The sequence below is a fragment of the Streptomyces violaceoruber genome (assembly GCF_033406955.1).
GTDB classification, from domain to species: domain Bacteria; phylum Actinomycetota; class Actinomycetes; order Streptomycetales; family Streptomycetaceae; genus Streptomyces; species Streptomyces violaceoruber.
The window spans coordinates 8,177,211-8,291,579 of sequence record NZ_CP137734.1 but is presented as its reverse complement, the minus strand read 5'-3'; the positions used below and the strand labels follow the sequence as shown (position 1 = coordinate 8,291,579).

100 protein-coding genes (2 of these 100 running past the window's edge) are annotated in these 114,369 nt (G+C 73.2%); 65 read left to right on the top strand and 35 right to left on the bottom strand.

The genetic code is table 11. The features are described 5' to 3' along the window. Window positions 1–172 carry the 3' portion of a GntR family transcriptional regulator gene (locus R2E43_RS37405; protein ID WP_161269943.1) on the top strand. Its footprint begins 1,004 nt before the window's first position, so only the last 172 of its 1,176 coding nucleotides appear in the window; its start codon lies beyond the left edge, outside the window; the stop codon is at window positions 170–172. Window positions 173–209: 37 nt separating this feature from the next. Here R2E43_RS37405 and R2E43_RS37400 read toward each other — a convergent pair whose 3' ends face one another. After that, window positions 210–992 carry an IclR family transcriptional regulator gene (locus R2E43_RS37400; RefSeq protein WP_011027037.1) on the bottom strand — a complete coding sequence of 261 codons (783 nt, stop codon included), beginning with the start codon at window positions 990–992 and terminating at the stop codon, window positions 210–212. Between the two features lie 272 nt (window positions 993–1,264). Here R2E43_RS37400 and R2E43_RS37395 point away from each other — a divergent pair, with 272 nt between their 5' ends. The 11 genes from R2E43_RS37395 to R2E43_RS37345 all read left to right on the top strand — a co-directional run bounded on the left by R2E43_RS37395 (window position 1,265) and on the right by R2E43_RS37345 (window position 12,256). Beyond that, window positions 1,265–2,143, top strand: a complete 879-nt coding sequence (locus tag R2E43_RS37395; protein ID WP_011027038.1) for a fumarylacetoacetate hydrolase family protein — start codon at window positions 1,265–1,267, stop codon at window positions 2,141–2,143. Between the two features lie 176 nt (window positions 2,144–2,319). Continuing rightward, window positions 2,320–3,570: a mandelate racemase/muconate lactonizing enzyme family protein gene (locus R2E43_RS37390; protein WP_011027039.1), complete on the top strand. Its 1,251-nt coding sequence runs from the start codon at window positions 2,320–2,322 to the stop codon at window positions 3,568–3,570. Next, a complete protein-coding gene (locus R2E43_RS37385) occupies window positions 3,567–4,586 on the top strand; it encodes a hydroxyacid dehydrogenase (RefSeq protein WP_332057042.1) in 1,020 nt (339 codons plus the stop codon). The genes R2E43_RS37390 and R2E43_RS37385 overlap by 4 nt, the downstream gene beginning before the upstream one ends. A 5-nt stretch (window positions 4,587–4,591) precedes the next feature. Then, a complete protein-coding gene (locus R2E43_RS37380) occupies window positions 4,592–5,596 on the top strand; it encodes an aldo/keto reductase (protein ID WP_011027041.1) in 1,005 nt (334 codons plus the stop codon). Continuing rightward, on the top strand, window positions 5,593–6,477 hold the full coding sequence (locus R2E43_RS37375) for an amidohydrolase family protein (RefSeq protein ID WP_011027042.1): 885 nt from the start codon (window positions 5,593–5,595) through the stop codon (window positions 6,475–6,477). Before R2E43_RS37380 ends, R2E43_RS37375 begins: the two co-directional genes overlap by 4 nt. Window positions 6,478–6,503: 26 nt before the next feature. Then, complete coding sequence (locus R2E43_RS37370; RefSeq protein ID WP_332057041.1) at window positions 6,504–7,949, top strand: hypothetical protein; 1,446 nt, start codon at window positions 6,504–6,506, stop codon at window positions 7,947–7,949. 44 nt (window positions 7,950–7,993) lie between these two features. Further along, on the top strand, window positions 7,994–9,268 hold the full coding sequence (locus R2E43_RS37365) for an ABC transporter substrate-binding protein (protein WP_332057040.1): 1,275 nt from the start codon (window positions 7,994–7,996) through the stop codon (window positions 9,266–9,268). A 3-nt stretch (window positions 9,269–9,271) separates the two neighbouring features. Then, the gene (locus tag R2E43_RS37360; protein ID WP_332057039.1) at window positions 9,272–10,183 is read left to right on the top strand and encodes a carbohydrate ABC transporter permease; all 912 of its coding nucleotides are present in this window, start codon (window positions 9,272–9,274) and stop codon (window positions 10,181–10,183) included. Then, entirely contained in the window at window positions 10,180–11,022 is an 843-nt protein-coding gene (locus R2E43_RS37355) for a carbohydrate ABC transporter permease (protein WP_193484300.1), read from the top strand. The genes R2E43_RS37360 and R2E43_RS37355 overlap by 4 nt, the downstream gene beginning before the upstream one ends. 73 nt (window positions 11,023–11,095) lie before the next feature. Further along, window positions 11,096–11,437: an L-rhamnose mutarotase gene (locus R2E43_RS37350; protein WP_210983580.1), complete on the top strand. Its 342-nt coding sequence runs from the start codon at window positions 11,096–11,098 to the stop codon at window positions 11,435–11,437. 27 nt (window positions 11,438–11,464) lie between these two features. After that, window positions 11,465–12,256, top strand: coding sequence for an SDR family NAD(P)-dependent oxidoreductase (locus R2E43_RS37345; protein ID WP_011027048.1), 792 nt, complete (start codon window positions 11,465–11,467; stop codon window positions 12,254–12,256). A gap of 292 nt (window positions 12,257–12,548) precedes the next feature. On the opposite strand, the gene R2E43_RS37340 is transcribed toward R2E43_RS37345, so the two are convergent. Further along, window positions 12,549–13,298: a FadR/GntR family transcriptional regulator gene (locus R2E43_RS37340; RefSeq protein WP_003978509.1), complete on the bottom strand. Its 750-nt coding sequence runs from the start codon at window positions 13,296–13,298 to the stop codon at window positions 12,549–12,551. Window positions 13,299–13,424: 126 nt separating this feature from the next. Here R2E43_RS37340 and R2E43_RS37335 point away from each other — a divergent pair, with 126 nt between their 5' ends. Together R2E43_RS37335 and R2E43_RS37330 are read left to right on the top strand one after the other, a co-directional pair. Beyond that, window positions 13,425–14,567, top strand: coding sequence for a mandelate racemase/muconate lactonizing enzyme family protein (locus R2E43_RS37335; protein WP_011027050.1), 1,143 nt, complete (start codon window positions 13,425–13,427; stop codon window positions 14,565–14,567). A gap of 53 nt (window positions 14,568–14,620) precedes the next feature. Continuing rightward, complete coding sequence (locus tag R2E43_RS37330; protein ID WP_030862416.1) at window positions 14,621–15,286, top strand: ThuA domain-containing protein; 666 nt, start codon at window positions 14,621–14,623, stop codon at window positions 15,284–15,286. Between the two features lie 62 nt (window positions 15,287–15,348). On the opposite strand, the gene R2E43_RS37325 is transcribed toward R2E43_RS37330, so the two are convergent. Together R2E43_RS37325 and R2E43_RS37320 are read right to left on the bottom strand one after the other, a co-directional pair. Further along, on the bottom strand, window positions 15,349–16,392 hold the full coding sequence (locus R2E43_RS37325) for a LacI family DNA-binding transcriptional regulator (protein WP_030862432.1): 1,044 nt from the start codon (window positions 16,390–16,392) through the stop codon (window positions 15,349–15,351). 20 nt (window positions 16,393–16,412) lie between these two features. Beyond that, window positions 16,413–17,585, bottom strand: coding sequence for a fumarylacetoacetate hydrolase family protein (locus R2E43_RS37320; RefSeq protein WP_003978505.1), 1,173 nt, complete (start codon window positions 17,583–17,585; stop codon window positions 16,413–16,415). 139 nt (window positions 17,586–17,724) lie between these two features. Here R2E43_RS37320 and R2E43_RS37315 point away from each other — a divergent pair, with 139 nt between their 5' ends. The 5 genes from R2E43_RS37315 to R2E43_RS37295 are packed head-to-tail and all read left to right on the top strand — an operon-like array spanning window position 17,725 to window position 22,666. Further along, a complete protein-coding gene (locus tag R2E43_RS37315; RefSeq protein ID WP_332057038.1) occupies window positions 17,725–18,936 on the top strand; it encodes a CaiB/BaiF CoA transferase family protein in 1,212 nt (403 codons plus the stop codon). Continuing rightward, window positions 18,933–20,042: a carbohydrate ABC transporter substrate-binding protein gene (locus R2E43_RS37310; RefSeq protein WP_332057037.1), complete on the top strand. Its 1,110-nt coding sequence runs from the start codon at window positions 18,933–18,935 to the stop codon at window positions 20,040–20,042. Before R2E43_RS37315 ends, R2E43_RS37310 begins: the two co-directional genes overlap by 4 nt. Further along, the gene (locus tag R2E43_RS37305; protein WP_037896936.1) at window positions 20,039–20,845 is read left to right on the top strand and encodes an enoyl-CoA hydratase/isomerase family protein; all 807 of its coding nucleotides are present in this window, start codon (window positions 20,039–20,041) and stop codon (window positions 20,843–20,845) included. The genes R2E43_RS37310 and R2E43_RS37305 overlap by 4 nt, the downstream gene beginning before the upstream one ends. A 10-nt stretch (window positions 20,846–20,855) precedes the next feature. Beyond that, window positions 20,856–21,602, top strand: coding sequence for an SDR family NAD(P)-dependent oxidoreductase (locus tag R2E43_RS37300; RefSeq protein WP_332057036.1), 747 nt, complete (start codon window positions 20,856–20,858; stop codon window positions 21,600–21,602). Next, window positions 21,599–22,666: an aldose 1-epimerase family protein gene (locus R2E43_RS37295; protein ID WP_193484315.1), complete on the top strand. Its 1,068-nt coding sequence runs from the start codon at window positions 21,599–21,601 to the stop codon at window positions 22,664–22,666. The genes R2E43_RS37300 and R2E43_RS37295 overlap by 4 nt, the downstream gene beginning before the upstream one ends. A gap of 43 nt (window positions 22,667–22,709) precedes the next feature. On the opposite strand, the gene R2E43_RS37290 is transcribed toward R2E43_RS37295, so the two are convergent. The 6 genes from R2E43_RS37290 to R2E43_RS37265 form a co-directional block, all read right to left on the bottom strand. Next, window positions 22,710–23,654, bottom strand: coding sequence for a YoaK family protein (locus R2E43_RS37290; RefSeq protein WP_405192586.1), 945 nt, complete (start codon window positions 23,652–23,654; stop codon window positions 22,710–22,712). Between the two features lie 66 nt (window positions 23,655–23,720). Beyond that, window positions 23,721–26,978 carry a family 78 glycoside hydrolase catalytic domain gene (locus R2E43_RS37285; protein ID WP_332057035.1) on the bottom strand — a complete coding sequence of 1,086 codons (3,258 nt, stop codon included), beginning with the start codon at window positions 26,976–26,978 and terminating at the stop codon, window positions 23,721–23,723. Window positions 26,979–27,009: 31 nt separating this feature from the next. Next, the gene (locus tag R2E43_RS37280; RefSeq protein WP_332057034.1) at window positions 27,010–30,405 is read right to left on the bottom strand and encodes a glycosylhydrolase-like jelly roll fold domain-containing protein; all 3,396 of its coding nucleotides are present in this window, start codon (window positions 30,403–30,405) and stop codon (window positions 27,010–27,012) included. A 60-nt stretch (window positions 30,406–30,465) separates the two neighbouring features. Next, complete coding sequence (locus R2E43_RS37275) at window positions 30,466–33,075, bottom strand: glycoside hydrolase family 127 protein (RefSeq protein WP_332057033.1); 2,610 nt, start codon at window positions 33,073–33,075, stop codon at window positions 30,466–30,468. Between the two features lie 217 nt (window positions 33,076–33,292). Beyond that, the gene (locus tag R2E43_RS37270) at window positions 33,293–36,307 is read right to left on the bottom strand and encodes a glycosyl hydrolase (protein WP_332057032.1); all 3,015 of its coding nucleotides are present in this window, start codon (window positions 36,305–36,307) and stop codon (window positions 33,293–33,295) included. A gap of 168 nt (window positions 36,308–36,475) precedes the next feature. Then, complete coding sequence (locus R2E43_RS37265; RefSeq protein WP_332057031.1) at window positions 36,476–37,039, bottom strand: hypothetical protein; 564 nt, start codon at window positions 37,037–37,039, stop codon at window positions 36,476–36,478. Window positions 37,040–37,447: 408 nt separating this feature from the next. On the opposite strand from R2E43_RS37265, the gene R2E43_RS37260 reads away from it, so the two are divergent. After that, a complete protein-coding gene (locus tag R2E43_RS37260) occupies window positions 37,448–39,217 on the top strand; it encodes an ABC transporter ATP-binding protein (RefSeq protein ID WP_078652956.1) in 1,770 nt (589 codons plus the stop codon). Between the two features lie 11 nt (window positions 39,218–39,228). Here R2E43_RS37260 and R2E43_RS37255 read toward each other — a convergent pair whose 3' ends face one another. Further along, window positions 39,229–40,821: an MFS transporter gene (locus R2E43_RS37255; protein WP_136208019.1), complete on the bottom strand. Its 1,593-nt coding sequence runs from the start codon at window positions 40,819–40,821 to the stop codon at window positions 39,229–39,231. Between the two features lie 108 nt (window positions 40,822–40,929). On the opposite strand from R2E43_RS37255, the gene R2E43_RS37250 reads away from it, so the two are divergent. Continuing rightward, window positions 40,930–41,532: a helix-turn-helix domain-containing protein gene (locus R2E43_RS37250; RefSeq protein ID WP_011027066.1), complete on the top strand. Its 603-nt coding sequence runs from the start codon at window positions 40,930–40,932 to the stop codon at window positions 41,530–41,532. Window positions 41,533–41,647: 115 nt separating this feature from the next. On the opposite strand, the gene R2E43_RS37245 is transcribed toward R2E43_RS37250, so the two are convergent. Both R2E43_RS37245 and R2E43_RS37240 read right to left on the bottom strand, forming a co-directional pair. Continuing rightward, window positions 41,648–42,181 (bottom strand): hypothetical protein, encoded by a 534-nt coding sequence (locus R2E43_RS37245; RefSeq protein ID WP_030862480.1) that lies wholly within the window; start codon window positions 42,179–42,181, stop codon window positions 41,648–41,650. After that, window positions 42,182–42,910 (bottom strand): SDR family oxidoreductase, encoded by a 729-nt coding sequence (locus tag R2E43_RS37240; protein WP_003978487.1) that lies wholly within the window; start codon window positions 42,908–42,910, stop codon window positions 42,182–42,184. A 284-nt stretch (window positions 42,911–43,194) separates the two neighbouring features. On the opposite strand from R2E43_RS37240, the gene R2E43_RS37235 reads away from it, so the two are divergent. From R2E43_RS37235 to R2E43_RS37125, 23 genes are all read left to right on the top strand, one after another. Further along, the gene (locus tag R2E43_RS37235; RefSeq protein WP_003978486.1) at window positions 43,195–44,658 is read left to right on the top strand and encodes a catalase; all 1,464 of its coding nucleotides are present in this window, start codon (window positions 43,195–43,197) and stop codon (window positions 44,656–44,658) included. Window positions 44,659–44,761: 103 nt separating this feature from the next. Then, window positions 44,762–45,157, top strand: a complete 396-nt coding sequence (locus R2E43_RS37230) for an ankyrin repeat domain-containing protein (RefSeq protein WP_003978485.1) — start codon at window positions 44,762–44,764, stop codon at window positions 45,155–45,157. Between the two features lie 480 nt (window positions 45,158–45,637). Beyond that, entirely contained in the window at window positions 45,638–47,113 is a 1,476-nt protein-coding gene (locus R2E43_RS37225) for a sugar transferase (RefSeq protein WP_003978484.1), read from the top strand. A gap of 70 nt (window positions 47,114–47,183) precedes the next feature. Continuing rightward, window positions 47,184–48,509, top strand: coding sequence for a nucleotide sugar dehydrogenase (locus R2E43_RS37220; protein WP_011027071.1), 1,326 nt, complete (start codon window positions 47,184–47,186; stop codon window positions 48,507–48,509). Further along, the gene (locus R2E43_RS37215) at window positions 48,499–49,803 is read left to right on the top strand and encodes a glycosyltransferase family 4 protein (protein ID WP_016325095.1); all 1,305 of its coding nucleotides are present in this window, start codon (window positions 48,499–48,501) and stop codon (window positions 49,801–49,803) included. The genes R2E43_RS37220 and R2E43_RS37215 overlap by 11 nt, the downstream gene beginning before the upstream one ends. Then, window positions 49,800–51,167, top strand: coding sequence for a Wzz/FepE/Etk N-terminal domain-containing protein (locus R2E43_RS37210; protein WP_093455374.1), 1,368 nt, complete (start codon window positions 49,800–49,802; stop codon window positions 51,165–51,167). Before R2E43_RS37215 ends, R2E43_RS37210 begins: the two co-directional genes overlap by 4 nt. Further along, complete coding sequence (locus tag R2E43_RS37205) at window positions 51,164–52,729, top strand: Wzz/FepE/Etk N-terminal domain-containing protein (RefSeq protein WP_332057030.1); 1,566 nt, start codon at window positions 51,164–51,166, stop codon at window positions 52,727–52,729. The genes R2E43_RS37210 and R2E43_RS37205 overlap by 4 nt, the downstream gene beginning before the upstream one ends. Before the next feature lie 3 nt (window positions 52,730–52,732). Continuing rightward, window positions 52,733–54,667, top strand: a complete 1,935-nt coding sequence (gene asnB / locus R2E43_RS37200; protein ID WP_030862488.1) for an asparagine synthase (glutamine-hydrolyzing) — start codon at window positions 52,733–52,735, stop codon at window positions 54,665–54,667. Between the two features lie 89 nt (window positions 54,668–54,756). Further along, complete coding sequence (locus R2E43_RS37195; protein WP_332057029.1) at window positions 54,757–56,949, top strand: bi-domain-containing oxidoreductase; 2,193 nt, start codon at window positions 54,757–54,759, stop codon at window positions 56,947–56,949. After that, on the top strand, window positions 56,946–58,913 hold the full coding sequence (locus R2E43_RS37190; RefSeq protein ID WP_332057028.1) for a heparinase II/III family protein: 1,968 nt from the start codon (window positions 56,946–56,948) through the stop codon (window positions 58,911–58,913). Before R2E43_RS37195 ends, R2E43_RS37190 begins: the two co-directional genes overlap by 4 nt. Window positions 58,914–58,935: 22 nt before the next feature. Beyond that, window positions 58,936–60,471, top strand: coding sequence for a right-handed parallel beta-helix repeat-containing protein (locus R2E43_RS37185; protein ID WP_332057027.1), 1,536 nt, complete (start codon window positions 58,936–58,938; stop codon window positions 60,469–60,471). Window position 60,472: 1 nt separating this feature from the next. Further along, complete coding sequence (locus R2E43_RS37180; protein ID WP_332057026.1) at window positions 60,473–61,705, top strand: O-antigen ligase domain-containing protein; 1,233 nt, start codon at window positions 60,473–60,475, stop codon at window positions 61,703–61,705. A 2-nt stretch (window positions 61,706–61,707) separates the two neighbouring features. Then, a complete protein-coding gene (locus R2E43_RS37175) occupies window positions 61,708–62,949 on the top strand; it encodes a glycosyltransferase (protein ID WP_003978474.1) in 1,242 nt (413 codons plus the stop codon). Beyond that, window positions 62,946–64,196, top strand: coding sequence for a class I SAM-dependent methyltransferase (locus R2E43_RS37170; RefSeq protein ID WP_003978473.1), 1,251 nt, complete (start codon window positions 62,946–62,948; stop codon window positions 64,194–64,196). Before R2E43_RS37175 ends, R2E43_RS37170 begins: the two co-directional genes overlap by 4 nt. Then, a complete protein-coding gene (locus tag R2E43_RS37165; RefSeq protein WP_003978472.1) occupies window positions 64,193–65,002 on the top strand; it encodes a glycosyltransferase family protein in 810 nt (269 codons plus the stop codon). The genes R2E43_RS37170 and R2E43_RS37165 overlap by 4 nt, the downstream gene beginning before the upstream one ends. Continuing rightward, window positions 64,999–65,646: a PIG-L deacetylase family protein gene (locus tag R2E43_RS37160; RefSeq protein WP_332057025.1), complete on the top strand. Its 648-nt coding sequence runs from the start codon at window positions 64,999–65,001 to the stop codon at window positions 65,644–65,646. The genes R2E43_RS37165 and R2E43_RS37160 overlap by 4 nt, the downstream gene beginning before the upstream one ends. Window positions 65,647–65,649: 3 nt before the next feature. Beyond that, complete coding sequence (locus R2E43_RS37155; protein WP_136208024.1) at window positions 65,650–66,675, top strand: NAD-dependent epimerase/dehydratase family protein; 1,026 nt, start codon at window positions 65,650–65,652, stop codon at window positions 66,673–66,675. Next, window positions 66,663–67,946, top strand: coding sequence for a DUF4910 domain-containing protein (locus R2E43_RS37150; RefSeq protein ID WP_003978469.1), 1,284 nt, complete (start codon window positions 66,663–66,665; stop codon window positions 67,944–67,946). The genes R2E43_RS37155 and R2E43_RS37150 overlap by 13 nt, the downstream gene beginning before the upstream one ends. Window positions 67,947–67,951: 5 nt before the next feature. After that, window positions 67,952–69,241 carry an MATE family efflux transporter gene (locus R2E43_RS37145; protein WP_136208026.1) on the top strand — a complete coding sequence of 430 codons (1,290 nt, stop codon included), beginning with the start codon at window positions 67,952–67,954 and terminating at the stop codon, window positions 69,239–69,241. Then, window positions 69,238–70,185: a glycosyltransferase family 2 protein gene (locus R2E43_RS37140; protein ID WP_136208027.1), complete on the top strand. Its 948-nt coding sequence runs from the start codon at window positions 69,238–69,240 to the stop codon at window positions 70,183–70,185. The genes R2E43_RS37145 and R2E43_RS37140 overlap by 4 nt, the downstream gene beginning before the upstream one ends. After that, window positions 70,182–71,414, top strand: a complete 1,233-nt coding sequence (locus tag R2E43_RS37135) for a polysaccharide pyruvyl transferase family protein (RefSeq protein ID WP_030862504.1) — start codon at window positions 70,182–70,184, stop codon at window positions 71,412–71,414. Before R2E43_RS37140 ends, R2E43_RS37135 begins: the two co-directional genes overlap by 4 nt. After that, window positions 71,411–71,962: a dTDP-4-dehydrorhamnose 3,5-epimerase family protein gene (locus R2E43_RS37130; RefSeq protein WP_011027085.1), complete on the top strand. Its 552-nt coding sequence runs from the start codon at window positions 71,411–71,413 to the stop codon at window positions 71,960–71,962. Before R2E43_RS37135 ends, R2E43_RS37130 begins: the two co-directional genes overlap by 4 nt. A gap of 7 nt (window positions 71,963–71,969) precedes the next feature. Further along, a complete protein-coding gene (locus R2E43_RS37125) occupies window positions 71,970–73,295 on the top strand; it encodes a glutamate-1-semialdehyde 2,1-aminomutase (protein WP_011027086.1) in 1,326 nt (441 codons plus the stop codon). A gap of 57 nt (window positions 73,296–73,352) precedes the next feature. Here R2E43_RS37125 and R2E43_RS37120 read toward each other — a convergent pair whose 3' ends face one another. Both R2E43_RS37120 and R2E43_RS37115 read right to left on the bottom strand, forming a co-directional pair. After that, entirely contained in the window at window positions 73,353–74,105 is a 753-nt protein-coding gene (locus R2E43_RS37120) for a phosphatase PAP2 family protein (RefSeq protein WP_189284172.1), read from the bottom strand. Between the two features lie 202 nt (window positions 74,106–74,307). Beyond that, window positions 74,308–74,871: a CGNR zinc finger domain-containing protein gene (locus R2E43_RS37115; protein WP_189284213.1), complete on the bottom strand. Its 564-nt coding sequence runs from the start codon at window positions 74,869–74,871 to the stop codon at window positions 74,308–74,310. Window positions 74,872–74,989: 118 nt separating this feature from the next. Between R2E43_RS37115 and R2E43_RS37110 the strand changes: the two genes are divergently transcribed. Beyond that, window positions 74,990–75,682: a haloacid dehalogenase type II gene (locus R2E43_RS37110; RefSeq protein ID WP_189284171.1), complete on the top strand. Its 693-nt coding sequence runs from the start codon at window positions 74,990–74,992 to the stop codon at window positions 75,680–75,682. 31 nt (window positions 75,683–75,713) lie between these two features. Here the strand turns inward: R2E43_RS37110 and R2E43_RS37105 are convergent, their stop codons facing one another. Beyond that, entirely contained in the window at window positions 75,714–76,532 is an 819-nt protein-coding gene (locus tag R2E43_RS37105) for an SAM-dependent methyltransferase (protein WP_189284170.1), read from the bottom strand. A gap of 98 nt (window positions 76,533–76,630) precedes the next feature. On the opposite strand from R2E43_RS37105, the gene R2E43_RS37100 reads away from it, so the two are divergent. From R2E43_RS37100 to R2E43_RS37090, 3 genes are read left to right on the top strand one after another with little or no spacing between them, the layout of a single operon-like run. Beyond that, window positions 76,631–77,305: a HEAT repeat domain-containing protein gene (locus R2E43_RS37100; RefSeq protein WP_016325108.1), complete on the top strand. Its 675-nt coding sequence runs from the start codon at window positions 76,631–76,633 to the stop codon at window positions 77,303–77,305. A 3-nt stretch (window positions 77,306–77,308) separates the two neighbouring features. Then, window positions 77,309–78,313, top strand: coding sequence for a MerR family transcriptional regulator (locus R2E43_RS37095; RefSeq protein WP_011027092.1), 1,005 nt, complete (start codon window positions 77,309–77,311; stop codon window positions 78,311–78,313). Window positions 78,314–78,355: 42 nt separating this feature from the next. Further along, window positions 78,356–79,102 (top strand): class I SAM-dependent DNA methyltransferase, encoded by a 747-nt coding sequence (locus tag R2E43_RS37090; RefSeq protein ID WP_037666971.1) that lies wholly within the window; start codon window positions 78,356–78,358, stop codon window positions 79,100–79,102. 88 nt (window positions 79,103–79,190) lie between these two features. On the opposite strand, the gene R2E43_RS37085 is transcribed toward R2E43_RS37090, so the two are convergent. Both R2E43_RS37085 and R2E43_RS37080 read right to left on the bottom strand, forming a co-directional pair. After that, entirely contained in the window at window positions 79,191–79,655 is a 465-nt protein-coding gene (locus R2E43_RS37085; RefSeq protein ID WP_003978456.1) for a spore-associated protein A, read from the bottom strand. Window positions 79,656–79,769: 114 nt separating this feature from the next. After that, window positions 79,770–80,861, bottom strand: coding sequence for an NAD(+)/NADH kinase (locus R2E43_RS37080; RefSeq protein ID WP_037667537.1), 1,092 nt, complete (start codon window positions 80,859–80,861; stop codon window positions 79,770–79,772). A 149-nt stretch (window positions 80,862–81,010) separates the two neighbouring features. Between R2E43_RS37080 and R2E43_RS37075 the strand changes: the two genes are divergently transcribed. Further along, a complete protein-coding gene (locus R2E43_RS37075) occupies window positions 81,011–81,250 on the top strand; it encodes a hypothetical protein (RefSeq protein ID WP_003978454.1) in 240 nt (79 codons plus the stop codon). Then, complete coding sequence (locus R2E43_RS37070; RefSeq protein ID WP_003978453.1) at window positions 81,250–81,633, top strand: hypothetical protein; 384 nt, start codon at window positions 81,250–81,252, stop codon at window positions 81,631–81,633. Before R2E43_RS37075 ends, R2E43_RS37070 begins: the two co-directional genes overlap by 1 nt. A gap of 27 nt (window positions 81,634–81,660) precedes the next feature. Here the strand turns inward: R2E43_RS37070 and R2E43_RS37065 are convergent, their stop codons facing one another. Together R2E43_RS37065 and sigJ are read right to left on the bottom strand one after the other, a co-directional pair. Then, window positions 81,661–82,263, bottom strand: coding sequence for a GPP34 family phosphoprotein (locus R2E43_RS37065; RefSeq protein ID WP_003978452.1), 603 nt, complete (start codon window positions 82,261–82,263; stop codon window positions 81,661–81,663). Between the two features lie 52 nt (window positions 82,264–82,315). Beyond that, window positions 82,316–83,212, bottom strand: coding sequence for an RNA polymerase sigma factor SigJ (sigJ, locus tag R2E43_RS37060; protein WP_003978451.1), 897 nt, complete (start codon window positions 83,210–83,212; stop codon window positions 82,316–82,318). A 101-nt stretch (window positions 83,213–83,313) separates the two neighbouring features. Between sigJ and R2E43_RS37055 the strand changes: the two genes are divergently transcribed. Beyond that, on the top strand, window positions 83,314–83,676 hold the full coding sequence (locus R2E43_RS37055) for a hypothetical protein (protein WP_332057024.1): 363 nt from the start codon (window positions 83,314–83,316) through the stop codon (window positions 83,674–83,676). 6 nt (window positions 83,677–83,682) lie between these two features. Here R2E43_RS37055 and R2E43_RS37050 read toward each other — a convergent pair whose 3' ends face one another. Together R2E43_RS37050 and R2E43_RS37045 are read right to left on the bottom strand one after the other, a co-directional pair. Beyond that, window positions 83,683–84,288 (bottom strand): DUF998 domain-containing protein, encoded by a 606-nt coding sequence (locus R2E43_RS37050; protein ID WP_003978449.1) that lies wholly within the window; start codon window positions 84,286–84,288, stop codon window positions 83,683–83,685. Window positions 84,289–84,349: 61 nt separating this feature from the next. Beyond that, window positions 84,350–85,096, bottom strand: a complete 747-nt coding sequence (locus tag R2E43_RS37045) for a DUF1838 domain-containing protein (protein WP_136208032.1) — start codon at window positions 85,094–85,096, stop codon at window positions 84,350–84,352. 91 nt (window positions 85,097–85,187) lie between these two features. Between R2E43_RS37045 and R2E43_RS37040 the strand changes: the two genes are divergently transcribed. Beyond that, entirely contained in the window at window positions 85,188–85,802 is a 615-nt protein-coding gene (locus tag R2E43_RS37040) for a dihydrofolate reductase family protein (protein WP_332057023.1), read from the top strand. A 131-nt stretch (window positions 85,803–85,933) separates the two neighbouring features. Next, the gene (locus R2E43_RS37035; protein ID WP_332057022.1) at window positions 85,934–86,923 is read left to right on the top strand and encodes an NAD(P)-dependent alcohol dehydrogenase; all 990 of its coding nucleotides are present in this window, start codon (window positions 85,934–85,936) and stop codon (window positions 86,921–86,923) included. A 28-nt stretch (window positions 86,924–86,951) separates the two neighbouring features. Here the strand turns inward: R2E43_RS37035 and R2E43_RS37030 are convergent, their stop codons facing one another. The 5 genes from R2E43_RS37030 to R2E43_RS37010 all read right to left on the bottom strand — a co-directional run bounded on the left by R2E43_RS37030 (window position 86,952) and on the right by R2E43_RS37010 (window position 93,941). Continuing rightward, window positions 86,952–87,986 carry a homoserine dehydrogenase gene (locus R2E43_RS37030; RefSeq protein ID WP_332057021.1) on the bottom strand — a complete coding sequence of 345 codons (1,035 nt, stop codon included), beginning with the start codon at window positions 87,984–87,986 and terminating at the stop codon, window positions 86,952–86,954. A gap of 41 nt (window positions 87,987–88,027) precedes the next feature. Next, the gene (locus R2E43_RS37025) at window positions 88,028–88,699 is read right to left on the bottom strand and encodes a response regulator transcription factor (protein WP_003978444.1); all 672 of its coding nucleotides are present in this window, start codon (window positions 88,697–88,699) and stop codon (window positions 88,028–88,030) included. Then, a complete protein-coding gene (locus R2E43_RS37020) occupies window positions 88,696–89,889 on the bottom strand; it encodes a sensor histidine kinase (RefSeq protein ID WP_011027103.1) in 1,194 nt (397 codons plus the stop codon). The genes R2E43_RS37025 and R2E43_RS37020 overlap by 4 nt, the downstream gene beginning before the upstream one ends. 91 nt (window positions 89,890–89,980) lie before the next feature. Further along, the gene (locus R2E43_RS37015; RefSeq protein ID WP_332057020.1) at window positions 89,981–92,278 is read right to left on the bottom strand and encodes an MMPL family transporter; all 2,298 of its coding nucleotides are present in this window, start codon (window positions 92,276–92,278) and stop codon (window positions 89,981–89,983) included. A gap of 712 nt (window positions 92,279–92,990) precedes the next feature. Beyond that, a complete protein-coding gene (locus R2E43_RS37010; RefSeq protein ID WP_093455382.1) occupies window positions 92,991–93,941 on the bottom strand; it encodes a DUF6807 domain-containing protein in 951 nt (316 codons plus the stop codon). A gap of 197 nt (window positions 93,942–94,138) precedes the next feature. Here R2E43_RS37010 and R2E43_RS37005 point away from each other — a divergent pair, with 197 nt between their 5' ends. From R2E43_RS37005 to R2E43_RS36995, 3 genes are all read left to right on the top strand, one after another. Further along, the gene (locus R2E43_RS37005) at window positions 94,139–94,369 is read left to right on the top strand and encodes a hypothetical protein (RefSeq protein WP_003978440.1); all 231 of its coding nucleotides are present in this window, start codon (window positions 94,139–94,141) and stop codon (window positions 94,367–94,369) included. An 80-nt stretch (window positions 94,370–94,449) separates the two neighbouring features. Further along, window positions 94,450–95,286 (top strand): alpha/beta fold hydrolase, encoded by an 837-nt coding sequence (locus R2E43_RS37000; RefSeq protein ID WP_016325116.1) that lies wholly within the window; start codon window positions 94,450–94,452, stop codon window positions 95,284–95,286. 22 nt (window positions 95,287–95,308) lie between these two features. Then, window positions 95,309–95,842, top strand: coding sequence for a TetR/AcrR family transcriptional regulator (locus R2E43_RS36995; RefSeq protein ID WP_016325117.1), 534 nt, complete (start codon window positions 95,309–95,311; stop codon window positions 95,840–95,842). Window positions 95,843–95,911: 69 nt separating this feature from the next. Here R2E43_RS36995 and R2E43_RS36990 read toward each other — a convergent pair whose 3' ends face one another. Next, window positions 95,912–96,859 carry an aldo/keto reductase gene (locus R2E43_RS36990; protein WP_011027108.1) on the bottom strand — a complete coding sequence of 316 codons (948 nt, stop codon included), beginning with the start codon at window positions 96,857–96,859 and terminating at the stop codon, window positions 95,912–95,914. A gap of 83 nt (window positions 96,860–96,942) precedes the next feature. Here R2E43_RS36990 and R2E43_RS36985 point away from each other — a divergent pair, with 83 nt between their 5' ends. Then, a complete protein-coding gene (locus tag R2E43_RS36985; RefSeq protein ID WP_003978436.1) occupies window positions 96,943–97,566 on the top strand; it encodes a TetR/AcrR family transcriptional regulator in 624 nt (207 codons plus the stop codon). Between the two features lie 21 nt (window positions 97,567–97,587). Here R2E43_RS36985 and R2E43_RS36980 read toward each other — a convergent pair whose 3' ends face one another. Continuing rightward, the gene (locus R2E43_RS36980; RefSeq protein WP_319126686.1) at window positions 97,588–98,916 is read right to left on the bottom strand and encodes an SGNH/GDSL hydrolase family protein; all 1,329 of its coding nucleotides are present in this window, start codon (window positions 98,914–98,916) and stop codon (window positions 97,588–97,590) included. A gap of 295 nt (window positions 98,917–99,211) precedes the next feature. Here R2E43_RS36980 and R2E43_RS36975 point away from each other — a divergent pair, with 295 nt between their 5' ends. From R2E43_RS36975 to rpmF, 5 genes are all read left to right on the top strand, one after another. After that, window positions 99,212–102,949, top strand: a complete 3,738-nt coding sequence (locus tag R2E43_RS36975) for a S8 family serine peptidase (protein WP_332057019.1) — start codon at window positions 99,212–99,214, stop codon at window positions 102,947–102,949. Window positions 102,950–103,066: 117 nt separating this feature from the next. Next, the gene (locus tag R2E43_RS36970; RefSeq protein ID WP_011027112.1) at window positions 103,067–104,071 is read left to right on the top strand and encodes a helix-turn-helix domain-containing protein; all 1,005 of its coding nucleotides are present in this window, start codon (window positions 103,067–103,069) and stop codon (window positions 104,069–104,071) included. A gap of 168 nt (window positions 104,072–104,239) precedes the next feature. After that, window positions 104,240–105,889 (top strand): maltose/glucose-specific PTS transporter subunit IIBC, encoded by a 1,650-nt coding sequence (gene malX, locus R2E43_RS36965; RefSeq protein WP_265696901.1) that lies wholly within the window; start codon window positions 104,240–104,242, stop codon window positions 105,887–105,889. Then, a complete protein-coding gene (locus R2E43_RS36960; protein WP_093455384.1) occupies window positions 105,886–107,091 on the top strand; it encodes a MalY/PatB family protein in 1,206 nt (401 codons plus the stop codon). The genes malX and R2E43_RS36960 overlap by 4 nt, the downstream gene beginning before the upstream one ends. 86 nt (window positions 107,092–107,177) lie before the next feature. Further along, window positions 107,178–107,348: a 50S ribosomal protein L32 gene (rpmF, locus tag R2E43_RS36955; RefSeq protein ID WP_003978430.1), complete on the top strand. Its 171-nt coding sequence runs from the start codon at window positions 107,178–107,180 to the stop codon at window positions 107,346–107,348. Window positions 107,349–107,363: 15 nt separating this feature from the next. Here rpmF and R2E43_RS36950 read toward each other — a convergent pair whose 3' ends face one another. From R2E43_RS36950 to R2E43_RS36935, 4 genes are read right to left on the bottom strand one after another with little or no spacing between them, the layout of a single operon-like run. Continuing rightward, window positions 107,364–108,389 carry a DUF2891 domain-containing protein gene (locus R2E43_RS36950; RefSeq protein WP_003978429.1) on the bottom strand — a complete coding sequence of 342 codons (1,026 nt, stop codon included), beginning with the start codon at window positions 108,387–108,389 and terminating at the stop codon, window positions 107,364–107,366. Then, on the bottom strand, window positions 108,389–109,039 hold the full coding sequence (gene pcp, locus R2E43_RS36945) for a pyroglutamyl-peptidase I (protein WP_011027116.1): 651 nt from the start codon (window positions 109,037–109,039) through the stop codon (window positions 108,389–108,391). Before pcp ends, R2E43_RS36950 begins: the two co-directional genes overlap by 1 nt. Before the next feature lie 47 nt (window positions 109,040–109,086). Next, window positions 109,087–110,061, bottom strand: a complete 975-nt coding sequence (locus R2E43_RS36940) for a DUF979 domain-containing protein (RefSeq protein WP_003978427.1) — start codon at window positions 110,059–110,061, stop codon at window positions 109,087–109,089. Continuing rightward, complete coding sequence (locus R2E43_RS36935) at window positions 110,058–110,777, bottom strand: DUF969 domain-containing protein (RefSeq protein WP_011027117.1); 720 nt, start codon at window positions 110,775–110,777, stop codon at window positions 110,058–110,060. Before R2E43_RS36935 ends, R2E43_RS36940 begins: the two co-directional genes overlap by 4 nt. A 266-nt stretch (window positions 110,778–111,043) precedes the next feature. Between R2E43_RS36935 and R2E43_RS36930 the strand changes: the two genes are divergently transcribed. The 3 genes from R2E43_RS36930 to R2E43_RS36920 are packed head-to-tail and all read left to right on the top strand — an operon-like array spanning window position 111,044 to window position 113,405. Further along, window positions 111,044–111,796, top strand: coding sequence for a LamB/YcsF family protein (locus R2E43_RS36930; RefSeq protein ID WP_332057018.1), 753 nt, complete (start codon window positions 111,044–111,046; stop codon window positions 111,794–111,796). Next, window positions 111,793–112,551 (top strand): 5-oxoprolinase subunit B family protein, encoded by a 759-nt coding sequence (locus tag R2E43_RS36925; RefSeq protein WP_332057017.1) that lies wholly within the window; start codon window positions 111,793–111,795, stop codon window positions 112,549–112,551. The genes R2E43_RS36930 and R2E43_RS36925 overlap by 4 nt, the downstream gene beginning before the upstream one ends. Next, the gene (locus R2E43_RS36920) at window positions 112,548–113,405 is read left to right on the top strand and encodes a 5-oxoprolinase subunit C family protein (protein ID WP_011027120.1); all 858 of its coding nucleotides are present in this window, start codon (window positions 112,548–112,550) and stop codon (window positions 113,403–113,405) included. Before R2E43_RS36925 ends, R2E43_RS36920 begins: the two co-directional genes overlap by 4 nt. Here the strand turns inward: R2E43_RS36920 and R2E43_RS36915 are convergent. After that, window positions 113,392–113,793: a ribosomal maturation YjgA family protein gene (locus R2E43_RS36915; protein WP_332057016.1), complete on the bottom strand. Its 402-nt coding sequence runs from the start codon at window positions 113,791–113,793 to the stop codon at window positions 113,392–113,394. The genes R2E43_RS36920 and R2E43_RS36915 overlap by 14 nt on opposite strands. A 107-nt stretch (window positions 113,794–113,900) precedes the next feature. Continuing rightward, on the bottom strand, window positions 113,901–114,369 hold the 3' portion of the coding sequence (locus tag R2E43_RS36910) for a hypothetical protein (protein ID WP_011027122.1). Its footprint extends 827 nt past the window's final position; only the last 469 of its 1,296 coding nucleotides appear in the window; the start codon falls outside the window, past its right edge; the stop codon is at window positions 113,901–113,903.

Below are 114,369 nucleotides of genomic sequence, written 5' to 3'. Positions count from 1 at the left end.
CCTGGGCGACCCGCGCTACGCGGGCGGCTGGGGCGCGATGGCCGAGCACCACGCCGAACTGCTGGACGTCCTGCGCTCCGGTGACCCGGATGCCGCCGGGCCGATGTTCGCCGACCATGCCGCGGGCGAGACCGCCCGCTACCTGACCGACGGGTCCGGGCCCGCCACCTGACCCGGACGGTGAGCCGAGCGCCACCAGCGGTTTCATCTCACGCCGCTCCGCCCATCCTCCGCACGACACCCTTGATGAGCGCGGCGAGCTCCGCCACCCGCTCGGGGGTGGCCTCGGACTTGAGCAGCGAGGAACTGACGGCGAAGGACCGGCCGCCCCCGGCCGGTCCGGGAACGGCCGCCGCCACGCACACGATCCCCTCGGCGGCCTCCTGGTCGTCGACGGCGTGTCCGGCCGTGCGCACCTCGCGCACCTCCGCGAGCAGCGCGTCGAGCGTCGTGAGGGACCAGGGCGTGCGCGCCTCGAACGGCTCCCGGGATGCCAGCAGTTCACACACCCCGCTGTCGTCCAGGCCGGCCAGCATGGCCTTGCCCAGCGCCGTGCAGGTGACCGGCAGCCTCGCCCCCGCCCGGCTGGTGAGGCGCATCAGGACGGTGCCCTCGTGCACCGCCAGGTAGACGACGTCCGCGCCGTCCATGGTGGCCAGCTGGAGCGTCTCCTCCCGGTCGCCCAGGCGGCTCACCTGCTCCCGGAAGCTGCGTACGGGATCGAAGGCGTCGAGATAGGACTGGGCGAGCCGGAGCAGGCCCGGTCCGAGAGCGAAGCCGCCGTCCACGGCGTGGACCAGTTCCTGTTCGCGCAGGGCCGCGCAGATGTTGACGACGGACGCGCGCGGTATGCCGCCCGCGGCGGCGGCCAGTTGGGCGGGCGACAGCGCCCGGCCGCGGGCGTCCGCCAGCGCGTCGAGGATCGCGCCCGCCCGCAGCACCGCCGGCGCCGGTGCGGCACTGGCCCATACCGATCCGTCCCGAGTACTCATGGCGTCACACCCTAGCTGTCAGCCTGTTGACAGTAAACCAGTCCATTGACAACAAGCGGTGCCGTACACCGATACTGGGCCCGCAAGTCCCGGAGCGGCGGCGCCGGCACGGCGCCGATCACGGCGGACGTCCGCGCGCACCGGGAAGTCGGCACCCCTCTCATCACGGTGACGACCGTCTTCGCCATCTCCGCACCGGGCCGGCCGTACGGACATGTCCGGCGCGAGCGGCGGCACGGCCGGACCCGGCTCCCGACCAAGGAAAGCGACCCATGAAACTCGTACGGCTCGGAGACCCCGGGCGGGAACGCCCCGCCGTCATCGACGACCGGGGCGTCACCCGGGACCTCTCCTCCCTGACCTCCGACATCGACGGCGCCTTCCTCGCGGCGGACGGCATCGCCCGCACCCGTCGGGCCCTGGCCGACGACGTCCTGCCCCCGCTGCGGACCGAGGGGCTGCGCTTCGGACCACCCGTCGCGCGGCCCGGCGCGGTGGTCTGCATCGGCCAGAACTACGCGGCCCACGCGGCGGAGTCCGGCAGCGAGCCGCCCACCCGCCCGGTGATCTTCTTCAAGCCGCCGAACACGGTGGTCGGCCCGAACGACGAGGTGGAGATCCCGCGCGGCTCCGCCAGGACGGACTGGGAGGTCGAACTCGCCGTCGTCATCGGCCGGACGGCGCGGTACCTGGACTCCCCCGGGCAAGCCCTGGAGCACGTGGCCGGCTACGCCGTCTCCAACGACGTGTCCGAGCGGGACTTCCAGCTGGAGCACTCCGGGGGCCAGTGGTCCAAGGGCAAGTCCTGCGCCACGTTCAACCCGCTCGGCCCCTTCCTGGTACCGGCCGACGAGGTGCCCGACGTCCAGGCTCTGCGGCTGCGGTCCTTCGTCAACGGCGAACCGCGGCAGGACTCGCGCACCGCCGACATGATCTTCTCCGTCGCGCAGCTCGTGTACGACCTGAGCCAGTACCTGGTCCTGGACCCGGGCGACGTCATCAACACCGGCACCCCGGAGGGCGTCGCCCTGTCCGGGCGCTTCCCCTACCTGCGGCCCGGTGACGTGATGGAGATCGAGATCGAGGGACTGGGGCGCCAGCGCCAGGCGCTTGTCCCCGCACGGACCTCTTCTCAGTCATCACTTGTATGATACGTTACGACTCGATGAGGGCACGGTTGCGGGACTGACTCCCGACGGCCGCACGACGCCCGTTCCCCTGGCCCGACGGCACGCTCCCCCACCTCCCACGCCCCCTCGGTCTTCCCTGGCGCGGGGTGGGTGGGCCGACGGGCGGGACGGCGAGGAGAGCACAAGAGGGGGAGCAGTTGAAGATCACCGGATTCCGGAGCCTGACGACCGTGCACCGCTGGGGGCGCCCCGTCGGAGACGCCAACGGCTTCGTCGCACAAGGCGTCACCGAGGTCCCGGTCCTGCTGGTCGAGACCGACGGCGGCCTCACCGGAGTGGGCCTCGGCGCACACGGCGACGCCGAGCGGGTCTTCCCCGCCCTCGACGGCCAGGACCCACGGGCCGTCACCACGCTCTACGACCGGATGCTGGCCCACACCTTCAAGAGCGGCCACGCCGGCACCGCCTTCGGCACCATCGGCGCCTTCGACACGGCGTTGTGGGACCTCAAGGCGAAAATGGCCGGCGAGCCGCTGTGGCGCACCCTCGGCGCCGCGGACCGTTTCGTGCCCGGCTATGCGTCCGGCCTCGACATCGCGCTGGACGAGGAGGAGTTGGTCGCGCTGTACTCCGGCTGGGCCGCACGCGGCTTCACCGGCGCCAAGCTCAAGGGCGGCCTGGACACCGAACGCGACATCGGCAGGCTGCGCGCGGTCGCGGAGGTGCTGCGCCCCAACACCCGCTCCCCCGCCCTGATGCTCGACGTCAACGAGTCCTGGGGCAGGCACCAGGCCGTGCGGCTGCTCGCCCGGATCGAGGACCGCGTCGAACTCGCCTGGATCGAGGAGCCGGTGCGCCGCTGGGACGCGAGGGGGCACCGGGCCGTGGGCCGGGCCGGGCGCACCGCCGTCGCCAGCGGCGAGAACCTGACGGGCCTCGAGCAGTTCCGCCCCCTGCTGGCGGCGGACGCGCTCCAGGTCGTACAGGCCGCGGGCGTCTGGGGCATCACCCACTTCCTGCGGGTGGCGACCCTCGCCCACGGCCACGACCTGCCGGTCAGCCCGGTCGGCTACCACGCCAACCCGTTGGCGCACGCGGCCGCCGCCGTCCCCAACCACCTGGTCACCGAGGTGCAGGACATCGGCACACCGGCCGGACTGACCGTGGACCAGGCGATCGAGGACGGCGGCATCGTCCTCGGCGACGCGCCGGGGCTCGGCATCACGGTGGACGAGAGCGCACTCGCCGCCCCGCGGCAGAACGCCGGCTGGGCCCGCCCCGACGGCCCGCACGTACGCCCCCGCGACGCCGGCCTGCGGCTGGTGCCCGAGCCGGGCCCCCCGGGTCCGGCCGCCCGCGTCCGGGCGGGCACCCCCTCCCTGGGCGTGCCCGGCCCCGTCCACCGTCCCGCGCGCAGCGAGCACACCGAGAGGGAGAACACGCCGTGACGCGACCACGCGCCGTCCTCGCCATGAACCCCCGGCTGGTCCACGCCATCTTCGACGAGGCCGCCCTGGCCCGGCTGCGCCGCGCCGCCGACATCGACACCGGCCAGGTCCTCGCCGAACTGGACTCCGCCCGCTCCCGCGACGCGCTGGCCGGTGCCGAGATCCTCGTCGCGGGCTGGGACGCGCCCGTCGTACGGGCCGAGCACCTGCCCGGCACCGAGCGGCTGCGGGCCGTGGTCTACGCGGGCGGGGTCGCCGCGACCTGTCTGGAGGACCCGGCCGCCTTCGCCGCCCGCGGCGTGGTCGCGGCCAACGCCCGCGCCGCCAATTCCGGGCCGGTGGCCGAGTACACCCTCGCCATGATCCTGCTCGCCAACAAGCGCGTCCTGGCCGAGGAGCGCCGCTACCGCGCCTCGCGGACCCTGCCCGACCACTTCGGCGCGTACGCCGGACGCGGCAACTACCGGCAGACGGTCGGCATCGTGGGCGCCTCCACCGTCGGCCGCGCGGTGCTCGGCCCGTTGCGCCCCTTCGACCTGGACGTCCTCCTGTACGACCCGACGCTCACGGCGGAGCAGGCGGCCGCCCTCGGCGCGCGGCTGGTGCCGCTCGACGAACTGATGGCGCACAGCCGCGTGGTGTCCCTGCACCAGCCCCTGACTCCCGCGACCCGCGGCCAGATCGACGCGGGACGGCTCGCCCTGATGCCGGACGGCGCCACGCTCGTCAACACCGCGCGGGGTGCCGTCGTCGACCAGGACGCCCTGCTGGCCGAAGTGCGCACCGGCCGCATCGACGCCGTCCTCGACGTCACCGAACCCGAACCGCCTGACCCGGGCAGCGAGCTGTGGGCCCTGGACAACGTCGTGCTCACCCCGCACCTGGCGGGTTCGCTCGGCGGGGAGCTGCACCGTATCGGTGACGCCGTCGCCGACGAGGTGGAGCGGTTCGCGACAGGCCGGCCCTTCGCCCACCCGGAGGACCTCGCGGCCTGCGCCCGTACGAGGGTGTGGTGAGGGCGATGCGTTCCCGTACCCTCGCCCGCGGTCCGGTGCTGACCGCACTGGGCCTGGGCGCCGCCCAGTTGGGCAACCTGGCCCGCAAGACCAGCGACACGGACGCGCGGGGTGCCGTCGACGCGGCCTGGGACAGCGGTGTCCGCTACTTCGACACCGCACCGCACTACGGCCTCGGGCTGTCGGAACGCCGCCTCGGCGCCGCCCTCGCCCGGCGCCCGCGGGCCGAGTACACGGTGTCCACCAAAGTGGGCCGGCTGCTGGTGCCCAGCCCCGAGACCGCGCACCGGCAGGACGACGGCGGCTTCGCCGTGCCCGCCGCCTTCCGGCGCGACTGGGACTTCTCCAGGGACGGCATCCTGCGCTCCCTGGAGGGCAGCCTGACGCGGCTCGGGCTCGACCACGTCGACATCGTCTACCTGCACGATCCCGACGAGCACTGGCAGCAGGCCTCCACCACCGGCGTCGACACCCTCGTCGGACTGCGCGACCAGGGGGTGGTGAAGGCGGTCGGCGTGGGCATGAACCAGGCCGCGATGCTCGCCGAGTTCGTCCGCCGCTCGGACGTCGACCTCGTCATGGTGGCCGGGCGGCACACCCTGCTCGACCAGTCGGCGCAGGACGAGCTGCTGCCGCTCGCCCGGGAGCGCGGGGTGGGCGTCGTGGCCGCCGCCGTCTACAACTCCGGCCTGCTCGCGGCCGACCGTCCGCCGGGCGACGCCACCTACGACTACCAACCCGCGTCCCGCGAGCTGATCGCGCGGGCCGACGCACTCGCGGACGTCTGCGAGCGGCACGGCGTCACACTGCCCGAGGCCGCGATCGCCTACCCGCTGCGGCACCCCGCGGTCGTGTCGGTGGTGCTCGGCGCCCGCGACGCGGGGCAGTCACGCACGAACGCGGCGCGGCTCGCGGCCGGGGTTCCAAACGCGCTGTGGACGGAGCTGGCGGACCTCGGTCTGCTCCCCGAGGTGCCCGGCGCGCCGTCCACTCCCGGGGAGCCGTCATGACCGTCGTCGACGCCCATCTGCACGTGTGGGATCCCGAGCAGGCCGCCTACGAGTGGCTGGGGCCCGCGATGGCTCCCGTCGACCGCGCCATGCGGTTCCACGACGCCCTTCCGGCCCTGCGCACGGCCGGGGTCGGCGCGGCCGTCCTCGTCCAGGCGGCCGACAACGACGAGGACACCGACCTCATGCTGGCGACCGCCGCCAGGCACCCGGAGGTCGTCGGCGTCGTCGCCTGGGTCCCGCTGGACGACCCGGGCAGGGCCCGGGCCCGCCTCGCCGCGCTGCGCCGCGACCCGCACGTGGTGGGCGTGCGCACCCTGCTCCACGAGCGGTCCGACCCGGACTGGGTCCTCGGCCCCGACGCCGACGCGGGCCTCGCGCTGCTCGCCGAGGCCGGTCTGCCCTTCGACTACTCGACCACGTCGCCCGCCGCGCTGCGCCATCTTGCCGAACTGTCGGCCCGGCACCCCGCCCTGCGCCTGGTCGTCGACCACCTCGGCAAGCCGCCCGTCGGCGGCGGCCGCGAGGACCGGGCCGAGTGGCACCGCCTGATCGCCGCCGCCGCGAAGCACCCCGGCGTCCACGCGAAGCTGTCCGGCCTCTACTCGGCCTCGGGCGCACTGGACGCGTGGACCACCGACGAGGTGCGGCCCTTCGTCGAGGACGCACTGGAGCTGTTCGGGCCCGAGCGGCTGATGTACGGCGGCGACTGGCCGATCTCCCTGCTGGCGGGCGGCTACGCGCGCACCTGGGAGGCCATGTGCGAACTCCTCGCGCCGCTCGCCCCCGACGACCGCGCCGCCGTCCTCGGCGGCACCGCCACCCGCTTCTACCGCCTCGACCCCGCCCTGCTGAACACCGCGCACCACGCGGCCGTGTGATCCGCTCCGGAAGGAACGCCAAGACCATGGAACACCAGACCACGACGCCGGACACGGCCGCGCTGGCCGGCTGGCTGCACAGCTGGGTGACGGACGAAGGGGCGATCAACGGCTTCCACAACCACAGTGTGTGGGGCACCAACCCGGCCACCTTCCTCGACTTCACCAGCGGACACACCACGTTCGCCGGTCCGGCCGTCGGCGCCTGGGCCCGGGCCCTGGCCGCCCGGCCGGACGAGCGGGGCGTCGCCCTGCTGCGCCGGCTGCTGCGTTACCAGTGCTCCGAGGTGCAGCCCGACGGACAGTACGCGCACATCGGCTTCCAGGTCGGCGAGTCGGCGACCAGCGGCCTCATCCACAACGCCGTCGGCAGCCTCGGCATGCTGCTCGCGGTGCGCCACGCCGGGCACCTGCTGCCCGCCGAGGAGGTGGCCGCCGTACTGGCCGCCGTACGGCGCAACCTGGACGCCTGCGAGGTCTACGGCGGCGGGCGCCCGGCCGAGGAGGGCACCTGCAACCAGGAGTACGCCCGGGTCTGGGTCAAGCAGCTCTACACGGAGCTGAGCGACGACAAGACCTACGCCGCCGAGATTCCCGAGGACCTGGCGGAGCTGATCCGGCTCTTCCACCACCGGGGAGTGCCCGACCCGGAGAGCACCGGCACGTTCCGCACCGTGCGCGACCGCGCCGAGGGCGGCATCCTGGAACCCGCCGAGTACTACGGCCTCATGATCGTGCCGCTGGTGCTGGGCCACCGCGCCCAGGGCGATCCCGAACTGCTGGCCGAGGCGCGGCGGTTGTGCCGGCACGTGGCCCGCTCCGCCTGGACGGACGAGTCCGGCGCCACCCGCTACCACCGCTACTGGTACGTCCGGGGCGAGCGCGCCCTGAAGACGGACACCCCGATGCTCATCGCGGGCATGGGACTGACCCTGTACGGCATCCACGAGGTGCTGGCCGAGGGCCCGGACGCCGAGCTGGAGGCGTTCACCGAGGCCTGCCTCGCCACCTACGCCCGCTACCAGACGCCGGCCGGGTACTTCGCCTCCGCGAGCGGCTGGCACAACGAGGCCGACATCGCGCCCAGCACCGCCTGGCACGCGCACGACCTGCTGTTCCTGATGGCCCGGTACGGTCCGGACGAGGACTTCTGGGACCGGGTGACCGCGCCGCGCGACCGGCGGTCGGTGCTGGTCAGCGATCGCGCGTACTGGGCCGAGTCCGGCGTCCACTGGTCCGTGCGCAGCCCGCTGACCGCGGGCGACCTGCACCTGTACGGCCGCAAGGACCGGGCCGTCTTCGCCCGGGAGTTCTTCGCCTGGACGGACCGCGAGCCGCTGCCCGAGGAGCTGCGCCACCCGGACGTCCCCGAGTTCTTCGTCGCCGACGACGGCATCTACCGCGTCGACCACGGCGAGGCCCCCACCGACATCACCGCCGTCGGCCCCCTGCCCTACCGGGGACGGCTGTGACCACCGAACGACACCGCCGGCTTTCCCCACCGAGGAAAAGAGAGATGACAATGACGTCGACCAACAGAGGGAGCAAGGCGCGCGGTGCCGCGCTTGCCGCCGTGGTTCCACTGCTCCTCGTCGCGGCCTGCTCGTCGGGCTCCGGCTCCGCGGAGGGCGAGGACGGCGAGATCCGGATGATGGTGAACCTCACCGACAACCTCAACCAGGCCTACTGGGAGAAGCTGGTCAAGCCCTTCGAGGACGAGACCGGCCTGAAGGTGAAGATAGAGGGCCCGACGGGCAAGTCCGTCGCCGAGTCCTTCCCCCAGCAACTGGCCGCCGGCACGGCGCCCGACGTCATCCAGTCGATCTTCCCCGACGACGACACGGCGCCCGAACTGATCGACCTCGGCGGCGAGGCCTGGGCCAAGGGCACGCCGATGTTCGACGAGTACGCCATGGGCGACGCCCACTACGCGGTCGGCGTAGGCACCCAGACGCAGTCGCTGATCTACTACAACAAGACCGCCTTCGAGAAGGCCGGGATCAGCGGGCCGCCCACCACCTGGGACGAGCTGACCAAGGACCTCGGCGCCCTCGAGAAGGCCGGGTACACGCCGATGCAGACGGCCGGCGACTTCCAGACCGGCCTCCAGCTCCAGCAGATCTACCACCCCACGCTGAACCAGCTGCACCCGAAGTGGCAGACCGCCGTCGCCGACGACAGGCTCTCGGTCGGCGACGCCTACAAGCCCGCCTTCCAGATGTACGCCGACTGGATCGAGGCCGGCTACATCGGCAAGAGCGACGTCGGGCTCAGCCCCTCCCAGGCGGACGGCAACTTCACCGCGGGCAAGGTGGGTCTCTACACCAACGGCAGCTGGTTCGCGGCGAGCCTGGACAAGGCCGGGGACCTCCCATTCGAGGTGGGCGTGTTCTCCCCGCCGGCCGCGGAGGGCCAGGCGTACCCGGGCCCGCAGGGCGCCACCATGGCCAACCCGTACATGATCCGCAAGGGCATCGGGGACGAGGACGGCGCCAAGCAGCTGGTGGAGTACCTGGTCACCGACGCCAAGGCCGTCGAGGCGCAGCTCGGTTCGGACGGGGTGTTCCGCAAGGGCGCCGAGTCGAAGCAGTCGGGGGTCGACGCGCAGATCCAGGGCATCCTCGACGACGCCCCCGCGCTGGTCGCCGTGGGCGAGGGGCAGGGCAACGTCCGGCTGCCCGTCACCGGCTTCAACCCGAAGTTCACCGAGGTCGCGCAGAGCCTGTACACGGGGGCGGGCCCGGCGGACGCCGCCAAGAGCATCGACCAGTGGGTCGACGAGAACCGCTGACCCATGGAACGGACATCTGTCTCGAAGCCGCGGGCGTGGCGCGACCTGGGCGCCCGCGTCAGCATGGTCGTGCCCGCGGTGCTCGTCTACGTCGCCCTGCTGGTCGTACCGGTGATCTACGCGATCTACTACAGCTTCACCGAGTACAACGGATTCCCCCACCGGGTCCCCGAGTTCATCGGTCTGGACAACTACCGGACCATGTTCGGGTCCGACGACATCACCGGCACCATGGTGGTCACCGCCGTGGTGGCCGTGGTGGGCGCGGTCGCGGTCAATCTGGCCGCGCTGGGGCTCGCGTTGCTGCTGCAGCGCACCAACCGGTTCAACACCTTCGGCCGGGTGGTCATGTTCTACCCGCACGTGCTCAGCGCGCTGGTCGTGGGCTTCCTGTGGCAGGCCATCCTCGGCCCGCAGGGCGTGGTCAACACCATGCTGGAGAAGGTCGGCACCGACAGCCTGCCCTTCCTCAGCGATCCCGACTGGGCCCTGTGGTCGATGATCCTCGTCATCGTCTGGTCGCTCTTCGGCGTCCAGCTGATCCTCTACCTGGCGGGTCTGCAGGCGGTGCCGGCGGATCTGCTGGAGGCGGCGCGGATCGACGGCGCGAGCCCGTGGCAGACCTTCCGTGCCGTCACCTGGCCCTCGCTGGCGTCCACCGTGACGGTCGCCGTCATCACCTCGGGGATCTCCCTGCTCAAGACGTACGACGTGGTCGTGTCGCTGACCGGGAGCGGCCCGGCGGGCTCCACCAAGACACTCGCCTACTCGATCCTCGCCGTCTCCTTCCCGCAGCGGGACATCGGCCTCGCCTCGGCCCAGGCCGTGCTGCTGATCGTCGCCGCCGCGGTCCTGGCCATCACGGTCCTCGTCCTGCGCAGACGCGCCGAGGACGACGCGGAGTCCATCGGATGAAGAAAACACTCACCTCGGCCGCCACCGTCCGGGTCGCGTTCGTCTCCCTGGTGTCCCTCGGCATGCTCGTGCCGATGTACCTCCTGGTGGTCAACGCCTTCAAGAGCCAGCAGGAGATCCTCGCCAACCCGTTCTCGCCGAGCTTCGGCACGGCGACCTTCCAGTACCTCACCGACGCCTGGAACAACCCCGACTTCAGCATCCTCAAGGGCTACGGCGTCACCATCGCGCTGGTGCTCTGCGTGAACGCGCTCGCCATGGCGGTGTGCGCGCCCGCGGCGTACGTGCTGGCCCGCACGTCGAAGCCGATCTCGCGGCTGCTGCTGTTCTTCTTCATCGCGGGCATGTTCATCCCCACCCAGGTGATCCTGGTGCCGGTCATCTTCGTGCTGCGGGGGATCGGCCTGATGGGGACGCTGCCGGGGCTCATCCTGTTCATGACGGCGACCACCATCCCGTTCACGCTGTTCGTGTTCTTCGGCTACATCCGGGTGCTGCCCAGGTCGCTGGACGAGGCCGCGGCCATCGACGGGGCCGGCCGGTACCGCACGCTGTGGCGGATCATCCTGCCGTTGATGCGGCCGATCGTCGCCACGGTCTTCATCCTCAACTCGCTCAGCGTCTGGAACGACTTCGCCAGCCCGCAGATGATCCTCGGTCCCGGCAGCGGCGTCTACACCGTCACCACGGGGGTGTACGCGGCCGTCGGCCAGTACTCCACCGACTACACCAAGGTGTTCCCGACCCTGCTGCTCGCGGTGATCCCGATCCTGGTGATCTTCGTCGTGATGCAGCGGCACATCATGAGCGGGCTCGCGGCGGGGGCGGTCAAGGGCTGACCGGCCCGTGCCCGTCCGCGCCGGGCCCGTCACCCGCCCGGAAGCGACCCGTTTCGCGAAGGAGTGACCTGCCATGCCCGCACCCCGCACACCCCGCCGGGTGGCGTCCGTGATCCGGCTGCGCCCGGAACACGCCGAGAGGTACCGGGAGCTGCACCGTGCGGCGCCTGGGCCGGTGCTGGACGCCCTCTCCCGCGCGCACGTCACCAACTACTCCATCTTCCTGCGCGACCACACCCTGTTCGCCTACTTCGAGTACACCGGCGACGACTACGAGGCCGACATGGCCGCCATCGCCGCCGACCCCGAGACCCAGCAGTGGTGGACGCTCACCGATCCCTGCCAGCAGCCCCTGGACTCGGCGCAGCCCGGGGAGCGGTGGGTGACCGGCGCGGAACTCTTCCACCTGGACTGACCGCCACCCACGCGAAGGAACACCGTCATGCCGCACACCCCCACTCCCCCGTCCCCCGAACTCGCCGGTCTCGCGGCCGTCGTCACGGGCGGCGCGTCGGGGATCGGGCTCGCCACGGCCAGGCTCCTGGCCCGCCGCGGCGCCCGGGTCGCCGTCCTCGACCTCGCGCCGGACGCCGTGCCGGCCACCGACCTCGAGGCCCTGCTGCCCGTCGGGTGCGACGTCACCGACGACGCCTCCGTCCGGGCCGGCCTCGACCGCGCGGTGGACCTGCTGGGCGGCCTGGACATCCTGGTGAACAACGCGGGCGTCGGCGCCCAGGGGACGGTCGCGGACAACGACGACGCCGAGTGGCACCGCGTCCTGGACGTCAACGTCCTCGGCATCGTGCGGACCACCCGGGCCGCACTGCCCCACCTGCGCGCCTCGCGGCACGCGGCGGTGGTCAACACCTGCTCGGTCGCGGCGACCGCGGGGCTGCCCCGGCGGGCGCTGTACAGCGCGAGCAAGGGCGCCGTGCAGTCCCTGACCCTCGCCATGGCCGCCGACCACATCCGTGAGGGAATCCGGGTGAACTGCGTCAACCCCGGTACGGCGGACACCCCGTGGATAGACCGGCTGCTGTCGAGTGCCGACGACCCGGCCGCCGAGCGCACCGCGCTCAACGCCCGCCAGCCGACCGGCCGTCTGGTGAGCGCCGAGGAGGTCGCCGCGGCCATCGGCTACCTGGCGTCCCCGGCGGCGGCGTCCGTCACCGGCACGGCCCTCGCCGTGGACGGTGGCATGCAGGGTCTGCGGCTGCGCCCCGACGGCGGCTGACCGGGGCACGGCGCACCGGACCGACCCCCGCACCGCCCCTGCACGTCAGTCGCACGAGAAGCGACGAAAGGGCACCCCCGTGCTGGAAACCCGGCGCCGACCGGCCCGGTCCCTGTGGGTCGCGGTCGCCCGGTCCTGACGGCGGGGCGCCGTCGGGGCCGCGTGGATCGCGCAGTGCGACCGGAACGTCCCCGCGGCGGGGATCGGACGGCCGTGACCGGCTGAGCCCGCATCGCCGCGCGGCCGAGGCGCCCGTGCGAGGACGGGTCCCTCGGCCGCTTCGTGGTGCTTCCTACGCGTCCGGCGCGTCGGCCGGGCGGCGGCGGGCCCACGACGACGTGATGTGCTCGCGCATCGCCTCCGCGGCCGCGTCGCCGTCCCCGTCGAGCACCGCGGCGGCGACCCGGGCGTGGGCCTGGTGCGTCAGCTCGATGTCCTCGCGCGTCGGGTCCCCGCTGTACTGCGGGGAGCGCACGGCCTTGCCCTGGATGCTGGAGACGATGGCCCGTCCGAACGCGTCCCGGGAGGCGTGGTGGATGATCTCGTGGAACTCGATGTCCGCGCGCGAGTAGGCCTCGGGATCGTCGATCAGGCCCGCGAGTTCGTCGAGCTTGGCCGAGAGCGCCGCCGACTGTTCCTCGTCGATGCGCCCGGCGGCGCGGGCGGCCATCGCGCACTCCAGAGTGGTCCTGATCTCGATCAGGTTGTCCAGATAGACCAGGCGGTCCGCGCGCTGGAACAGCGCGTCGAGGACCAGCGGGTCGAGCAGGCTCCACTGGTCCTGGCCCAGAACGACGGTCCCCCAGCCCTGACGGGTCGCCACCAGCCCCTTCTCGGCGAGCGTCGTCGTCGCCTCCCGGATCACGGTCCGGCTCACCTCGTACTCCTCGCAGAGCTCACCCGCCGACGGCAGCGCGGTGCCCGGCGGGTACTGGCCGAGCACGATGGCCGTCGCGAGGCTCTGGACGACGGCCGCAGCGAGCGGCGGCCGGCGTCGTTGAGGGCGGGACACGGCGGTGGTGTCCGCGGATGGCTTGATCATCTGGTCAGAGACTCCCAATGTTCGTGCAGGTTCGCCCGGCCCCCGCTGTCCAATGACCCCAGGTTAGCCGAACATGCTAAGGTCATCACTCGTATCACAAGTTACGACTCGGTCGTGGGAGACGCGATGCGCATCACCGGATACCGGTCCCTTGCCACGGTCCACGAGTGGGGGCGACCGGTGGGCGACGTGAACGGCGTCGTCACCACCGGTGTCACCGAGGTGCCGGTGCTGCTGCTGGAGACGGACGAGGGCCTGACCGGCGTGGGCCTCGGCGGCCACGCCGACGTGGAGCGGGTCTTCCCGGCACTGGAGGGTCAGGACCCCCGGGCGGTCACCTCGCTCTACGACAGGATGCTCGCCCACGTCTTCAAGTCCGGGCACGGCGGGCACGTGTTCGCCACGATCGGCGCCCTCGACATGGCGCTGTGGGACCTCAAGGCGAAGATCGCCCAGGAGCCGCTGTGGCGGACGCTGGGCGCCGCCGACCGCTTCGTTCCGGGCTACGCCTCCGGCCTGGACTACGCGCTGAGCGACGACGAACTCGTCGCGTTCCACGGGCGGTGGGCGCGGCGCGGCTTCACGGGTGCCAAGGTCAAGGGCGGCCTCGACGTGGACCGGGACGTGCGGCGCCTGGCGGCGGTCCGCGACGTGTTCCGGGTCAACAGCGAGCGCCCCGCGCTCATGTACGACGTCAACGAGTGCTGGGGGCGCCACCAGGCGGTGCGCCTGGCCCGGCAGGTCGAGGAGCGGGTCGAACTCACCTGGATCGAGGAACCGGTCCGGCGCTGGGACGTCGCGGGACACCGCGCGGTCGCGACCGGCATCCGTGCCGCCGTCGCGACCGGGGAGAACCTGACGGGTCTCGAGCACTTCCGCCCGCTGCTGGCCGCGGACGCGGTGGGGGTCGTGCAGACCGGCGCCGTGTGGGGCATCACCCACTTCCTGCGCGTCTCGACGCTCGCCTTCGGGCACGGCCTGCCGGTGAGCCCCGTCGGGTACAACGCCAACCCGGTCGCGCACGCGGCGGCCGCCGTGCCCAACCACCTGGTGACCGAGGTGCAGGACCTGGCCTTCCCGGTCGGGCTGCGGGTGGACCAGGAGATCGCCGACGGCGGGATCGTCCTCGGCGACGCCCCGGGACTGGGCATCGAGGTCGACGAGGAGCGGATCGTCGCACGGGCCGCGTCGGGCGGATGGTCCCTCCCGTCCGGACCGCACGTCCGTCCGGCCGACGCCGGCCTAAGACTCGCGCCGCAGGCGCGGTGAGACCGCATCGGGGGCACGTCGAGCGCGCCGAGGGCGCGTGGAGGGAGCAGCACATGAGCATGCGGAAGGCCCTGGTGGTCCGCGGCGGGTGGGAGGGCCACGACCCGGTCGGCTGCACCGAGTCGGTCATGCCCGCACTGGAGCGCGCGGGGTTCGAGGTCGAGATCGCCGAGGACCTGGCGGTGTACGAGGATCCGGGGCTGCTCGCCGCCACCGACCTCGTCGTGCACTCCTGGTCGGCGGGCGGGCTGACGGCGGACCAGGAGGCGAACCTGGTCGACGCGGTGGAGGCGGGCACCGGCTTCGCCGGCTGGCACGGGGGCGTGGTGGCCACGAACGTCGCCAATCCCCGCTACCTGCGGATGGTCGGAGGCCGCTTCCTGTGGCACCCGGACGGCTTCAAGGAGTTCACCGTGCGGATTCGCGCCACCCCCGACCGGGACGGCGAGATCGTCGAGGGGGTCACGGACTACGACGTTCAGACCGAGCACTACTGGGTGCTCACGGACTCCCTCAACACCGTCCTGGCCACGTCCGTGCTCACCCCGGGCCCGGCCGACCCGTGGGACGAACCCGTCGAGTTCCCCGTGGTGTGGACGCGCCGGTGGGGCGCGGGGCGGGTCTTCGTCTGCACCCTGGGGCACCGCGTCGCGGACCTCCGGGTGCCGCAGACGGCGGCGATCGTCGGCCGCGGACTCGTCTGGGCGGCGCGCGGGTGAGGCCCGGGGGTGCCCGGGCCGCCCGGCGCTCCCGTCCGCGACGGCCCGGCACGCCGCCCGTGTCAGGTGCTCTCGCGCGCGACGACCCGGTGGCCCACGTCCCGGTGCGGGACGTCGACCGCGGCACCGCGCATCCGCGCCAGCAGCAGCTCGGCGCCCAACTCCCCGATCCGCGCGCTGGGTACGGCCACCGTGGTCAGCGCCGGAACCAGGTGCCGGGCCAGTTCGAAGTCGCCGAAGCCGGCCACGGCGAGCCTGCCCGGCACGTCGATGCCGCGCCGTACGCAGGCCTGGAGGGCACCGGCGGCGAAGACGTCGCTGGAGAACATCAAGGCGTCGGAGTCCGGGTACCTCTCCAGCGCCAGGTCCAGCAGGGCGACGCCGGTGTCCATGGTGACCGGTTCGGGACCGGCGTCCACGGTGCGCGCCTCACCGCCCAGCAGGTCCCGGACGGCGCCGGTGTAGCCGTCGAGGCGTTCCGCGGCCCGGGGGTCGCCCGAGGTGTGCCGCCCGGCGAAGGTGATCCGCCGCCGGCCGCGCTCCACGAGGTGGCCCACCATCGCCGCTGCCGCCGCCGCGTTGGAGAAGCCGACCAGCAGGTCCACCGGGTCGCGGGACCAGCCCCAGGTCTCCACGACCGGCACCCCGGCCGCCCTGAGCAGCGTCAGCGTGCCCGGGGTGTGGCGGGTCCCCACCATGAGCAGTCCGTCCGGCCGCCGACCCAGGAAGCTGCGCAGCACCTCCTCCTCGTGCTCGGGCCGGTAGTCGGTGGTCCCGACGAAGATCTGGTAGCCGTGGGCCGCCAGCGCCGTGGAGAAGGCGTGCACCGTGTCGGCGAAGACCGAGGCGTTGATCTGCGGCACCAGGGCGGCGACCGTGCGGCTGCGGTTCGAGGCCAGGTTGCTGGCGGCCAGGTTGGGCACGTAGCCGGTGGCCGTGAGGGCCGCCTGGACCCTCGCGCGCGTCTCGTCGGACACCGACAGGGGGTCGCGGACGACCCGGGAGACCGTCTGGGCGGACACCCCGGCGGCGGCCGCGACGTCCGACAGGGTCACCGAACGGGTCGCGGAGCGTTTGCGGGGACGGCGGGGCGGCGGCTGGCTCACGCCGGAAACGATATCGGGCGTCACAGGGCTCCCCGCGCCACCAGCGCCCGCATCAGGTCCGCGATGCCGAACGTCCACGGCACGCAGACGTCGCTGGGCCGGATCCGGTTGGCGAGCGTGCCCAGCTTCGGCGTGGCGACGGCGACGAGGTCGCCGTCGTGATGCGTGAACCCCTGCCCGGGCACGTCGCGGTCCTCGACAGGCGCGAACATGGTGCCGAGGTAGAGCACCGCGCCGTCGGGGTACTGGTGGTGCGGGCCCAGCAACTGCGCCACGAGGTCCAGGGGGTCGCGGCTGATGGCGGCCATCGAGGACTCGGCGTCCAGCCGGTAGCCGTCGGCGCCCTCGACGGTCAGGGTCACCGTGGCCCGCCGTACGTCGTCCATGCGGAAGCCCGGCTCGAACAGGCGCAGGAACGGGCCGAGGGCGGCCGAGGCGTTGTTGTCCTTGGCCTGGGGCAGCAGCAGTGCGGAACGGCCTTCGACGTCGCGGAGGTTGACGTCGTTGCCGAGTGTCGCGCCGACCACGGCCCCGGTGGAGGAGACGGCCAGCACCACCTCGGGCTCCGGGTTGTTCCAGCGCGAGGCGGCGTGGACTCCGGCGTCGGCGCCGCTGCCCACGGCGGCCAGCACGGGCGCCTTGGTGAAGATCTCGGCGTCGGGGCCTATGCCGACCTCCAGGTACTGGCTCCACGCCCCCTGCGCGACCAGGAGCTCCTTGAGCGCGGCGGCCTCCTCCGAGCCGGGCCGCAGGGCGGCCAGGTCGTCGCCGACGAGCCGGCGGATCCGCTCCCGGGCCTCGGCGGCGCCCGCGGCGTCCCCGCGGACGCGTTCCTCGATCACCCGCTCCAGCATCGAGACGACGAAGGTGACCCCGGCGGCCTTGACGGCCTGCAGGTCGACCGGCGCGAGCAGCCACGGCCGTCGCGGGTCCCGGGTGTCGACGGGCGTGTTGGCCAGCACCTCGTCGAGCCCGGCGATCCGCTCGCCGCGGGCGGCCCGCAGGCGGGCGGCGGGGTCCGGCGTCTCGCACAGGTCGCGCACGGTCGGGAAAGCCGCGGTGATGTCGTGCAGGCCGTCCTCGCGGACGGCCACGACGGACGGCCCGAGGCCGGGACGCCAGACGCGGCCGACGAGCGCGCCCCCGGTTCCGTCGGCGGGCAGGGTGGTCGCGGCGTCGGGCCACTGGTTCATCGGATTCCCTTCGTTGTTGCCCCGGTCCGTCCCGAACGGCGCGAGGCGGTCGGGGCAGGGACGTTGACACTGCGAGCGGCGCCAGCCTAGCGTGCATGTTAGCGCTATCGATAGCGCTAACAACAGGATAAGGAGTCCCATGGCCTCGCGCGACAAACCCGGCGTCCTCGCCGGGTACCGGGTCCTCGACTGTTCCATCGCCATGGCCGGCCCGTTCGCCGCCCAGCGCCTGGGCGACCTCGGCGCCGACGTCGTCAAGGTCGAACCGGTCACCGGGGAGTGGCAGCGCCACGCCGCGGCCGGCGGGGCGGGAGGCAACCGGATCAACGTCTCCTTCCTCTCCCTGAACCGCAACAAGCGATCCCTCGCCGTCGACCTCAAGGATCCGGCGGGCAAGGAGGTCCTGCGCCGTCTCGTCACGACCGCCGACGTCTTCCTCCAGAACTACCGCCCCGGCGTCGCCGACCGCCTCGGCGTCGACTACGCCTCCCTGGCCGCGATCAACCCCTCCCTCGTCTACGTCTCCATCTCCGGGTACGGCGAGGACGGCCCCTACGCCCGGCGTCCGGGCCAGGACCTGCTGTTGCAGGCGATGTCGGGTGCCATGCTGTCCAGCGGCCGCGCGGGCGAGGCACCGCGGGCCGCGGGCCAGTACCTCGTGGACGCCGTCACCGCCTCCACCGCCTTCGAGGGCGTGCTCGCCGCACTGCTGCACCGCGAACGCACCGGCGAGGGCCAGCTCGTGACGGTGAACATGCTCGACGCCGTCACCACGCTCCAGATGCAGGAACTGTCGGTCCACACCGTCGGCGGGCTGCCCCAGACCCGCTCCGCCGAACCGCACGCCCACGTCTACATCCGCTCGCCCTACGGCGCCTTCCAGACCTCCGACGGCTATCTGGTCCTGGCCTTCCCGCAGTTGAAGAGGCTCGGCGAGATCCTCGGCGAGGACACCTTCCTGGCCATGGAGGACGAGGAGCACGGCTGGACCCACCGGGACGAGATCTTCGCCCGCACGGCCGCCCGGTTGCTGACCCGGCCCTCGCGGCACTGGCTCGACGCCTTCGCCGCCGCCGGCATCTGGGCGGGCCCCGTCTACGGCTACGCCGACCTGGTCCAGGACCCCCAGATCCGCCACAACGGCACCTTCGTCACCTACGAGCACCCCACCGAGGGCAGCGTGACCGTGCCCGGCTTTCCCTACAAGTTCTCCGCCACCCCGCCCCGCATCGACCGCGGCGCCCCGCTCGTCGGGGAGCACACCCGCGAGGTGCTGAGCGAAGCGGGCCTCGCGGAAGGGGAGATCGAGGAACTCCTCGCCGCCGGCGCCGTGACGGAGACGGCCTCATGACGCACATTGGCGCGCCCTACCGCGGTCTCACCTGGGACCACCCCCGCGGGTACGACGCACTGGCCGCGTGTGCGGGTGGCCTCGTCCACTGGGACGTACAGCCGCTGGAGGGCTTCGAGTCCCACCCCGTCGACGAACTGTGCGCCCGCTACGACCTCGTCGTCCTCGACCACCCGCACCTCGGCGAGGCGCTGGTCACCGGGTGCCTGCGGCCGCTCGACGACCTGTTCACCCCGGCGGAGCTGGCCCGCTGGGGCGCCGGCTCCATCGGCCCCACCATGCGGTCGTACGCCATGGACGGCCGTCAGTGGGCGCTGCCGCTGGACGCCGCCACCCAGGTCGCCGCCACCCGGACCGACCTCGTCGGTGAGCCGCCCGGCACCTGGGACGAGGTACGCCGCCTGGCCCGCCGGGCCCCCGTGGCCCTGTCCCTCGCCGGCCCGCACGCGTTCCTCACCTTCGCCTCCGTCGCGCTCGCCGTGGGCGAGGAACCCGCCGCCGACCCGGACCAGCTGATCGGCGACGGCACGGGACTGGCGGTGCTCGACCTGTTGGCCGACCTCGACGCCCTCGCCCCGCCCGGGACCCGCGAACTCAACCCGATCGGCCTGCTGGAACTCATGGCCGGCACGGATCGGCTGGCACACTGCCCGCTGGTGTACGGCTACGTCACCTACGCCGACCGCCTGACCTTCACCGACGCCCCCGCCGTGACCGCGGGCGGGCGCCCGGGCTCCACGCTCGGCGGCACGGGCGTCGCGCTCAGCGCCCGCTGCGTGCCGTCCCCGGAACTCCTCGCCCACATGCGCTGGCTGATGTCCCCCGAGGCGCAGGGCGACTTCCTGCCCCGGCACAGCGGACAACCCAGCGCCCGCACCGCCTGGACCTCCCCCAAGACCGTCGCCGCCGACTTCTACCGACGCACCGCCGCCACCTGCGAGCAGGCATGGGTGCGTCCCCGGCATGCCGGATACATCGGCTTCCAGACCGCCGCGTCGGCCGCCGTACGCGCCGCGCTCGCGGGCGAGACCGGCCACCGTGAAGCACTCGACCGGATGCGCGCCCTGTACCGGACGAGCCGGACAGCGAAGGAACCCCAGACATGAGCGACACCGGCCACCTCCCGCCGCCCGACCTCGGCACCGACCTCGTCCTGCTGGACGTCACCGACCGGGTCGCCACCCTCACCCTGAACCGGCCCGCCAAGCTCAACGCCGTCACCCCCGGCATGTCCCGGGCCCTGGTGCGGGCCATCGAGTGGTGCGACACGACCGACGAGGTCCGGGCACTCGTCGTCACCGGGGCGGGCGAACGCTCCTTCAGCGTCGGCTCGGACATCGGCGCACTCGACCAGTACGCCACCCCGTGGGACTTCCGCAACCGCGTCGACTACTGCGACGCCATCCGCGCCGCCCGCACCCCGACCGTCGCGGCGGTCGGGGGATACGCCCTGGGCGGAGGGCTGGAGACCGCCCTGTCCTGCGACATCCGGCTCGCGGCGGACACCGCGTCCTTCGGCGCACCGGAGATCACGCTCGGCTGGATCGGGGGCGGCGGCATGACCGCCTTCCTCAGCCGCGCGGCCGGCCCGGGCAACGCGGCACTGATGCTGCTCACCGGCGAACGCATCGACGCCGAACGGGCGTTGGCCTGGCATCTGGTGAGCGAGGTCGTGCCCCGCGCCGGTCTGCTCGACCGGGCCCGCGCCCTCGCCGCCGTGATCGCCTCCCGCGCCCCGGTGGCGGCCGAGACGGCGAAGATCAACCTGCGGGCCGCCGGAAACCTGCCCGAGGACCAGGCGCTCGCCTACGAGCGCGACCTGCAGACCATCTGCTTCGCCACCGAGGACGCGGCGGAGGGCAGGCGCGCGTTCGCCGAGAAGCGCTCCCCCGTCTTCCACAAGCGCTGAGAGGAACGTCATGAAGCAACCCCGAGCCGCACTCGTGACCGGTGCCGGAGGCGCCCTCGGCCGGGCCACCGCCGTCCGGCTGGCCGCCGACGGCCACGACGTCGCCGTACTCGACCGCGACGCCGAGTCCCTGGAGCACACCGCCGCGCTGGTCCAGAAGGCGGGCGCCCGCGTGCTCGCCCTCGGCACCGACCTGCGTGACGCCCCGGCCGTGGCGGCGGCCGTCGAGCGGACCGTGACCGACCTGGGCCCGCTGCGGGTGCTGGTCAACAACGCGGCCGTGTACCCGAGCCGGGCCTTCCTCGACGTACCGCTCGCCGAGTACGAGGAGGTGGTGGCGGTCAACCAGCGTGCCTACTGGGTCGCCGCCCAGGCTGCCGCGCGGCACATGACGGGCACGGGCGGCGGGGCGATCGTCAACGTCGCGTCGATCACCCTCCACGGCGGCTGGGACTCGCTGGCCGCCTACGTCTCCACCAAGGGCGCCGCCGTCGCCCTGACCCGCGCCCTCGCCAGGGAGCTGGGTCCCGTCGAGATCCGCGTCAACTGCGTCTCCCCCGGGGCCCTTCCGACCGCGGCGGAGGAGATCCACGAGGACCCCGACGCCTATCGGCGGCACGTACTCGACCACCAGGCCCTGAAGCGGCGCGGACGGCCCGAGGAACTGGCCTCGGTGGTGTCCTTCCTCACCGGCCCCGACGCCTCGTTCGTCACGGGCCAGTGCGTCGAGGTCAACGGAGGGTGGGTGATGGCGTGAAGCTGTACGGACGCTCCCACGACCGGCAGTCCCTCGCCCGGCACGCGGGCGACCTGAGCGCGGCGGGCGGGGTGCGCTCCGTCGTCCTGGACGACGGCTCCGAACGCGGCATCCGCACGCTGGAGTTCCGGACCGGCGGCGGGCTGTCGTTCGACGTGCTGGTGGACCGGGCGATGGACCTCGGCGGGGCCGAGTTCGAGGGCCGGGGCTTCGGCTGGCGCTCGGCGACGGGCTTCAGGCACCCGGGACTGCACGAATACCGCGACGACGACGGCCTGTCCATGATGCGCAGCTTCTCGGGGCTGCTGCTCACCGCGGGCCTGGACCACACGCTCTTCGGCGCCGAGGTGGACGCCTCCCAGTACCGCTATCCGCCGCGGGGCACGGCGGTGCACGCCCTCCACGGGCGGGTCGCCAACCTGCCGGCCCGGCTGACCGGGTACGGCGAGCGGTGGCAGGACGACGGCCGCTGCGTGCTCTGGGCGGAGGGCGAGGTGCGCCAGGCCGCGATCTTCGGGGAGCACCTGAGGCTCACCCGCCGCATCGAGGCCGATCTCGGCGGCAGCGAGATCCGCCTGACCGACCGGGTGCGCAACGCCGGTTTCGACCCGACGCCGCACATGTACCTGTACCACGTCAACGTCGGCTGGCCGTTCCTGGACGAAGGCGCCCGCTACGAGCTGCCGCCGCACCGCACCCTGTGGCGCAGCGACAGCGTCGCCGAGCAGGGCGTGTCCCACACCGCGATGCCCGCCCCGCTGCCGGGCTTCGTGGAGCAGGTCTACGAACACGAACTGGAGCCGGACGCGGCGGGCCTGGCCCGGCCCCGCCTGGTCAACGAACGCCTGGGTGTCTACTTCGAGTTGGAGTTCGACACGGTCCGGTTCCCGTCCTTCTTCCAGTGGCTGCACCTGCGCGAGGGCGCCTACGCGGTCGGCTTCGAGCCGTCCACCCACCATGTGCAGGGCGAGGCCGCGGCCCGGGAGGACGGGTCCATGACGTTCCTGGCCCCCGGTGAGGAGCGGGAGTACACCACCGCGTTCCGGGTGGGCCACCTGGACTGACCACCGGAAGCGCGGTGCGCGCGCGGATACGGGGCCCGGCGCGTCAGGACGCGCGCCGGGTCCCCGTACGCGCGCGTCCCGTCAGCCACGCCGCCGTCACCAGCAGCGCGGGGAGCAGCGGTGCGGCACCGGGCAGCAGACGCTCAAGCAGCGCGGCCGCGGCCGCGCCCAGGATCAGCAGTGCCGTCGTGACCAGGGCAGGCCACTGGACGCGCCCGGACGTCACCGCGTCGGTGACGGCCCCCGTCAGCAGGCCCGTCAGGTACGCGGTCGGCACCTGCGCGCCCATCGCGACGCGGACACCGGCGTTCTGGCAGCCCATCGCGGCCGCCAGAATTCCCAGCATCGCCGTGCGCTCCCCGCCCGACGGGTCCCCGCCCGCGGCAAGCCACCACGCCACGACGGCCCACAGCAGGACGAGTTCGAGCAGCAGGAAGTCGGCGGGACGCAGGCGTCCGCCCCGTTGCGCGTGTCCCGCCGCCCAGCCGGCTCCCGCCGCGCCGAGCACGTAGCAGACCACCGCGACGGCGGCCAGCGCGCCAAGCCTCGGATCCGCGCCGCCCAGGCCGACCCCGGTCAACGCCGAGTTGGCGGTGACCACGCTGGTGAAGACGCCGCCGAGGGCGAGGAAGCCCCAGGCGTTGACGGCGCCCGCGGAAAAGGTCAGCAGCCGCGCGGCCCACGTGTCCGCGCGCTGCCGTGACCCCGGTGGCGGGTCCCGACGCCGATTGCCCTCCGTGGTCCTCTCCTCGCCTCGTCCGGGCCCCGGACGGAATCCTCGCCGACCGACGTGACGGCACGGGCCGCGACATGCCGGGCGGCGGGGCGACCGCCCGGGTAGGGCCGGCCGCCCCGCCTGGCCGGTGGCCCAGGGGGTGTCGTTTGGATCTTGCCGGGGTCGCGGGGTCTGGTACGCACATCTGCGGCGTTGTCGTCGGTTGCCAGGGCTTGGCCCTGTCGCCCTCCTCCGCCTTGCAGCTGCACACACCAGACCCCGCTCGGGCCGGCCACAAGGCACCGTCGGCCGCGGCCGCCCTGATCCGAACGACACCCCCTAGCGGCCGCGTTCCATGGTCGACCGGAAGGTCCAGTGGCCCGATCCGACCTCGTACACGGCCTCCCCTCCGGTCAGGCGCAGCAGTCGTGCCGATCCGGGCGCCTCGGCGTGCTCTCCGGCGACCGGCACGTGCACCTCGGCGGTGCTGCCCGCGGGGACGTCCACGGTGAGCCGGAAGCGGTCGTCCGAGCGTTCCCAGTCGGTGCGTGCGACGCCGTAGGGGGTGCGGTAGGAGCCCGCTGCGGAGGTCATGTCGCCCTCCACCGCCGGGTCGACGAGGAGCTTGGCGTAGCCGACGGAGTCCTCGGTCTGGGAGATGCCGGCGACGCGGGTGGTGAACCAGGAGTCGATGGCGCCGAGCATGAAGTGGTTCTGGGACTGGCCCGGTCCGCCGTCCCAGGACTCGCCCAGGGTGGTGTTGCCCGCGAGTACCTGGTAGCCGTAGCTGGGGCTGGTCGTCTGCGTGGCGATGGCGTGCACCACGTCGTCGCGGTCCGCGGCGCTCAGCACCCGGAAGGCGGCGGGCAGCGAGATCTCGCCCAGGACCAGGTGGTTCCCGGCGTCCTTGATCGCGTCGGTGAAGTGGGAGAGCAGTCGGTCCCGCTCGCCCTGCGGGTAGGCGCCCATGTCGAGGGCGAGTGCCTCGGCGCCGTGTCCGCCGCCGCCGAAGGTGCCCGTGGTGGCGTCGTAGTACTTCGCCGTCAGTGCCTCGACGCTCGCGGCGGCCTTGCGCCGGTACTCGTCGGCCGCGGCGGTGTCGCCGAGGAGCGAGGCGATGCGGCCGAGGGTGTCGACGACCCGCCAGTACCCGTAGGTGCCCGCCACGGCGCGCGGGAAGGTCCGGTCGGGGGTGAACCAGTCGCCCAGGCCGTAGTCGAGGATGCCGTCGGCTGCCTGGGCCTCCAGGAAGGCGGCGTAGCGCCGCATGTCCGGGTAGTAGGTCTCCAGGGTCTGGCGGTCTCCGTAGGTGAGGTAGAGCTGCCAGGGGACGAGGACGAAGGCGCCGCCCCAGTTGGAGTCGTTGCGGTAGGCGCCCGGGAGGCTGGTGTACTCCGGGACGGTGCTCGGGACCAGCCCGTCCGGCGTCTGCGCGTCGGCCATGTCCCGGACGATCTTGCGGAGGTAGGCCCGCATGTCGTAGTTGCCGGCGAGGGCGGGGAAGACGAGCTGGTTCTGTTCGAGCCAGCCGAGCTTCTCGCGGCTCGGGCAGTCGGTGAGCACGCTCATCATGTTGCCCTCGATCGAGCGGCGGATCAGCGAGTGGATGCCGTTGATCAGCGGGTCGGAGCTGGTGAAGTCGCCGGCCGAGGCGTTGTCGGTGCGCAGGACGTGTCCGCGGACGCTCACCGTCGCGTTCTCGGGCACCCCGCGCAGCTCCAGGTAGCGGAAGCCGTGGTAGCTGAACCGGGGGTGCCAGCTCTCGGCGTGCCGCCCGCCCGCGGTGGTGTAGCTGTCCCACAGGGGGGCGCCGACGTTGCTGATGGACTGGAAGGCGTGGCCGTCCTTCAGGCTCTCCGCCGGGTACACGCGGATCGCGGTGCCCTCGGGCGCGCGGACGGTGATCTCGGGCCAGCCCGCGATGTTGCGGCCCAGGTCGAAGACGCGGCTGCCCTCGGCGCCGTCGACCTCCTTGCCCTTCAGGGTCTCCACGACGCGGATCGGCTCGGTCTCCCGGGCGCTGAGCAGGGCGGGCCGGTCGGCGGTGCCGGGGCCCGCCACCGCGACCGCGTGCCGCCAGCCGCGCCGGTCGCCGGCGGGTTCGTCCCACCGGGGGATCTCGCGGCGGGCGTCGTAGTCCTCGCCGCCGTACCAGTTCGACGCGGTGGTCGGGCCCAGCGTGGTGCGCCAGTCGTCGCCGCTGGTGATCGTGCGCACCCGGCCGTCGGCCAGGGTCACTTCCAGCCGGGCGATCAGTTTGGGGTCGCTGAGGTTGCCGTAGAGCTTGCGGTAGCGGTCGGCGGTGCTGACGACGTTGGACATGCCGTTGCCGAGGGCGACACCGAGGGTGTTGGCGCCGGTGCGCAGCCGGTCGGTGACGTCGTAGGTGGCGTACTGGACGCGTTCGGCGAAGTCCGTGTTGGCCGGTTCGAGGACCGCGTCGCCCACCGGTTCGCCGTTCACGGTCGCGTCGTACACGCCCAGCCCGGCGATGTAGAGGCGGGCGCTGCGGACCCGCTTGGGCAGGGTGAAGTCGTCGGTGAGCAGGGGCAGCCCGGCGGGCAGATAGGGGGTGGGCTGCCGTTGGCCGGTGACTGCGGCGAGCCGTGTGGCGGGTCCGTCGGCGCTGTCGGCGGCGGAGACGGTGTAGTCGACAGGCAGGCCGGGGATCCGGCCGTCGTCGGTGAGGACGTCGGCGCGGGGGTAGAGCGCCACCTCGTCGAAGGTCTTCACGCTCTTCAGGTCGAGGGTGAGGGTGATCGGCGCGCCGGAGACGTCCGGTCCGGTGTGCGCGGCGCTCGCGTAGCCCGCCGCGGTCTGCAGGGCGCTGTTGGGCAGGCCGTCGACGGCGAGGGCGGGTTCCCAGCTCTTGCGTACGGTGTTGCTCTCGGACGCCGTGACGGCGGCGCCGCGGGCCAGCCCGGTGGTGGCGGTCGTGGAGTCGCGGACGTCGATCTCGCCGAGCTGGAGGCGCCAGGTGCGGTCGGGGAAGGACTCGGCGAGCGGCAGGCCGAGCCGGGTGACGTCGAGTCGTACGTAGCGGGCGGTGGTGCGGGGCAGGTGGACGACGACCGGTTCGACCGTCCGGTCGCTCAAGCGCCAGTCGGGGTGGGTGATCCACTGAGCGTCCCAGTCCGACTGCCGGGTCAGACCGGTCTCGAACACGGCGGTGGTGCTCCAGCCGCTGTGCCGCTTTCCCTTGCCGGACCAGAGCATGACGCGCCAGTAGACCTTCGCCCGGGAGCCCGGGTCCTTGCCCGCGTAGGTCGTCCCGGGCACGGACGACTCCACCTTCCCGGAGTCCCAGAGGTCGGGGCGGGAGGCGCGCAGCCGCTGGAGGGAGGTGGCGGCCTGGACGCGGTAGGCGGCCTGGCGCGTGTTCGGGGCGCCGGCGGTGGTCTGCCAGCTGAGGTCGGGGGTGGTGTCGTCGATGCCGAGGGCCTCGGTCAGGTGCTGGGTGCGCAACGCCGTCGGGGTGATGGTGCCGGTGGTCGCGGCGTCGGCGGTGACCGCGCCGGCCAGCAGGGTGACGAAGGCGGTGACACCGGCGAGGGCGGCGGCGGTCCGGTGTCTGACGGGTGGGTTCGTTCTGGGCATGGCGGCTCCTTGGGGCGGGGTGGTCGTGAGGTCAGCTGCGGCGCAGTTCGACGGTGGTCCGGCTCCGGAAGCGCAGGGTCACGGGGCCGAGCAGGCCGGACGGCAGTGGCTTCTTGCGCTCGTTGGACAGCGTGTTGGCGACCCGGACCCGCAGCGTGTTGCGCCCGGCCCTGACGTGCCCCGTGACGTCGGCCGCGAACGGGGCCCACAGCAGCGGCGGCAGCGCGGTGCCGTTGACGGACACCTCCGCGACGTCGCGGACGTCCCCGAGGTCCAGCACGACGCGGCGGCCGCGCAGCCGGTCGGCGTCGACATCGATGTCGGTGGTGTACGTGCCGCTGCCCGAGAACAGCGCGTCGTGCTCCGTCCAGCTGCCCAGGGGCGCGGTGACGGGCTCCGCGCCCTCGCGTTCGAAGGTGAGGGTCCAGTCGCCGTCCACCGGGACCGGGGTGAGCGTGTCGTCGATGCGCACGGTGCCGTGGTAGCGGTGGCCGCCGTCGGCGCCGACGAGCCGGTGGGTCCCGGCCGCCGTCGCCTCCACCGTGGCGCGCAGGGCGTTGCCGTGGCGTGTCACGGACAGGACGGGCAGGGTCGCTTCGGTGAGGTGGGGCCGGTCGCGGTGGCCGCCGCGGACCACGACGACGGCGGTCCGGAAGGGCTCCAGGTCCAGCGGGACCCGCACGCCGTTCTTGGTGGCCCGGTACACGGGGGCGGTGCCGCCGGTGCCGGTCGCGGGGTCCCAGATCTCGGGCACGCCGGTGGCCGGGAGGGCGGCGACGGTGCGCACCCGCGCGCCGCTCTCGTTGTTGATCAGGAAGACGGTGTCGGGGCCCCGGCGCACCCGCAGCACCCGGACGGCGTCCTGGGGCGGTTCGAGCACGGCGGCGGCCGTGCCCGCTTCGACGGCGACGGCTCCGAGCGCGCCGGTGTCCGCGACCCGGACGGCGTGCCCGCGGCCCAGCGGCCTGCGGGCCGGTGTCCGGCTCCCGAACAGGTCGGCGAGTCCGTGGGCGAGGGTGCGGTCGCCGCCGTCCGCCTCCTCGGTGTCCAGGGCGCCCACCGCGATCACGGTGCCGCCGGTCCGGACGAACTCCCGCAGCACGCGTACGCCGTCGGCGTCCAGGACCGGCGTCCGGGGGATCACGACGAGGTCGTAGGCGGCCGCTCCGACGACGAGGCGTCCCTTGCGGACCTCGGCGTGGGCCAGCAGCGCGGGGTCTCGGGTCAGGGCACCCTCGTGCAGCAGGTCGAAGTCCACCTGGGCGCGCTCCAGGGCGTAGGCCGCCTCGCTGAGCGGGCCGTCCACGTCCTGCTGCCGGTCCGTGCCGGTCCACTGCTCGGCGGCCCGCTGCGGCTGGAGCAGCGCGGTGCGGGCGGCGGAGGTGCCGCGGCCGGCCTCCATGACCCGGCCGATCCACTCGGCGAGCGGCCGCATGGCCCACCACCAGGGGGCGCGCGGCCCGAAGGGCGGTGGGAAGTACACGCGACTCTCGTCGGTCCACAGGGCGTGCAGCACCGTCAGGTTGACACCGCGGGCGGCCTGCGCGCCGACGGTGGCGTGCACGAAGCCGGGGGTGACCTGCCAGCCCATGTTGCCGAACATCTCCAGCAGGGCCCGCTCGCGGCCCATCTGGTGGGCCACGGACACCGGGTTGCGCGGGATCATGGTGGGCTCACCGGCCACGTACTCGGCGGTGATGATGTCGCCGCCGGGCACCTGGGCCCATTGGTTGACCTTGTGCAGGTCGCCCGTGGAGGGGATGCGCTTGGCGGGGGCGGTCTCGTCGTAGAGCGGGTTGGTGATCAGGGCGACGCCGCGCTTCTCGTACCACTGGGCCTGCTTGCGGAAGGCGGTGGCGAAGCGGTCGGAGACGGCCCTCCAGTAGTTTCCGCGGGCGATGCGGCCGGAGCGGCCGAGGTCGTCGAAGGCCGCGGCGTAGGCGGTGCCGGGGGTGGCTCCGACGGTGCGCAGGGCCCCGTCGAGCGCCGGTGACCAGGGCAGGCGCTTGAAGTGGGCCTCGGCCGAGGCGAAGAAGGGCTCGTCGTCCCAGAAGCCGGGGACGACCGTGCCGAAGTAGTGGCCGAACCGGCGGTGGTACTCGCCCGGGACGATGTCCAGGAACAGTTCGACGGGTTCGTCGTCGAGCAGGTCGACGTAGCTGCGGCTGTAGCCCTGGCTGTCGTCGGCGAGGAGCACGCCACCGAAGAGGTCGACCTGCCACTCCCCCGCCGGGACCTGCCAGGTGTGGCCGCCGGTGAGCCGGTCGGTCAGGTCCACGACGTCGGTGGCGGCGGTGGCTGCCGTGGGCCGGGCGGCTGCGGCCGCGAGGGTGAACCCCGCTGTCGACAGGGCGCGTTCGGGGAAGTCGCCCGCGGCGGCGGAGCGGTCGAAGGCGCCGGTGTACAGGGTGGTGCCGTCGGCCGCCTCGACGGTGAGGCTTTCCCAGACGGCACGCTGGTCGCCGACGGCGCGCACCCCGACCCCGCCCGCCTCCTCGGCCAGGTCCGCCACGGTCCCCTTGTCCCTGCCGTCGAGGGTGACGGAGAGGCCGCCGTCGCCCAGAGTGATCCGGAGGGTGTGGAACTTGGTCTTGTTGAAGCCGTCGGTGCGGGGGCTGCGCAGCAGCTCGGCCGGTTCGGCACCGTCGGTCAGCCGCTCCACGGTGACCACACCGGTCTGGTCGAAGGACACGGCGTATCCGGTGCGCCCGTCGGCCGAGCCCCGGACGAGGAGTCCTGCGGCTCCGTGCTCGGCCTTCGCGCTGCCGGTGACGGTGCAGTCGCCCCACTCCGCGCTGTCCCTGAGGACGGCGGCGCCGTCGAGGACCGCGGCGTCCGCGACCAGCCGTCCCGCGTCCACGCCGACGCCGGTGCTGCGCCTGAGGTCGATCGACGCGGGCCCGCGCACCACGGTGGTGGAGCGGGCGAGTGCCTTCAGGCGCAGGTCGGGCCGGGGGGCGTAGGTGCGGGTGCCGACCTGGCCGCCCTTGACGATGAACTCGCCGGCCCGTCCGCTGGGGAAGTGGTCGTCGTTGAACAACCAGACGCGCATGCCGGTGCGTTCGGCGGTGCGCAGCACGTGGCCCACGATGTCGAACCACTCCTCGGTGAAGAACACCGGCGTCATCTCGGCGTTGTCGAAGGAGAAGAGGATCACCTCGTACATGCCCTTGGACCTCAGGTCCGCGAGCTGGCGGTCCACCAGTTCGGGCGTGACGGGGCCGTTCCAGTACCAGTACACGGTGGGACGGCTGTCGTGGCGCGGGTCGGCGAAGTGCCGGGCGGACCAGGCGTGCCGCTCCTGCCCGGCCGGTCCGGCCGGTCGGCCGGAGGCGTGGGCCGCGTCGGGCAGGCCGACGGCGACGAGGGCGCCGGTGGCACCGGCCGCGGCCACGAAACGGCGTCTGGACAGGGGGTGTTCGGGCATGGCTGTGCTCCCGGTTGGTGGTGTGCTGCGGAGGCCCGCGGCGGGGCCGCGGTGGTGTGATCAGCCCTGGGCGAGGCGCCGTACCTGGTCGGCGGTGAGGGCGCGGTTGTGCAGCCGGAAGTCGCGGACGGCGCCGTGCAGGTACGGGTGGGTGCTGTTCTGGGACCGGCCCAGGTAGTTGCGGCTGGTCCGGCCGAGCAGGAGGGGGCCGGAGACCATCGCCGTGTTCCGTCCGGCTTCGACGCCGTCGACGTAGAGCACGCCGGTGCCGGCGCCGAGGGTGAGTGCCACGTGGGTCCACCGGCCCAGCGGCAGCGGTCCGGTGGCGTCGACGAAGTCCTCGGCCTCCATGCCCGCGATCTTCAATGCGGCGCGGGCCCGCCCGGCGCCCGTGGTCGCCGTGAGGAAGAGGTAGGTGTCCTTGCTGTAGCCCAGGTCGAAGACGCGGACGGAGGGGGCGAGGGTGTCGACGCGGACCCGGACGGAGACGGTCAACTCCGCCAGGCCACTGGGCAGTCCGGCGGGGAGTACGACGTGGCCGTCGCGGCCGTCGAGCGTCACCGCCGTGCCGTCGTCGCCGGTGCTCCAGGTCGCGCCGCCGGCCAGGGAGCCGTCGCCGAACGTCCCGGTGCGGTCCGCCACCGAGGTGCCGTGTCCTTCGTCGAGGGGGTAGCGGGCCACGTCACCGGCGGTCGGGCTCGGGGGCGTGACGGACCAGTAGACGTTGTAGCGCTGGTGGTGGATCTCGTGGAAGGGGCGCAGGGGGATCCGCCGGCCGTCCGCCACGGCCGTGAACCGGGTGGGCTCGCCGGGTGTGCGGCGCAGTGTGTCGGGACGGACGGCCGGCAGCGTCGTGAGCGGCGTGTCCCCATAGGCGCCCGCCAGGACGAGCGGGCCGTACGACACCGCCTTGACCTGCGGGTTGTCGGGCGCCGGTCGCCAGACGGGAACGCGGGGCAGGACGAGTTCGACGCGGTCCCCGGTCCGCCAGTGACGTGTCACGGTCGTGTACGTGCCCGGTTCGAGACGCCCGCCGGTGCGTCGGCCGTTCACCGTCAGCCCGGCACGTCCGTCGCCCGCGGCCAGCCAGCCGGGCACGCGGATCCGCAGCGCGAACCTGGCCTCTCCCCCGGTGACGGTCAGACGGGTGCGGTCGCCCGTGGGCATGTCGGTGTCCTGACGGAGCGTCACCCCCAAGTCGTCCCAGCACACTTCGGAGGGGACGAACAGGTTGACGTGAAGTGCGGGCCGGCGGGTGCCGGGGGTGCGGAAGTAGACGGTGTCGGCGAACTTGGTGTGCGTCTCCAGGCCCGTGCCGTGGTCGCAGGAGAAGTTGTCGTAGTCCCCGCTGTAGCTGCCGGGGGCCGAGCCGAGGCCGCCCTTCGGTTCGCGCCGCGAGCCCGCCCACAGCCCGGTGTAGTAGGTGACGAAGCCGTGCGCCGAGTCGGGGTCCTGCTCGGCGAGCATCTGGTTGTACAGCGTCCACTCGTAGTGGTCCAGGTACTCCGTGCGCTCCGGGTCGTGGCGGAAGAGGTCCCGGCCGAGCTTGAGCATGTTGTAGCTGTTGCAGTTCTCGCAGGTGACCTCCGAGAGGCGGCTCGCGATCTCGTCCGGCGGCCCGAAGAGTTCCTGGTTGGAGTTGCCGCCGATGGCGTACGAGTGGTGGCGTACGACGGTGGTCCAGAAGGTGTCGGCGATGTCCAGGTAGCGTCGGTCGCCGGTGGCCTCGTAGGCCGGTACGGCACCGACCACCTTGGCGATCTCCGTGTTGGCGTGCCGCCCGGCGAGTTCGTCGCGCCCGGCGGCGAGCGGCGCGTAGAGCTCGTCGTGGTCGAAGCGGCGCGCGGTGCGCAGGTGCACCGGGTCGCCGGTCTCCAGGTGCAGCCGGGCGAGGACGTCGTTCATGCCGCCGAACTCGACCTTGAGCACGCTCTGCATCCGCTCGCGCGACAGCGGGGCCGTGCGCGCCTCGGTCCAGGCGGCCATCTCCAGCAGGACGTCGAACGCCTCCCGGTTCCCGCTGAGCCGGTACTGGTCGAGGAGACCGGCCATGATCTTGTGCAGGGTGTAGTACGGCGCCCAGGGCTTGCCCCCGGCCTCCAGCTGGTCGAAGACCGACTCCGGGAACGCGGAGAGGTAGCCGCGGTGGAACCCGGCCGCCGGTGCCGCCCGCTGGCACTCGGCCAGGGCCGAGACGAGCAGACGGGCCTTGTCCGCGTAGGCGGTCTCGCCGGTACCGGCGTGGGCCTGGGCCAGGGCACTGAGGAGGTGCCCGGTGGTGTGGCCGCGCAGTTGGACGTCCGGGGCCTCCCAGCCGCCGCACGGTTCCGCGGCGGAGGGCAGGCCGACGTTGAGCCGGAAGGTGTGCAGCAGCCGGTCCGGGTCCACGAAGCGGAGGTACGCGCAGGTGCGCCGCATGTTGGCGAGGAAGGGACTGTCGAGGAGGCGGACGGCCGAGAGCGGGAAGGGCTCCAGCAAGGGCCCTGGGCGGTGCGCACCGTTCGTCGGCGAGGGTGTCGCCCCGGCGTGGGCTGGCGGGGTCGCCGCGGCGGAGCCGGCCGGTACGGCCGCCGCGGCGACGGCCGGTGTCGCGGCGGCGGCCGTGGCGGCGGACGCGGTGAACAGGACCTGGCGTCGGGAGGGGGCGGGTCTGCTGTGCGGTGCGGGCATGGTGCGGGGCTCAGCTCCCTTCGATTGAATCGTTTTACTCGATTCTCCGGAGACGCTAAGTGGCGTCACCAGGAGCGTCAAGGGTTCCCACAAGAACCTTCTGACGCGCCATAAGTCCCTCCGAACCGCGAGTCACCGGGCGCGGAACGGGCATGACTCGGCGCGGACGGGCCTCGGCACCGTCCGCGCTGTTTTGAATCGTTCAATTCGAGTGGAGTCAGACCGTCTTCTGCGCGTACGGAACCAGTCGCACCGGTCCCACCAGCCCGTACTCCTGACGGGCGAGCCCTCCGAAGACCTCCGGGCGGCTCACCCTCAGCCGGTTGACGAGGGGCGTCGCGACCTCGATCTCGATGGTGTTCGTGCCGCGGCGCAGCAGCGGGCCCACGTCGACGACGGGGTCGAGGCGGTCGGCCGGTTCCGCGTCACGGCCGTTGACGCTCACCCGGAAGGTGTCGCTGACCCGACCCAGCTCCAGGAGGGCGCCGTGGGTGGGGCCCCAGTCGCCGGGGAGGGTGACCGTGGTGCGGTAGCGGCCGATGCCCGCGCAGTCCTCCAGTTCCGCAATGCTCGACCAGGGCAGCAGGGTGTCGAGCGTCAGGGTGCGGCGCACCCGCTCGGTCCGGGTCGGGCGGTCACCGGGGCGCCAGTCCTCGACCTCGACGTGCCACCGGCCCGGCTCGATCGGGCCGGGGACCGCCGGGAGGGTGGTGGTCACGGTCCGGCCCTGGGACAGCCGCGTGCGGTACGTGCCGGCCGCTCGGGCCCGTACGGTGAGCCCGCGCGCGGTGAACAGCACCTCGTCGGCGTCCGAGGAGAGGGCGTGCGGGCGGTTTCCGTGCCGGTCGCCGAACAGGCCCGGGCGTCCCAGCGCGACGACGAGCGTCTGGCCGGGCCGCAGCGCGACGCGGAACGTCACGTCCTGGCCGTCCAGGGTGTACCGGCCCACCCGTGCGGCCCTGCCCGTCCAGGGGTCGAGGAGGTAGGGCACCGCGTCGCGGCCTCGCGTGCGGCGCAGGGTGACGTCGTGGTCGATCGCGGCCACGGGCGGTTTGACGGTCTCCGCGTGCTTGCCGTTGACCAGGTAGTAGTAGTCGGCGTCCGCCGTGACCCGGTGCGCGTTCAGGAGCGTCGACGGAACGGAGTGCCGTACGTCCGGGGTGACGCCGAGCGCGGCGAGGGCGTCGCCCACCCCGGTCTTCTCGGTGACTCGGACGACGCCCGGCAGCGCGAGCAGGCGGGTGAGGACGTCGCGCAGCCGCTCGGTCTCGCCCGCCTCCGGCACGCCCGGTGTCAGCGCCTGGTCGAAGCCGCCCAGGAGGACCACGGGCAGTCCGGCCTCCGCGAACGCGAGGATCCTGCGGGCGTCGGCGAGGGCGAGGGTGGGGGTCGAGCCGTGGAAGAAGTCACCCTCGACGAAGAGCGCCTTGTAGGCCGGTCCGCCGGGAGCGAGCCGGCCACCCAAGACGGTGGCGTTCGGCAGGTCGAGGAGTGGACCGCTGAGGAACTGGTGCGTCCACCCGAGCGGGACGCCGGTCGAGGTGAACCAGGACGCGCCGATGCCCGTGGCCGTGTAGCCGGTCTGCCGGAAGACGGCGACGTCCGCGCGGGCGGTGCCCGACTGCAGCACCGCGTGGACGCGGCCGAGGTACCCGGCGATGTCCTCGGCGTGCCGCCAGGTGGGCTGCCGCGGCCCCCACGACTCGCCGTACCCCGGCGTGCCGTTGTAGGGGCTGAAGGCGGCGAAGCCGGGCCACTCGGCCTCCGGGGTGCTCGCGTACGAGAAGCCGTGCATCACCGTCTGGTTGACGCCCGCCGCGTAGGCGCCGCCCATGGTGCGCAGCACGCGGTCCCAAGTGGTGCTGTAGGCCGAGCCGTTGTAGGCGCCTGCCTCGCAGGACAGGACGGTGTGCCCCGCCATGTCCCGGCCGCCGGCCAGGCACCGGTAGTCGTCCAGGTTCTTGAACCCGAGGGACTCCCCCTCCGCGATGTCGAGGATCGCCGCGGTGGCGACTGCGTCGGTCTGCAGGCCGTACGGCTGGGCGCGCAGGGTCATGCCGAGGGAGTGCGCCCAGTCCTTCAGGGCGCCCACGTGGTGCCGGTTGAACAGGTCGGAGACCGTGGCCCAGAAGTCGTGCCGGATCTGCCGGGTCAGCTGGGCCCCGAAGGCGAACACCTGGTTGCTGTCGTCGAGGACGAGGGCGGGCAGCCAGGGCAGCAGCGGTCGGCCCGTGCGCTGCTCGAAGACCTCGGGCAGGCGTGCCGTCCAGACCAGTCCCTCGGACTCCAGTTCCACCGAGTCCTCGAAGAAGGAGCCGCCCGCGGCCTTCAGCAGGCGTCGCAGTGAGCCGGTGAGGACGTGCCGTTCCCAGTAGTCGGTGACGGCGGTGGTGCCCGCCGGGCTCAGGTGGTCGACCACGAAGGCCCCGGGCGCGGAGTGCGGACCCGACTCCGGCTGCTGACCCGAGCCCCGCTGCCAGTAGGAGATCAGCATCCACTCGCCGTCCGCGGGTGCCGTCCAGGTCAGGCCGCCGTCGGTGACGGTGTCCGTGAGGTCGCGGACGCTGTCGGGGTCGAGCCCGGTCTCCTTGCGGGTGGAGTTGGCGGGGTCGACCCGGGCGGCCTGGACCGCGAGCAGGCGCTGGGCGCGAACGCCGGACGCCGCCTCGTGGACGGGCGCGGGCACGGGCCCGCGGTAGGTGGCCCCGGCGGCCAGCGAAGTGCGCCCGTGGGCGAGTTCCTGGGCGGCGGCCTCGTCGTCGGGGGTGACTCCGGGCACGGCCACGGGCCAGCTCGGGCCCAGGGTGAGGTCGACGGTCAGGCCGCGTCGTACGGCCCGGCGCAGGGCGGCCTCGACGCCGTCGCGCCAGGGTCTGCTGCCCCAGCCGTGGTGGGCGGTGTCCAGCAGCGACTTGTCCCGGATGCTGTGGTGGACAGCGGCGATCTCGGCTCCGCCGAAACCGGCGTCCGCGATCTGGTCGATCTCGCGGGCCACCTCGTCGGGGTCGACCAGGCCGTCCGGCCACCACCACCGGAACTTCGGGCGCACCGACCGGGCGGGGTCGGCGAACCACCGGGCCGGGCCGGCGGCCCGGTCGGCGGCCGGGCCGGCGGGGAGGGCGGCGACGCCGGGCGAGGCGGTGACGGCGGTGGCGGTCACCCCCGCGGTCACGGCGGCGGCCAGCACCGCGCGCCGGGACATCCCGCCACGCTGCGAGACGAGTTCGTGCATGAGTGCGCCCCAGGGTTCGGAGGAGGTTTCCGTTGATTGAATCGATTCAATCCGGTGCAAACGCGGGAACGGTAATCCGAGCCGATCATGGGGGTCAAGACATGTGCACCGGTGACTTCCGTGTTCCGCGGCGCGGGCGCCCGCTCTCCGCAGGCGGATTGCGCTTCGCTACCCCCCGTCCCGGTCCCGCTGGGGCACGGTGCAGGCACGGGCGAACTCGGCGAGAGTGCGGAAGTCGTCGTCGCGCAGGCCGATCCGCGGGTTGACGTGGTGCAGAAGTCCGGGTGCGCGGTGGTGGGCGGTCACGTAGGCCTGGTCCAGGCCGCCCTGTTCGTCGTCCACCCAGGCGAAGGGGCGGCCGTTGGCGTACTCCACCAGGGGGGCGGTCTTCCAGTGGACTCCGTCGGGGCGGTCCTGGAGCAGGACGTCGCCGAAGTCGACGAAGGGGAGTTCGGGAAGGCCGATGACCGGGGCTATCCAGCGGTTGGCCTCCGCCATCCACGTGGTGGCCCAGCACAGTTCGTAGTCGAGCCGGAGCAACTCCGCCCCGTGCCGCGGATGCAGCCAGACGCGCAGGGGGCGGCGGCGCACCAGAGCGGACCGGTGCCCGTCGGGGGTCTGGCCGTCCCTGGGCACTCTGAGGGTGGTGTATCCGGCGGGCCGCCTGTGAGGCTTGGCCGCGTAGGGGTTGAGGGGCCCGTCCACGTCGAGGAAGAGCAGCGGTCGGCTCACGATCGGTCCCCCTGTCGCACCCGTGGTGCGCCGCACCGGCCTGGCGGTTCGACCGCCGCATCGTTCCCGGCGTCCGGCCACCGCCGGGCGGGGCGGTTGTCGGCGATTCGGCCAACCTACCCGCTCCGCACCCCTGTTGTCCCGCACGGGTCCGTGCATCCGCCACGAAACGACACGCGCCGTGGTTCGGGGCCCTGACCGCGACCGAAACACATGTGTTCGATACCTCGGTCCGGTCGTTGAGCTTCACGACCACGCTCAACGACCGTCAAGGGGGATCCATTGACCTCGACCGCCGCGAACGGACCGCGGAAACCCACGCCTCCACCGCCTCCACCGCCTCCGGCGGAGATCACCTACAGCGGACGGTATTCCGTCAATCCGCTCGCCGAGGTCTCCTTCCGACGGATGTGCGCACAGATCCCGGCCGTCCTGGGCCGGATCGCACGGCTGTCGTGGCGGACCGACCGGCGGGCCGTGCAGCTGCTGCTCGGCTGCCAGGTGCTCACCGGTCTCGCCGCCGCCGTGCTGCTGACCGCCACCGCCCACGCCATGAACCCCGTCCTCGGCGACGGCTCCGCCGCCGACCGGCTGCACGGCGCGCTGCCGGCGCTGTCGGTGGTGGCGCTCGCCGCCGCGCTGGGCCGCGGTGCCGCGGCGGTGGCCACCTATGCCGAGCGGCGGATCACCCCCCGGCTGACGACCGAGACGGACAGCGCTCTGGTCGAGGCGGTGTGCCGGGTCGAAGCGTCCGCCTACGCGCAGGAGGGCTTCTCGGACCGGCACGAGGCCGCCGAGATGGGAGTGGTCCGCACCCAGGTGATGGTCACCGACGCCCAGCGGTTCCTGTCCGCGCTGATCCGGATGGTCACGGCCGGCGGGGTGCTGTCGGCGCTCAATCCGCTGATGCTGCCGCTGCTCCTGCTCGCCGTGCTGCCGGCCGGTGCGGGCGCGGTCCTCACCGCCCGGGTCGACTACGAGGTCCACTACGCCAACATCGCCGACCGCAACGTGCGCGGCATGATGCGCTGGTGGGCGACCACGTCGAAGTACGGCGACGAGGTCCGCGCCAACTCGATGACCGACTACCTCGTCCACTGGTACCGGTCACTGTCCGACCGGTGCGACCGGCGCACGCTGGCCGCCGCGCCGCGCACCCTGCGGATCGCCGTGCTGTCCGCAGCGGCCGGCGGCGTGTTCCTCGTCGCGACCTGGGGAGCCCTCGCCTGGCTGGCGGTCTCCGGCCGGATCGAACTGGCGGTCGCGGCCACGGCCGTCATCGCCGTGCAGACCACGCTCGCCGCACTCTCCCAAGTCGTCGTCAACGGGGCCGCGGTCTTCCACACCAGCCTCTACCTGAGCGACATGCAGGCCTTCCTCGACGACGCCGCGGCCCGCGTCCCGAAGCGCGGCCCCGACAAGCACCGCGCGCCGACCGAGCGGATCCGGCTGGAGGAAGTCGTCTACCAGTACCCCGGCAAGGACAGGCCCGCCGTCGACGGCGTCTCCCTCACCCTGGAGCGCGGTCAGATCCTCGCGATCGTCGGGGCGAACGGCTCGGGCAAGTCCACCCTGACCCGGCTGCTGACCGGCATCTACCTTCCGGACAAGGGGCGGGTCACCTGGAACGGCACCGACCTCGCCGACATGGAGCCCGCGACCGTGTGGGCGCACATCGGTCTGGTGCCGCAGATCTTCGCCCAGTGGCCGATGCCGGTCCGCGAGAACGTCACCCTCGGCCAGCCCCGCGGCTACGACGACACACCGGTGTGGGAGGCCGTGGAGGCGGTCGGTCTGCGCGAAGCCGTCGACAACCTCCCGGCGGGCCTGGACACCCTGCTGTCCCGTGACGTCTTCGGTGGTACCGAGCTCTCGGGCGGCCAGTGGCAGCGCGTGGCGTGCGCCAGGGCCCTGTACCGCCGCCCGGGGCTGCTGATCCTGGACGAGCCGACGTCCCAGATGGACCCGCGCGGTGAGCACCAGATCTTCGAGCGGATCAAGGCGATCGCCGCCGAGCGCATCACCATCGTGGTCACCCACCGCCTGGAGAACACGAGGATCGCGGACCACATCGTCGTCATGGAGCACGGCCGGATCACCGAGCAGGGCCGCTACGACGACCTCGTCCACGCCGGCGGCACCTTCGCCGAACTCCTCGCACTCTCCCAGGACCGCTGACCCGTCCGCGGTCAGCGGGCGGTGAGGGCCTCGGCGGCCTCCGGTTCGTCCGCGTCCGCGGGGGCCGTCCTCCCCGGCCCGCGCAACGCCACGTAGACGAACAGGACGCCCATGACGGCGACGCCCGCCCACATGGCCTGCTGCCAGCCGTCGACGAAGGACTGCTGGGCGGCGTGCAGCAGGTCCGGGCCGTGCGGTCCGGCGCCGCCCGCGGCCTCGACCGCGTTGGCCACACCCTGGCGGGCCTCGTCCGCGGGGCCCTGGGGGATGCCGTCCAGCCGTCCGTCGATGGCAGCGCGGTAGCCGCCCGCCAGCAGGGCCCCGAGCAGGGCGACACCGAGTGCGGTGCCGAACTCGCGGGTGACGTCGTTGAGTGCGGACGCGACGCCCTGCTTCCCGCGCGGCAGGGAGCCGGTGATGGCCTCGGTGGACGGGGTCATCGACAGGCCCATGCCGGTGCCCATGGCCAGCATGCCGGGCAGGATGGTCAGGTATCCGTCGTCCACGGAGACGAACAGGGCCATGAGCGCGAGGCCGACGCCGGCCAGGGCGATGCCCGCCGCCATGGTCGCACGGGAACCGACCCGTGCGGCGAGCATGGGGGCGAGGCCGGAGGTCGCCATCATCATGACGGCCATGGGCATCAGCGCCACCGTGGAGAGCAGGCCGGACCAGCCGAGCACGGCCTGGAAGTACGGGAAGAGGACCACGGCGATGCCCGCCTGGACGCCGAAGACCACCAGGAGCGTGATAGAGCCGCCCGCCAGGCCGCGCTCACGGAACAGGCGCACGTCCAGCAGCGCGGCGTCGCGGCGGCGCAGTTCCCAGGCGACGAAGCCGACGGCGGCGGTGATGCCGGCGACGAGGCCGGTCAGCGTCACCGGGTCGGTCCAGCCGCGTTCGGGGCCTTCCTGGAGGACGAAGATGAGGCCGGTCACGGCGACGGTGGAGATCAGCGCTCCGACCGTGTCGAACCGGTGGGCAGCGGTCTCGCGGGAGTCGGGGACCGACTTCAGCGCCATGGCCAGGGCCACGAGGACCAGGACCACCGGGAGGACGAACAGCAGCCGCCAGTCGGCGACGTCGACGAGGAGGGCGGAGAGGAACATGCCCAGGATGCCGCCGCCTCCGGCGACGCCCGTCCACACGCCGATCGCCTTGCCGCGCTGCTCCTCGGGGAAGGTGGACGTGATGACGGCAAGGGTGACGGGCATGATCATCGCGGCGCCGGCACCGCCGGCCACGCGAGCGGCGAGCATGACCTCGGCCGAGGGAGCCAGTCCGGCGAGGACGCTCGCCGCACCGAAGACACCCAGACCGGCGACGAGCATGGGCCTGCGGCCCAGTCGGTCGCCGACGGCCCCGAGCGGGAGCAGCAGCGCGGCCAGGGCCAGCGTGTAGATGTTGATGATCCACAGGACCGTGCTCTGGGAGGCGCCGAACTCGACGGCCATGTGGGTCTGTGCGACGTTCAGACCGGACACCGAGGCGACGACGGCCATCAGTGCGACGGAGACGGCGATCAGGATCGTGCGCAGCTGACGCGCGTCGGGGGTGCTCCCGCCGCCGGTTTCGGGGGCCCGTACGGGTGGGCTGGTGCTCATGGGTTCCTTTCGCGGGGCATGCCGCAGCCCGACGGGGCGTGGAGGGTGTCGGGGAAGTGCGGCTCGACTGCGTCCGAAGCTAAGCCCGCCTTGCGTTCGAGGCATACGATGTTGCTCATGACGCAAGAAGATGGAGACCTGGACAGCCTCGTACGCAAACGCATCCGCGCCCTGCGGGTGGCGCAGGGCTGGTCCCTGGAGGAACTGGCCGGGCGTGCCAGGCTCAGCCAGTCCTCGCTGAGCCGCATCGAGAACGGCCGGCGCCGCCTGGCCCTGGACCAGCTGGTCACTCTCGCCCGAGCCCTGGACACCACGTTGGACCAGCTCGTGGAGACGGCCGACGAGGACGTCATCACCAGTCCGATGATCGACAGCGCCCACGGCCTGATGCGCTGGCCGGTGAAGGGCGATCCCGGCATGACCGTGGTGCGTCAGCGCATGACCCAGCCGCCGCCCGAGAATCCGGCGCGCATGCGTGCCCACCCGGGGCGCGAATGGCTCGTGGTCCTGTCCGGCACGGCCGTCCTCATGCTCGGCCACCGCCGCTTCCGCGTCGAGACCCACCAGGCAGCCGAGTTTCCCACGATGATGCCGCACGCGATCGGCACCGCCGGCGGCCCCTGCGAGATCCTGGGCATCTTCGACCGCGACGCCCGCCGCGGCCACCAGCGCGAGGGAGGCGAGCCCGAGGCCCGGGACAGGGCCGAGTGACGGCGCGGGGCGCCGGGCCCCGGCGGGCAGGGCGAGCGCGAGGAGGGGCTCGGCCGCGGCTCGTGTGGGCCGGCGCCGCGCACCGGGCCGGTGGCGGGCGGGCGGGGCACGCCCGCTACTCGATCAGGGCGTCCGCGGCGATGATCACCAGGCCGATCAGCATGTCCAGGGCCCCGGCCCGGCAGGAGGACAGCCGGCCGAGCCCGGCGGTGCGGGCCGCCGAGGTGCCCAGGGCGAAGAGCAGGACGGTGTTGAGCACCAGGGCCGTGTCGGCGGCCGTTTCCTCCGCCCACCACCCGGCCTCGGCGGCGAGCAGCATCATCACGGTCGGCAGCACGGCGACGGCCAGCGGCCACTCGGCGAGCACCGCGCGCAGTCTGCTCGGTCCGGCCGTCCCGTCGCCGGACGCACGCTGGGCGATGACGTGCGCGTACCCGTGGGCGGCGCCCGACGTCAGCGCCGTGAGCAGCACCCACAGCGCGTCCTGGCCGGGGTTGGCCGCTTCGCCCGGCACGTCCAGCGCCGCGACCAGCGCGCTGGCCAGTACCAGGCCGTAGATTCCTTTGAACAGCCACCGCTCCGGCCGGCGCCGCAGGATTCCCCTCGGCGCGACGCCGCCGGCCGGGCCGCGGCCGGCACCCTCGGGCATTCAGGAGAGCCAGTCGGCGTACCGGGTGGGGGCCAGGTGGGCGTCCAGGTCGGTCAGGACGTCTCCCTCGACCGCCCCGAACATGCCGGCGCCCGGATCGGTGACGACCGTTCGCGCGTCGCCCTTGTGGGCCAGGGTCAGGCGGCCCAGCTCGTCCAGGGGGAACACTTCCGGTCCGCCGATGTTGCGGATGCCGTTCAGCGGGGCGCCCACGGCGACGTCCGCGACCGCGGCCGCCACGTCCTTCGCGGCGATCGGCTGGATCGGCGTGGCGGGCAGCCGGACGGAGTCGTCGGAGGCGGTCCAGGACAGGACCGCCTCCATGAACTCCATGAACTGGGTGGCACGCACGATCGAGTACGGGACGGGGCCGTCCCTGAGGATCTCCTCCTGGAGCACCTTCGCGCGGTAGTAGTCCAGCGCCGGGACCCGGTCGACGCCGACGATGGAGAGGATCACGAAGTGCCCCGTCCCGGCCCGCCGCGCGGCGGCCAGCAGGGTGTCCATCGACGCCCGGAAGAAGGCGGGTGAGGCGTCGTCGAAGGTCGGGGAGTTCGTCAGGTTGACCACGACCTCGGCTCCCTCGACCGCGTCGTCCACTCCCCCGCCGCCGACGACGTCGACGCCGGTGGACCGGGAGTGGGGCACCGCCTGGTGCCCGGCCGCGTTCAGGTCCTTGACGACCTGCGAGCCGATCAGCCCCGTCCCGCCGATGACCGCGATCTTCATGCGCACGCCTCTCTTCCTTCCGGAGCCGGGTGGCTCAGGAACCACTGTGTCGGTGTGTGCGGAGGACGGCTCTTTGAACGCCCCGAAGGGATGAGAACGGACCGGCTCCGGGGTGCCGGAACGCCGGAGTGGCCGAGCCTGTCGGTCCCGCCCCCGGCAGGGCGCGGCACCCCAGCAGGCTTCGGCATCAATTCAAGAGCGAATATTGCTCTAGATGCCGCCTTGCCTTAGATCCTGTCCAAGGTAGGGTGGTGGCTGCGAAGAACCACACCGAGGAGCAAGCCTTGCCTGAGAACAACCAGAAGCCGCTGACCACGGTCGCCGGTGCGCCGGTTCCCGACAACCAGAACTCGCTGACCTCCGGCCCGCGCGGCCCGATGCTCCTGCAGGACGTGTGGTTCCTGGAGAAGCTCGCGCACTTCGACCGGGAGGTCATCCCGGAGCGCCGGATGCACGCCAAGGGCTCGGGCGCCTTCGGCACCTTCACCGTCACCCACGACATCACCCGGTACACCAGCGCGAAGATCTTCTCCGAGATCGGCAAGAAGACCCCGCTGTTCACCCGGTTCTCCACCGTCGCCGGTGAGCGCGGTGCCGCCGACGCCGAGCGCGACATCCGCGGCTTCGCCGTGAAGTTCTACACGGACGAGGGCAACTGGGACCTGGTCGGCAACAACACCCCGGTCTTCTTCTTCCGCGACCCGCTGAAGTTCCCGGACCTCAACCACGCGGTGAAGCGCGACCCGCGCACCAACCTGCGCAACGCCGAGAACAACTGGGACTTCTGGACCAACCTCCCCGAGGCCCTGCACCAGGTCACGATCGTGATGTCGGACCGCGGCATCCCGGCCTCCTACCGGCACATGCACGGGTTCGGCTCGCACACGTACAGCCTGATCAACGCCGAGGGCGAGCGGTTCTGGGTCAAGTTCCACCACCGCACCCAGCAGGGCATCAAGAACCTCACCGACGCCGAGGCCGAGGCCCTGGTCGGCAAGGACCGCGAGTCCCACCAGCGCGACCTCTTCGACGCGATCGAGGACGGCGACTTCCCGAAGTGGAAGCTGTTCATCCAGGTCATGCCGGAGGCCGACGCGGAGAACTACCGCTTCCACCCCTTCGACCTCACCAAGGTCTGGTCGAAGAAGGACTACCCGCTGATCGAGGTCGGCGAGTGGGAGCTCAACCGCAACCCCGACAACTACTTCGCGGACGTGGAGCAGGCCGCCTTCAGCCCGGCCAACGTGGTCCCGGGCATCAGCTTCTCCCCCGACCGGATGCTGCAGGGCCGCCTCTTCTCCTACGGCGACGCCCAGCGCTACCGCCTCGGCGTCAACCACCACCAGATCCCGGTCAACGCCCCGAAGAACCCCGTGAACTCCTACCACCGCGACGGCGCCATGCGCGTCGACGGCAACCAGGGAGCCACCCCGGGCATCGAGCCCAACTCCTACGGCCGCTGGCAGGAGCAGCCGGCCTACCGCGACCCGGCCCAGGCCGTGGGCGCCGTCGCCGACCGGTTCAACTACCGCGAGGACGACGACAACTACTTCGAGCAGCCCGGCAACCTGTTCCGGCAGATGAGCCCGGAGCAGCAGCAGGTTCTGTTCGAGAACACGGCACGCGCCATCGACGGCGCCTCGGCGCAGACCATCGAGCGCCACATCGGCAACTGCACCCAGGCCGACCCGGCCTACGGCGCGGGCGTCCGCAAGGCGATCGAGGCCCTGGCCGCCGGCAACCTCTGATCCGGCCGGTCAGCGACACACGCGGTACATCCGCACCGCACCGGCGCGGGCACCTCGGAGGTGCCCGCGCCGGTGCGGGCGTACCGCCACGGAGAACTACTTCATGGACATGCACAACAGCGGTGGACTGACTCCCGAGCAGACGGAGCGCGTGGTCGCCATCGCCATGGATCTGGCCCGCGAGGGCGGCACCGAGCAACTGGTGGAGTTCGTACAGCACGGGCTGCCGGTCGATGTACGGGACCCCGCGGGCAACTCCCTCCTCATGCTCGCCGCCTACCACGGTCACGCCGACACCGTGCGGACCCTGATCCGGCACGGCGCCGACCCGGACCTCCGCAACGACCGCGACCAGTCCCCCATCGCCGGCGCCCTGTTCAAAGGCGCCGACGACGTCGTAGCGGTACTGCGTCAGGCCGGCGCGGACCTGGACTCCGGAACGCCGACCGCGCGGGCCGCGGCGGCCATGTTCGGCCGGGAACACCTGCTCGCGACCTGAACCGGCGGTGACGTCACAGGCGGAGCCGGGGACCGGGCACTCGACCCCCACATGGCGTGAACCATCGGTGCGGGCCCGCGTCCGAAGCGGAAGAATGGCCGTCGAACTCGGCACTTCGCATTACGCGGTGGCGCGAAGACATCGGTGGACATTCACAGGTTGCTTGATCAACTCCCAAAGCGTGAGCACGAATTACACACATCCCCTCTACACAGTGGCCCCGATGGTCTAGATTGACCGTGCTTCAGCCGTTCAGGCACGGGGCGACCGGTAATGATCTTTAGGTCGGGGGCAGGGGGGGGTCTGCTGCTGTCACTGTGCATTGCTCGTATTGATGTGACATAGCCGGAACGTTGTGCGCGGACAGGCCGGGGGGCCGTCCGTGGGGAGGAACAGCGCGGCGCGGGAGGCGGGGGCCTCCCGAGGGGGAGGAACAGTGCTAGGCGAATACGTCGAACCACTGGGAACCTGGGGGGTTCTGTGCGGCAAGGGGGATTGGTCAGCGCGTTTCCGTCTGCGCGCGGACAGTTGGCGGACGGGGCGACCAGCCGGCTCACGAGCGACTGGGAGCAGCGGTACCGCCGTACCGTGATCACCAGCGATACCGTGACCACCGCCGTCGTGGTGGCGGGCATCGGCAATTTCTTCGGGGTCCGGGACGCGGCCAACTGGCACGAGAAATGGGGAATTCTCGCGTTCGGCACCTGGCTGCTGGTGCTGGGCGCCCTCGCGGTGAGCCGGTCGTGGTCACCGGCCGTGCTCGGCCAGGGCGCCGAGGAATTCCGTCGGCTCGGCCGCTCACTGTTCATGGCGACCGTCGTGCTGGCGCTCGGCGGAATCGCCCTCACCTCGCGCAACATCAAACTCTGGATCTTCGTCGCCGTTCCCGCAATCGCGATCTTCATCATGGTCGCGCGCTATGCGCTGCGCGTCCGGCTGCACAGACAGCGCAAGCAGGGGCGCTGCCTCAGACCCGTGCTCGCGGCCGGAAGTCCGGCCACGGTGCGCGATCTGATCGCCCGGACCCGGCGGTTCCCGCACCTCGGCTGGCGGGTGGACGCGGTGTGCACGACGGACGACGGGCTCGAGGGCGGCCAACTGGACGGAGTGCCGGTCGTCGGCCCACTGGAGCACGTCGCCCACCACGTCCGCCGCGACGGCTACCGGGTGGTCGCGGTCACCCCGGACCCGCACTGGTCACCGCACCGCCTGCAACGACTGGCCTGGAACCTGGAGGGCAGCGACGCCGAGATGGTCGTCGCTCCCGTCCTGATGGAGGTGGCCGGCCCGCGGCTGCACGTCGACGCGGTGCTCGGTATCCCGCTGCTGCGGGTCAGCATGCCGACCTTCACCGGGGGCCGCCGCGCGGTCAAGGCGGTCGTCGACCGGTTGGGCGCGGCCGTCCTGCTCACACTGTTCGCGCCCCTGATGCTGTTCGTCGCGCTGCTGGTCCTGGTGGACAGCAGGGGCGGGGCGTTCTACCGCCAGCGCCGGGTCGGCAAGGACGGCCGCGAGTTCACCATCCTCAAGTTCCGCACCATGGTCGCGGGGGCCGACGGGGCACGTGCCGCGCTGGCCGACCGCAACGAGGGCGCGGGCCTGCTGTTCAAGCTCCGCCGGGACCCGCGGGTCACCCGGGTCGGGGCGGTGCTGCGCCGGTACTCGGTCGACGAACTGCCGCAGCTCCTCAACGTGCTCGCCGGATCGATGTCGCTCGTGGGACCGCGGCCGCCGCTGCCCGAGGAGTCCGCCGCCTACGGCCCGGACATCCGAAGACGGCTGCTGGTCAAGCCCGGCCTCACCGGTCTGTGGCAGATCAGCGGACGCAGCGACCTGCCGTGGGAGGAGGCCGTCCGGCTGGACCTGCGGTACGTGGAGGACTGGTCGCTCGCCCTGGACACGGTGATCCTGTGGAAGACGCTGCGTGCGGTGGTCCACGGACAGGGGGCGTACTGATGCGCGGGGGCCGCCGGCCCGTCGCGCGGACCGCAGGCCGTCAAGGCCTGCCTGGGGGGAGGAACGGGTCATGAGGGTCAGCGTTTTCGGCCTCGGCTACGTGGGCTGCGTGTCGGCCGCGTGCCTGGCCGGCATGGGGCACCAGGTCGTCGGGGTGGATGTGAACCAGGCGAAGGTCGACCTGGTCAACGACGGCAAGGCCCCGGTGGTCGAGGAACGGATCGGCGAGCTGATCGCCGAGGTCGTGGGCAGCGGAGCACTGCGCGCCACCGGCGACGTCCGCGAGGCGATCATGGAGAGCGAGATATCCCTGGTCTGCGTGGGCACCCCGTCGGAGCCCAACGGCAGCTTGTGCACCACGTACTTGGAACGCGTCACCGAGGAGATCGGCACCGCGCTCGCCGAACGGGGCGGGGGCGGTGGGCGGCACACCGTGGTGTTCCGCAGCACCATGCTCCCCGGCACCTGCGCGAACCTGCTGGTGCCGATCCTGGAGAAGTACGTCGGCGGCACCGCCGGGGTGGACTTCGGGGTCGCGGTCAACCCGGAGTTCCTGCGCGAGGGCACGAGCGTGCGGGACTTCTTCGACCCGCCCAAGACCGTCATCGGCGAACTCGACGCGGCCGGCGGCGACGCGGTGCTGGCCCTGTACGACAGCCTGCCCGGCGAGGTGTTCCGGGTGCCGGTCGCGACGGCCGAGGCGATCAAGTACGCCGACAACGCCTTCCACGGACTCAAGATCGGCTTCGCGAACGAGCTGGGCGCGGTGTGCCATGCGCTCGGGGTGGACTCGCACCAGGTGATGGACGTGTTCCTGGCCGACCGCAAGCTGAACATCAGCCCCGCCTACCTGCGGCCCGGTTTCGCCTTCGGCGGCTCCTGCCTGCCCAAGGACCTGCGGAGCCTGGTCCACGCGGCACAGCGGGCCGACGTCTCGGTGCCCATCCTCTCCCATGTGCTGCCCTCCAACTCCGCGCACCTGGAGCGCGCGGTCGAGCTGGTGGAGCGCACCGGGAAGCGCCGGGTGGGGATGTTCGGACTGTCCTTCAAACCCGGCACCGACGACCTCCGCGAGAGTCCGCTCGTGGAGCTGGCGGAGCGCCTCTTCGGCAAGGGCTACGACCTCAGGATCCACGACGCCAACGTGAGCCTGTCCCGGCTGCTCGGCGCGAACCGCGAGTACGTCGAGACCCGGCTGCCGCACCTCGCCCAACTGCTCGCGGACTCCGTCGACGAGGTCCTCGACCACGCCGAGGTGTGCCTGGTCGGGACCAGGGACCCGGCCGTGCTCTCGGCGCTGCCCCACGGCGCCGGGCCGCTGCTGATCGACCTCATCCACCTTCCCGACGCCGACACGCGCCGGACCGAACCGGGGTACATGGGCCTTGCTTGGTGACACGACGTCTGGTGAAACGCCGTTCGGTGGCACAGCCGGCGACCGGCCGGGGCGGCGCGCCCTGATCCTGGTGGAGAACCTGTCGGTACCCTTCGACCGGCGGGTGTGGCAGGAGGCGACGACCCTGCGCGACGCGGGCTGGGACGTGCACGTCATCTGCCCCCGGGGCAGCAAGCGGGACACGGAGCCGGAAGCGGTCGTCGACCGGGTGCACATCCACCGCTACCCGTTGCGCGCCGCCACCGGAGGACCGGCCGGCTACCTGCGGGAGTACGGGGCGGCGCTCTGGCACACGGCCCGGCTGGCCCGCCGGGTCGGCCCGGTCGACGTGGTCCACGCCTGCAATCCGCCGGACCTGCTGTTCCTGCCGGCGCTGTGGCTGAAGAGGCGCGGTGCGCGGTTCGTCTTCGACCAGCACGACCTGATACCCGAGCTGTACCTGTCCCGGTTCGGCCGCGGCAAGGACCTGCTCTACCGCGCCGTGTGCGCGCTGGAACGGTGGACCTACCGGGCCGCGGACGTCGTGCTCGCCACGAACGAGAGCTACAAGGACGTCGCGATACGCCGGGGCGGCCGCCGCCCCGACGACGTCTTCGTGGTGCGCAGCGCACCCGCGACCGATCGCTTCCAGCCGGTGCCGCCCGAACCGGAGTTGAAGCGCGGCAAGCCCCATCTGCTGTGCTACCTGGGCGTCATGGGACCCCAGGACGGCGTGGACTACGCCCTGCGGGCCCTCGCGAAACTGCGCGACGAGGTCGGTCGGACGGACTGGCACGCGGTGTTCGTCGGCTCCGGCGACGCCTTCGACGCGATGGTGGAGCTGTCCCGGTCGCTGGGGCTCGACGAGCAGGTGCGGTTCACCGGGCGCATTCCGGACGCCGACCTGGTGCGCCACCTCTCCACCGCGGACGTGTGCCTCTCCCCCGACCCCCGCAATCCGCTCAACGACGTGTCGACCATGAACAAGGTCCTGGAGTACATGGCGATGGGCCGGCCGATCGTCTCGTTCGACCTCCGCGAGGCGCGGGTCTCCGCCGGGGAGGCCGCCCTGTACGCACCCGCCAACGACGAGGCGGCGTTCGCCCGGCTCGTCGCACGGTTACTGGACGATCCGGACGAGCGCGCCCGGATGGGCAAGATCGGCCAGGAGCGGGTCACCGGACGGCTCTCCTGGCGCAACTCGCAGGCGGCGCTGCTCGCCGCGTACGCCGCCGCCTGCCGTGACCACACTCCGGTGTCGGCGGGCGCCCCGGTCCGAACAGGGTTCAAAGCAGGGAAAAGGCCGCGCAGTTGAGCGATGACACGATACGCCTGGTCACGGTCGGGCGAATTCTCCGGCGACGACGGCGGCTGCTCGCCGTCCTCGTCGTGGTGGGCGCGCTCGCCGGCTACGGCGTCTCGGTGCTGTTCCCGCCGCGCTACACGGCATCGGCCTCGGTCCTGCTGCCGGGGCAGTGGGAGCAGCGCGAGCTGGTCACCCAGGTGGAGATCGCGACCAGCTCGGCGGTGGTCGACCGGGCCGCCGACGAGCTGCGCTGGAACGGGGTGGGCAGGAGCGAGCTGCGCGACCGGGTGAGCGCCGAGACCGCCGACGGGAACATCGTCAAGATCTCGGGGACGGCCGCAACCCCGGAGCGTGCGCAGCGGCTCTCCGACGAGGTGGCCCAGCAGTTCGTGACCTACGCGGCGCGGATCGCCAGCGGCACCACCGGCGCCGACGAGGCCGCCGGGCCGGAGGCGCTGCGGGAGCAGGTGACACGGACCAACCGCCGCATCACCGACCTGGCCAACGCGGCCGATCCCGGGCAAACCGTGGAAAGCGTCCAGGCCCGCACCGAGCTGGAGAAGCTGCGCAGCGCGCTCCAGGACGCCATGCAGAAGCTGGAGGAGGCCGACCCGGCGAACAACCGGGCCGGCATGGTCGTCATGGGTCCGGCGGCCCGGCCGGCCGGCGAGGCTCCGCCGACGCGGCTGCAGCTGATCGGCGGCGGCGCGCTGCTGTTCTTCGTGCTCGCCGTCATCGCCCATCTCACCGCGGCGCGGGTGAACCGGCGGCCGCGCTCCGAATCCGAGATCGCCGCGGCGCTGGGAACGGCGCTGCTGGGAACCGTGGACGTACCCGGTGACCGGCGCGCCCACCGGCCGAAGGCGCGCGGCGCGCGGGCCCGGTTCCGGCGGCTGCTGGGCGTCGACGTCCGGTGGGACCTGCCGACCCCGCGGTCCTCCGGCGACGAGGCCGGCCGACGGCTCCGCTACCGGCGGGTCCGGGCCCGCCTGCGGGAACGGGTGCCCACGGCCCGGCGGCTGCTGGTCGTCGTGCCGGACGACGACGAGGTGGCCCGCCGGGCGGCCGGCCGGCTCGCCGCCGACGCCGAGGACGATCCGCGGCTGCGGGTGGTGGAGGTCTCGGTGGCCCGGCCGATCGTGCCCGACCGCGACACCGAGTCCGGCGCGCTGGTCGTGCTCAGCGCGGGCGCCCGTACCGCCGAGGAACTCGCCGGTGTCGCCGAGGCGTGCGCGGACGGCGGGCACGAGGTCGTCGGCGTCGTCGTCGCCGGCGCGGTCCGGGCCCGTCCGACGGCGTCGGCCGACGAACCCCGGGGGGACGCCGCCGCCGGGGCCGCGGTGCACGACCACGCGACGGGAGGTGTCGCATGACGACGACGGACACGGCTTCGCAGCCGTCGGCCTCCGCTCCCCTGCTGGACCTGCAGGCACTGGTCGTGGCGGTGCGCAGACGACGGCGCCTGTGGGGCAGTCTGGCCCTGCTGGGCCTGCTGCTCGGCGCTGCGGTGGCGGTCCTGCTGCCGCCCCGGCCGACCGCGGTGACCAAGGTGCTGGTCGCGCACAAGGACGACCAGCCCAACGACACCGGAACACTGATCCGCACGGATGTCGAACTGCTGGACACCACGCGGATCGCCGCCGCCGCGCTGCGGACCCTCGGTTCCCGGGAGAACCCGGAGGACTTCATGCGGGACTACCGGGGCACCGGGCTGACCAACAACCTGCTGCGGATCGACGTGACCGCCGACAGCGACGCGGAAGCGGTCGCCCGGGCCAAGGCGCTGGCCGACACGTTCGTCGCGGACCACGTGCGGCGGATGCGGGAGGCCGCCGAAGCCGAGTCCAAGTCCCTGCTGGACCAGCGCAACCGTATGCGCAAGGAACTCGCCGAGGTCAACAGCGCGATCGGGGACCGCTCACCGGACGACGAACCGAAGGCGTCGGCGAGCATCGAGTCGCTCTTCGCCCGCCGGGCCGAGCTCGACTCGCGGATCGCCGAATTCGACCAGCGGGCCGCGGAGGCGCTCACCGGCACGCCCGAGGTCGTGGCCGGCACGCAGATCGTGGACGCCCCGCACGCGGTGGAGCACTCGCTGCCCAGGGCCGTGGGTACCGACGCCGCCATCGGGCTCGCCCTCGGACTCGTCCTCGGGCTCGCGCTCTCCGCGGTGGGCGCCGTGGTCGCGGACCGCCCGGTGCTGCGCCGGGAGATAGCGGCGAACCTGGGTGCCTCCGTCCTGGCGGAGCTGCGGCGCCGGCCGCGCCGGTCGGCCCGGTCGTGGGGGCGCCGGCGGACCCGGGCGGCACGTGAACGGCTCACCACCACCCTGACCCGCCTGGTGCGCGGCTCCGCGGAACCGGTGTCCCTGCTGGAACTGGGCTGTGCGCGCGGCACCGGCCTGATCGCCCTGGACGTCGCCGGGGCACTGGAGGCGGACGGGCCCGTGGTCGTCGTCGACGGTCTGCCCGGCACGCGGCTCGCGGGCGCCCACCGGGGGCCCGGCGGTCCGACCGTGCTGAGCGGCGAACGGGCCACGGCCGAAGGGCACCAGGGGCGCAGGCTCGGCGTCGGCTCGGTGGCACCGGGCACGGCGTGGACCGACCTGCGGTACCTCGGCAGCCGGACGGTGCTCGTCGTACGGGCCGGGCACGGCAGGACCGCGTGGCTGCACACCGTGGCGCGGCAGCTCGCCGACCAGCGCATCGCGGTGATCGGCGTGGTCCTGATCGACCCCGATCCGCGTGACCGGACCGACGGCACCCTGTGGGACGGCCCGCACCTCGCGCGGCGCGTCCCCGGCGAACGGCCGAAGCGGCACAACGGTGGGGGTACCTCCCACGCCGTCCAGGCAGTGGGGGAAGGCCGGCTCCGGGCGGAACGGCCGTCGATACCGGCCGCGACGGTCCCGGACAGCGATCAGGAGGCGCGGTAGCACATGTGCGGCATCGCAGGCACGTACCACTGGCCGGACGGCAAGGCCGTGACCGACCGGCTCACCGACGTCCTCGCCCACCGCGGTCCGGACGGGGCCGGCCGCTACAGCCATCCCGCCGGCGAGGGCGAGGTGCACCTCGGGCACCGCCGGCTGGCCGTCGTCGACCTGTCCACAACCGGCGCCCAGCCGATGGTCTCGGACGGGCTCGCCCTGTCGTACAACGGCGAGCTGTACAACGCGCCCGAGCTGCGCACCGAGCTGGAGTCGGCCGGGGTCCGCTTCCGCGGCACCTCCGACACGGAGGTGGTCCTGGAGGCCTGGCGGCGCTGGGGCACGGACTGTCTGCCGCGGCTGCGCGGCATGTTCGCGTTCGCGGTCTTCGACGAGCGCACCGGTGAACTGGTGCTCGCCCGCGACCAGCTCGGCATCAAGCCGCTGTTCCTGCTCCGGCGCGGCGCGGGCCTGGTGTTCGCCTCCGAGCTCAAGGCGCTCGCCACCGCGACCGGCGGGAAGCTGGAGGTGGATCACGCGGCGCTGGTGGCCTCGCTGCTGTACTACTGGGTGCCGGACTCGCGCTGCGCGTTGCGCGAGGCGGAGAAGCTGCCGCCGGGCAGCTGGCTGCGGTGCCGGCCCGACGGCCGGGTGGAGCGCGGCCGGTTCTGGAATCTGCGGGACGTCGCCGCCGAGGGCCGGGAGCGGGCCCGCAGCGGCGAGCGGCCGGACCTGGCCGCCGTCGTCGAGGAGTCGACCCGGCGCCACCTGCTCTCCGACGTGCCGGTGGCGACGTTCCTCTCCGGCGGGCTGGACTCCAGCTACCTGACCGCGCTGGCGGCCCGCGACCGGCCCGGGATCTCCGCCTACACGATCGGGTTCCGCGCCGAGGACGCCAGGTTCGAGGCGATGCCCGACGACCTGCGCTACGCCCGGCAGGTGGCCGAGCGGTTCGGCGTCGACCTGCACGAGATCGAGATCGCCCCGAACGTGCTCGACCTGCTGCCGCGGATGACGTACCACCTGGACGAGCCGATCGGCGACCCCGCCGCGATCAACACCTTCCTGATCTGCTCGGCCGCCCGGGAGGCCGGGGTCAAGGTGATGCTCTCGGGGATGGGCGCCGACGAGCTGTTCGCCGGCTACCGCAAGCACCTGGCCAACGTGCTGGCGCTGCGCTACCAGCGCGTCCCGCGGCCGCTGCGGCGCGGGGTGTCCGCGGCCGTGGGCCGGCTGCCGGTCGCGTCGAGCCGCCGGGGGTACCGGTCGGTGCGCTTCGCGAAGCGGTTCCTGTCCTTCGCCGATCTGCCGCAGGAGACCGCCTTCCGGCGCAGCTACACGATGTACGACCGTCAGGAGCTGCTCGACCTGATCGATCCGGATCTGGCGGGCACGGTCGAGGACGTGCTGACCGAGCACGCGGACGTCTACGAGGACAACGACCTCGACGACTTCGTGAACCGCATGTGCCTGGCCGACGCCCGGATGTTCCTGCCGGGCCTGAACCTCGCCTACACGGACCGCTCCAGCATGGCCGCGTCGACCGAGGTGCGGGTGCCGTACGTGGACGTCGAGGTGGTGAAGGCGGCGTTCGCCGTGCCCGGTGACCGCAAGATCGTCGGGCGGCAGGGCAAGGCCGTCCTGAAGGAGGCGGCCACCTCGGTACTGCCCCGGGAGATCGTGTACCGGCCCAAGGGCCTGTTCAGCGCCCCGCTGCGGGCCTGGATGAGCCGTGACCTGGCGCCGCTGGTGCGCGAGGTGGTGAACGACGGCGAACTCGTCAGGTCGGGGTTCCTGCGCCGGGACGCGCTGCGGCGGCTCGTCGCCGAGGACACCGCCGGGCAGCGGGACTTCTCCAAACACCTGTGGCACGTGCTGACCCTCGAGTACTGGTACCGCGGCGCGACCTCCGGGTCCGGCGACCACTCCTCGTCGACGGCCTAGCACCTCGGCACTCCCCCTGCACCTCGGCACCCCCCACACCTCAGCACCTCCCCCGCACCACGACCGGCAGAGAGACAAGAGGACCTTCGGTGAAACAGGTTGTGCAGAACTACAAGAGCGGCGAGCTGGCGCTGCTCGACGTGCCGGTGCCGGGCTGCAAGCCGGGCGGCGTGCTGGTGCGGACCGCCTACTCCCTGATCTCCACCGGCACCGAGCTGATGAAGGTGTCCGAGGCCGGCATGACGATGCTGGGCAAGGCCAGGTCACGGCCGGACCAGGTGGCCAAGGTCGTGCAGAGCGTGGCCACCAACGGGGTGCCCGCCACCTATCGCAAGGTGATGGGCAAGCTGGACTCCTACACACCCCTCGGCTACTCGCTGTGCGGGGTGGTCGAGCAGGTCGGCGAGGGGATCGACGACGTGAAGGCCGGCGACCTCGTGGCCTGCGCCGGCAACGAGCACGCCCTGCACGCCGAGCTGAACTGGGTGCCGCGCAACCTCTACGCCCCGGTGCCGGACGGTCTCGCGGCGCGGGACGCGGCCTTCGGCACCGTCGGTTCGATCGCGCTGCAGGGCGTCCGTCAGGGCGAGTCGCGGCTCGGCGAGACGGCCCTGGTCATCGGGCTCGGGCTGATCGGCCAGCTGGTGGTGCAGCTGCTCGTCGCCTCGGGCGTGCGGGTGGTCGGGGCCGACCCCGACGCGGAACGCTGCGAGCTGGCCGAGCGGCTGGGCGCCGCCGCCTGCGGCGATCCCGCGTCCCCGGCCGTGGAGAGCGCCGTCGTCGAACTCACCGACGGCCACGGCGTGGACCAGGTGTACCTGGCGGCCGGCGGCGGCAGCAACCAGCCCGTCGAGCTGGCCGCGCGGCTGTGCCGGGACCGCGGCCGGGTCGTCGACATCGGCAAGTGCCGCCTGGACCTGCCGTGGAACGCGTACTACGAGAAGGAGCTGGACGTCCGGTTCTCCCGCTCCTACGGCCCCGGTCGTTACGACCCGGAGTACGAGCTGGAGGGGCGGGACTACCCGATCGGCTACGTCCGCTGGACCGAGCGGCGCAATCTGGCCTGCTTCCTCGACCTCGTCGCCCGGGGCCGGGTCGACGTGGCGCCGCTGATCACCCGTACCGCCGACTTCGACGACGCGGTCGAGACGTACCGGAGTCTGCAGGACGGCGCCCTCAAGGCGGTCGCCGTGCTGTTCCGGTACCCCGGGCAGCCCGACGCCGAGTCGCCGGCCGGGGCGCCGGCGGTGACGGTGCCCGGGGTGCGGCGCGGCGCCGGCGCGGCCGCACCGGCACGGGCCGCCCGGACACCGGTGCGCCTGGCCTTCGTCGGCGCCGGCAACTACGCGACGTCGATGCTGCTGCCGCATCTGGCCCGGCGCGAGGGCGTCGAGCTGTCGACGGTCGTCACCACGACGGCGCTGTCCGCGGCCAACGCGCAGCGCAAGTTCGGGTTCGGGGAGGCGACGACCGATCTGGACGCCGTGCTCGGCGACGCGTCCGTGGACGCGGTGTTCGTGGTCACCCGGCACAGCTCGCACGCCGAACTGACCCGCAAGGCGCTGCTGGCCGGCAAGGCCGTCTTCGTGGAGAAGCCGCTGGCGCTGACCGGGGAGGAGCTGACCGGAGTGCTCGCGGCGGTGGAGGAGTCCGGCAACGACCGGGTGCAGGTGGGCTTCAACCGCCGGTTCGCGCCGCTGCTCCAGGAGGCCAGGAAGCGGTTCGGCGCCCGCACCGGACCGGCCAGCCTGCGCTACCTCGTCAACGCGGGGCGGCTCGACCACGGCAGCTGGTATCTCCAGCAGGGCACCGAGGGCTCGCGGTTCGCCGGCGAGGGCGGTCACTTCGTCGACACGGCGAGCTGGCTCCTCGGGGCCGACCCCGTCTCGGTCTACGCGCTCGCCCCGTCGGGCAACGAGGACCTTCAGGTCGTGCTGGGCTACCCGGACGGGTCCACCGCCACCCTCAGCTACGTCACCACCGGAGCGGCCGGATTCCCCAAGGAGACGCTGGACCTGGTCGCGGACGGCAAGGTGCTGCAGCTCGACGACTTCGTCCGCAGTTCGGTCTACGACGGCCGCAAACGGTGGGTCAGTTCGCGGCTGCCCAAGGCCCGGGACAAGGGCCAGTCGGCCGAACTGGCCGCGTTCGTCCGGGCAGTGCGGACCGGCGGGCCGATGCCGGTGCCGCTCGAGTCGCTGGTCGCCACCACGGCGGCCACCCTCGCCGTGCGGACCGCTCTGGCCGCCGGCGCTCCGGTGGGTCTGGCGGAGGCGCGATGACCGTGACCCCGGGGAGTGCGGGCTGGTACCTGCGGCGGCTGTCCCGGATGGGGCCGCGCGAGGTGGCCGGCCGGGTGGGCGACACGGTGCGCAGGCGACGGTGGCGGTCGGTGCGACCGGACGCCCCGGGCGTGAGCGGGGTCCGGTTCACCGCGGTCCTGCCCGCCGGGACGATCGCCGCGGTGCCGCCGGACGCCGCGAAGCGCCTCGTCGCCGAGGCGGACCGCCTGCTGGCCGGGCACGTCGAGTACTTCGGCGTGCGCCGCGACGACCTGGTCGAGCCGGACTGGTGCTTCGACCCGAAGACCGGGCGCCGGGCGCCGTGGGGCTACGCCTTCGACGTGCCGTACCGCGACGAGGACGCGGTCGGTGACATCAAGCAGATCTGGGAGCCGTCCCGGCACCAGTACCTCACCGTGCTCGCCGCGGCCTACGCGGTCACCGGCGACGAGCGGTACGCCGAGCGCGTGGCCGAGCACCTGCGGTCGTGGTGGGCGGCCAACGCGCCGCTGCGCGGGGTGCACTGGGTCAGCGGCATCGAGCTGGGGATCCGGCTGCTGTCCTGGGTGTGGATCCGCCGGCTGCTCGACGGCTGGCCGGGCGCCGCCGCGCTCTTCGAGGACAACCCGGCGGCGCTGGAGCAGATCTGGCACCACCAGCGCTGGCTGGCCGCCTTCCCCAGCCGGGGTTCGTCGGCGAACAACCACGTCGTGGCGGAGGCCGCGGGGCAGTTGGCCGCGGCCTGCGCCTTCGGGTGGTTCCCCGAGTCGGCACGGTGGCGGGACGACGCGCTGCGGTCGCTGGAGCGGCACCTGCGCGGCAACACGTTCCTCTCCGGCCTCAACCGGGAGCTGGCCACCGAGTACCACGGGCTGGTGCTGGAACTCGGCCTGGCCGCGGTGGCGGAGGCGGACGCCGCCGGTGTGCCGGTGCCCGCGACGGTCCGGCTGGTGCTGCTGCGGATGACCGACGCGCTCGCCGCCGTCGTGGACGACCGGCTGCGTCCGCCGCGGCAGGGGGACGCGGACGACGGCCACGGCCTGGTGGTGGACGGCGCGGGCACCGACCGCTGGGGCTCGCTGCTCGCCACCGGGGACGCCGTGTTCGGGTCGCTTCCCTGGTGGCCGACGGTGACCGGCACGGATGTGCGCACCCCGCTGCTGGCGGCGCTGGTCCGGCCCTACGGCGGGGACGGAGCGGGGCGGGCCGTGACCCGCCCGGCGCGCAGGCCGGCCCACTTCGCGGACGCGGGGCTCACGGTGCTGCGCGGGCCGGGCGGGATCTGGTGCCGCTGCGACGGCGGTCCGCACGGCTTCCTGTCCATCGCCGCGCACGCCCACGCGGACGCGCTGTCGGTGGAGGTCCGGCACGACGGGGTCGACGTGCTCGCCGACCCGGGGACCTACTGCTACCACGGACAGCCGGTGTGGCGGGGGTACTTCCGCTCGACGCTCGGCCACAACACCCTGGAGCTGGACGGCGCCGACCAGTCCGTCTCCGGCGGCCCGTTCCTGTGGACCCGGCACGCCCGCACCCGGGTCCTGGCCGTGGACACGTCCGACGAGAAGGTGTCCCGCTGGTGCGCCGAGCACGACGGGTACGGGGACTCCGTGCACCGCCGCCGGGTGGAGCTGACGGCCGCGAGCCGGGAGCTGCGGGTGGTGGACGAGGTGCGCGGCCCGCGCCGGTCCGTGCGCCTGGCGTTCCACCTCGGCCCGGCGGTCGCCGCGGACCTGGCGGGCAGCCGCGCCGCGCTCACCTGGACCCGGGACGGCGAGGAACGCTCGGCGGTGCTCGACCTGCCCGGCGCTCTGTCCTGGCGGGCGCATCGCGGGGAGACCGGCCCGCCGCTGGGCTGGTACTCCCCCGGCTTCGGGCGCAAGGAACCGGCCACCACCCTGGTCGGCACCGGTGTCACCGACGGCGTGCAGGAGTTCACGACCGTACTCGGCTTTCGCGGCTAGGAAGGGAAGGAGGGGAGGACGCATGGGGAGCAGGCGGAGGGGCGGAACGTGGTCGGCCGCGGCGTCGCTGGCGCTGGCGCTGCTGGCGGCCGGCTGTACCGGTACGCCGGACGCCAAGGCCCCGGAGCCGACCGCGCCGTCCTCCCCGTCCGGGGCGCGGAAGGTGGCCCGGGTGTGCGAGAAGCCCGCCGCCGGTCCGGCGAAGGCGCCGGCGGGTGCGGTGACCGTCGATCCGGCGGTCGTCGGCGACTTGGCCGACAAGACCCGCAACAGCCCCGCCAACACGACCTTCTGGCTCCGGCCGGGCAAGCACCGGCTCGCGTCCGACCGCTACTCCCAGGTCGTCCCCAAGGAGGGGAACCGCTACCTCGGCGCACCGGGCGCGGTGCTCGACGGCCGCAAGACCAACCAGTACGCGTTCGGCGGCACCGCGCGGGACGTCACCATCGGCCATCTCACCGTGCAGGGTTTCGTCGCGCCCCACGACGAGGGTGTGGTCAACCACGACTCGGCCGACGGCTGGGTGATCGAGCACGCCACGATCCGGCGGAACTCCGGCGCCGGACTGATGGCCGGTGACCGCCAGCAGGTCCGGGCCAGCTGTCTGCGCGACAACGGCCAGTACGGCATCAACGCGTACAAGGGCGACGGCGTCATCAACGACCTCGTGCTCGAGGGCAACGAGATCACGGGCAACAACACCGGCAACTGGGAGCGCAGGCGGCCTGGCTGCGGCTGCACGGGGGGCGTCAAGTTCTGGGCCGTCCAGGGCGCCGACGTGCGCGGCAACTGGGTGCACCACAACCGCGGGACCGGCCTGTGGGCGGACACCAACAACAACGACTTCCTCATCGAGGACAACGTGCTGGAGGGCAACGACGGTGCCGCGCTGATCTACGAGACCAGCTACAACGCGGTCGTCCGCGAGAACACCATCCGGCGCAACAACTGGGTCGAGGGCCGCGAGAACACCGACGGCGGCGACGACTTCCCGTACGCCACCGTGTACATCTCCGAGTCGGGCGGCGAACCTCGGGTCGAGGCGCGCACGGACAAGATCGAGATCTACCGGAACGTGCTGGAGGACAACTGGTCGGGCATCACCCTGTGGGAGAACGCGGACCGGTTCTGCAACAGCCCGGCCAACACCTCCTCGGGCGACTGCACGTTGCTGGTGGAGGACGTCGACCGCTGTGCTCGCCCGGCGATCGCGAGCGCCCCGCTGTACGCGGACTGCCGGTGGAAGACCCAGCGGGTGGACGTCCACGACAACCGCTTCACCCTGGACAAGTCCGTCGTCGAGTGCACCGACGGTTGCGACCGCATGGCGCTGCTGGCCAACTACGGCACCTATCCGGACTGGTCGCCCTACCGGGGCGAGCGGGTGGCCGAGGCCGTCACGCTCCGCCAGCACAACCGCTGGCACGACAACGTCTACGTCGGACCGTGGAAGTTCGTCGCCCACGACCCGAGCCGGGTGCTCGACTTCGGGCAGTGGCGGGGCGCGCCCTACCGGCAGGACGCGGACAGCACCCTGCGTGCCGGGGGCGGTGATTGAGATGGAGACCGGGCGCACGCCGAAGCTGGTCGGGACGGTCTGGGGGCTGCTGATCCTCAACACGCTCGGCTCCACGGGGGCGGAGACCGTCGTCCCGCTGCCCCGCTCGCTCATCCAGATGGTCACCATGGGCGCGCTGGCCGTCGCGTTCTCGCTGGCGCTCGCGCTCAATCTCCGGCTGCGGGTGCGCGCCAGCGCCTTCCTGTTCCTGCTCACCCTGCTGCTGGTGCCGAGCGTGATCTCCAGCACGGACCTGGAGTCCGGGTTCGGCGCGCTGTTCCGCTGTGCCCGGCTGGGCCTCTTCGTGGGCACCCTGTGGCTGCTCAGCCGCTGGTGGGACGGCGGCCCCACGTTCGTCCGGCACCACATCCGGATGTACTTCGCGGTGCTCTGCACGGTGGCCGCGGGCGCGCTCGTCTCACCGGGTGCGGCCATGCCCGACCTGTACGGCGGGCGGCTGGTCGGCGCCCTGTGGCCGCTCACCCCGCCCCAGATCGGCCAGTACGCGGCGGTGATCATCGGTCTCGCCCTGCTGCTCGTGCTGAGCCGCCAGACCGACCGGCGCAGCGCGGCCCTGGTGATCGTTCCGTCCCTGCTGCTGCTGGTGCTGACCCATACCCGCACGGCCACCCTCGGTCTGCTCGTCGGCCTGACGCTGGCGATCGGCTCGCTCGCCCTCACCAGCGCCGCCGCCCGCCGTTTCTTCTCCTGGGCGGTGCTGTGCGCCGCGGTGGCCGCGGTGGCGTTCGCCTCCGCGCTGCACGCGTGGTTCCTGCGCGGCCAGAGCGAGGAGAACTTCAGCAATCTCACCGGCCGGGCCAAGGTCTGGGACGCCCTGCTGGCGGCCCCCAGGACGGTGGGCGAGAAGGTGTTCGGCATCGGCCTGGGCGACAAGTCGTTCGACGGGCTGCCGATCGACAACAGCTGGCTGGCCGTCTACCACGAGCAGGGTCTGATCGGCATCGCCCTGGTGGCGACGGTCTTCGTCGTGCTGGGCGGGGTCGCGTTGCTGCGGCCGCCGTCCCCGGCGCGGGCCTGCGCGATCTTCCTGATCAGCTACTGCGCCCTCGCGTCGTACACCGAGGCGGGTCTGGGCGACGCCTCGCCGTACCTGCTGCACCTCGCCGTGGCCGCCTCGCTGCTGGCCTCGCCCGCCGCGGCCACGCCCCCGGTGACGCCCGAACCCCCGCGCCGCCGCGTCCCGCGCTGGGCCCGCACCCCGGAGGTGACCTGACCATGCACGTCCTCGTGGTGCACAACCGATACAACTCGGCCCAGCCGAGCGGCGAGAACAACGTCGTCGACCAGGAGGTGGCGCTGCTGCGCGCGGCCGGCCACCGGGTGGGCCTGTTCGAGCGGCGCAGTGACGACATCGCCTCGCGGTCCCTGCTCGGCAAGGTCGCCGTGCCGCTCCTCGTGCCGTGGAACCCGGCGGTCCGCCGGGAGCTGGCCGACCGGCTGCGCACCGAGCGGCCGGACGTGGTGCACGTGCACAACGTCTTCCCGCTGCTGTCCCCGGCGGTGCTGGCCGCCTGCGCCGACGCCGGGGTCCCGGCCGTCGCCACGCTGCACAACTACACGCAGGTCTGCCCGCCCGGCACACTCCAGCGCGACGGCCGGCCGTGCACCGAGTGCGTCGGGGCGGCGCCGCTGCCCGCCGTGCGGCACGGCTGCTACCGGAACTCGCGGCTGGCGACGGTGCCGCTCGCGGTCGGCCTGTCGGTGAACCGGCGGCGCTGGTGGTCCGGTGTGGAGCGGTTCTTCTGCATCTCGGCGGCGCAGCGTGAGGTCCTGGTGGGGGCGGGCCTGCCGGCCGAACGGCTGGCGGTGAAGCACAATTTCGTGCCCGACCCCGAGGCGCGCCGTGCGGGCCCCGGCGAGCACCTGCTGTACCTCGGCCGCCTCGCGGAGGCCAAGGGCGTACGGCTGCTCATGGAGGCGTGGGACGAGCTGGCCGCGGACGGCGGCGTGGGCGTTCCGCTCGTCGTCGCCGGCACGGGGCCGCTGGAACGCGAGGTGACCGCCTGGGCGGCGGGCCGGGACGACGTGCGCTACGTCGGCCTGTACGACCCGGAGCAGTGCAGGCGGGCCCTCGCCCGCTCGGTGGCCGTGGTGGCTCCCTCGACGTGGCTGGAGGCGTTCGGCCTGGTGGTCGTGGAGGCGATGGCGGCGGGGGTACCGGCCGTCGCCGCCGGGCACGGCGCCTTCGCCGAGCTCGTCGACGACGGGGTGACCGGGCTGCTGCACCGGCCGGGCGAGGCCGCCTCGCTCGCGTCCCGCATCCGCCGGATCGCGGCGGAGCCGGAGCGCAACCAGGAGATGGGCCGGGCGGCCCGGCGCCGGTACGAGCAGGGCTTCAGCCCGGCCGTCGGCCTGGAGCGCCTGCTGGAGGGGTACCGCACCGCGATCGCGGGGCGGTCGGCACTGGCTCGCGACGGGGACGTCCGCGCGGGCAGGGGGGATGGGGGCAGTAGATGACACGATGCCGACTCTGCGGTTCGGCGGCGATGGAGAGCGTCGTCGATCTCGGAGCGACTCCGCCGTGCGAGAGCTTCCTCGCCGCGGACCAACTGGACCGGCCGGAGCCGGCGTACCCGTTGCACCTGCGGGTGTGCACCGACTGCTGGCTGGCGCAGATCCCCGCGCTGATCACGCCCGAGGAGACGTTCACGCAGTACGCGTACTTCTCCTCGTACTCGAGCTCCTGGGTGGAGCACGCGCGGACGTTCGTCACCGGCGCCGTGGAGCGGCTGGGCCTCGGCCCGGACTCCTTCGTGGTCGAGGTGGCGAGCAACGACGGGTATCTGCTCAGGCACATGGTGGACCGCGGGATCCGCTGCCTGGGCGTGGAGCCGTCGGTGAACGTCGGTGCGGCGGCGCGGGAGGCGGGGGTGCCCACGCTCACGGAGTTCCTGAGCCCGGACACCGGCGCGGCCGTGTCCGCCGAGCACGGCCCGGCGGACCTGGTGGTGGCCAACAACGTGTACGCGCACATCCCGGACGTGGTCGGCTTCACCCAGGGGCTGCGTGCCCTGGTCGCCGACGACGGCTGGGTCTCGATCGAGGTGCAGCACCTGCTGACCCTGATCGAGGAGAACCAGTACGACACGATCTACCACGAGCACTTCCAGTACTACACGGTCGCGTCCGCGATCCGGGCGCTGGCGAGCGGCGGCCTCGCGCTGGTGGACGTCGAGCTGCTGCCCACGCACGGGGGTTCCATCCGGCTGTGGGCGCGGCCCGCCGAGGTGGCGGGTGAGCCGAGCCGCCGGGTGAGTGACGTGCTGGACCGGGAGAAGGCGGCCGGGCTGCGGGAGCTGTCCGGGTACACCGAGTTCTCGTCCCGGGTGGCCAAGGTGCGGCGGGACCTGCTGCGGTTCCTGATCGACGCGGCCGAGCGCGGCGACACGGTGGTCGGCTACGGCGCCCCGGGCAAGGGCAACACGCTGCTCAACCACTGCGGCGTCCGGCCCGACCTGCTCGCGTACACGGTCGACCGCAATCCCTACAAGCACGGCAGGTTCACCCCGGGCACCCGCATTCCGATCCTGTCGCCCGAGCGGATCGCCGCCGACCGGCCGGACTACGTCCTCGTCCTGCCGTGGAACCTGCGGGAGGAGCTGGTCGAGCAGCTCTCCTTCGTGCACGAGTGGGGCGGCCGCCTGGTCTTCCCCATACCGGAACTGAGCGTGGTCGAGGCCGCGTCCGAGAAGGGCACAGCATGAAGGTCGTACTGTTCTGCGGCGGCTACGGGATGCGGATGCGCGAGGGCGCCTTGGACGACGTGCCCAAACCGATGGCGATGGTCGGCCCGCGGCCGCTGATCTGGCACGTCATGCGCTACTACGCGCACTTCGGGCACAAGGAGTTCATCCTCTGCCTCGGCTACGGGGCCCACCACATCAAGGACTTCTTCCTCAACTACGAGGAGACGACCTCCAACGACTTCGTGCTGCGGGGCGGACGGACCGAGCTGCTCTCCGCCGACATCGCCGACTGGACGATCACGTTCGCGCAGACCGGTATCGAGTCGCCCATCGGGGAGCGCCTGCGCCGGGTGCGGCACCATCTGGACGGCGACGAGATGTTCCTCGCCAACTACGCGGACGTGCTCACCGACGCACCGCTGCCCGAGATGATCGACTCCTTCGCCCGGCGGGACGCGGGCGCCTCGATGATGGTGGTGCCGCCGCAGTCCTCGTTCCACTGCGTGGACCTCGGTGAGGACGGTCTGGTGGGCGGCATCACCGCGGTGAGCGACCTGCCGCTGTGGGAGAACGGCGGCTACTTCGTGCTCCGCCAGGAGGTCTTCGACCACATCCCGGAGAACGGGGACCTGGTGGCCGACGGATGCACCCAACTGGCCAAGCGGGGGCGGCTGGTGGCGCACCAGCACCGGGGCTTCTGGAAGCCGACCGACACGGTGAAGGAGCGCGCCGCGCTCGACGCCGCCTACGCCCGGGGGGAGCGCCCGTGGGCCGTGTGGGAACGGGACGGCGCGATGTCGGGCGCCGGGGTGAGGACCGCGTGATACGGCTCGGTGCCGGGAGCCCGGAACGGATCGTCGCGGTGGGCGCGCACTGCGACGACATCGCCATCGGTGCCGGCGGCACGCTGCTGACGGTGTGCCTGGCGCGGCCGGGGGTGCGCGTCGACGCGCTGGTGCTCTCCGGTGGTGGCGGTGAGCGGGAGCGGGAGGAGCGGGCCGCGCTGGCCGCCTTCTGCCCGGGCGCCGACCTGCGGCTGACGGTGCTCAAGCTGCCGGACGGCCGGATGCCGGCGCACTGGGAGGAGGCCAAGGCCGCGGTCGAGGAGCTGCGCGAGCGGACCGAGCCGGAGCTGGTGCTGTCCCCGCGCACCGACGACGCGCACCAGGACCACCGCGGTCTGGCGAAACTGATGACCACCGCGTTCCGCGACCACCTGGTGCTGCGCTACGAGATCGTCAAGTGGGACGGCGACCTGGGCCGCCCGACGGCGTACCAGCCGCTGTCGGAGGACGTCGGCGAAGAGAAGGTGCGGCTGCTGCAGGAGCACTACCCCTCGCAGCGGCACCGCCCCTGGTACGACCGGGAGGCCTTCCTCGGCCTCGCCCGGATCCGCGGCATCGAATGCCACGCGCGCTATGCCGAGGCGTTCGACGTCGCCAAACTCACTCTCAACCTGGGGGGTTGAACCTTGCGCGTACTGCTCACCGGACACCAGGGCTACCTGGGCACCGTGATGGCCCCGGTCCTCACGGCCGCCGGACACGAGGTCGTCGGCCTCGACTCCGGACTGTTCGCCGACTGCGTCCTGGGTCCGGCGCCCGACGACCCGCCGGGGCAGCGGGTCGACCTGCGCGACCTCACGGCCGAGCACGTGGCGGGGGTGGACGCGGTGATCCACCTGGCCGCGCTCTCCAACGACCCGCTGGGCTCGCTGGCGCCGGAGCTGACCTACGACATCAACCACCACGCGTCGGTGCGGCTGGCCCGGCTGGCCCGCGACGCCGGGGTGCAGCGCTTCCTGTACGCGTCGACGTGCTCGGTCTACGGCGCCGCGGGCGGGGGCGACCTGGTGACCGAGGACGCCCCGCTGCGCCCGGTGACGCCGTACGCGGAGTCCAAGGTGCGGGTGGAGGACGATCTGCACGCGCTGTCCGACGGCGACTTCAGCCCGGTGTACATGCGCAACGCCACCGCCTTCGGCTTCTCGCCCCGGCTGCGCGCGGACATCGTGCTGAACAACCTGGTGGGCCACGCGCTGCTGTCCGGCGAGGTGCTGGTGCTCTCCGACGGCACCCCGTGGCGCCCGCTGGTGCACGCCGCCGACATCGCCCGGGCCTTCGCCGCCGCGCTGGTGGCGCCGCGGGAGGCGGTGCACGACCGGGCGTTCAACATCGGCAGCGAGGTCAACAACGTGACGGTCGCCGAGATCGCCGAGGAGGTGGCCGAGGCGGTGTCCGGCTCGAAGGTGGTGATCACCGGCGAGACGGGGGCCGATCCGCGCTCCTACCGGGTGGACTTCTCCCGGTTCCGGGCCGCGATCCCCGGCTTCGACTGCGAGTGGACGGTGAAGCAGGGCGCGCTCGAACTCGCCGAGGCCTACCGGAAGCACGGGCTGACCCGGGAGGACTTCGAGCAGCGCTTCACCCGCCTGGCCGTGCTGCGCGCGGCCGCCGGGACCGGCTCCGTCGACGACACCCTGCGGTGGCGCCGATGACCCAGGCCGGAGGGGAGATGTACGCGCTGGTGGAGCGGTTGTACCCGCTGTGCCGGAGCATCACGGGCGACGGTGTGCGCGCGACCCTGGACATCGTCGACGAGTACATCCCCCTGCACATGCACGAGGTGCCGACCGGGACACAGGTGCTGGACTGGACGGTGCCGCAGGAGTGGAACATCCGGGACGCGTACGTCGCCGACGCCACCGGCCGCCGGGTCGTCGACTTCGCCGCGTCCAGCCTCCATGTGCTCGGCTACAGCGTGCCGGTGTCGGCGACGATGCCGCTGGCCGAGCTGCGTCCGCACCTGCACACCCTGCCGGACCATCCGGCCTGGGTGCCGTACCGCACGAGCTACTACCGGCCCCAGTGGGGCTTCTGCCTGGCCCAGGAGACACTCGACGCGCTGCCGGAGGGCGACTACGAGGTCCGCATCGACTCCACGCTGGCGGACGGCCACCTCACCTACGCCGAGCACGTGGTGCAGGGCCAGGTGTCCGACGAGGTGATCGTCTCCTGCCACGTCTGCCACCCGTCGCTGGCCAACGACAACCTGGCCGGCATCGCGGTGGCCACGTTCCTGGCCCGGGAGCTGGCGGAGCGGAATCCGTACTACACCTACCGGTTCGTCTTCGCGCCCGGCACCATCGGGGCGATCACCTGGCTGGCCCGCAACCGGGAGCGGGTGGAACGGGTCAAGCACGGCCTGGTGCTGGCCTGCGCGGGCGACCCCGGGCAGGTGACGTACAAGCAGAGCCGGCGTGGCGACGCGGAGATCGACCGGGTGCTGCGGCATGTGCTGACCGACTCCGAACGACCGCACCGGGTCGTGGAGTTCACGCCCTACGGCTACGACGAGCGGCAGTACTGCTCGCCCGGCTTCGACCTCGGCGTGGGCTCGCTCACCCGGACTCCCTACGCGGGCTATCCGGAGTACCACACGTCCGCGGACAACCTGGACTTCGTCTCCCCGGCGGCGATGGCGGACACGCTCGCCGTCTGCCGCGAGGCGTTCTCCGTCCTCGACCGCAACCGGCGGTACGTCAACCTCAGTCCGTACGGGGAGCCGCAGCTGGGAAGGCGTGGGCTGTACGACTCGCTGGGCGGCCGCAGCGACGCCAAGCAGGCCCAGATGGCCATGCTCTGGGTGCTCAGCCTCTCCGACGGCGAGCACAGCCTGCTCGACGTCGCCGAGCAGTCCGGGCTGCCGTTCGAGACCGTCGTCGAAGCGGCCGACGCCCTGCACGGCGCCGGACTCGTCAAGGCATGACGCCGATGACCGTCGAAGGGGAGAAGACGACGACACCGGCGGAACCCGCCCGGCGGGGCGTCGTCGGCAGGCTGTCCTGGGGGCTGGCCGACCAGGCGGCCTCCAGCCTGTCCAACTTCGTGGTGGGCATCTACGTGGCACGCTCGCTGGGGCTGACCGCGTTCGGCGTGTTCAGCCTGGCCTGGGTGACCTACGGCGTGGTCCTCAACGTCTCCCGCGGGCTGGCCACCGACCCGCTGGTGGTGCGCTTCAGCGGCGTGCCGGAGTCGTCCTGGCACGGCGCGGTGGCCCGGGCGTCGGGCGCCGCGCTGCTGGTCGGCGCCGGGATCGGCACGGTGTCCCTGGTCGCCGGGCTGGCCATCGGCGGCCAGGTGGGAGCCGCGTTCGCCGCGCTCGGCGTCGTACTGCCGGGGCTGCTGCTCCAGGACGCCTGGCGGTACTCGTTCTTCGCCGCGGGTGTCGGCCGCAAGGCGTTCGTCAACGACGTCGTGTGGGCCGTCGCGCTCGTCCCGGCCATGGTGGTGGCGGCCCGCGCGGGCAGCGTGCCCGCCTTCCTCCTCGCCTGGGGCGGATCGGCCGCGGTGGCCGGGGTGTACGGCTGGTTCCAGTCCGGCATCAGGCCGAGGCCGGCCGGGGCGCGCGAGTGGCATCGCGACCACCGCGACCTCGGCTACCGGTACCTGGTCGAGAACGTCGGCGTCAGCGGCGCCGGCCAGATACGGGCGTACGGGCTCGGCGCGATCGTCGGGGTCGGTGCCGTGGGTGTGATCCGGGGCGCCGAACTGCTGCTCGGCCCGTTCCTCGCCGTGCTGATGGGGCTGTCGCTGGTCACCGTGGCGGAGGCGGCGCGGGTACTCAGGCAGGCTCCGCGGCGGCTCGGGAAGTTCTGCTTCCTGCTGGGCGCCGGGCAGACCGTCGCCGCGCTGCTGTGGGGCGCGGCACTGCTGCTGGTGCCGGACCGGCTCGGCGAACTGGTCCTCGGCGACGTCTGGAGCGGCGCTTCGGAGCTCATCGTGCCGGTCACGCTCAGCGTCGCGGGCGCCGGGCTCGGCACCGGCGCGGCGGCCGGGCTGCGCGCTCTGGCTGCGGCCCGGCGCAGTCTGCGCTGCCAGTTGTTCGCCTCCGCCTGCTACGTCGCGGGCGGGCTCGGCGGTGCGGTCGCGGGCGGCACGGTCGGTTCGGCCTGGGGCGCCGCCGCCGCGTCCGTCTGCGGTTCGGTCGTGTGGTGGCTGCAGTTGCGGGCCGCCCTGCGCGAGCGCGACCACCATTCCATTCCCGAAGTGAGGACCACATGACCCCCCACCCCCGGCTGAGCATCGGCCTTCCCGTCTACAACGGCGAGGAGTATCTGGCCGAGTCGCTGGACGCCCTCCTGGGGCAGACCTACGAGGACTTCGAACTGGTGATCTCCGACAACGCGTCGACCGACGGCACCCGGGACATCTGCCGCCGGTACGCCGCGCAGGACTCGCGCATCCGGTACATCCGGCTGCCCCGCAACATCGGCGCCGCGCCGAACCACAACTACGTGTTCACCGAGTGCCGCGGCGAGCTGTTCAAGTGGGCCTCGCACGACGACCTCTACGCCCGGGACCTGCTGCGCAGTTGTGTGGCGGCGCTGGACGAGCGGCCGGAGGTGGTCCTCGCGCACGCCGGCCAGGCCGTCATCGACGGCGACGGCAAGGTGAAGGTCCCCTACGAGTACGGGCTCGCCACCGACTCCCCGCGCGCTCCGGAGCGCTTCCGCAGCCTGCTCTTCGAGCCCGGGGGCGACGACTTCTACGGGGTGATGCGGTCCGCGATGCTGCGCCGGGTCAAGCCGCACGACAGCTACCACCACGCGGACCGCACCTTCGTCGCCGAGATCACCCTGCACGGCCCCTTCCACCAGGTGCCGGAGCTGCTGTACTTCCGCCGCGACCACCCCACCCGCGCCGAACGGGCGAACCCCTCCAAGCGCTCCCGGTGCGTCAACCTGGACCCGCGCCGGGCGGGCCCGCTGCACCCGACGCCCCGGCTGCTCGCCGAGTACGTCTGGGGCTTCGCCTCGGCGATCGGGCGGGCGCCGCTGTCCTCGGCCGACCGGCGTGCCTGCCACCGCCATCTGGCGGCGTGGCTGACCAGCCGGGTCCGGCCGGGCGTCGGCGAGCGGGTCGAGGACCGCGCTCCCGTCGACCCGGACCGGCTCACCGTCTCCGTCGACGACCTGGTCGCCGGCCGCGAGGGAAGGCAGGCATGACCTCCATGCGCGAAAAGCCTTTACGCATTGGCGTGTTCGGCCTGTTCGGTGCCGGCAACAGCGGCAACGACGGGTCGCTGGAAGCCGTGCTCGACCACCTGAGGGCCGCACATCCCGACGCGGTCGTGGACGCGATGTGCGGCGGACCCGAAACCGTCGCGACCCGGTACGGGGTTCCCGCGACGCGGCTCAACTGGTACCGCGGGGAGTACCGGACCGCTTCGCGCGCGAGCGCGATCGCCGCCAAGGCCCTGGGCAAGCTCGTCGACGTGTTCCGCACCGCCGCCTGGGTGCGCCGGCACGACGCGGTGATCGTGCCGGGCACGGGAGTCCTGGAGACCACGCTGCCGCTCAGGCCCTGGGGCTTCCCGTACTCGCTGTTCCTGCTCTGCCTGACGGGCCGGCTGTTCGGCACCCGCGTCGCGCTGGTCAGTGTCGGCGCCGGTGCGATCGGGGTCCGGCCGACCCGGGTACTGACGCGCTGGTCGACGCGGCTGGCCGCGTACCGGTCGTACCGGGACGACCAGTCGCGCGACGCCATGCGGGCGATGGGCGTGAACACCGCGCGGGACGAGGTCTACGCGGACCTGGTCTTCGCCCTGCCGGGGCCGTCCGCGAGCGAGCCCGTGGAGACGCGGGGCCCGGTCTGCGTCGGCGTGATGGACTTCCACGGCAGCAACGACGAGCGGGACGTGGCCGAGGAGATCCACCGGCGCTACCTCGACGGGACGACTCGGTTCGTCCGTGCGCTGGTCGAGGAGGGCAGGCCGGTCCGGCTGCTCACCGGCGACGAGCTCGACCGGCCGGTGGCCGCCGCGATCGTCGACGCGGTGGGCTCGCCGCTGGTCACCGTCGCCGAGGCGGCCTCGCTGGCCGACCTGATGAAGGAGACGGCCAGTGCCGACACCGTGGTGGCGACCCGGTACCACAACCTGGTCTGCGCCCTGAAGGTCGGCACACCGACCCTGGCTCTCAGCTACTCGGGCAAGAGCGACGCCCTGATGGCCGAGATGGGGATGGGGGCCTACTGCCATCCGGCCCGCGAGGCCGACGCCGACCGGCTGCTCGAACAGTTCCGCGAGCTGGAACGGCGGTCGGGCCCGGTGCGGCGCACCCTCTGCGAGCGGAACCTGGTCGTCGCCCGGCGCGTCGAGGACCAGTTCGCCGCGCTGACCACGGCGCTGTTCCCGGCGACCGACCACGCCCACGCCCTGCGGGAGGCACCATGAAGGCGACCGAAGTGCCGGAGATCTCCGGCGCGTACCTGTTCCGGCCCACGCCGCACGCGGACGCACGCGGATTCTTCTGCCGCACGTTCGACGCCGATGTCGTCCGCTCGGTGGGTCTCGACCCGGCCGCCTTCGTCCAGGACAGCGTGTCGCGCTCGGTCCGGGGCGTGCTGCGCGGCCTGCACCTGCGCTCCGGCGCCGGTGAGGCCAAGCTGGTGCGGTGCTCCAACGGGAGGATCTTCGACGCCGTCGTGGACCTGCGTGCGGACTCGCCGACCTATCTGGGCCGGGCGTTCTTCGAGCTGTCCGGCGAGACGCAGACGACCCTGTACATCCCGGCGGGGTGTGCGCACGGCTTCCAGTCGCTGACGGAGACCTCCGACGTCTCGTACCGGATCGACCGCGCGCACGACCCGGCCGAGGACGTGACGATCGCCTTCGACGACCCGGACCTCGCCATCGACTGGCCGCTGCCGGTCGCCTCGGTGTCCCCCCGGGACCGGGAGGCGCCGAGCCTCGCCGACTTCCTCAAGCACAGGGAGGGATGAGCCCGAAGTGAACGCCGAAGAACTCGGTCTGCCCCGGTCGCGGCAGGCCAACGAGCGGCTGCACGCCCTGGTCCCCGGCGGCGCGCACACCTACGCCAAGGGCGACGACCAGTACCCGGAGAACCTGGCCCCGGTGATCAGCCACGGCCGGGGTGCCCACGTGTGGGACGTCGACGGCAACCGCTACGTCGAGTACGGCTCCGGCCTGCGGTCGGTCAGCCTCGGCCACGCCCACCCGCGCGTGACGGAGGCCGTACGACGGGAGCTCGACCGGGGCAGCAACTTCGTCCGGCCGTCCATCGTGGAGGTCGACGCCGCGGAACGCTTCCTGGCCACGGTGCCCACGGCGGAGATGGTGAAGTTCGCGAAGAACGGCTCCGACGCCACCACGGCGGCGGTGCGCCTGGCCCGCGCCGCCACCGGACGGCCCCGGGTGGCCGTCTGCGCCGACCATCCGTTCTTCTCGGTCGACGACTGGTTCATCGGCACCACGCCGATGTCGGCCGGCATTCCGGCGGCGACCAACGAGCTGACCGTGGCGTTCCCCTACGGCGACCTGGCCGCCACGGAGGACCTGCTCGCCCGGCACGAGGGCGAGGTGGCCTGCCTGATCCTGGAGCCCGCCACCCACACCGAGCCGCCGCCCGGCTACCTCGCCGGTCTGCGCGAGCTGGCCGACCGGCACGGGTGCGTCCTGGTCTTCGACGAGATGATCACCGGGTTCCGGTGGTCGGAGGCTGGCGCTCAGGGCCTGTACGGCGTGGTCCCCGACCTCTCCACGTTCGGAAAGGCGCTGGGCAACGGGTTCGCCGTCGCCGCGCTGGCCGGGCGCCGGGAGCTGATGGAGCTCGGCGGACTGCGGCACTCCGGCGACCGGGTCTTCCTGCTGTCCACCACCCACGGGGCGGAGACGCACGCGCTGGCGGCCGCGATGGCCGTGCAGGGCACCTACGTCGAGGAGGGCGTCACCGCGCGGCTGCACGCGCTCGGCGACCGGCTGGCCGCCGGCGTCCGGGAGGCCGCGGCGAGCATGGGTGTCGGCGACCACGTCGTCGTCCGGGGCCGGGCCAGCAACCTGGTCTTCGCCACCCTCGACGAGAACGGGCAGCCGTCGCAGCGGTACCGCACCCTGTTCCTGCGCCAACTCCTGGCGGGCGGGGTGCTGGCGCCGTCCTTCGTGGTGAGCAGCGCGCTCGGCGACGCCGACCTCGACCACACCGTGGACGTGGTGGCCGAGGCGTGTGCGGTGTACCGGAAGGCGCTGGACGCCGCCGATCCCACGCCCTGGATGGCCGGACGGCCGGTGAAGCCGGTGTTCCGCCGCTTGGTGTGAGGCCGGGCGAACCGTGGCGGGGCGAACCGTGGCGGGGCGACGCGGGCCGACGTGCCGTCAGCTGCCCTGCCGCCGACCGGCGTCGGCCCTCCGCTCGGCCCGCCGGTCGCAGGGCGGGCCGGCCGTCCACTCGTCCGGCGGGTGGGCCGGGAGGCCGGCCCACCGGTCGGTCAGCCGGTCGGCCGTCCGGTCGACCAGCCACGCGGTGACCGGGAGCACCGCCAGCGCGGTGCACCAGCCGCCGAGCGTGTCGGTCGCGTAGTGGGAGCCCAGGGCGACCTGCGCCCAGCCCATGGCCGCGCCGGCCACCAGCCCCGCCGCGAACACGAAGGCCGTGCCGGCCGCCCTGCCGAGACCGAGGCGTCCGGCCGCGAGCAGCGACACCATGAGGGCGATCGCGGTGAGGAAGGCGGTGTGCCCGCTCGGGTAGGAGAGGTTGTCGCCGTGGATGGTGCGCCCCACCACGGGTTTGAGCAGCGTCGTCGTCCCCACGGTCAGGCCTGCGCCGGTCACGACGAACACCGCCGCGCGCGGATGCCGGAGCAGCAGGCAGCCGGTCACGACGGCCGCGACCAGCAGCACCGCCCCCGCGGGCTCCCCCAGGAAGTCCGTGACCACGGCGACGTGCCGCCACGGCGGCCCCACCCCGTCCACCGCCGCGAAGATCCGCATGTCCCACTCGCGCGGCTCGCTCTCGTCGGCGTACACGGCCCCGAGGACGAGGACCACCGGCGCGGCGAGGCAGGCCATGAGCACGAACCACACGCGCAGCCACGACGGCAGCACCGCGGGCCCCGGCCGGCCGGTCACCCGCCCACCGCCCCGGGCGGCCTGCGGTACTGTCCCACGTCCTCGTCCACTCCCCCGCTTCGCCCGGCTCGGCGGCGGTCGCGCCGGTCAGCCTCCGGTCGGGGCCACCGTAGTCGCTCCAGTGGGCCGGATAACAGCCGATTCGGGCCATTGCGCAAAGAGTGCCGCGAATCGTTCGGACGCGGTCCGCATGCGCGCGCCCTCAGTGTTCCGCCCGCCCGGACGGTGCGGCCGAGGTGCGTCTGCGGGCTCTGTAGGCCGCGGCCTTGACGCGGTTGCCGCACTCCTCCATCCCGCACCAGGCGCGCCGGGCGCCGCGTGAGCGGTCGAGGTAGACGCGGGTGCAGTCGGTGCGGCCGCACTCCTTGAGGCGGGCGCCGGGGTCGGCGAGCACGGCGATACCGCTCCTGGCCACATGGGTCAGTACGGCGGTCAGGTCCCCGGACATCCGCACCCCCGCGTCGCCGAGCCGGACGGTGGGCAGCGGCCCGGCGGCGGCGGCGTTGACGACCTCGAGGCTCGGGATGTGGAAACGGCGGTCGAGGACGCGGTCGAGCGCGAGACGGTAGACGGCTTCCCGCAGGTTCAGTGCCGCGTCGAAGGCCGAGGGGGTGGCGGTGACGCGGTCGGGCAGCCCCTCGCAGGCGGCCACCCACCGCTCGAGGTCCGCGGGCACTGCCAGCAGGTCGACCGGCTCGTCCCGGCGGGACAGCACGGTGCCGGTCAGATCGAGGGCCGGGCTGCCACTCACGAAGGCGAAGTCCACGTCACCATCTTGACCGGTGACGGCAAGGGTCGGCAAGGTGGGTCCCGTCGTCACCAGTTGAGGTGGTGACGTGGTGGCGAGCGGGCGCGAGAGCGCGGAAGAAGGGGTGAGGGCGGGCATGGCTGGTGGGATCCTCGGCATCGAGGTCGTCGTCTTCGACGTCCTCGGCACACTGGTGGACGAGCCCCGCGGGCTTCGGGCGGGGATCCGGGAGGCGGTACCCGCGGCCGACGACGCGTTTGTCGACGAGTTGCTCGCCCTGTGGCAGGGGCACGTGGAGCGGGAGCAGCGGCGCGTCGTGCGGGGGCGGCGCGCGTACGCCGACAGCGGGATCATCGACGCGGAGGCCGCTCGGCTGGTGGCCGACCGTGCGGGCGTCGGTGATCCGGCGGCCGTCGACCGGCTGGCCGCGGCGGGCCGGCGCCTGCCGCCCTGGAGCGACTCCGCCGCCGGACTGGACCGGCTGACGCGGCGCCTGGTGGTGCTGGGTCTCTCCAACGCCAGTCACACCGCCGTGCCGCGGATCGCCGCGTACGCCGGGCTGCGCTGGCACGGGGCCCTGTCGGGCGAGACCGTCCGCGCCTACAAGCCGGCGCCGGAGGTCTACCGGCTCGCCGTCGACACCGCGGGGCGCCCGCCGGACCGCGTGCTCATGGTGGCCGCCCACGCCTGGGACCTCCGCGGCGCCCGGGCGGGCGGCATGCGGACCGCGTACGTGCGCCGCCCCGGCGGAGATCCGCCGACGGGCTCCGACGACTTCGACGGACGCTTCGAGGCACTGGACGAACTGGCCGACGCGCTCCGCCTCTGAGCACGTGGCCGTGGGAACCGGGCGGCCGGTTCTACGGCTTGCGGGCCATCCCGGCGGCGATGAGACGCTCCCAGACGGTCAACTCCCGTTCACCGCCGTCGTCGTACGTTCCGGCGGTCGCCCCGGGACGCCACAGGGACGCCGGCACTATCCCCGGCTCCAGGATCTCCAGTCCGTCCAGCAGGGCCTCGATCTCCGCGTCCGTCCGCCACCGGCCGCGGCCGAACGTCTCCTGGAGGACCTTCTCCGCCTCCACCGTCTCCGGGTTGTTCCCGGAGCGGAAGTGGCTGACGAAGAAGAGGCTCCCGGACGGCACTTGGCCGCGCCAGTAGCGGACGATCGCGGCGGGGTCCTCGTCGTCGTTGACGTGGTGGAGGATGGCGCTGAACATGACGGCGACGGGACGGTCGAAGTCGATCAGCTGCCGGGTGTCCGGGTGGCTGCGGATCCCCTCGGGGTCGCGCACATCGACGGGCACGAACCGGGTCCGGTCGTTCTCCTCCAGCAGCGCCCGCCCGTGGACGAGGACTTGGGGATCGGTGTCGACGTACACCACCCGGGTCTCGGGCGCCCGCCGTTGCGCGACCTGGTGCACGTTGTCGACGGTGGGCAGGCCGCTGCCGAGGTCGATGAACTGGCGCACCCCGGTCCTCGTCACGATCTCCCCCACCGCCCGCGTCAGCGCCGCGCGATTGGCGAAGGCGATCGCCACCGAACCCGGCAGGTCGCGTTTGAACACGTCGCCGATCTCGCGGTCCGCCGCGTAGTTGTCCTTGCCGCCGAGCAGGTAGTCGTAGACCCGGGCGATGGTCGGCCTGGTGCTGTCGATGGAGGAACTCTCTCCCGTCATGGCATCCATCCTCTCCCGCGCGGAGGCACCCCGACCACCACTTGTTTGACCTTGACACCGTGACAAGGTCTTCACTTGCTGCCCAGGAGGTGGTCCCGATGACCATGACGAGACAGGACACGGATGCCCTGCGAGCGTTCGAGAGCCTGGCCGACCCCAGTGCGTCCGTGCGGCTGCGGGCGGCCCTCGCGGTCGGTACGGCACCGCACCCGCGCTTCGTGGAAGGGCTCGTCGAACGGTCCGCGGTCGAGCCGGAGTTCTTCGTCCGCGACATGCTGACCTGGGCGCTCACCCGTCATCCGGTGGCCGCGACGCTTCCCCCGCTGGTCCGTGAGGTGGGCTCGAAGCTCCCGCAGGCGCGCAGCCAGGCGCTGCACACGCTGTCCAAGATCGGGGACCGGCGGGCGTGGCCGGCGGTCGCCGGGGCGGCGCTGTCCGACGCCGACGACGAGGTGGCGCGCAGCGCCTGGCGGGCCGCGGTCGTCCTCGTCCCCGAGGGCGAGGAGCAGGCCCTGGCCCGGGCGCTGGCCCCGCAGTTGGGGCGCGGCGACCGGGAGACGCAGCTGAGTCTCAGCCGGGCGCTGGTCGCGCTGGGCGAGTCGGCCGGGGCGGTCCTGGAGGCCGCCGCGACGACCGCCCCCGCCCCGCACGTGCGTGCGCACGCCCTGGCCACGCGGCGGCTGCTGCGCGACCCGGACTCCGGGTTCGAGGCGGCGATCGAGGAGGCGAAGCGCGTCGTGGCCCTCGGCGGGTCCGGTCACGAGGGACCATAGAACGTGTTGATCGGTGAGGTGGCGCGACGGTCCGGGGTCAGTGCCCGCATGCTCAGGCACTACGAGTCGCTCGGCCTGGTGCGGCCCTCGGGACGTACGGGCTCGGGATACCGGGAGTACTCCCGTGCGGACATCCGGCGGATCTTCCACATCGAGAGCCTGCGGTCGCTGGGGCTGTCGCTGCGCGAGATCGGCCGCGCGCTCGACGAACCCGGGTTCGCTCCCGCCGCACTCGTGGACGACCTCATCCGCCGCACACGTGAACGGATCGCGGCGGAGACGGAGTTGCTCACCCGGCTGCGCCGGATCGACGCGGCGGGCCCGGCCGGCTGGGAGGACGTCCTCCAGGCCGTCGCGCTCCTCCAGGCACTGGGCTCGAAGAGCGCGGACGCACGCCAGCGCGCGGCCCTCTCCTCGGTCCAGGACGCCTCGGTGCCGGTGGAGGCCCTGGTCGACGCGGTGCTGAGCGAGACGGACACCAATGTCGCCGGAGCCCTTCGCTGGGCGCTGGCACGATCGGGCGACGACGCCGCGGCACTGCTGGCCCGGGGGCTGGACTCACCGGTGGCGGAGGTGCGGGCGCGTGCCGTGCGGGCGCTCGCCGAGCTGTCCGGCGTGGAGGCCACCGCGCGGCTGCGGCACGCCCTCGACGGACCCGACGCCGTGGTCCGCGGGTACGCGGCACTGGCGCTCGGGTCGCGTGGGGCGGGCGAGGCGGTGCCGACGCTCGTCGACATGATCGTGGCGGGACGGAACGACACCGACGCGGCCGACGCGCTGAGCGTGCTGGCGAGCGACCCCGCGACGGCGGACCGGATCGCCGCCGGGCTCGTCGGCCGTCTCTGCGACGGCACCACCGACGCGGCCGCGCGCGGCCGGCTGACGCAGGCGCTTGCGGGCATCCCGGGCACGCGGGCGTCCAGTGCCCTGGCGGAACTGTCCCGGGACGAGGAGCGCGCCGTCGCGCTCACCGCGACGTATCTGCTGCGGCTGCGCGAGGAGCCGTAAATGCTTCGACAGTTCGCCTCCCGCCGGGCAACATGGCCGCCCGTGACGAGCAGCCAGCTGTGGACCCGTGAGACCGCCGACCGCTACGACGCCGAGGAGGCGGAGAGCGGGATGGGCTCCGCCGCCGTTCTGGGACCGACCGTCGACTTCCTCGCCGAGCTCGCCGGGGAGGGCCGGGCACTGGAGTTCGCCATCGGGACCGGGCGCGTGGGCGTCCCGCTGCGGGAACGCGGCGTGCCGGTGGCGGGCATCGAGCTTTCCGAGCACATGGCGGCGGTCCTGCGGCGCAAGGCCGCCGAGGAGACGCTGCCGGTGACCCTCGGGGACATGGCCACGACCGTGGTGCCCGGCGAGTTCACCCTGGTCTATCTCGTGTACAACACCATCACCAACCTGCTCACGCAGGACGAGCAGGTCGAGTGTTTCCGCAACGCGGCCCGCCATCTGGGCCCCGGCGGCCGATTCGTCATCGAGCTGGGTGTGCCACCGCTGCGGTTCCTGCCGCCCGGGCAGGTCGCGGTGCCGTTCGACGTCTCCGAGCGGCACCTCGGCTTCGACACCTTCGACCTGGTCGAGCAGATCCTCGTCTCCAACCACTTCACGCGCGACCCCGGCGACGGCTCCTACCGCCGGGACAACTCCCGGCACCGGTACGCCTGGCCGGCGGAGCTCGACCTGATGGCCCGGATCGCCGGACTCGAGCTGGAGCGACGCGTCGCGGACTGGGACGGGGCTCCGTTCACCGCGGACTCGGCGAAGCACATCTCCGTGTGGCGCAAGCCCGCCTGAGTCGCTCACGACGTGCTCCTGTGGGTGCGGAGAAATGCAAACGGGGGCTCCGCCGTACGGTGGAGCCCCCGGCCGGTCCGGCGCCGCGTCAGCGTTGGCCGGCGAACCAGTCCTTCTGCGGGGCCTTGGCGGCCAGCGCGCCGCAGTTGGAGCCGTAGTTCCAGGCCTGCAGATTGCCGATGACGCCGCCCCACTCGACGCAGGCGCCGCGCGCGGACACGTAGACCGGCCCGGCGTACGACCGGTAGTCGCCCTCGTCGTACTGGTCCGCGCCGCTTTCGATGTTGCGCACGTAGGCCACCATGTACGTCGGTGTGCCCGTCGTGTTGCGGATGGTCACGGTGCAGTTCTTGCCCGTGGCCGAGTTGTAGGTGAGGTACACCGTGCCGGTGGAACCGATCGGCATGGAGTTCACCACCTTGTAGCCGGAGCCGCAGACCCCGTTGTACGACGCGGTCGCGCCCGCGGTCGCCGCGCCGGCGGCGGGGGCGGTCACCAACAGCCCCGCCCCGATGGCCCCGACGGCGGTCAGCGTCGCCCCTACGGCTTGCATGGAACGCTTCATGGCACCTCGATCCGTGAATCGACTGGCCTCCCCTTGGTGTTGCTGAAGCCACCAGTTGAGACCTTTGCACCCCTTCGGGGGTTGTACGTCGTTGGCAGATGTTTACGACTGTTCGCGGAGAAGATCACCGGAGGCCCCTTCGGCGCCCGGCACCGGCAGCGCCAGATGGGCGAGGTCTCCCGGTGGTGGCGTGCTCACCGGCCACAGCGGGGCGGGCGTACCGTCGGCGACCGCGGCCGGGGCGTCGGTGAGCCGCATGCGCTCGCGCAGGCGGCCGTAGAAGTCCATGGGCCCCAGCCGCACCGCCCGCAGCCGGCGCGGGGCGGCGTAGACGCCGAGCCAGTCACCGGGATCGAGCACGCCCCGCAGCTGTCCGTCGATGCTCACGGCGGCCCGGCCCGACCGTTCGAGGATCCGCAGCCCGACGGGCTCGTCCGGTGCGGTGACCACGGAGCGGTCGAACGTCATGTGCGGGGCCACCGCGGTGAAGACGAGGGCTTCGGCGCGGGGCGACACGACCGGGCCGCCCGCGGCGAAACTGTAGGCGGTGGATCCCGTCGGGGTCGCGACGAGCAGCGCGTCGGCGGAGTACGAGGCGAGCAGCCGGCCCGCGATGTAGACCCCGACGGAGATCTGCCGGTCCCTCGACAGCTTCTCGAGCACGACGTCGTTGAGGGCCGTGACGTTCAGGGCGATGCCCCACTCGTCGCCGCTCTCGCAGTCGGTCCGCACCCGCGGGGGCGGCAGCAGCGGTCCGCGCCCGTACCGCAGGAGCGCTTCCATCTCCGCGGGGATCTCCAGGAGCCGGGAGGCACGCAGAGTGAGCAGCATGCGGCTCTCCGGCTCCAGCCCGCCGTCCCGGACGGCGTCGAGGGCGGAGCGCACCGCCGGGGCGGGCACCTCGGTCAGGAACCCCACTCGTCCCAGGTCCACGCCCAGGATGAGGGCGTCGTTCTCCGCCGCCAGCCGTGCGCCGCGCAGGAAGGTGCCGTCACCGCCCAGGGTCACGACGAGGTCCGGGTCGCCGGCCGCGTCCACCTCCTCCCGGGCGCTGTGCCGCCCGGTATCGCTCCACACGTCGATGTCCGTGCAGGCGACGGCGTTCTCGTCGCACCACTCCCGGACTTCCCGTGCCGCTTCGGCGGCGCCCTCGCGACCGCCGTGGACCACGAGTCCGACCCGCTCGATCGTCACCACTGCCTCCTGCCGCCGGGCCGTGCTCCCGCAACCGCGATCGACGGAATCCTCGCCGACCCCCGCGGCGGGGCGGGCCGCGACATGCCGGGCCTCCCTCTTCCGTCCGGCGAGTCGCGCGTCAGGTACCGAGTAGGTACCATGCCGGTATGCCATCACTGAACGTGACCTTCACCGAGGAAGAGATGGAAGGCGTCCGCGCTGCCGCCGCAGCCGAGGGCAAGAGCCTGAAGCAGTACATGCACGACCTCGGCGTCCGCGAGATGCAGCGCAAGCGGTTCGTCGCCGGGGCCGTCTCGTGGGCGGACCGGCTGCGCGCCGAGTTCGACGAGGCCTTCCCGGACGAGATCCCCCCGTCCCAGCGCGGCGAGGGAGTCACCGCCGCCTGATGAGCGAGCCCCTGTACATCGATGTCCCCTGGCTCCTGGACGTCCAGGACGCCGCTCTGGACAACGAGGACGTGTCGGTCACGGACTACTCCGCCCTGGTCGCGGCGGTGGCCCGCCACAAGACCCGGATGCCCACCCTGGCCGCGTCCAACCCCGACAGCGCCTGGCGCGCGGCCGCGCTCCTGCACACGGTGGTGCGGCTCGAACCGCTCCCCCACCGCAACAGCCTCTTCGCGGCCTTCGTCACCGGTCAGTACATGGACCAGTCCGGGGAGGGAATCGACCCGCCCTACGGGGCGCTGTCCGACCTGATCAGAAAGGTCCGCGAGACCCGGCTGAGCATCTACGACATCGCCGACGTGCTCCGTTCCTGGCGCATTTGACCTCCGGATCTCCAGCCGCCGGAGTCGTCACATCCCGCGCCAGATGTTGTCGAACGCCGCTTCCTCGATGCTGCGGCGCTGGCGGATCGCGGCCAGTTCCACCACGGCGTCGTTCACCGCGGCGAGCACCGTCGCGACCCCGTCGTCCTCGGGATCCGCCACCTGGTCGGCCGACTCGTGCCGGACGCCCACCGCGGCCGCGAGACCCGCCAGCACGGGGTCCGCACCGGACCAGCGGTCGGTGGCGCGCCGGTGGGCCGCCGGATCGGCCGGGGCCGGACGGCCGGTGCCGCCGCGTGCGTTCCGCCGCGGGCGCCGTCGGCCGCCCTCGTCCGCTCCCGCGGCCGCGAGGTACCGCGCCGCCAGGCCGTCGCCCCGGCGCCACAGCCAGTCCGTCACGGACTCGGCCGGGTCCCCGCCGAGCAGCGACGCCGCCTCGTCGAGGAGCCGGTCACCGGACGCGGCCCGCGACACCGGCCGCAGCAGGTCGCCGTCCAGCTCGACCGTCCCCGCCTCCATCAGGTCGATCAGTTCCGCTCCGGCCAGGGCCAGTGACAGGTCGCCGCGCTCGACCGGATAGTCGGAGGGGACCTCGAGAGAGACGATCGTCAGGTCGTGCGCCGTGGTCATGCGGATCTCCACATCTGTCAGATCTGCTGCGACACACCGGTCGCGATCCCGTTCAGCCTACCCACGGCCCCAGCTTCTCGGGGTTGCGGACCACCCAGATGCGGGTGACGCGGCCGTCGGCGACGTCGAAGGCCGCGACGGTCATGACGGCGCCGTCGCGCCGGGCCACCAGGCCCGGCACCCCGTTGACCGAGCGCTCCAGGAGTTCGAGTCCCGGGGCCTTGTCGGCGACGGCGGCCATGTACTGGGCGATGCGGGCACCGCCCTCGATCGGGCGCAGGGCGGTGCCGACCATGCCGCCGCCGTCGGCGGTCATGACCGCGGCCGGGTCGAGGAGGTCGACGAGAGCGGCGATGTCCTTGGTCTGCCACGCCTCCTTGACCTGCCGCACCACGTCGGCCCGCACCGCGGCCGGCGTCTGCGGAGCCCGCGCGCCGCGCACCCGGCGCCGGGCCGAGGCCGCGAGCTGCTTGCAGGCCGCGGGGGTCCGGCGGAGGATGCCCGCGATGTCGGCGAAGGGGTAGCGGAAGACGTCGTGGAGGACGAAAGCGACCCGCTCGGCCGGCGTCATCGACTCCAGGACGACGAGGAAGGCCATGGTCACCGACTCGTCCAGGACCATCTGGTCGGCAGGATCGGCGCCGTGGCCGGGGCCCCGCTCGGCGTGGGCGGGGAGGGGATCCGGCAGCCACGCGCCGACGTAGCGTTCACGCCGGGCCCGCGCCGAGCCGAGCGCGTCCAGGCAGACCCGGCCGGTCACGGTCGTCAGCCAGGCCCCCGGGGACACGATCTCCTCCTGCCGGCTCCGGGGCAGCGCGTACCAGCGTGCGTAGGCCTCCTGCACGGCGTCCTCGGCCTCGGCCAGCGAACCGAGCAACCGGTAGGCGACATTGATCAGTTGACGACGCTCGCCGACCGTCGCGTCGGTACTCGTCCCAGCCGTCCCCATCCCCGACCGCCCCCTCGCCTTACCTTTCACCGGCCCGCGTCGTCGGGCTGGTGAGACCTTACCGATCCACTGCCCTCCGGGGCGGAAATGGGGACCGCGGCATGGCAACCCAGGCGACGGCGCAGCACCGACTCTCCTTACTGCGGATCGCGATCGCCCTGCAGACACTGACCATCTTCCTCCAGGCGGTCTCCGCCGGACTGCTGCTGACCGCGTCCTACGGGGAAACACTGCACAGCGTCGGTGCCCGGGTGATGTACGGGGCGTCGATGCTGTACGTGCTCGCGGCGGTGCTGGCGTGGAAGCCGGGCGGCGGCCCGCTGCGGCCCGTCCGGCACGCCTGCGGCTTCCTCGTCCTCGCCTCGGTCCAGGTCGTGCTCGGCATCGCACATGTTCCGTCGGTCCATCTGCCCCTGGGGGTCCTGATGTTCGGCCTGAGCGTGCTGGCGCTGGCGCGGCGTTGAGCGCCCTCACCCCTCCGGGGCCGTCCCCGGTCGCCGGGCGTGGCGGAGGCAGGAGGCGGCCACCACGAAGGGCCACAGCGACTGGAGGGAGGTCACGACGCGTTCGGCGACGCCGGCGTCGCCGTGCTGCCGCATCTCGATCAGGAACCACACTCCACCGGCGGCCATCAGGGTCGTCACGGCGATCGAGGGCGCGAGACGCAGCGCCCAGGGACCGGCCGGACCTCCGTTGACGGCCAGCACCGGCCAGACCGCCAGGAGCGTGAACCCGACCACCACCACCGCGCCGTGCCGCAGGGAGCCTCCGCTGCTGGGCGCGGGGAGCGCCACCAGGACCAGCGCGGCGAGTCCGCCGCCGCCCAGCGCCACGCGTCCGGCGGTGGCGGCGGGCCGCAGCCCCCAGGCGGTCAGCAGGTGGCAGACGCCCAGGGCCAGGAACGCCGCCGTCATCACCCAGAATCCGGCGGCTCCGTAGGCCCCCAGAACGCTGATGGTCTGGGTGACGGGATCGTAGGAAGCTCCTTCGGCGTACGCGGCGCCGGTCCAGCCTGCGATCAGCAGTACGGGTGCGCATCCCGACGAGAGCAGGACCCATCTGGGAACAAATCGCATCGGGCAACCATAAAGCGGGCGGCCATGGCACGCACCGCACGCACCGCCGTGCTCCTGGACCTCACACGGGCGGGTTGAGCGCGCGGAAGTACGTCCAGCTGGTCTCGTTCGGCTCGCTCCACCTCTCCGGGGCCCGGGCGAACCGCGGGTGGTGGCCGGCGATGTGGGCACGGGTGCGCTCGGGCACCTCCGTGTACGAGCCGAGCTTGCGGCCGCGGCAATGGTAGGTGAGGCCGCCGGGCCGCCCGCCGCGGGCCATCCACGGGACCCACGGGGACATCCGGGTCCACGACATGGTCGCCGGGACACTGGGGTCCGGTCCGGCCAGGTCCTCGCGGCGGGCGAAGAACTGGAAGAGTTCCAGGGCCCGGTACGTGTCACCGGCCGAGTGGCGGGGGTACTGGGCCGTCGGCAGGGGCGAGGGGTAGGCGAGCGGGATCTCCAGGCTGAAGCAGACCTGGTCGCCCAGGTCGGTCGTCGGGACCGGGAAGGGGCGCCACTTCTGGTTCGCCGGGTCGTTCCAGACGTGCACCACCGGCTGGTCCCGCCAGGTCTCCAGGATGTCGCCGGTGACGGGGTCCAGGTAGAACGCGGCCTCACGGGTGAGCAGCCGGTAGGAGTCCGGGCCGTCCTCGGCGTCGTGGACGAGGCGGGCGACGTTGACGCCTTCGAAGCCGAAGAGACGCTCGTAGGGCTCGTCGGGCGCCCATGCGAACACACTTCCGGACCACCAGTACGTGACCTCCTCGCCGTCGAGGGAGGCCCGGGTGCGGGCGAGGGAGCGGAGCGACTGCGCGGGTGTCGTCATGGGACGTACTCTGCGCGACCGCCGCGCCCGCCGGCCGGGAATCGGGGCGACCCGCCCGATGAATCCGGGCGGCGGACCGGGTCTCCCCTGTATGACTCGCATCATCGCGGACATCTCGATCTCCCTCGACGGCTGCGTCACCGGGCCCGATCCCGGCCCGGGCAACGGTCTGGGCACCGGCGGCGAGGCCCTGCACACCTGGGCGTTCTCCGACGATCCCGAGGAGCGCCGGATCGTGCGCGAGACGACCGCCCGGTCGGGCGCCGTCGTCCTCGGCCGCCGGCTCTTCGACCTGGTGGACGGACCGGGCGGCTGGGACGACACCGTCGGCTACGGCGCCGCGGAGGTCGGCAGACCGCCGTTCGTCGTCGTGACGGCCTCGCCACCGGAGTCGGTCCGGCTCACCGGCCTCGACTGGACGTTCGTCACGACCGGTCTGCCCGACGCCGTCGCCGCGGCCCGCGAGCGTGCCGAGGCGGCTTCGGCGGACCTCGGCCGGGACCTCGACGTCGTCCTGATGGGCGGCGGGGCCCTGATCGGCTCCGCGCTCGACGCCGGGCTGGTCGAGGTGCTGTCCCTGCACCTGGCCCCCGTCGTGCTGGGCTTTGGAACGCCGCTGTTCACCGGGGGAACACCGCACACGCTCGTCCGGCGGAGCGCGAACGCCACACCGAACGCCACGCACCTGCTCTACGAACTCCTCTGACATGCGCCGCCACGAACGCGCGACCCGGAGCCGGGCGGCCTGTTGACGGGGGCGGACCCTGCCCCTACGGTGCCCTCACCGCGCGACCCGCGATCGGTGCCGGGGGTCCCCGAGGGGATGGTGGCAGGGCGATGAAGGCAGTGGTCCAGGAGCGGTTCGGTCCCCCGGACAGCCTGCGGCTGCGGGACGTGGACCGGCCTCACGCCGGTGCCGGCCAGGTGCTGGTGCGCGTGCACGCCGCCGCCGTGAACCCCTACGACTGGCACATGCTGCGCGGAGACCCGTACGTGGCCCGGATGCTGGGCGGCATGGGGCTGACCCGGCCGAAGTGCCCGGTGGCCGGCCTCGACGCGGCGGGGGTGGTGGAGCGGGTCGGCGCGGACGTGCGGGGGTTCGGTCCCGGCGACCGGGTCCTGGGGTTCTGCCCGGGAGCCTTCGCCGAGTACGCGTGCACCACCGCACCGATGCTGGTGCCCGTGCCCGAGGGGCTGACCTTCGAGCAGGCCGCGGCACTGCCGATGGCGGCGGTGACCGCCCTGCGCGGCATCCGGACCGTCGGTCGCGTGCGGTCCGGGCAGCGGGTCCTGGTCAACGGGGCGGGCGGCGGGGTGGGCACCTTCGCGGTCCAGATCGCGGCGGTCCTGGACGCGGAGGTCACCGGGGTGTGCAGCGCCGCCAACACCGACCTGGTGCGTTCCCTGGGCGCCGCCCATGTCCTGGACTACGCCCGGGAGGACTTCACCGACGGACGCGGGCGCTACGACGTCGTACTGGACAACGTGGGCAACCACCCGCTGGGCCGGCTGCGCCGGGCGCTCACCCCGGCGGGCGTCCTGGTGGCCAACGGCGGCGGCTCCCCCGGCCGGGTGTTCGGGGCCGTCGGCGCCATGCTGAGACTGGCGGCGGCCAACGCCGTCGCACGGCAGAGGCTGCGTCCGATCCTGCCGGCGACCCCGGACGGGCCGGTCCACGAGGATCTGTCGGCCGTCACCGCGCTCGTCGACGCCGGGCAGGTCACGCCCGTGGTCGGCCGGACCTTCGCCCTGGCCGACACCGCACGGGCGCTGCGGCACGTCGAGGAGGGCCACGCGCGCGGCAAGACCGTCGTCACCGTGGCGTAGGCCCTTGCCGAGTCGCCGTACCCCTGCGTCAGTGGAAGCCGGTGCGCGCGGCCGTGACCTCGACGGTGTCCTTCACCAGGGCCAGTGCCGCCCCCACCGGGCTCGACCGCCCGCCGCTCACCGTCACGTCGCCCGCGTCCGGGCAACCGAACACCGCGGCCTTCTCGGGCCCGGTCAGTGCGTGCAGCGGGTCGCCGGCTTCCGTCTCCTCGAGCCGTACGCGCACGACGCCGGGCTCGGCCACCGCCGCGCCGGCGACCGCCCGCAGCCGACGGGACCGGGCGGCCGCGGCCAGAGCCCGCCTCGCCGTGGTCCCGTCCACCGGCTCGGCCCGCACCCGCACCTCGGCCGGGTCCCAGCCCCAGGCCAGCGCGGCCAGCAGCCGCACCTTGGTGGCGGCGTCGTCGCCCGACAGGTCCGCCGAGGGATCCGCCTCCGCGATGCCCCGCAGCTGCGCGGCGCGGATCGCGTCGCCCAGCGTGTCGCCCCCGGCCAGTCGGTCGAGCACGAAGGTGGCGGTGCCGTTGGGGCAGGCGCGGATCGTCCGGCAGTCCAGGCCGCGCAGGGACGTGCGCGACAGGTCGCCCGCCGGGAGCGCCGCCCCGGTGGCCCCGGAGATCCTGATCATGCTGCCGCCCGCCCGGGCGGCCGCGTCGAGGTCCCGCCAGTGCGTGAGCAGATGGCTCTTGGTGGCCGTCACCACGTGGATGCCCCGGCGCAGTGCCGCCAGGGCCTCCTCGGCGGCGCGCTCCCGCAGTCCGGGCGAGGACGGGACGGCCTGGACGAACACCCGCGCGCCGGTGCGGTCGAAGGTCTCGTCCAGCGGCCTCGCGGGGTCCCACCGCGAGCGCGGCGGCACCGACCCGTCCGCGTCCGGCCGGCACTGGGCCGCGCTCGCGCGTACGGCAGCCACCCTCGGTCGTACGCCGTGCCGGCGGGCGAGCGCTTCTCCGTCCCGGGCCAGCCGGTCGACGAAGGCCTGCCCGACCGGGCCGTACCCGGCGAGGACCACGGCGGTCGTCGTCGCCCCGGTCGTTTCGGTCGCTCCGGTCAGTTCGTTCATGGATCCGGGATCCTCTCACACCACCGGCCGCGAGCAGGCCGTCAGCGGGGCGGCCGCGCGAGGCCGGAGCGGTAGGCGTGGGCGACCAGTTGGGCGCGGTCCCGGGCGCCGAGCTTGGTCTTGGCGCGCTGGACGTGGGTGCGTACCGTCAGCGGGCTGAGGAACAGTTCGGCCGCGATCTCCTTGTCGGACTTGCCGTCCGCGACCAGGGCGGTCACCTCTCGCTCGCGGGCGGTGAGGGCGGCCAGGTCCTCGGGCGGCACGGGGGACGCCCGGGGGTCGGGGGAATCGAGGAACCGGGTGATGAGGCTGCGGGTGGCCGCGGCGGACAGGAGGGCGTCGCCGGCGGCCACCGTGCGGATGCCGTCGAGGAGTTCCTCGGCCGTGACGTCCTTGCCGAGGAAACCGCTCGCCCCGATGCGCAGCGCCCGGGCGACGTGTTCGTCGGTCTCGAAGGTGGTCAGGATGAGGACCCGGGTGCCCCGGAGGGCGGGGTCGGCACAGATCTCGGCGGTGGCGGCGAGGCCGTCGGTGCCGGGCATGCGGATGTCCATGAGGACGATGTCGGGTCGGTGGGTGCGGGTCAGTTCGACGGCGTCCCGGCCGTCGGCGGCTTCGGCGACCACGTCCATGTCCTCGCTGGAGTCGATCAGGATGCGGAAGGTCGCCCGCAGCAGGGCCTGGTCGTCGGCGAGCAGCACGCGGATCGTCATGAGGGCTGTTCCCTTGCTGGTGGCGGGGCGGGGAGTTCGGCGGTGACGGCGAAGCCGCCGTCCGCGAGGGTGCCCGCGCTCAGTCGTCCGCCGGAGGTCTCGGCGCGTTCCCGCATGCCGACGAGGCCGAAGCCGCCGCCGGGGCCCGGCGGGCGCGGGGAGGCGCCGCCGTCGTCGGTGACCGTGAGGGTGAGGCGGTCGTGGGCGTAGGCGAGGTGTACGTCGGCCGTGCCGGCGTCGGTGTGTTTGGTGACGTTGGTAAGGGCCTCCTGCACGATGCGGAAGGCGGTCAGGTCGACTCCGGGCGGCAGGGGGCGCCGCGTGCCCCGGACGGTGACGGTGACGTGGAGCCCGGCGGAGCCGAACGCGGAGACCAGTTCGGGGAGTCGGCCGAGCCCCGGGGGCGGGCGCAGGTCGTCGGGGCCGCCTGTGTCGCCGGTGTCGTCGGGACTGCGCAGGAGGCCCACGGTGGCCTTCAGTTCGCGCAGCGCCGAAGCGGTGGTGCCGGTGAGGTGGGTGAGGATCTCGTGGGCCTGCTCCGGGTGGGTGCGGGCGAGGTGGGCGGCGGTGCTGGCCTGGGCGTTGGCCAGCGCCATGTGGTGGGCGACGACGTCGTGCAGTTCGCGGGCGATGCGGATGCGTTCCTCGGCGACCCGGTGGCGGGCCTCCTCCTCGCGGGTGCGTTCGGCGTGCTCGGCCCGGGTGTGGACGGCGTCGAGGTGGGCGCGACGGTTGCGGACCGCCGTGCCGGCCAGGACCGGCAGCAGGATCCAGAACACGGGGCCGACGCTCTCGTCCATCCACGGCCGGCCGTCGCGTGCGGAGAGCAGGGCGGCGGGGACGACCAGCGCGACGGTGGCTCCGTAGCAGGCGTACGCGGTGCGCTGCGGGGTGCGGACGGCCAGTTCGTAGAGCGCGATCAGGACGGGCAGCAGCAGGAGTGGGGAGATCAGGTAGCCGAGAGCGACGGAGGCGGCGGCGCAGGCGGCCGTGACGAGGACCGCGGCGCGCGGGTGGCCGCGGCGCGGCAGCAGGCCCGCCGTGGCCACGAGCGCCAAGGGCTGGCCCTGCCACCAGCCGGGGCCCTGGTGCACGTACTGCCGGCTGGTGACGGCGAGCACCAGCAGCAGGAAGGCCGTCTCGACGAGATGCGGGTGGCTGTCGGCGTACCGCCGCCAACTGCTGAGCATGGTTTCCTCCTGGGACCAGGATCGCCGATGCGCCCGCCGCGCGGCGGGAGGCCGCCCGTGTCCGGCACGGGCGGCCTCCCTGCGGCGCGGGTCAGGCGCGCACCGTGTCCTGCCGGTCGGTGTCGGGGACGGCCGCGAGCGCGGGCGCGGGGGTCCGCCGGCCGAGCGCCTCGCCCTCCACGTCGACCCGCGGCAGCAGCCGGTCCAGTCGGCGCGGCAGCCACCAGGCGCGCTCGCCGAGCAGGACCAGGACGGCGGGCACGAAGGCCATGCGGACGACGAAGGCGTCGAACAGGACGGCGACCGCCAGGCCGAAGCCGACCATTTTGAGGAGGGTTTCGCCGCCGGTCATGAAGCCGGCGAAGACGGACGTCATGATGACGGCGGCGGCGGTCACGACCCGGCCGCTGTGGCGGAATCCGGTGACGACGGCCTCGGCCGGCCGTTCTCCGTGGACGACGGCCTCCCGCATCCGCGACACCAGGAACACCTGGTAGTCCATGGCGAGGCCGAAGACGATGCCCACCAGCATGAGCGGCATCGTGCTCATGACCGGTCCGGTCTCCTCGACGCCCAGGAGCCCGGCGCCGTGGCCGTTCTGGAAGATGGTGACCAGTGCCCCGAAGGACGCCCCGACCGACAGCAGGAAGCCGAGTGCGGCCTTGAGCGGGACGAGTACGGAGCGGAAGACGACGAGCAGCAGGAGGAAGGCCAGGCCCACCACGACGAGGAGGTAGGGGATCAGGGCGTCCGTCATCTTGCGGGCGACGTCGATGTTGAGCGCGGTGGTGCCGGTCACCTCGAAGGTGGCGCCGGTGGCGGACTCGGTGGCGTGCCGCTCGTCGCGGATGGTGTGGACGAGTTCCTCGGTCCGCTCGCTGGTGGGCGCGGTGGCCGGGACGGCCTGGATCACCGCGGTGTCCTTCGCCGCGTTGAAGCGGGGCGGCGCCACGGAGACCACTCCGGCGGTGGCGGCGAGCCTGTCGGAGACGGCCGCGACCGCCGACCGCGGGTCGTCTGCCTGCCGGGCGTCCACGACGACCGTGAGTGGGCCGTTGAACCCGGGTCCGAAACCGTCCGCGAGGGCGTCGTACGCCCGGCGTTCGGTGGTGGAGGTGGGCTTGGCCTCGTCGCCGGGCATGCCGAGCCGCAGGTCGAGCGCCGGTACGGCGAGGGCGCCAAGAAGGACCGCCGAGCCGAGCAGTACGGGCACCGGGCGGCGCTGTACGAACCGGGCCCAGCGGACGCTCCACGCCCCGGCCTCGCGGGTGCGTCGGGCGGCGCCGCGGCCCGGGCCCCCGCGCAACCGGCGGGCGGGAGGGGTGCTGCGTCCCTTGCGGAACCGGCGGGCAGACGGGGCGCTCCGTCCCTTGCCGACCCGGCGGGCCAGCAGGGCGTCGGGCCAGAAGCCGCACAGCGCCGGGACCAGGGTGAGGGTGATCAGCACCGCGATGACGACCGCGCCCGCGGCGGCCAGGCCCATCTTCGTCAGCGACGGCACTCCGATCACCGACAGGCCGGCCAGCGCGATGACGACGGTGAGTCCGGCGAAGACGACCGCGGATCCGGCCGTGCCCACGGCCAGCCCCGCCGCCTCCCGGGCGTCGTGCCCCTCGGCGCGCTCTTCGCGGTAGCGGGAGACGACGAGCAGGGCGTAGTCGACGCCGACCGCGATCCCGATCATCATGGCCAGGTCACCGCTGGCCGTCGACATGCCGAGGGCACTGCCCAGCGCGACGATCGAGGCGAGGGTGAGGGCCACGCCGACGACGGCGGTGATCAGCGGCAGTCCGGCGGCTGCCAGCGAGCCGAAGGTGATCAGCAGGACCACCGCGGCGACGCCGATGCCCAGGAACTCGCCGATCCCGGCCGGCGGCTCACCGGCCACGGCCCCGCCGCCGGCCTCGACGGTCAGGCCGGAGGTCCGGGCCCGCTCCACCGCCGCCGTGAGATCCGCCCGTCCGGCGTCGGTGACGTTGTCCTCGGTCACCTCGTAGGTGACGGTGGCGTACGCCGTGGATCCGTCCTGGCTGACCGTCGCCGCGTCGAGGGGGTCGGAGACGGCGGCGACCTGCGGTCCGTCGGCCACCTCGGCGACCAGGGTGTCGATCGCCGCTCGGTACTCGCTCGCCGTGACCTGCCGGCCGTCCGGTGCGACGAGGACGATCCGGGCATCGGCGCCTTCCGCCTCGGCGCCCGGGAACCGCTCGTTGATGAGGTCGAAGGCGTGCTGGGACTCGATCCCCGGCATGGAGTCCGAGTCGTCGCCCGCCTCGCCGGCGCTCATGGCGCCGAGCACGACGCCGAGCACGACGGCCGCCCACGCCAGGGTCACCCACCGGCGCCGTCGGAAGGCGCCACGGCCCAACCGGTACAGCAAAGTTGCCATGGAGAGGTCTCCGCATCTGATCTGGGGAACCGCTCCAGCCTCACGGGGCGGCCGCCGTCCCGTCGTCGTCCGCACCGACCGTCGCGTGTACTCACTTTCGAGTACCGCGGCAGAGGTCGGATGCCCGGGTGGACGGCCGGCCTGCCGCACCTGCCGAAGCGCCCGCGGGGCCACGGGGCCGGTCGCGGAGACCCGGACGGCCCTCGGGTGTCCGCCGTCCCGGCCGCGCAGTGCGTCGAGTGGGGACCGGGTCGCCGTCGCGGCGGCCCGCGCACCGTCGTCGCGAGGCGCGCGGGCCCACCGTCCGGCCGGGGCCGCACCAGTTCGGCGGCGGCCCGCTGGAACACCGCCAGCGGCTCGGGATCGCCGTTCTCGGTGGCCGCGCGGAGTTCGAGGAAGCGCCGGGTCGCCAGGTCGCGGCGGCCCGCGCGACCCGCGCCTGCCCGGCCTCGGACAGGTCGGCGGGGACGCGGATCGCGTCGGTGCAGGTGCCGGGGCCGGCGCGGCGGTCCCGGCGCCCAGGTGCCGTGGTCGGTGCGGCGGTCCCGGGGCGTCCGCACCGCGCCGCGGCCGGCCGTGACGGCGTAGCCCTCGCCGCACGTCAGGCGTAGGTGCGGGGTACCGCCGCCGGGCAGTCCCTCGACGGTCGGCCGGTCCTACCCGGTCGGGCGGGACACGCCGAGCGCCCCCGGCAAGCCGTCGTACGTCGGGCTCACCACGCGAGTCCGGCCAGGTGCGCGGCGACCCGCGCGCGGTCCCAGGCGCCGTCGGCGACGACCACGCGGTAGGCCCGGGCGAGGGTCTCGCCGGGCGGCAGGACCAGTTCCTCGTGGAAGGCCCAGGAGGGTGCGACCGCGGCGAAGGGGTCGCTGCGCACGAACCAGTGGGCCGGGTGGGTGCCCTTCTCGCCCGAGTGGTCGTTGGAGGGGGCGTGTTCGAAGACGAGCGTGGCGTGGCCGTCCCGTCCGTCGTGCTCGCCGACGTAGGCCAGCCAGCGGGCGCTGGAGCCCATCGGGCCGGCGTCGGCGGGCTCGCCGGACTCCGCGGAGGCGGCGGACTGCGCCGTGAAGACCCGGCCGCCGCGGAAGGCGCGGGGCCCGCGCCAGAACAGCCCGGTGTAACCGGCGGCGGGCCGTCCGTGGGTGGTGGGGCTGCCGAACCGCAGGGGTTCGGCGCGCCGGTTGGTCACCGCGGACGTCCAGGTGAGCGTCCAGCTGCCGGTGTCCGGGTCGACGTCGCGGACCTCGATGCGGCGCTCCTCCTCGGCCCACAGCTCGCCGCCGTGCGGGTGCCAGGTCAGCCGCTCGGCGATGACGGCGTGGTCCGCCTCTGCGCCGATCTCCTCGAAGGACACGTGGGCCATCGAGCCGACCCGCTCCGGCAGCGCGCGGTACCCCTCGCCGTGCACATAGGTGTTGCCGCCCCACAGGTTCTGCCCGGACAGGTGGGAGGCGGTCAGTTGGAGCCCCTTGTGCCAGCGGTGGTCGTTGGGGCGGTAGTCCGTGACGACTGCGCCGGACAGGGTCCGGACCGGGTGGAGGTACGGCTTGGGCGCCTCCCACGCGGCCTCGGGGCGGTACACGTAGGAGAACAATTCGGTTCCGGCCACCCCGTGGGCCACCGTGACGCGGTCGCCGTGGACGTGGGTGAGTGAGAGCGTCATGGGTCCTCCTCCTCCGGGCGGACGTATGCCGCGGAACCGTCGGGCGACCACGATAGCAAGCGCTTGCCACAAGGCGGCTCGCCGCACGGCCTGGCCTCATGGGCATCGGCGGGGGCAAGGACGAGTGCCCTCGTCGAGAGCACTCTCGCTCGGCGAGACACTGGGACGCGCCGCGTGCCGCCCTAGGCTTTTTGACCATGGAAATCCCGAGACACCTCATCGAACTCCGGCGCGCCGTCGAGGCGGCGGACAACCGCTACCGCAGCAACAGGGGCGAGAACGCCACGGTCGCCCTGGCGGTCTGGTCCGATGCCACCGCCGCGCTCGCCCGGGGCATCGCCGCCTACGCCGACGAGACCGGCGTGCCGCACCGCGAGGTGGAGCTGGCCGTACAACGCGCGACGGGACGACACACCCCTGCGCGGTGAACGCTCCGGACGGGCCGTTGACAGTAGCGGCTAATGGCAGTAGCTTTTAGCTAAAGCCATTAGCCCTACTGGGGAGTGACATGACCGAGCGCCTTGCCGTCGACGGCGGCACGATCGCGTACGAAGTGACCGGGTCCGGCCCGCTGATCGTGCTCGCGCACGGCATGGGAGACAGTCGCGCCGCGTACCGCGCCGTCGTCCCCCAGCTGGTGGCGGCCGGTCACCGGGTCGCCGCGGTGGACCTGCGCGGCTGCGGCGAGTCGAGCGTCGACTGGCCGCAGTGGAGCCGCACCGCCATCGCCGGCGATCTGATCGCCCTGATCCGTCACCTGGGCGGCCCGGCCGTAGTGGTCGGCCACTCGGTCTCGGGTGGCGCCGCCACCATCGCCGCGGCCCGGGAGCCCTCCCTGGTCACGGCGGTCGTCGAGCTGGCGCCGTTCACCCGCAAGCAGTCGGTGCGCCTCGGCGACCTGCGGGTCAAGCGGTTCCGGCGGGGCATGCTCCGCCTGCTCGGCGCGGGCGCGTTCGGCAGCCTGCCACTGTGGCGCTCGTACCTCGACGTCGCGTACCCGGGTGTGAAGCCGGCCCACTGGAGCGAGCGGCTCGGCCGCATCGAGTCCCTGCTGCGCGAGCCGGGCCGGATGAAGGCCATGCAGGCCATGGGCCGCAGCGCGCCGACGGACGCCGGCGCCCAACTCGGCAACGTCCGCTGCCCGGTTCTGGTGGTGATGGGCACCCTCGACCCGGACTGGGCCGACCCGCACGCGGAGGGCTCGGCCGTCGTCGCGGACCTGCCCTCCGGGCTCGGCCGCCTGGAGATGATCGAGGGCGCCGGACACTATCCGCACGACCAGTTCCCCGACGAGGTGGCCGCGCTCGTGCTCGCCTTCCTCCGCTCGGACGCCGCCCGTGCCTAGGGCGGGCCTGGATCCGGCGGCCGTGGTCGCGGCCGGTGCCGCGCTGGCCGACGAAGTGGGCTTCGCCAACCTGACGATGGGCCTGCTGGCCGAGCGGGTGGGCGTACGCACCCCGTCCCTGTACAAGCACGTGGGCGGCCAGGACGACCTCACCCGGCGGATCGCGGTCCGCGCTCTGAACGAGGCCGCGGACGCCGTCGGCGGCGCGGTCCAGGGGTATGCGGGGCGTGACGCCCTGGCGGCCGCCGCGCGCGCGTTCCGCGCCTTCGTCCTGGAGCACCCCGGCCGGTACGCCGCGACGATCGGCCAGGAGCCCTCGGGGCCGGACGATCCGCTGGCCGCCGCCGGGCAGCGGCTGCTCGGCGCGTTCACCGCGGTCCTGCGCGGCTACGACATCGAGGACCGCGACGTGAACCACGCACTGCGCCTGCTGCGCAGCCTCTTCCACGGCTTCGCCACGCTGCAGGCCTCGGACGGCTTCCAGTGGAGCACCGACGTCGACGACAGCTTCGAGTGGCTCATCGCCTTCGCCGACCGGGGGTTGCGCACCCTGTGACACCGGCGCCGCGCAAGCCTGCCGCCGGGCACCCCGGCCGGGGCAGCAGTGGCGGCCCCGGGGCCGGTGTCAGCCGAGCGGCACGTCCGCGGAGCGGCTGCGCACGGCGTCGAGCGCGGCGAGGGACGACGCGTCCAGGGCGATCTCGCCCACGGCGAGGTTCGCGTCCAGATGACCGGCGTCGGCGGTACCGGGGATGAGCAGTACGTTCGGGGCGTGGTGGAGCAGCCAGGCGAGACCCACCTGGGCCGGCGTCACGCCGAGCCTGTTGGCCACGGTGTGCACCGCGGGCTCGTCGGCGACCTTGGGCATGGCGGGGAACGCGCCGCCGAGCGGGAAGTACGGCACCCAGGCGACGCCCTCGGCGGAGCACAGCGCGAGCATGTCCTCGTCGTCCCGGCTCACGACGCTGTAGGCGTTCTGCACGCAGACGATGCCCGCCGGGAGGGCCCGGCGCAGTCCGTCCGGCGTCACGCTGCTCAGACCGATCGCACCGATCTTGCCCTCGTCGCGCAGCGCCGTCATCACGGCGAGCTGGTCGTCGAGGTCGACCCGCTGGTCGCCCTCCGCGCGCAGGCCGGGGCCGGTGTCGAGGCGGCGCAGGTTCACGACCGGGATCCGGTCGGTGCCGAGGCTCCTGAGGTTGTCCTCGACGCTCGCCCGCAGTTCCTCCGGTCGCTGCGCGGGGCGCAGCGGGAGAGGGCCGCCGGGGTCGGGGGCGGCGCCGACCTTGCTCACCACCACGACGTCGTCCGCGGGGCGGAGCGCAGCACGGATCACTTCGTTGACGAATCCGTCGCCGTAGAACTGGGCGGTGTCGAGGTGGTCGACGCCGCGTTCCACCGCTCGGCGCACGAGGGCGACGGCGGCGGCCCGGTCGGCGTGCAGGCGTTCGAGCTGCATCGCGCCGTAGCCGATCCGGGAGACGGTGCGGCCGGCGAGCACTCCGGCCCCGCCGGGGCGGGGGGTGCCGCCGTGCGTGGCACGGGAAGAGGAGGGGGTGCCGGTCGACGTCATGGGAAGTCCGTCCTCGTGCGATGATGACAGTAGCGGAGGACCCTCCGCTTTACGACTGTAACACTACCGGAGGATCCTCCGCTTTGAGTCCGGACCAGGAAACGAGCGCTGATCCCGGCCGGCCCGACCGGCCGGCCGGCGCCGAACGCCCGCTGCGCGCACACGCGCGGCGCAACCGCGAGAAGCTCGTCGCCGCCGCCCGGGCCGCGTTCACGGCCGCGGACGACACCGTCCCGCTGGACGGCATCGCCCGCGCGGCGGGTGTCGGCATCGGCACGCTCTACCGCCACTTCCCCACCCGCGAGGCGCTGGTCGAGGCCGTCTACGCGGCCGAGCTGGACGACGTCACGGCCAGTGCCTCCGCGCTGCTGGACACGCTGCCGCCCGAGCGGGCGCTGCGCGCGTGGTTGGAGCGCTACGCGGCGTTCGTCGCGACGAAGCGCTCCATACTCAACACCCTCCACAGCGGCTGGGCCTCGGGACGCCTCGTCATGCCCGCCACCCGCGAGCGCATCACGGCCGCGATCGGCACCATGCTCGCGCAGGGGGCACGGGCGGGCTCGCTGCGCGGGGACGTGGCACCCGACGACGTCACCGCGATGCTGCTGGGCGTGTTCCTCTCGACGGCCGCCGACGACGAGCCGGAGCGCACGGAGCGGCTGCTCGATCTCGTCGTCGACGCCCTCAGGCCGCCGGGGAGTTCATGACCCGCGCCGGCGGGTCACCGGTCACCGGCGGGCCGACGCCGCCAGCATCGGCAGGGAGACGATGTCGGCGAGGGCCTGCTGGCCGGCGATGTTCGCGTGGACGCCGTCGCCGGTGTCGTACAGCGGGTTGATGCTGTTCGGCCGTACCGGGTCTTCGAGCACCTGGTCGAAGGGGAGGATCCCGTCGCAGGTGCCGCCGCAGCTGTTCCACTTCGAGACGAAGGTGCCGACGGCGTGCCGGTCGCGGTTGTGCTGGTCGGTGTAGCCGGGGCGAGGGGTGATGGGCGTGACGTACACCTTGATGCCCGCGGCGCGCAGCCGTTGGAAGACCTCGCGGTAACTGGCCTCGATCCGGGCGGCGTCGCAGCCGGCCGGGAGGTCGTTGGTCCCGTAGTAGTAGAGGACCCCCGTGACCCCGTGCAGGGACAGTACGTCGCGCTCCAGCCGGGCGGCGGCGTCCAGACCGCGGACGGAGTCACCGATGCCCGGGCAGGTGGCGGCGCTCGTGGTGCCGCCGATGCCCGCGTTGGCGACGGCGAACTGCCGGTTCGGGGGCAGTTCCGAGGTGATCCGCCGGGCGAGGTCGTCGGTCCACCTCAGGTCGGCGCCCGGGCGGCTGCAGTCCGGTCCGCAGTTCGTCGACCCGGTTCCGTCGACGACCGAACTGCCGTAGGCGACCAGGCTCCCCCGCAGGCGCGGGTTGCGTACGTCGACCGCGCTGACCAGGAGCGTGGAGCCGGTCGTCCCGGTGAACGCGGTGCCGTCCGGGTCGGCGGTGTGGTCGCCGGAGCCGGGCGGGGTCAGGTAGTTGGTGCGGAAGGCGCTGTCGTGGCGCCCCGGAGCCACCGTGCCGGATACGGAGAGCGACACCGCGATGTCGTCCTGGGCGGCGGTGCGCAGCCCGGTGCTGTCGCTCCACACCTCACCGCCGGGCGGGACGACGACCCGGGGCCGGCCGTCGAACGTCACGGGGCGCGGGCGCCCCTCCGTCGCGGCGTCCTTGCCGTCGCTGTGGGCCACCGTCGCCGCGTCGACGGTGAGCGGTGAATCGCCGAAGGTGTTCTGGACGCGTATCCGGACCGCGTCACCTCCCTGGCTCAGGTGGGTGATCATGCGCATCGACTGGTCGCGCAGCGGTGTGGGCGCGACGTTCTGCTGTGAGGCGGCCCAGGACGTGAACCAGGCGTTGCCTCCCGGCCGGCCGTCCCGCTCGGTGCCCGCGGGAGCGGCGGCGGTGCTCGTGGACGCGGCCAGGACGGAGGACGCCAGGGTGAGGGCCAGGGCGGTCGCTACGCCTCTGGCCAGGGGCGCGCGGGCGGGGCCGGGTACTCGGGCGAGGAGACGGCGCATCGGTGCCTGCCTTTCCGACGTGACGGGGTGCAGGGCTGGATCCTCCCCGGCCGTTCCCCGGTCCACGCCACTCGCGGCCCGGCAGTGCCCCGCGCATCGCCCGGCACGCCAACCCCACGCCCCCTAAACCGGGTTGCATCCGCCGTACGCCCAGGCGGCGCCCCGGTATCGCCCCGGTGTCGCCCTTGCGACATGTCCCACCTGTGCCACCCGAATCGAATGACACCCCGTCTTCGGCAAGCTCATTCTGGCCAACGCACTCACTCGATCGAACGCATGGGAAGGCAGCGCACTGATGAGACGGATCCGCCTGTTGGCCGCGATATCGGCCGGTCTGGCGCTGGCCGCCGGCGCCGTGGCCCCCGTACCCGCACTCGCGAGCACCCCGCGTCCAGACGCCGCCGCGCCTTCGGCGGACCACGGCACCGCGACGGACCACGGCACCGCGACGGTCAAGCTGATCACCGGGGACAGCGTGACCGTCACCCGGGCCGCGGACGGACGCCAGGCGGCGTCCGTCACGCCGGGGCCGGGGAGACGGGGCGTCCTCTTCCGCACCCTCGAGCAGGACGGCCACGTGACGGTCCTCCCGTCCGACGCCGACGCCCTGGTCGCCGCCGGGCGCCTGGACCGGGACCTGTTCGACGTGACGGCGCTCCTGGCGCAGCGGTACGACACCGCGCACACGGACGCGCTGCCGCTCATCGTGGAGCGGGCCGAGGGCGTGGCGGCCTCCTCCGTGAACGCGTTGACCGACCTGGCGCGGGACGCGTCGGTCCGCGAACTCGACAGCATCGACGCGCGTGCCGTGCGGGTCGACGATGCGGAACTCGGCCGGTTCTGGAAGCGGCTCGTCCCGGCCGGCGGACAGCGCGCGAAGGCCGCGGCCGCCACTCCGCGCGTGTGGCTGGACGGCCGGGTGCGCGCGTCCCTGGACCGCAGTACGGCCCAGATCGGCGCCCCGGACGTGTGGTCGGCCGGTTACCGGGGCGACGGCGTCAAGGTCGCCGTCCTGGACACCGGTGCCGACCAGAGCCATCCCGACCTGGCCGGCCGGGTCGCGGCGGCCAAGGACTTCTCCGGCAGCTCCGGCACCAACGACGTCTTCGGGCACGGCACCCACGTCGCCTCCATCGTCGGCGGCAGCGGCGCCGCCTCCGGCGGGAGCCGTCAAGGAGTCGCGCCCGCCGCGCGGTTGCTGGTCGGCAAGGTGCTCGGCGACGACGGCTTCGGCAGCGAGTCGCAGGTGATCGCGGGCATGGAGTGGGCGGCGGACCAGGGCGCCGACGTCGTCAACATGAGCCTCGGCTCCTCGGGGGCGACCGACGGCACCGATCCCATGAGCCAGGCACTCAACGACCTCAGCCGGCGCACCGGCACGCTGTTCGTGGTCGCGGCCGGCAACGAGGGCGAGCAGGGTCCCCGCACGGTCGGCTCGCCCGGGGCCGCGGACGCCGCACTCACCGTCGGGGCCGTCGACCGGGACGATTCCCTCGCCCCGTTCTCCAGCCGCGGCCCGCGCCTCGGTGACGACGCGGTGAAGCCGGACGTCACGGCCCCCGGTGTGGGCATCGTGGCGGCACGCGCGGCCGGGTCGGCGATGGGCGACCCGGTCGACGAGCACTACACCGCCGCCTCGGGCACCTCGATGGCCACCCCGCACGTGGCGGGCGCGGCCGCGCTCCTGGCCCAGCGTCATCCCGACTGGACCGGCGCGCAGTTGAAGGACGCGCTGATCAGCACGGCGGTCACGGTGGACGGCCAGAAGGTCACCGAACAGGGCGGCGGGCGGATCGACGTGCGCGCCGCGGGACTGGGCGCGGTGACCGCCACCGGCACACTCGTCATGGGGCCGTTCACCTCGCGGGACACCGAGCCCGTGACGTCGAGGGTCAGGTACACCAACTCCTCCGACGAGGACGTCACGCTCTCGCTCGCCGTCGAGCTGGCCACGGAAGGCGGCAAGGCGCCCGCCGAGGGATCGGCGCGGCTCGGCTCCGACTCCGTACGCGTGCCCGCCGGCAGCTCGGCCGAGGTGCCGCTGACCGTCGATCCCGCCCGCGCCGGACAGGGCAAGTTCTACGGCTACGTCACCGCGACGACCGCCGACGGCTCGGTGGCCGCGCACACCACGCTGAGCCTCGTGGTGCACGGGCCGACACACCGGATCACCGTGAGGACGATCGACAAGGACGGCGAGCAGGTCGCCGACCTCCCCACCATCTGGGGCGCGGAGGGCTTCGTCGGCTACAGCGACCCCGCGGCCGCCGTCGCCGAGGTCGAGGAGGGCGTCTACCAGCTCAACACCAGCTGGACCACGTCGGCCGAGGACGGCGAGGAGCTGCGCCACGTGGTGCTGCCCGAGGTCAAGGTCACCAAGGACATGACCGTCACCCTGGACGCCCGGAAGACGGTTCCCGTGGAGATCCGCACGCCCCGGCCCGCGGAGCAGCGCGGGATCCTGAGCTATCAGACCTACCGTGAGATCGGGGGCCGCAGCCTGACGCAGGGCACGATGTACTTCGACATCGCCAAGCGGCTGTACATCAGTCCGACGGCCAAGGTCACCGAGGGCACCTTCGAGTTCGCCTCCCGCTGGCAGCTCGTCGCCCCGCTCGTCGAGGCGAAGGTGTCCCGCACGGGGTTCGACCTGGGCGCCTACTACATGCCCGCGTCGCCGCTGCTGCCCGAGCGCGGCGCGACGCTGACCGCGGTCGACGCCGGTGTCGCGGCGGACGCCGACTTCAGCCGCGCCCGCGGCAGGGTCGCGGTGGTGGACAACCCGACGGGAGCCGGTGAGCGGGCCCTGGTCGAACGGGCGGCCGCGGCCGGGGTCAGCGCGGTGATCCTCGTCCACTTCAACGACACCGGCTGGACGCGCTGGCGGCCTACGGGCGACCGCAACGCCCTGCCCACGCTGCGGATCGGCAAGGGCACGGGCGCCGAGCTGCTCGCGCGCATCGCCCGCGGCTCGACCTCGGTGCGGTTCTCCGGTACCGCGCGCAGCCCGTACCTGTACGACGTGATGCAGGTGTCCGAGCAGCAGGTGCCCCGCAAGGTCGTGCACTCGGTGTCCGCCCGCAACAGCGCGGTGGTCCGCACCACCTACGCCGACAACGGTGTCACGGGGTGGGCGAGCGAGCAGCGCTTCGGCTGGCGGCCGTACCAGAACACCGCCTGGCTGCAGTACACCCGGTTCGTGCCGCTCGGTTTCGAGCGCACCGAGTACGTGAGCGCGGGCGACACCGCCTGGCAGCACCGGGTGCACCACACCACGACGTTCGACGTGGACCAGCCGCTCATCGCCGGGATGCGGGACGATCCGCGCACCTACCGGGCCGGCGTGCGGCCCCGGGAGACCTGGCAGGGCGCGGTCGTCCGTCCGTCCATCCCCGCCGGCACCACGACGCCGACCGTGCGGGACGGCAACGTGCTGCGGCTGAGGGTCGCTGAGTTCACCGACTCGCAGGCCGGGCACTGGTCGCCCCCCTCCGGCGGTGACACCGCGAGCGCCGTGCTGTACCGGGACGGCGAGCGGGTCGACGGGGTCGGCAGCGCCTGGCAGAACGTGACCGTTCCGGCCGAACGGGCACGCTACCGGCTGGACATGGAGACCTCGCGCGACTCCGAGGCCTGGACGCGAGGGGTGGCCACCAGTACGTCCTGGTCCTTCGAGTCGGGCCGCACGGACGCCGCCGCCCCGCTGTCGCTGCTCCAACTGGACTACGACGTACCGGTCGACGTGCGCAATTCCGTGCGCGGCACCCGCTCGCACCATGTCGAGGTGCGGGTGCGTACCCAGGAGGGACTGCCCGTTCCGCGGGGTGTGAGCGTCCGGGTCGAGGCCTCCTACGACGACGGGCGCACCTGGTCGTCGGCGCGCACCCACGCGCACGGCCGCAACGCCTTCCGGGCCTCGCTCACGCCGCCCGCCCACGGGGAGTCGTGGGTCACGCTCCGCGTCACGGCGCGCGACGCGGCGGGCGACTCGGTTCGGCAGACGGTGCAACGCGCCTACGCGGTACGCCGGTAGCGGCCCGTCCGGCACGAACGGTGTGCGGCGGATGACGCCGCACACCCCCGCCGCGCCCTCCCCACCTGTGCAGTACGGTGTTCAACCGTCACGGCCCAGGATCCGGGGAGGGCGTTCGTGGTGCTGGAGATCGCTGGGCTGTCGCCCGACGAGGAGTCGGTGTACGCACTGCTCGTCACCTTCGGCCGGGCCGGCGCCGCCGACCTGGCGGAGCGTGACGGCATGCCGGTCGAGCGGATGGACCGCGTCCTGGAGTCGCTCACCGCCAAGGGCCTCGCCAGCCCCACCGACGGCGTCCCCCGCCTCTACCAGGCGGCGCCGCCCGATGTCGCCCTGCTGCCCCGGCTCAAGCGCAGTGCCGAGGCGCTGGACCTCGCCCAGCACGAGGCGGCCCGGCTGATCGAGTCCTACCGGGACACCATGCGCAGGCGGGACGCGGGGCAGCTCCTTGAGGTCATCACCGGCGCCGAGGCGCTGCGCCAGCACCTGCGGCAGATCCAGACCAGCGTGCGCGAGGAGATGCTCTGGTTCTGCAAGGCGCAGTACGTGGCCATGCCCTCGGGCAGCAACACCGAGGAGTTCGAGGCACTGGCCCGCGGGGTGCGCTACCGGGTGCTGTACGAGAAGGCGTTCTTCGACGACGAGGGCGCGGTCGACAACGTCGTGGCGGGGGTGCGGGCCGGTGAGGTCGCCCGTGCCGTGCCGCAACTCCCGCTGCGCCTGGCGATCGCGGACCGCGCGGTGGCCGTCTTCCCGCTCGTCGCCGGGGGGCCGCACGGCAGTCCGGAGGAACCCACGACGGCGCTGGTCAGGGACAGCAATCTGCTGGCGGCCCTGATCGCGCTGTTCGAGCGGTACTGGGAGGACGCCGTCCCGCTGGACGTCGACGACTCGGGCGAACTCTCCGGGACCGACGGGCCCGCGGCGCCCGACGCGCTGGCCCCCACCGACCGCAGGCTGCTGTCGCTGCTGGTGGCGGGAGTGGCCGACAAGGCGATCGCCTCCCAGATGCAGCTCAGCCGCCGCACGGTCCAGCGCCGTATCCAGGGCATGATGGAACGCGCCAACGCCGCGACCCGCATGCAGCTCGCCTGGCAGGCGGCGCGGCGGGGATGGTTGTGACGGGCGGGGGCGCGGGGCGACGGGACACCGTGGACAGTCACCGACCCGCTGTGATGTGATCCCTGCGGCGGCGTCTTCCCCCCAGCCGCCCGTTCCGCCCGCCGGCCCGCGCCGCGTCGTCACGACGAGCGGACGGGTCCGTCCCCCAGGCCCGAAAGTTCCGTACACATGCAGAAGACCAAGGCCGCACTCTGGGAATTCCTCCAGGGGCTCGGCAAGACGTTCATGCTCCCGGTGGCCCTGCTCGCGTTCTGCGGCATCATGCTGGGCATCGGCTCCTCGCTGTCGAGTGACGCGGTCACTGACAACGTTGCCTTCCTGAAGGGCGAGGGCTTCCACCTCGTCTTCACCTGGATGGCCAACACGGGCCTGGTCGCCTTCACCTTCCTGCCCGTCCTCTTCGCCATGGCGATCCCGCTCGGCCTCGCCCGCGAGGACAAGGGCGTGGCCGCGTTCTCCGGTTTCGTCGGCTTCGTCGCCATGAACCTCGCGGTGAACTTCTACCTCACCGCCAAGGGCGTCGACTTCGAGGACGAGAAGGCGATCGAGCACTACGGCATAGCCGACGTGCTGGGCGTGCAGTCCATCGACACGGGACTGCTCGGCGCCGTGGCCGTTGGCATCGTTGTCAGCCTGCTCCACCGGCGCTTCCGCACCCAGCGGATGCCCGACGCGCTGGCCTTCTTCGGCGGGCTGCGCTTCGTCCCGATCGTCTCGGCCCTGGTCCTGAGCGTGCTCGGTCTGCTCATCCCGCTGGTGTGGCCGACCTTCAACGGCTGGATCAGCGCGGTCGGCCGCGGCATCGGGCACACGGGCGTCTTCGGACCGTTCTTCTTCGGCATGGGCGAAGTACTGCTGCGCCCGATCGGCCTGCACCACATCCTCGTCGCCATGTTCCGCTTCACGGACGTCGGCGGCTCGGGAACCGTCTGCGGCGACCACGTCTCCGGCGCACTGAACCTGTTCTACGCCCAGTTGGACTGCTCGGCGGCACCGGGCTCCGCCGTCACCGACGCCACGCACTTCCTCTCCCAGGGCAAGATGGCGGCCTACCTGGGCGGCCTGCCGGGCGCCGCGCTCGCGATGTACCACTGCGCGAGGCGCCGTATGCGGCCGGAGATCAAGGCCCTGCTCGTGTCCGGTGTGGTGGCCTGCGTGGTCGGCGGCATCACGGAGCCGCTGGAGTTCCTGTTCCTGTTCGTCGCCCCGTGGCTGTACCTCGTCCACGCGGTCCTGGTGGGACTGGGCTTCCTCACGGCGGCCGTGCTCGGCGTGTTCATCGGCAACACGGACGGCAACGTCATCGACTGGCTCGTCTTCGGTGTGCTCCAGGGCTCGACGACCAAGTGGTATCTGGTGCCGGTGATCGCGGCGGTGTGGTTCGCCGCGTACTACTTCCTGTTCCGCTGGGCCATCACCCGCTTCGACCTCAAGACGCCCGGCCGGGAGGACCCGCCGGCGGACGACGAGCACGACGAGCACGACGAGCACGACGGTGCGCATGACGCGGAACACGCGGAGGAGCAGGCCGGAGCGGCTCCTGAGCCGGCGCGCGAGCTGGTCGCCGGGAAGTACGACGCGGCCGCCATGCTCGACGCGATCGGCGGCGCCGGCAACATCCGGTCCCTGGACAACTGCATCACCCGCCTGCGCATGACGGTGGCGGACGCCGAAGCGGTGGACGAGGCCCGGCTGAAGAAGCTGGGGGCCGTGGGCGTCGTCAAGCTCGACGGGCACAACGTCCAGGTCGTCATCGGTCCGCAGGTGCAGTCCGTGAAGGACGCCATCGCGACGATGGTCCCGGCGGGCCGGCCGTGACCGCGCACTCGGCTCCCGCCGCACCGGGGCCCGCGTCCGCGCCGTACGACTTCGACACCCCGGTGGACCGGCGCGGCACCTGGTGCACGCAGTGGGACTACGTGCAGGACCGGTTCGGCGTGCCGGACCTGCTGCCGTTCACGATCTCCGACATGGACTTCGAGACCGCCCCCGAGGTGCTGGCGGCGCTGCGCGGCCGTCTGGAGCACGGGGTGCTCGGCTACTCCCGCTGGCGCCAGGACGACTTCCTGTCCGCGATCGTCCACTGGTACGCGGCACGGCACGGCACGGCCGTGGACCCCGGGTCGGTCGTCTACGCGCCCTCCGTGGTCTACCAGGTCTCGCGGTTGCTGCACCTGTGGTCGCGGCCGGGTGACGGGGTGGTCGCCCACACCCCGATGTACGACGCGTTCCCCAGGACGGTCGCGGCAAGCGGCCGGCGGCTCCTGGAGTGTCCCCTGGACGACTGGCCGGAGCTGGAACGGCTGCTGGCGCTCCCCGACACGGCCGTGCTGCTGCTGTGTTCGCCGCACAACCCGACGGGCAGGGTGTGGTCGGCCGCGGAGCTGGACCGGATGGCCCGGCTGTGCGCACGACACGGCGTGGCGGTCGTCAGCGACGAGATCCACTCCGACCTGGCCCACGCCCCGCACCTCCACCGTCCCTGGGTCCGCCACGCCGGCGACGGCCGCTGGGCCGTGGTCACCTCGGCGTCCAAGTCCTTCAACATTCCCGCGCTGACCGGCAGTTACGGCATCGTCGGCGACCCGGCCTCGCGCGACGCCTACCTGCGGCAGCTCAAGGACGCGGACGGGCTCTCCTCCCCCGCGGTGCTGTCGCTGGTCGGCCACATCGCCGCGTACCGCGAGGGGGCGCCCTGGCTGGACGCGCTGCGGACGTATCTCGCGGGCAACCTCGCGATGGTCGCCGACCGCCTCCGGGCGGCGTTCCCGGGGCTCGACTGGCGGCCCCCGCAGGCGGGTTACCTGGCGTGGATCGACCTGCGCCCGCTGGGCGTCGACGACGAGGAGCTGCAACGCGAACTGGTGGAGGTCGAGAAGGTGGCGGTCATGCCCGGGGCCGCCTACGGCTCCCCGGGACGGGTACGGCTCAACGTCGGGTGCCCCCGGTCGAAGGCGGAGGCGGGCGTCGAGGCGTTGGTGCGGGCGCTGGGGCGCCTCACCGGCACACAGCGGCGATGAGCGCGGGCGCTCCGGGACACGACACATTCAACATGAACATCGTTTTCATGTAGGGTCGGGGTTCCACGTCCGAAAGGAGCCTCACCATGGCCGTTCCCAAGCGCAGGATGTCCCGCAGCAACACCCGCCACCGCCGGGCCCAGTGGAAGGCGAGCACGCCGAATCTGGTGCCCGTGACGGTGGACGGGGTGACCCTGCGGGTTCCGCGGCACTTGGTGCCCGCGTACCGCCGCGGCCTCCTGCGCCCGGAGATCTGACCCTCCTCCCCCGGGTCAGTGACGCGGAGCCGGCGGAGCCACCGGGTCGAGGGCCAGTGCGGCGAAGGTGGCCAGCCAGTGGTCGGTGGTGAAGTCACCGCGTTCCACCGCCGGCAGGCCGGCCGTGAGATGCGCCCCGGCCGCCTCGTCCAGGCGGGCGCGGACCGGGCCGTCGGGCAGGGCGTCGGCCAGGGCACGCAGCGCGGCGGCCCTGCTGAGCGTCAGACCGAGCAGATGACCGATCTGCGGGTCGGCGTGGTCGGAGACGACCGGCACCTCCAGCAGTGCGCAGCGGGCGCCGGTCCCGAGCCCGGGCAGGAAGCGGTCGAGCCATCGCGCGAGCCGGTCCGGCGCGAGGACCCTGCGCATCGCGTCGGCCTCGGTGAGCGCCGGGGAGAGGAAGTCCTGCCCGGACGGTTCCCAGTGCGCGGGCGCGTCGTGGTCGTCGGCGAACCAGCTCAGCAGGCGTTCCCGTACGGCCCGTTCGGTCCCGGCCGGCAGTTCGCCCGAGTCGAGGGCGAGGCCCAGCGCGAAGGCGCTGTTGGGGTGGTTGCCGTGGCGAACGGGATAGGTGGCCTTGGGCAGCCAGTCGGCCAGCAGCGCGTCGACGGCGTCCACGGCCGGTTCCAGGGCTCCGGCCCACCGTTGACCCTCCGGGCCCCCGAGCGCCCGGCACTCGGCGGCGAGCGCGAGCAGCCACGCCCAGCCGTACGGGCGCTCGAAGGAGGGGCGCTCGCGCAGGTAGGCGGCCTCGGTGGCGAGGTTGCCGGGGGTGAGGTGGCGGTCGAGCGCGGCGACGGCCTCCTCGGTGCCGGGCAGTGCCGAGGTGCCGCCGTGACGGCGCAGCAGGCGGACCAGCAGCCAGTGCATGTGCACCGAGGAGTGCCAGTCGTAGGCGCCGTAGAAGGCGGGGTGCAGCGAGCGGGGTTCGGGCCGCTCGTCGGCGGAAGTGATCAGATGGGCGGGGAAGTTGGGGTACTCGCGGGTGATGTTCGCCAGGGCGAGCTGGGCGAAGCGGGCCGCGTGGGTGCTGAGCGGCATCAGTGGGTGGCTCCTTCGGTGACCTTGAGGTCCTGCTCGGCGGGGGTGCGGGCGGCGGCCGCCAGCAGGGCGCGCAGGCCGTGGGCGACGGTGGCGGGCGGGAGGGCGGGCGCGGTGCCGTCGGGCACCTGTTCCGGTGCCCAGGGCACGTGCGCGAAGCCGCCCCGTAGGTGCGGGAACTCGGTGGCGATGAGGTGGCCGAGGCCGTAGGCCACGTGGTTGCAGACGAAGGTGCCGGCCGTGTTGGAGACGGCGGCCGGGACCCCCGCCTCGCGCATCGCGGCGACGCACGCCTTGACGGGGAGGGTGGAGAAGTAGGCGGCGGGGCCGTCCGGGACCACGGGTTCGTCGATGGGCTGCCCGCCGGCGTTGTCGGGGATGCGCGCGTCGTCGACGTTGATGCCGACGCGCTCGACGGTGACCCCCGGGCGTCCGCCCGCCTGCCCCAGGCAGAGCACCAGGTCGGGGTTGTCCGCCCGGATGGCGTCGCGCAGGGCGTCGAGGGACTCGCCGAAGACACAGGGCAGTTCCGCGGCGGTGACCGCGAGCCCGGCGGGCGGTTCGGCGGCCACCAGAGAGGCCGCCTGCCAGGAGGGGTTCACCCGCTCCCCGCCGAAGGGGGCGAAGCCGGTGATGAGGACACGGGTCATGGGCGTTCCTTGCCGTGCGGGTCGGTTGGCGGGCGCGGGGGCGGGGATCAGAAGGCGAAGAGCGCCATGATCACCGTGCAGCAGCCGAGCAGTGCGATGCCCGTCGGGAGCTGTGCCTTGATCGGCCCGTACTGGTCCTTGAGTTCGAGCAGGGTGGCCGGGACGATGTTGAAGTTGGCGGCCATCGGGGTGCACAGGGTGCCGGCGAAGCCGGCCAGCATGCCGATCGCGAGGACGGCCGGCTCGTTGCCGTGCATCTGCTGGATGAGTACGGGCCAGCCGATCGCCGCCGTCATCACCGGGAAGGCGGCGAAGGCGTTGCCCATGATGACGGTGAACAGGAACATGCCGACGCAGTAGGCGAGTACGGCGAAGTACTTCGAGTCGTCGGGGAGCACCTTGTTCATGATGTCGCCGACCTGGTCGCCGACCCCGGCGGCGGCGAAGATCGAGCCGAGCACGGCGAGGAGCTGGGGCAGCAGCAGGGCGGAGCCCATCGCCTCCAGCATGGAGCGGCCGGAGTGGATCGGGACGGAGAGCTTCTTCTCGCCGGTCACCAGCATCCCGACGACGAGCGCGGCGACACAGCCGAGGCCGAGCCCGAGGAGGGTGGCCTTGCCGGTCTCGAAGAGCCCGGACTCGTCGAGCACGGAGGCGCAGACGATGGCGACCAGCGGGATGGTCAGCGCGGGGACGAAGATCTTGTTGCCGAGCCGGGCGGCGGCGGCCTCGCGCTGCTCGCCGGTGGTGGTGACCGGGACGCCCTTGCCGAGGAAGTTGAAGCCGGCCAGCACGATCAGGGCGAGGACGGCGACGCCGAGCGGTTCGGCGGGCAGGGTCCAGCCGCCGTTGCCCGCGGTGGCGTTGGCCACGCCGGTGCCGTAGGGGAAGGTGAGTCCGAGCAGGCCCCAGAAGGCGGCGGACGTCCACCGCTTGGGGTTGCTGCGGTCCATGGCCATCTGCACGGCCATGACGACGAAGACGAGGCCTATCAGCCAGTAGAGCCATTCGACCTTGATCACTTCTCGGCCCCCTCGGGAAGCGGCAGGTCGTGCTCGGCGGCGGCCTGCGCCATCTCGCGTTCGAGCTGCTTGTCCATGAGCAGCAGTCGGGCGCCGTGGATGAGGAAGGCGCAGACGGCCAGCGGGATCGCCCACAGGGCGAGCTGGGTCGGCTCGATGTCCTGGTGGTAGGTGGAGTTCACGAAGCCGGTGATCAGCAGGATGGAGCCGATCGCGATGAAGCAGTCCTCGCCGAAGAAGACGCCCACGGTGTCGGCCGAGGCCGAGTAGGAGCGCACCTTCTCGCGCAGCTTGTCGGGCAGCTTGGCCCCGGTGGAGCGTTCGGCGGCGGCCTCGGCCATCGGTGCCACCAGGGGCCGCACGGTCTGCGCCGGGCCGCCGATGCTGTTGAGGCCGAAGGCCGCGGTGACCTGCCGGACCAGCAGGTAGACGGTGAGGAACCGGCCGGCGCTGAGCTTGCCCAGCCGGCCGATGAGATGGCGGGCCTGCTCGCGCAGGCCGTAGCGCTCGAGCAGCCCGATCACCGGGAGCACGATGGCGTAGACGGTGACCGAGCGGCTGTCGGCGAAGGACCGGCCGAAGGCCGCGAGGACCTCCAGCGGGTTCATCTTGCCGAGCAGTCCGGTGACGATACCGGCGACGCCCACCACGAGGACGGGGTTGCGGCGCGTGACGAATCCGAGGATCACCACGACCACACCGAGGAGAACGATCATTCGGTGGCCTTCTTCAGGCATGAGGGGGCAGGGCACGGATCCGGAGCTTCGGAACGTGACTCATGTGGTCCCGGGGACCATAGCTCCAGATGTGTGGCAGATGCACGGACACTAGCGATCGTTGAACGATCTAACAAGAGGTGAATCCTCTTCGTCGCCCGGAGTGATCGAGGGGTCCGCCGGGCGGACGGTCGCATGGACGGTCGCATGGACGGTCGAGCGGGCGTCCCTTGTCGGATCGTTCAACGATCGTCTACTTTCAAGGTGTGATCGACCTCAACGCAGATCTCGGTGAAGGCTTCGGCCGCTGGACCCTCACCGACGACGACGCCCTGCTCTCCGTCGTCACCAGCGCCAACGTCGCGTGCGGCTTCCACGCGGGCGACCCCTCGGTGATGCGCCGCGTCTGCGACCTCGCCGCGGAGCGCGGGGTGCGGATCGGGGCGCAGGTGTCCTACCGCGACCTGGCGGGCTTCGGCCGGCGCGCCATGGACGTGCCCTCCGACGAACTGGCGGCCGAGGTGGCGTACCAGATCGGCGCCCTCCGGGTGTTCGCCGAGGCCGCCGGCGCCCCGGTCGCCTACGTGAAGCCGCACGGCGCGCTCTACAACCGCACCGTCCACGACGAGGGTCAGGCCCGTGCCGTCGTGGCCGGGGTGCGGCTGGCCGGCGGCGCGCTGCCCGTGCTCGGCCTCCCGGGCTCGCGGCTGCTCACGGCCGCCGCGGAGGCGGGCCTCACCGGCGTCCCGGAGGCCTTCGCGGACCGTGCGTACACCGCGGAGGGCAGCTTGGTCCCCCGTAGCGAGGCGGGCTCGGTGGTGACGGACGAGGACGCGGTGGTGCGCCGCGCGCTGGCGTTCGCCCTGGAGGGCTCCGTCGAGGCCGCGGACGGTACGGCCGTCGCGGTCGCCGCCCGCTCCCTGTGCGTGCACGGCGACACCCCGAACGCCGCCCGGATCGCGGCCCGGGTGCGCGAGGCACTGGAGACGGCCGGGGTGGGGATCGGGGCGTTCGCATGACGGACGGAAGGCCCCTCACGGCGCGCCCGGCGGGCCGCCACGCCCTCCTGGTCGAGTTGCGCGACGCCGAGCACACTGCGGCCTTCCACGCGGAGGTGCTGCGCCGTCGCGCCGCCGGGGCGCTGCCGCCGGTCACCGAGGTCGTGCCGGGGGCGCGGACCGTCCTGCTGGACGGCGTGCCGGACCCGGACGCGCTGGCCCGCCAGGTCGCCGACTGGCAGGTGCCGCCGGTCGCGGACGACACGGGCGCCGTGGTGGAGATACCCGTGCGCTACGACGGGCCGGACCTGGCCGACGTGGCGGCGCTGTGGGGCGTCGGTCCGGACGAGGTCGGCGCCCTCCACCGCTCGCACACCTATCGGGTGGCGTTCTGCGGCTTCGCCCCCGGCTTCGGCTATCTCACCGGACTGCCCCCTCGGCTGCACGTCCCCCGCCGGTCCACGCCCAGGACCCGCGTCCCGGCCGGTGCGGTGGCCCTCGCGGGTCCCTACAGCGCGGTCTACCCCCGCGCCACGCCGGGCGGCTGGCAGCTGATCGGCACCATGCCCGACCCACGGCCGCTGTGGGACCCGGCGCGGGAACGGGCGGCGCTCCTCACACCGGGGACGCGGGTGCGATTTGTCACGGCGGACGGCACCTGTGCCGGTCCCGGGACCGGCACAGGGACCGGGACCGAAACCGGCACAGGGACCGGGACCGAAACCGGGTCCGGCGACGATCCGACGGCCGGGACGAGTCCGGAGGCCGGGGCATGACCACCAGACTCACGACGGTGCGCGCCGGCGCGCTCACGACGGTGCAGGACGCGGGCCGGCCCGGCCACGCCCACCTGGGCGTGCCCCGCTCCGGTGCGCTGGACGCGCCCGCGATGCGGCTCGCCAACCGCCTCCTCGGCAACGACCCGGACACCGCCGTCCTGGAGACGACCCTGACCGGCTGCGCCCTGCGTCCCGACCGGGACGTCGCCGCCGTGGTCGGCGGGGCGCCCTGCGCGGTGACGGTCGACGGCAGGCCGGCCGCCTGGGGCGCCCCGGTGCGGGTGCCGGCCGGCTCGGTCCTGGACGTGGGGACCGCGACCGGGGGCGTCCGCTCGTACGTGGCCGTCGCGGGCGGCATCGCCGCCGAGCCCGTCCTGGGCAGCCGTTCGACGGACCTGCTGTCCGGGCTGGGTCCGACGCCCCTGCGGGACGGGGACGTCCTGGCGGTCGGCGCCCCCGCGCGGCCCGCGCCGCCACCGGTCGCCGCTCCCTGGCCGGGACCGCCGGCCGAGCTGGTCCTGCCGGTCCGCCCCGGCCCGCGCGCCGACTGGTTCACGCCGGCCGCGCTGCGCACGCTCACCTCGGCCGCCTACCGCGTCTCCCCGCACAGCAACCGGATCGGCCTGCGCACCGAGGGTCCGCCGCTCCAGCGGCTGTCGACGGGCGAACTGCCCAGCGAGGGCATGGTCCTGGGCGCCGTGCAGGTACCGCCGGACGGCCGCCCAGTGATCTTCCTGCACGACCACCCGACGACGGGGGGCTACCCGGTCGTCGCGGTCGTCCCGGAGCCGGCTCTGGCCGCGGCCGCCCAGGCCGTGGCCGGAACTCCGGTGCGCTTCACGCTCGCCTGACGGCCAGCCAGCCGGTCGCCGCGCCGACCGCGTACCAGAACAGATCCGGTGCGTTGAAGGTGGAGCCCAGCACCAGACGGGCCGCCGTACTCTCCCGGGCGAGGTGCGCCGGCACGTCGCTGAGCTGGAGGAACTCCACGCCCCAACTCACCGCCAGGGCCAGGGCGGCGGCCCTCGCCGGTGCCGTCCTCGGCGCCGCCGCGAACACGAGGGCGAACAGCAGCAGGGTGTACAGCGCGTCTCCGCCGTACTTGGCCACCTCACCCGCCGCCAAGGCCCTGAGCGCCAGTCCGGCGCCCACGATCAACACAGCGGACACCGCCGCCGCCGACCGCGTCCGCCCCGGATCGTCCCGCACGGCGACGCGGGCCCGGGAAGAGGGAACCATGCGCCCATTGTGCGCGGCAGCGGTCCTTGTTCCGCGCACGGCCCCCGGGCCCTGGTGGAGGAGTCGACGCCGCACGTGGCGGCGTCGGGGTCCGCGCTGCCCGACGGTCAGCAGGTGGGCACGCCCGGGAGCCAGGAGTCGGCCACGTCGATGAAGATGTTCGAGACGTAGCCACCGTAGTCGGGCAGGTACGACCAGGCGTCGTTGCTGTAGCCGTCGTAGTCCACGAGCTGGCCGTGGACCTGGCACCGCACCCGTACGGTCGTGGGCCCGGGCAGGCTCGCCACGCGGGTGGAGTCGGTCGTCGCCCGCTGCCGCACGCTCACGTCGGTGCCCCAGGTCGGGAAGGACGTGGTGTCGCCGCCGCCCTCGGTCCACAGGTAGGTGACGGTCACCCAGCCGTTGTCGTTCAGGCCGACGTTGTAGAAGGTGCCGTCGGCCAGGTCGATGCCGGCCGGGTTGGCGACCTGCCGGCCGAACTCGTCGCGTCCGCCGTTGTACCCGTCCTCGTAGGCGGCCTGCGCCTGGGGCAGCCCTTGCGGCAGGTCCTTCCACTGCTCCCGCTGCGCCGAGGGG

Coding starts and splice junctions, on each gene's coding strand:
- R2E43_RS37400 (WP_011027037.1), bottom strand. CDS start 992: ATGAGTACTCGGGACGGATCGGTATGGGCCAGTGCCGCACCGGCGCCG.
- R2E43_RS37395 (WP_011027038.1), top strand. CDS start 1,265: ATGAAACTCGTACGGCTCGGAGACCCCGGGCGGGAACGCCCCGCCGTC.
- R2E43_RS37380 (WP_011027041.1), top strand. CDS start 4,592: ATGCGTTCCCGTACCCTCGCCCGCGGTCCGGTGCTGACCGCACTGGGC.
- R2E43_RS37375 (WP_011027042.1), top strand. CDS start 5,593: ATGACCGTCGTCGACGCCCATCTGCACGTGTGGGATCCCGAGCAGGCC.
- R2E43_RS37370 (WP_332057041.1), top strand. CDS start 6,504: ATGGAACACCAGACCACGACGCCGGACACGGCCGCGCTGGCCGGCTGG.
- R2E43_RS37365 (WP_332057040.1), top strand. CDS start 7,994: ATGACAATGACGTCGACCAACAGAGGGAGCAAGGCGCGCGGTGCCGCG.
- R2E43_RS37360 (WP_332057039.1), top strand. CDS start 9,272: ATGGAACGGACATCTGTCTCGAAGCCGCGGGCGTGGCGCGACCTGGGC.
- R2E43_RS37355 (WP_193484300.1), top strand. CDS start 10,180: ATGAAGAAAACACTCACCTCGGCCGCCACCGTCCGGGTCGCGTTCGTC.
- R2E43_RS37350 (WP_210983580.1), top strand. CDS start 11,096: ATGCCCGCACCCCGCACACCCCGCCGGGTGGCGTCCGTGATCCGGCTG.
- R2E43_RS37345 (WP_011027048.1), top strand. CDS start 11,465: ATGCCGCACACCCCCACTCCCCCGTCCCCCGAACTCGCCGGTCTCGCG.
- R2E43_RS37340 (WP_003978509.1), bottom strand. CDS start 13,298: ATGATCAAGCCATCCGCGGACACCACCGCCGTGTCCCGCCCTCAACGA.
- R2E43_RS37335 (WP_011027050.1), top strand. CDS start 13,425: ATGCGCATCACCGGATACCGGTCCCTTGCCACGGTCCACGAGTGGGGG.
- R2E43_RS37330 (WP_030862416.1), top strand. CDS start 14,621: ATGAGCATGCGGAAGGCCCTGGTGGTCCGCGGCGGGTGGGAGGGCCAC.
- R2E43_RS37320 (WP_003978505.1), bottom strand. CDS start 17,585: ATGAACCAGTGGCCCGACGCCGCGACCACCCTGCCCGCCGACGGAACC.
- R2E43_RS37315 (WP_332057038.1), top strand. CDS start 17,725: ATGGCCTCGCGCGACAAACCCGGCGTCCTCGCCGGGTACCGGGTCCTC.
- R2E43_RS37310 (WP_332057037.1), top strand. CDS start 18,933: ATGACGCACATTGGCGCGCCCTACCGCGGTCTCACCTGGGACCACCCC.
- R2E43_RS37305 (WP_037896936.1), top strand. CDS start 20,039: ATGAGCGACACCGGCCACCTCCCGCCGCCCGACCTCGGCACCGACCTC.
- R2E43_RS37300 (WP_332057036.1), top strand. CDS start 20,856: ATGAAGCAACCCCGAGCCGCACTCGTGACCGGTGCCGGAGGCGCCCTC.
- R2E43_RS37285 (WP_332057035.1), bottom strand. CDS start 26,978: ATGCCCAGAACGAACCCACCCGTCAGACACCGGACCGCCGCCGCCCTC.
- R2E43_RS37280 (WP_332057034.1), bottom strand. CDS start 30,405: ATGCCCGAACACCCCCTGTCCAGACGCCGTTTCGTGGCCGCGGCCGGT.
- R2E43_RS37275 (WP_332057033.1), bottom strand. CDS start 33,075: ATGCCCGCACCGCACAGCAGACCCGCCCCCTCCCGACGCCAGGTCCTG.
- R2E43_RS37270 (WP_332057032.1), bottom strand. CDS start 36,307: ATGCACGAACTCGTCTCGCAGCGTGGCGGGATGTCCCGGCGCGCGGTG.
- R2E43_RS37260 (WP_078652956.1), top strand. CDS start 37,448: ATGTGCGCACAGATCCCGGCCGTCCTGGGCCGGATCGCACGGCTGTCG.
- R2E43_RS37255 (WP_136208019.1), bottom strand. CDS start 40,821: ATGAGCACCAGCCCACCCGTACGGGCCCCCGAAACCGGCGGCGGGAGC.
- R2E43_RS37250 (WP_011027066.1), top strand. CDS start 40,930: ATGTTGCTCATGACGCAAGAAGATGGAGACCTGGACAGCCTCGTACGC.
- R2E43_RS37245 (WP_030862480.1), bottom strand. CDS start 42,181: ATGCCCGAGGGTGCCGGCCGCGGCCCGGCCGGCGGCGTCGCGCCGAGG.
- R2E43_RS37240 (WP_003978487.1), bottom strand. CDS start 42,910: ATGAAGATCGCGGTCATCGGCGGGACGGGGCTGATCGGCTCGCAGGTC.
- R2E43_RS37230 (WP_003978485.1), top strand. CDS start 44,762: ATGGACATGCACAACAGCGGTGGACTGACTCCCGAGCAGACGGAGCGC.
- R2E43_RS37220 (WP_011027071.1), top strand. CDS start 47,184: ATGAGGGTCAGCGTTTTCGGCCTCGGCTACGTGGGCTGCGTGTCGGCC.
- R2E43_RS37205 (WP_332057030.1), top strand. CDS start 51,164: ATGACGACGACGGACACGGCTTCGCAGCCGTCGGCCTCCGCTCCCCTG.
- asnB (WP_030862488.1), top strand. CDS start 52,733: ATGTGCGGCATCGCAGGCACGTACCACTGGCCGGACGGCAAGGCCGTG.
- R2E43_RS37190 (WP_332057028.1), top strand. CDS start 56,946: ATGACCGTGACCCCGGGGAGTGCGGGCTGGTACCTGCGGCGGCTGTCC.
- R2E43_RS37185 (WP_332057027.1), top strand. CDS start 58,936: ATGGGGAGCAGGCGGAGGGGCGGAACGTGGTCGGCCGCGGCGTCGCTG.
- R2E43_RS37180 (WP_332057026.1), top strand. CDS start 60,473: ATGGAGACCGGGCGCACGCCGAAGCTGGTCGGGACGGTCTGGGGGCTG.
- R2E43_RS37175 (WP_003978474.1), top strand. CDS start 61,708: ATGCACGTCCTCGTGGTGCACAACCGATACAACTCGGCCCAGCCGAGC.
- R2E43_RS37170 (WP_003978473.1), top strand. CDS start 62,946: ATGACACGATGCCGACTCTGCGGTTCGGCGGCGATGGAGAGCGTCGTC.
- R2E43_RS37165 (WP_003978472.1), top strand. CDS start 64,193: ATGAAGGTCGTACTGTTCTGCGGCGGCTACGGGATGCGGATGCGCGAG.
- R2E43_RS37145 (WP_136208026.1), top strand. CDS start 67,952: ATGACCGTCGAAGGGGAGAAGACGACGACACCGGCGGAACCCGCCCGG.
- R2E43_RS37140 (WP_136208027.1), top strand. CDS start 69,238: ATGACCCCCCACCCCCGGCTGAGCATCGGCCTTCCCGTCTACAACGGC.
- R2E43_RS37135 (WP_030862504.1), top strand. CDS start 70,182: ATGACCTCCATGCGCGAAAAGCCTTTACGCATTGGCGTGTTCGGCCTG.
- R2E43_RS37130 (WP_011027085.1), top strand. CDS start 71,411: ATGAAGGCGACCGAAGTGCCGGAGATCTCCGGCGCGTACCTGTTCCGG.
- R2E43_RS37110 (WP_189284171.1), top strand. CDS start 74,990: ATGGCTGGTGGGATCCTCGGCATCGAGGTCGTCGTCTTCGACGTCCTC.
- R2E43_RS37105 (WP_189284170.1), bottom strand. CDS start 76,532: ATGACGGGAGAGAGTTCCTCCATCGACAGCACCAGGCCGACCATCGCC.
- R2E43_RS37100 (WP_016325108.1), top strand. CDS start 76,631: ATGACCATGACGAGACAGGACACGGATGCCCTGCGAGCGTTCGAGAGC.
- R2E43_RS37085 (WP_003978456.1), bottom strand. CDS start 79,655: ATGCAAGCCGTAGGGGCGACGCTGACCGCCGTCGGGGCCATCGGGGCG.
- R2E43_RS37075 (WP_003978454.1), top strand. CDS start 81,011: ATGCCATCACTGAACGTGACCTTCACCGAGGAAGAGATGGAAGGCGTC.
- R2E43_RS37070 (WP_003978453.1), top strand. CDS start 81,250: ATGAGCGAGCCCCTGTACATCGATGTCCCCTGGCTCCTGGACGTCCAG.
- R2E43_RS37065 (WP_003978452.1), bottom strand. CDS start 82,263: ATGACCACGGCGCACGACCTGACGATCGTCTCTCTCGAGGTCCCCTCC.
- sigJ (WP_003978451.1), bottom strand. CDS start 83,212: ATGGGGACGGCTGGGACGAGTACCGACGCGACGGTCGGCGAGCGTCGT.
- R2E43_RS37055 (WP_332057024.1), top strand. CDS start 83,314: ATGGCAACCCAGGCGACGGCGCAGCACCGACTCTCCTTACTGCGGATC.
- R2E43_RS37050 (WP_003978449.1), bottom strand. CDS start 84,288: ATGCGATTTGTTCCCAGATGGGTCCTGCTCTCGTCGGGATGCGCACCC.
- R2E43_RS37045 (WP_136208032.1), bottom strand. CDS start 85,096: ATGACGACACCCGCGCAGTCGCTCCGCTCCCTCGCCCGCACCCGGGCC.
- R2E43_RS37040 (WP_332057023.1), top strand. CDS start 85,188: ATGACTCGCATCATCGCGGACATCTCGATCTCCCTCGACGGCTGCGTC.
- R2E43_RS37035 (WP_332057022.1), top strand. CDS start 85,934: ATGAAGGCAGTGGTCCAGGAGCGGTTCGGTCCCCCGGACAGCCTGCGG.
- R2E43_RS37030 (WP_332057021.1), bottom strand. CDS start 87,986: ATGAACGAACTGACCGGAGCGACCGAAACGACCGGGGCGACGACGACC.
- R2E43_RS37025 (WP_003978444.1), bottom strand. CDS start 88,699: ATGACGATCCGCGTGCTGCTCGCCGACGACCAGGCCCTGCTGCGGGCG.
- R2E43_RS37020 (WP_011027103.1), bottom strand. CDS start 89,889: ATGCTCAGCAGTTGGCGGCGGTACGCCGACAGCCACCCGCATCTCGTC.
- R2E43_RS37015 (WP_332057020.1), bottom strand. CDS start 92,278: ATGGCAACTTTGCTGTACCGGTTGGGCCGTGGCGCCTTCCGACGGCGC.
- R2E43_RS37010 (WP_093455382.1), bottom strand. CDS start 93,941: ATGACGCTCTCACTCACCCACGTCCACGGCGACCGCGTCACGGTGGCC.
- R2E43_RS37005 (WP_003978440.1), top strand. CDS start 94,139: ATGGAAATCCCGAGACACCTCATCGAACTCCGGCGCGCCGTCGAGGCG.
- R2E43_RS37000 (WP_016325116.1), top strand. CDS start 94,450: ATGACCGAGCGCCTTGCCGTCGACGGCGGCACGATCGCGTACGAAGTG.
- R2E43_RS36990 (WP_011027108.1), bottom strand. CDS start 96,859: ATGACGTCGACCGGCACCCCCTCCTCTTCCCGTGCCACGCACGGCGGC.
- R2E43_RS36980 (WP_319126686.1), bottom strand. CDS start 98,916: ATGCGCCGTCTCCTCGCCCGAGTACCCGGCCCCGCCCGCGCGCCCCTG.
- R2E43_RS36975 (WP_332057019.1), top strand. CDS start 99,212: ATGAGACGGATCCGCCTGTTGGCCGCGATATCGGCCGGTCTGGCGCTG.
- malX (WP_265696901.1), top strand. CDS start 104,240: ATGCAGAAGACCAAGGCCGCACTCTGGGAATTCCTCCAGGGGCTCGGC.
- rpmF (WP_003978430.1), top strand. CDS start 107,178: ATGGCCGTTCCCAAGCGCAGGATGTCCCGCAGCAACACCCGCCACCGC.
- R2E43_RS36950 (WP_003978429.1), bottom strand. CDS start 108,389: ATGCCGCTCAGCACCCACGCGGCCCGCTTCGCCCAGCTCGCCCTGGCG.
- pcp (WP_011027116.1), bottom strand. CDS start 109,039: ATGACCCGTGTCCTCATCACCGGCTTCGCCCCCTTCGGCGGGGAGCGG.
- R2E43_RS36935 (WP_011027117.1), bottom strand. CDS start 110,777: ATGATCGTTCTCCTCGGTGTGGTCGTGGTGATCCTCGGATTCGTCACG.
- R2E43_RS36925 (WP_332057017.1), top strand. CDS start 111,793: ATGACGGACGGAAGGCCCCTCACGGCGCGCCCGGCGGGCCGCCACGCC.
- R2E43_RS36920 (WP_011027120.1), top strand. CDS start 112,548: ATGACCACCAGACTCACGACGGTGCGCGCCGGCGCGCTCACGACGGTG.
- R2E43_RS36915 (WP_332057016.1), bottom strand. CDS start 113,793: ATGGTTCCCTCTTCCCGGGCCCGCGTCGCCGTGCGGGACGATCCGGGG.